At 62.9% G+C, this 109,974-nt stretch carries 109 protein-coding genes, 1 tRNA gene and 1 pseudogene (2 of these 111 only partly in view); 57 read left to right on the plus strand and 54 right to left on the minus strand.

The annotated features are described in order from the left end of the window. Positions 1-823, plus strand: the 3' portion of a protein-coding gene (locus VXM67_RS03110) for a response regulator (RefSeq protein ID WP_023378095.1). The gene continues 170 nt to the left of window position 1, outside the view; only the last 823 of its 993 coding nucleotides appear in the window; the start codon falls outside the window, past its left edge; the stop codon is at positions 821-823. After that, positions 820-1,191, plus strand: a complete 372-nt coding sequence (locus tag VXM67_RS03115) for a response regulator (protein ID WP_023378096.1) — start codon at positions 820-822, stop codon at positions 1,189-1,191. The genes VXM67_RS03110 and VXM67_RS03115 overlap by 4 nt, the downstream gene beginning before the upstream one ends. 47 nt (positions 1,192-1,238) lie before the next feature. On the opposite strand, the gene VXM67_RS03120 is transcribed toward VXM67_RS03115, so the two are convergent. Together VXM67_RS03120 and VXM67_RS03125 are read right to left on the minus strand one after the other, a co-directional pair. Next, entirely contained in the window at positions 1,239-1,493 is a 255-nt protein-coding gene (locus tag VXM67_RS03120; protein ID WP_104882307.1) for a DUF2790 domain-containing protein, read from the minus strand. A 145-nt stretch (positions 1,494-1,638) separates the two neighbouring features. Beyond that, the gene (locus VXM67_RS03125) at positions 1,639-3,126 is read right to left on the minus strand and encodes a YifB family Mg chelatase-like AAA ATPase (RefSeq protein ID WP_367237494.1); all 1,488 of its coding nucleotides are present in this window, start codon (positions 3,124-3,126) and stop codon (positions 1,639-1,641) included. Between the two features lie 248 nt (positions 3,127-3,374). Here VXM67_RS03125 and VXM67_RS03130 point away from each other — a divergent pair, with 248 nt between their 5' ends. Both VXM67_RS03130 and VXM67_RS03135 read left to right on the plus strand, forming a co-directional pair. Then, positions 3,375-3,587 carry a PLDc N-terminal domain-containing protein gene (locus tag VXM67_RS03130; RefSeq protein WP_023378100.1) on the plus strand — a complete coding sequence of 71 codons (213 nt, stop codon included), beginning with the start codon at positions 3,375-3,377 and terminating at the stop codon, positions 3,585-3,587. Positions 3,588-3,915: 328 nt separating this feature from the next. Further along, positions 3,916-5,940: a DUF4034 domain-containing protein gene (locus VXM67_RS03135; RefSeq protein ID WP_023378101.1), complete on the plus strand. Its 2,025-nt coding sequence runs from the start codon at positions 3,916-3,918 to the stop codon at positions 5,938-5,940. Positions 5,941-5,967: 27 nt separating this feature from the next. Here the strand turns inward: VXM67_RS03135 and VXM67_RS03140 are convergent, their stop codons facing one another. Beyond that, entirely contained in the window at positions 5,968-6,231 is a 264-nt protein-coding gene (locus VXM67_RS03140) for an accessory factor UbiK family protein (RefSeq protein WP_023378102.1), read from the minus strand. Positions 6,232-6,699: 468 nt separating this feature from the next. Between VXM67_RS03140 and glnK the strand changes: the two genes are divergently transcribed. From glnK to sutA, 3 genes are all read left to right on the plus strand, one after another. Further along, on the plus strand, positions 6,700-7,038 hold the full coding sequence (glnK, locus tag VXM67_RS03145; RefSeq protein WP_002555808.1) for a P-II family nitrogen regulator: 339 nt from the start codon (positions 6,700-6,702) through the stop codon (positions 7,036-7,038). Positions 7,039-7,085: 47 nt separating this feature from the next. Further along, on the plus strand, positions 7,086-8,417 hold the full coding sequence (locus VXM67_RS03150) for an ammonium transporter (protein ID WP_023378103.1): 1,332 nt from the start codon (positions 7,086-7,088) through the stop codon (positions 8,415-8,417). A gap of 432 nt (positions 8,418-8,849) precedes the next feature. Next, the gene (sutA, locus tag VXM67_RS03155) at positions 8,850-9,182 is read left to right on the plus strand and encodes a transcriptional regulator SutA (RefSeq protein ID WP_023378104.1); all 333 of its coding nucleotides are present in this window, start codon (positions 8,850-8,852) and stop codon (positions 9,180-9,182) included. Between the two features lie 78 nt (positions 9,183-9,260). On the opposite strand, the gene VXM67_RS03160 is transcribed toward sutA, so the two are convergent. The 6 genes from VXM67_RS03160 to VXM67_RS03185 are packed head-to-tail and all read right to left on the minus strand — an operon-like array spanning position 9,261 to position 13,880. Next, entirely contained in the window at positions 9,261-9,956 is a 696-nt protein-coding gene (locus VXM67_RS03160; protein WP_023378105.1) for an HAD family hydrolase, read from the minus strand. Beyond that, on the minus strand, positions 9,953-10,852 hold the full coding sequence (xerC, locus tag VXM67_RS03165) for a tyrosine recombinase XerC (protein ID WP_202675803.1): 900 nt from the start codon (positions 10,850-10,852) through the stop codon (positions 9,953-9,955). The genes VXM67_RS03160 and xerC overlap by 4 nt, the downstream gene beginning before the upstream one ends. Further along, positions 10,852-11,562 carry a DUF484 family protein gene (locus VXM67_RS03170; protein ID WP_027907881.1) on the minus strand — a complete coding sequence of 237 codons (711 nt, stop codon included), beginning with the start codon at positions 11,560-11,562 and terminating at the stop codon, positions 10,852-10,854. Before VXM67_RS03170 ends, xerC begins: the two co-directional genes overlap by 1 nt. 13 nt (positions 11,563-11,575) lie before the next feature. Then, positions 11,576-12,406 (minus strand): diaminopimelate epimerase, encoded by an 831-nt coding sequence (gene dapF, locus VXM67_RS03175; protein ID WP_023378108.1) that lies wholly within the window; start codon positions 12,404-12,406, stop codon positions 11,576-11,578. A gap of 4 nt (positions 12,407-12,410) precedes the next feature. Beyond that, complete coding sequence (lysA, locus tag VXM67_RS03180; protein ID WP_023378109.1) at positions 12,411-13,658, minus strand: diaminopimelate decarboxylase; 1,248 nt, start codon at positions 13,656-13,658, stop codon at positions 12,411-12,413. A 9-nt stretch (positions 13,659-13,667) separates the two neighbouring features. Further along, complete coding sequence (locus VXM67_RS03185; RefSeq protein ID WP_023378110.1) at positions 13,668-13,880, minus strand: lipoprotein; 213 nt, start codon at positions 13,878-13,880, stop codon at positions 13,668-13,670. A gap of 257 nt (positions 13,881-14,137) precedes the next feature. On the opposite strand from VXM67_RS03185, the gene cyaY reads away from it, so the two are divergent. The 3 genes from cyaY (at position 14,138) to rnk (ending at position 15,251) form a co-directional block, all read left to right on the plus strand. Then, the gene (cyaY, locus tag VXM67_RS03190; RefSeq protein WP_023378111.1) at positions 14,138-14,470 is read left to right on the plus strand and encodes an iron donor protein CyaY; all 333 of its coding nucleotides are present in this window, start codon (positions 14,138-14,140) and stop codon (positions 14,468-14,470) included. A gap of 1 nt (position 14,471) precedes the next feature. Beyond that, on the plus strand, positions 14,472-14,693 hold the full coding sequence (locus VXM67_RS03195; RefSeq protein ID WP_023378112.1) for a DUF1289 domain-containing protein: 222 nt from the start codon (positions 14,472-14,474) through the stop codon (positions 14,691-14,693). A 147-nt stretch (positions 14,694-14,840) separates the two neighbouring features. Further along, positions 14,841-15,251 (plus strand): nucleoside diphosphate kinase regulator, encoded by a 411-nt coding sequence (gene rnk, locus VXM67_RS03200; protein WP_023378114.1) that lies wholly within the window; start codon positions 14,841-14,843, stop codon positions 15,249-15,251. Positions 15,252-15,267: 16 nt separating this feature from the next. Here rnk and VXM67_RS03205 read toward each other — a convergent pair whose 3' ends face one another. The 3 genes from VXM67_RS03205 to VXM67_RS03215 form a co-directional block, all read right to left on the minus strand. Further along, positions 15,268-18,132 (minus strand): class I adenylate cyclase, encoded by a 2,865-nt coding sequence (locus tag VXM67_RS03205; protein ID WP_027907883.1) that lies wholly within the window; start codon positions 18,130-18,132, stop codon positions 15,268-15,270. A 144-nt stretch (positions 18,133-18,276) separates the two neighbouring features. Next, positions 18,277-18,522 (minus strand): TIGR02647 family protein, encoded by a 246-nt coding sequence (locus VXM67_RS03210; RefSeq protein WP_023378117.1) that lies wholly within the window; start codon positions 18,520-18,522, stop codon positions 18,277-18,279. A 69-nt stretch (positions 18,523-18,591) separates the two neighbouring features. Next, the gene (locus tag VXM67_RS03215; protein ID WP_023378119.1) at positions 18,592-18,894 is read right to left on the minus strand and encodes a hypothetical protein; all 303 of its coding nucleotides are present in this window, start codon (positions 18,892-18,894) and stop codon (positions 18,592-18,594) included. A 112-nt stretch (positions 18,895-19,006) separates the two neighbouring features. Here VXM67_RS03215 and VXM67_RS03220 point away from each other — a divergent pair, with 112 nt between their 5' ends. After that, complete coding sequence (locus VXM67_RS03220; protein WP_023378120.1) at positions 19,007-19,669, plus strand: glutathione S-transferase; 663 nt, start codon at positions 19,007-19,009, stop codon at positions 19,667-19,669. A 75-nt stretch (positions 19,670-19,744) separates the two neighbouring features. Here VXM67_RS03220 and argH read toward each other — a convergent pair whose 3' ends face one another. Then, the gene (gene argH / locus VXM67_RS03225; RefSeq protein WP_023378121.1) at positions 19,745-21,139 is read right to left on the minus strand and encodes an argininosuccinate lyase; all 1,395 of its coding nucleotides are present in this window, start codon (positions 21,137-21,139) and stop codon (positions 19,745-19,747) included. A 310-nt stretch (positions 21,140-21,449) separates the two neighbouring features. Here argH and VXM67_RS03230 point away from each other — a divergent pair, with 310 nt between their 5' ends. From VXM67_RS03230 to VXM67_RS03260, 7 genes are all read left to right on the plus strand, one after another. After that, positions 21,450-22,193: a LytTR family DNA-binding domain-containing protein gene (locus VXM67_RS03230; protein WP_023378122.1), complete on the plus strand. Its 744-nt coding sequence runs from the start codon at positions 21,450-21,452 to the stop codon at positions 22,191-22,193. A gap of 158 nt (positions 22,194-22,351) precedes the next feature. Beyond that, the gene (hemC, locus tag VXM67_RS03235) at positions 22,352-23,293 is read left to right on the plus strand and encodes a hydroxymethylbilane synthase (RefSeq protein ID WP_367237495.1); all 942 of its coding nucleotides are present in this window, start codon (positions 22,352-22,354) and stop codon (positions 23,291-23,293) included. Beyond that, a complete protein-coding gene (locus VXM67_RS03240) occupies positions 23,290-24,057 on the plus strand; it encodes a uroporphyrinogen-III synthase (RefSeq protein WP_287167313.1) in 768 nt (255 codons plus the stop codon). The genes hemC and VXM67_RS03240 overlap by 4 nt, the downstream gene beginning before the upstream one ends. Before the next feature lie 45 nt (positions 24,058-24,102). Beyond that, on the plus strand, positions 24,103-25,203 hold the full coding sequence (locus VXM67_RS03245; protein WP_023378125.1) for a uroporphyrinogen-III C-methyltransferase: 1,101 nt from the start codon (positions 24,103-24,105) through the stop codon (positions 25,201-25,203). Next, positions 25,200-26,438 (plus strand): heme biosynthesis protein HemY, encoded by a 1,239-nt coding sequence (locus VXM67_RS03250; RefSeq protein WP_023378126.1) that lies wholly within the window; start codon positions 25,200-25,202, stop codon positions 26,436-26,438. Before VXM67_RS03245 ends, VXM67_RS03250 begins: the two co-directional genes overlap by 4 nt. A 221-nt stretch (positions 26,439-26,659) precedes the next feature. Further along, the gene (locus tag VXM67_RS03255) at positions 26,660-27,163 is read left to right on the plus strand and encodes a disulfide bond formation protein B (protein WP_367237700.1); all 504 of its coding nucleotides are present in this window, start codon (positions 26,660-26,662) and stop codon (positions 27,161-27,163) included. A gap of 231 nt (positions 27,164-27,394) precedes the next feature. Continuing rightward, positions 27,395-27,865, plus strand: coding sequence for an Rsd/AlgQ family anti-sigma factor (locus VXM67_RS03260; RefSeq protein WP_023378128.1), 471 nt, complete (start codon positions 27,395-27,397; stop codon positions 27,863-27,865). A 9-nt stretch (positions 27,866-27,874) separates the two neighbouring features. On the opposite strand, the gene VXM67_RS03265 is transcribed toward VXM67_RS03260, so the two are convergent. Further along, positions 27,875-28,540 carry an FKBP-type peptidyl-prolyl cis-trans isomerase gene (locus tag VXM67_RS03265; protein WP_186599109.1) on the minus strand — a complete coding sequence of 222 codons (666 nt, stop codon included), beginning with the start codon at positions 28,538-28,540 and terminating at the stop codon, positions 27,875-27,877. Between the two features lie 225 nt (positions 28,541-28,765). On the opposite strand from VXM67_RS03265, the gene VXM67_RS03270 reads away from it, so the two are divergent. Further along, complete coding sequence (locus tag VXM67_RS03270; protein WP_027907885.1) at positions 28,766-29,908, plus strand: AlgP family protein; 1,143 nt, start codon at positions 28,766-28,768, stop codon at positions 29,906-29,908. Here VXM67_RS03270 and VXM67_RS03275 read toward each other — a convergent pair. Then, positions 29,884-30,366 carry a TIGR02444 family protein gene (locus VXM67_RS03275; RefSeq protein ID WP_023378131.1) on the minus strand — a complete coding sequence of 161 codons (483 nt, stop codon included), beginning with the start codon at positions 30,364-30,366 and terminating at the stop codon, positions 29,884-29,886. The genes VXM67_RS03270 and VXM67_RS03275 overlap by 25 nt on opposite strands. Before the next feature lie 50 nt (positions 30,367-30,416). Here VXM67_RS03275 and VXM67_RS03280 point away from each other — a divergent pair, with 50 nt between their 5' ends. From VXM67_RS03280 to VXM67_RS03290, 3 genes are all read left to right on the plus strand, one after another. Continuing rightward, complete coding sequence (locus VXM67_RS03280; protein WP_023378132.1) at positions 30,417-32,327, plus strand: ATP-binding cassette domain-containing protein; 1,911 nt, start codon at positions 30,417-30,419, stop codon at positions 32,325-32,327. Then, positions 32,327-32,914, plus strand: coding sequence for a mechanosensitive ion channel family protein (locus VXM67_RS03285; RefSeq protein WP_023378133.1), 588 nt, complete (start codon positions 32,327-32,329; stop codon positions 32,912-32,914). Before VXM67_RS03280 ends, VXM67_RS03285 begins: the two co-directional genes overlap by 1 nt. Before the next feature lie 121 nt (positions 32,915-33,035). Beyond that, positions 33,036-33,668, plus strand: a complete 633-nt coding sequence (locus VXM67_RS03290) for a LysE family transporter (RefSeq protein ID WP_023378134.1) — start codon at positions 33,036-33,038, stop codon at positions 33,666-33,668. 58 nt (positions 33,669-33,726) lie between these two features. On the opposite strand, the gene VXM67_RS03295 is transcribed toward VXM67_RS03290, so the two are convergent. Together VXM67_RS03295 and VXM67_RS03300 are read right to left on the minus strand one after the other, a co-directional pair. Continuing rightward, complete coding sequence (locus VXM67_RS03295) at positions 33,727-34,479, minus strand: slipin family protein (protein ID WP_023378135.1); 753 nt, start codon at positions 34,477-34,479, stop codon at positions 33,727-33,729. A gap of 2 nt (positions 34,480-34,481) precedes the next feature. Further along, positions 34,482-35,831: a nodulation protein NfeD gene (locus tag VXM67_RS03300; protein WP_027907886.1), complete on the minus strand. Its 1,350-nt coding sequence runs from the start codon at positions 35,829-35,831 to the stop codon at positions 34,482-34,484. Between the two features lie 173 nt (positions 35,832-36,004). On the opposite strand from VXM67_RS03300, the gene VXM67_RS03305 reads away from it, so the two are divergent. The 3 genes from VXM67_RS03305 (at position 36,005) to VXM67_RS03315 (ending at position 37,477) form a co-directional block, all read left to right on the plus strand. Further along, positions 36,005-36,463, plus strand: a complete 459-nt coding sequence (locus tag VXM67_RS03305) for an aminoacyl-tRNA deacylase (protein ID WP_023378137.1) — start codon at positions 36,005-36,007, stop codon at positions 36,461-36,463. Positions 36,464-36,525: 62 nt separating this feature from the next. Further along, a complete protein-coding gene (locus tag VXM67_RS03310; RefSeq protein WP_023378138.1) occupies positions 36,526-36,768 on the plus strand; it encodes a DUF2789 domain-containing protein in 243 nt (80 codons plus the stop codon). Positions 36,769-36,838: 70 nt separating this feature from the next. Then, the gene (locus VXM67_RS03315; RefSeq protein WP_023378139.1) at positions 36,839-37,477 is read left to right on the plus strand and encodes a hypothetical protein; all 639 of its coding nucleotides are present in this window, start codon (positions 36,839-36,841) and stop codon (positions 37,475-37,477) included. A 12-nt stretch (positions 37,478-37,489) separates the two neighbouring features. On the opposite strand, the gene VXM67_RS03320 is transcribed toward VXM67_RS03315, so the two are convergent. Together VXM67_RS03320 and VXM67_RS03325 are read right to left on the minus strand one after the other, a co-directional pair. Then, positions 37,490-37,927 carry a CBS domain-containing protein gene (locus tag VXM67_RS03320; RefSeq protein ID WP_023378140.1) on the minus strand — a complete coding sequence of 146 codons (438 nt, stop codon included), beginning with the start codon at positions 37,925-37,927 and terminating at the stop codon, positions 37,490-37,492. Between the two features lie 207 nt (positions 37,928-38,134). Further along, positions 38,135-38,211: transfer RNA gene (locus tag VXM67_RS03325), tRNA-Arg, on the minus strand. A gap of 275 nt (positions 38,212-38,486) precedes the next feature. On the opposite strand from VXM67_RS03325, the gene gabD reads away from it, so the two are divergent. The 3 genes from gabD to VXM67_RS03340 all read left to right on the plus strand — a co-directional run bounded on the left by gabD (position 38,487) and on the right by VXM67_RS03340 (position 42,823). Further along, positions 38,487-39,929, plus strand: a complete 1,443-nt coding sequence (gene gabD, locus VXM67_RS03330; RefSeq protein ID WP_023378141.1) for an NADP-dependent succinate-semialdehyde dehydrogenase — start codon at positions 38,487-38,489, stop codon at positions 39,927-39,929. 177 nt (positions 39,930-40,106) lie between these two features. Beyond that, positions 40,107-41,384: a 4-aminobutyrate--2-oxoglutarate transaminase gene (gabT, locus tag VXM67_RS03335; protein ID WP_023378142.1), complete on the plus strand. Its 1,278-nt coding sequence runs from the start codon at positions 40,107-40,109 to the stop codon at positions 41,382-41,384. 137 nt (positions 41,385-41,521) lie between these two features. Next, positions 41,522-42,823, plus strand: a complete 1,302-nt coding sequence (locus VXM67_RS03340; RefSeq protein ID WP_023378143.1) for a response regulator — start codon at positions 41,522-41,524, stop codon at positions 42,821-42,823. Between the two features lie 45 nt (positions 42,824-42,868). Here the strand turns inward: VXM67_RS03340 and VXM67_RS03345 are convergent, their stop codons facing one another. Together VXM67_RS03345 and desA are read right to left on the minus strand one after the other, a co-directional pair. After that, on the minus strand, positions 42,869-43,846 hold the full coding sequence (locus VXM67_RS03345; RefSeq protein ID WP_027907887.1) for a sensor domain-containing diguanylate cyclase: 978 nt from the start codon (positions 43,844-43,846) through the stop codon (positions 42,869-42,871). Positions 43,847-43,987: 141 nt separating this feature from the next. Continuing rightward, entirely contained in the window at positions 43,988-45,172 is a 1,185-nt protein-coding gene (gene desA / locus VXM67_RS03350) for a delta-9 fatty acid desaturase DesA (protein WP_023378146.1), read from the minus strand. 143 nt (positions 45,173-45,315) lie between these two features. Between desA and dibA the strand changes: the two genes are divergently transcribed. After that, on the plus strand, positions 45,316-47,211 hold the full coding sequence (dibA, locus tag VXM67_RS03355; protein WP_041925579.1) for a phosphodiesterase DibA: 1,896 nt from the start codon (positions 45,316-45,318) through the stop codon (positions 47,209-47,211). 51 nt (positions 47,212-47,262) lie between these two features. On the opposite strand, the gene VXM67_RS03360 is transcribed toward dibA, so the two are convergent. The 7 genes from VXM67_RS03360 to rpiA all read right to left on the minus strand — a co-directional run bounded on the left by VXM67_RS03360 (position 47,263) and on the right by rpiA (position 54,627). Next, a complete protein-coding gene (locus tag VXM67_RS03360) occupies positions 47,263-47,907 on the minus strand; it encodes a methionine ABC transporter permease (RefSeq protein WP_023378149.1) in 645 nt (214 codons plus the stop codon). After that, positions 47,897-49,006 (minus strand): methionine ABC transporter ATP-binding protein, encoded by a 1,110-nt coding sequence (locus tag VXM67_RS03365; protein WP_104883066.1) that lies wholly within the window; start codon positions 49,004-49,006, stop codon positions 47,897-47,899. Before VXM67_RS03365 ends, VXM67_RS03360 begins: the two co-directional genes overlap by 11 nt. Position 49,007: 1 nt before the next feature. Continuing rightward, positions 49,008-49,808, minus strand: coding sequence for a MetQ/NlpA family ABC transporter substrate-binding protein (locus VXM67_RS03370; protein ID WP_023378151.1), 801 nt, complete (start codon positions 49,806-49,808; stop codon positions 49,008-49,010). Further along, on the minus strand, positions 49,801-51,189 hold the full coding sequence (locus VXM67_RS03375; protein WP_023378152.1) for an LLM class flavin-dependent oxidoreductase: 1,389 nt from the start codon (positions 51,187-51,189) through the stop codon (positions 49,801-49,803). The genes VXM67_RS03370 and VXM67_RS03375 overlap by 8 nt, the downstream gene beginning before the upstream one ends. Continuing rightward, on the minus strand, positions 51,189-52,370 hold the full coding sequence (locus VXM67_RS03380; protein ID WP_315696389.1) for an SfnB family sulfur acquisition oxidoreductase: 1,182 nt from the start codon (positions 52,368-52,370) through the stop codon (positions 51,189-51,191). Before VXM67_RS03380 ends, VXM67_RS03375 begins: the two co-directional genes overlap by 1 nt. 88 nt (positions 52,371-52,458) lie before the next feature. Further along, the gene (locus VXM67_RS03385) at positions 52,459-53,700 is read right to left on the minus strand and encodes an SfnB family sulfur acquisition oxidoreductase (protein ID WP_023378154.1); all 1,242 of its coding nucleotides are present in this window, start codon (positions 53,698-53,700) and stop codon (positions 52,459-52,461) included. Positions 53,701-53,952: 252 nt separating this feature from the next. Beyond that, complete coding sequence (gene rpiA, locus VXM67_RS03390) at positions 53,953-54,627, minus strand: ribose-5-phosphate isomerase RpiA (protein ID WP_023378155.1); 675 nt, start codon at positions 54,625-54,627, stop codon at positions 53,953-53,955. A gap of 132 nt (positions 54,628-54,759) precedes the next feature. On the opposite strand from rpiA, the gene ilvA reads away from it, so the two are divergent. Both ilvA and VXM67_RS03400 read left to right on the plus strand, forming a co-directional pair. Beyond that, the gene (gene ilvA / locus VXM67_RS03395) at positions 54,760-56,274 is read left to right on the plus strand and encodes a threonine ammonia-lyase, biosynthetic (RefSeq protein WP_023378156.1); all 1,515 of its coding nucleotides are present in this window, start codon (positions 54,760-54,762) and stop codon (positions 56,272-56,274) included. A gap of 38 nt (positions 56,275-56,312) precedes the next feature. Continuing rightward, positions 56,313-56,738 carry a DUF2269 family protein gene (locus tag VXM67_RS03400; protein ID WP_367237496.1) on the plus strand — a complete coding sequence of 142 codons (426 nt, stop codon included), beginning with the start codon at positions 56,313-56,315 and terminating at the stop codon, positions 56,736-56,738. A gap of 67 nt (positions 56,739-56,805) precedes the next feature. Here the strand turns inward: VXM67_RS03400 and VXM67_RS03405 are convergent, their stop codons facing one another. Next, the gene (locus VXM67_RS03405) at positions 56,806-57,462 is read right to left on the minus strand and encodes an HAD family hydrolase (RefSeq protein WP_367237497.1); all 657 of its coding nucleotides are present in this window, start codon (positions 57,460-57,462) and stop codon (positions 56,806-56,808) included. Positions 57,463-57,602: 140 nt separating this feature from the next. Between VXM67_RS03405 and VXM67_RS03410 the strand changes: the two genes are divergently transcribed. After that, the gene (locus tag VXM67_RS03410) at positions 57,603-58,082 is read left to right on the plus strand and encodes an RNA pyrophosphohydrolase (RefSeq protein WP_003249017.1); all 480 of its coding nucleotides are present in this window, start codon (positions 57,603-57,605) and stop codon (positions 58,080-58,082) included. Positions 58,083-58,104: 22 nt separating this feature from the next. Further along, complete coding sequence (ptsP, locus tag VXM67_RS03415) at positions 58,105-60,378, plus strand: phosphoenolpyruvate--protein phosphotransferase (RefSeq protein WP_023378159.1); 2,274 nt, start codon at positions 58,105-58,107, stop codon at positions 60,376-60,378. A gap of 69 nt (positions 60,379-60,447) precedes the next feature. Here the strand turns inward: ptsP and VXM67_RS03420 are convergent, their stop codons facing one another. Continuing rightward, positions 60,448-61,194 carry an NRDE family protein gene (locus tag VXM67_RS03420; protein WP_023378160.1) on the minus strand — a complete coding sequence of 249 codons (747 nt, stop codon included), beginning with the start codon at positions 61,192-61,194 and terminating at the stop codon, positions 60,448-60,450. Between the two features lie 130 nt (positions 61,195-61,324). Between VXM67_RS03420 and VXM67_RS03425 the strand changes: the two genes are divergently transcribed. The 3 genes from VXM67_RS03425 to VXM67_RS03435 are packed head-to-tail and all read left to right on the plus strand — an operon-like array spanning position 61,325 to position 63,953. Further along, positions 61,325-62,107, plus strand: coding sequence for a sulfite exporter TauE/SafE family protein (locus VXM67_RS03425; protein ID WP_023378161.1), 783 nt, complete (start codon positions 61,325-61,327; stop codon positions 62,105-62,107). Between the two features lie 16 nt (positions 62,108-62,123). Further along, positions 62,124-62,933, plus strand: a complete 810-nt coding sequence (lgt, locus tag VXM67_RS03430; RefSeq protein WP_023378162.1) for a prolipoprotein diacylglyceryl transferase — start codon at positions 62,124-62,126, stop codon at positions 62,931-62,933. A 48-nt stretch (positions 62,934-62,981) separates the two neighbouring features. Further along, positions 62,982-63,953, plus strand: a complete 972-nt coding sequence (locus VXM67_RS03435; RefSeq protein ID WP_023378163.1) for a thymidylate synthase — start codon at positions 62,982-62,984, stop codon at positions 63,951-63,953. A 38-nt stretch (positions 63,954-63,991) separates the two neighbouring features. On the opposite strand, the gene cadR is transcribed toward VXM67_RS03435, so the two are convergent. Further along, on the minus strand, positions 63,992-64,435 hold the full coding sequence (gene cadR / locus VXM67_RS03440; RefSeq protein WP_023378164.1) for a cadmium resistance transcriptional regulator CadR: 444 nt from the start codon (positions 64,433-64,435) through the stop codon (positions 63,992-63,994). Between the two features lie 83 nt (positions 64,436-64,518). Here cadR and VXM67_RS03445 point away from each other — a divergent pair, with 83 nt between their 5' ends. From VXM67_RS03445 to VXM67_RS03470, 6 genes are all read left to right on the plus strand, one after another. Continuing rightward, a complete protein-coding gene (locus tag VXM67_RS03445; RefSeq protein ID WP_104882297.1) occupies positions 64,519-66,771 on the plus strand; it encodes a heavy metal translocating P-type ATPase in 2,253 nt (750 codons plus the stop codon). Positions 66,772-66,780: 9 nt separating this feature from the next. Then, the gene (locus VXM67_RS03450) at positions 66,781-67,650 is read left to right on the plus strand and encodes a LysR family transcriptional regulator (RefSeq protein WP_023378166.1); all 870 of its coding nucleotides are present in this window, start codon (positions 66,781-66,783) and stop codon (positions 67,648-67,650) included. Positions 67,651-67,774: 124 nt separating this feature from the next. Next, a complete protein-coding gene (locus VXM67_RS03455; protein WP_023378167.1) occupies positions 67,775-68,833 on the plus strand; it encodes a putative 2-aminoethylphosphonate ABC transporter ATP-binding protein in 1,059 nt (352 codons plus the stop codon). 1 nt (position 68,834) lies between these two features. Continuing rightward, positions 68,835-70,559, plus strand: a complete 1,725-nt coding sequence (locus VXM67_RS03460) for a putative 2-aminoethylphosphonate ABC transporter permease subunit (protein ID WP_023378168.1) — start codon at positions 68,835-68,837, stop codon at positions 70,557-70,559. Positions 70,560-70,577: 18 nt separating this feature from the next. After that, the gene (locus VXM67_RS03465; protein WP_023378169.1) at positions 70,578-71,603 is read left to right on the plus strand and encodes a putative 2-aminoethylphosphonate ABC transporter substrate-binding protein; all 1,026 of its coding nucleotides are present in this window, start codon (positions 70,578-70,580) and stop codon (positions 71,601-71,603) included. 76 nt (positions 71,604-71,679) lie between these two features. Further along, entirely contained in the window at positions 71,680-72,228 is a 549-nt protein-coding gene (locus VXM67_RS03470) for a phosphonate degradation HD-domain oxygenase (protein WP_023378170.1), read from the plus strand. A gap of 107 nt (positions 72,229-72,335) precedes the next feature. Here the strand turns inward: VXM67_RS03470 and VXM67_RS03475 are convergent, their stop codons facing one another. Both VXM67_RS03475 and VXM67_RS03480 read right to left on the minus strand, forming a co-directional pair. After that, on the minus strand, positions 72,336-73,700 hold the full coding sequence (locus VXM67_RS03475; RefSeq protein ID WP_023378171.1) for a GTPase/DUF3482 domain-containing protein: 1,365 nt from the start codon (positions 73,698-73,700) through the stop codon (positions 72,336-72,338). Continuing rightward, positions 73,693-75,084, minus strand: coding sequence for a DUF2868 domain-containing protein (locus tag VXM67_RS03480; protein WP_367237498.1), 1,392 nt, complete (start codon positions 75,082-75,084; stop codon positions 73,693-73,695). The genes VXM67_RS03475 and VXM67_RS03480 overlap by 8 nt, the downstream gene beginning before the upstream one ends. 54 nt (positions 75,085-75,138) lie before the next feature. Between VXM67_RS03480 and VXM67_RS03485 the strand changes: the two genes are divergently transcribed. Then, positions 75,139-75,657 carry a dihydrofolate reductase gene (locus tag VXM67_RS03485; protein ID WP_023378173.1) on the plus strand — a complete coding sequence of 173 codons (519 nt, stop codon included), beginning with the start codon at positions 75,139-75,141 and terminating at the stop codon, positions 75,655-75,657. 100 nt (positions 75,658-75,757) lie between these two features. Here the strand turns inward: VXM67_RS03485 and VXM67_RS03490 are convergent, their stop codons facing one another. After that, positions 75,758-77,149 (minus strand): L-cystine transporter, encoded by a 1,392-nt coding sequence (locus VXM67_RS03490; protein WP_367237499.1) that lies wholly within the window; start codon positions 77,147-77,149, stop codon positions 75,758-75,760. A gap of 241 nt (positions 77,150-77,390) precedes the next feature. On the opposite strand from VXM67_RS03490, the gene VXM67_RS03495 reads away from it, so the two are divergent. After that, positions 77,391-78,446, plus strand: a complete 1,056-nt coding sequence (locus tag VXM67_RS03495; protein WP_023378175.1) for a haloacid dehalogenase-like hydrolase — start codon at positions 77,391-77,393, stop codon at positions 78,444-78,446. A 121-nt stretch (positions 78,447-78,567) separates the two neighbouring features. Here VXM67_RS03495 and ilvD read toward each other — a convergent pair whose 3' ends face one another. Further along, complete coding sequence (ilvD, locus tag VXM67_RS03500) at positions 78,568-80,409, minus strand: dihydroxy-acid dehydratase (protein ID WP_023378176.1); 1,842 nt, start codon at positions 80,407-80,409, stop codon at positions 78,568-78,570. A 479-nt stretch (positions 80,410-80,888) separates the two neighbouring features. Between ilvD and VXM67_RS03505 the strand changes: the two genes are divergently transcribed. Beyond that, positions 80,889-81,545 (plus strand): magnesium transporter, encoded by a 657-nt coding sequence (locus tag VXM67_RS03505; RefSeq protein ID WP_081669746.1) that lies wholly within the window; start codon positions 80,889-80,891, stop codon positions 81,543-81,545. A gap of 85 nt (positions 81,546-81,630) precedes the next feature. Here the strand turns inward: VXM67_RS03505 and VXM67_RS03510 are convergent, their stop codons facing one another. Continuing rightward, positions 81,631-82,827 (minus strand): class I SAM-dependent rRNA methyltransferase, encoded by a 1,197-nt coding sequence (locus tag VXM67_RS03510; RefSeq protein WP_023378178.1) that lies wholly within the window; start codon positions 82,825-82,827, stop codon positions 81,631-81,633. Between the two features lie 208 nt (positions 82,828-83,035). On the opposite strand from VXM67_RS03510, the gene VXM67_RS03515 reads away from it, so the two are divergent. Next, positions 83,036-83,851: an HDOD domain-containing protein gene (locus tag VXM67_RS03515; RefSeq protein WP_177325253.1), complete on the plus strand. Its 816-nt coding sequence runs from the start codon at positions 83,036-83,038 to the stop codon at positions 83,849-83,851. A 3-nt stretch (positions 83,852-83,854) separates the two neighbouring features. Beyond that, complete coding sequence (gene mutM, locus VXM67_RS03520) at positions 83,855-84,667, plus strand: bifunctional DNA-formamidopyrimidine glycosylase/DNA-(apurinic or apyrimidinic site) lyase (protein ID WP_023378180.1); 813 nt, start codon at positions 83,855-83,857, stop codon at positions 84,665-84,667. 40 nt (positions 84,668-84,707) lie between these two features. Here mutM and VXM67_RS03525 read toward each other — a convergent pair whose 3' ends face one another. The 5 genes from VXM67_RS03525 to VXM67_RS03545 form a co-directional block, all read right to left on the minus strand. Then, entirely contained in the window at positions 84,708-84,959 is a 252-nt protein-coding gene (locus VXM67_RS03525) for a YfhL family 4Fe-4S dicluster ferredoxin (protein WP_023378181.1), read from the minus strand. A 108-nt stretch (positions 84,960-85,067) separates the two neighbouring features. Continuing rightward, positions 85,068-85,547, minus strand: coding sequence for a pantetheine-phosphate adenylyltransferase (coaD, locus tag VXM67_RS03530; protein WP_023378182.1), 480 nt, complete (start codon positions 85,545-85,547; stop codon positions 85,068-85,070). A gap of 111 nt (positions 85,548-85,658) precedes the next feature. Next, positions 85,659-87,257: a GMC family oxidoreductase gene (locus VXM67_RS03535; RefSeq protein ID WP_027907896.1), complete on the minus strand. Its 1,599-nt coding sequence runs from the start codon at positions 87,255-87,257 to the stop codon at positions 85,659-85,661. 22 nt (positions 87,258-87,279) lie between these two features. After that, on the minus strand, positions 87,280-87,765 hold the full coding sequence (locus tag VXM67_RS03540) for a hypothetical protein (protein WP_023378184.1): 486 nt from the start codon (positions 87,763-87,765) through the stop codon (positions 87,280-87,282). A gap of 9 nt (positions 87,766-87,774) precedes the next feature. After that, the gene (locus VXM67_RS03545) at positions 87,775-89,205 is read right to left on the minus strand and encodes a coniferyl aldehyde dehydrogenase (RefSeq protein WP_027907897.1); all 1,431 of its coding nucleotides are present in this window, start codon (positions 89,203-89,205) and stop codon (positions 87,775-87,777) included. A 136-nt stretch (positions 89,206-89,341) separates the two neighbouring features. On the opposite strand from VXM67_RS03545, the gene VXM67_RS03550 reads away from it, so the two are divergent. Continuing rightward, positions 89,342-90,007: a TetR/AcrR family transcriptional regulator gene (locus tag VXM67_RS03550; RefSeq protein WP_023378186.1), complete on the plus strand. Its 666-nt coding sequence runs from the start codon at positions 89,342-89,344 to the stop codon at positions 90,005-90,007. Between the two features lie 35 nt (positions 90,008-90,042). Beyond that, entirely contained in the window at positions 90,043-90,897 is an 855-nt protein-coding gene (locus VXM67_RS03555) for a sulfurtransferase (protein WP_023378187.1), read from the plus strand. Positions 90,898-90,932: 35 nt separating this feature from the next. Here VXM67_RS03555 and VXM67_RS03560 read toward each other — a convergent pair whose 3' ends face one another. The 6 genes from VXM67_RS03560 to VXM67_RS03585 all read right to left on the minus strand — a co-directional run bounded on the left by VXM67_RS03560 (position 90,933) and on the right by VXM67_RS03585 (position 98,162). Then, positions 90,933-91,925, minus strand: a complete 993-nt coding sequence (locus VXM67_RS03560) for a hydrolase (RefSeq protein WP_023378188.1) — start codon at positions 91,923-91,925, stop codon at positions 90,933-90,935. Positions 91,926-91,985: 60 nt separating this feature from the next. Beyond that, positions 91,986-93,332, minus strand: a complete 1,347-nt coding sequence (locus tag VXM67_RS03565; protein WP_367237500.1) for a M16 family metallopeptidase — start codon at positions 93,330-93,332, stop codon at positions 91,986-91,988. Beyond that, complete coding sequence (locus VXM67_RS03570; RefSeq protein WP_367237501.1) at positions 93,329-94,630, minus strand: M16 family metallopeptidase; 1,302 nt, start codon at positions 94,628-94,630, stop codon at positions 93,329-93,331. Before VXM67_RS03570 ends, VXM67_RS03565 begins: the two co-directional genes overlap by 4 nt. A gap of 97 nt (positions 94,631-94,727) precedes the next feature. Next, positions 94,728-95,330, minus strand: a complete 603-nt coding sequence (gene rsmD, locus VXM67_RS03575; protein WP_023378191.1) for a 16S rRNA (guanine(966)-N(2))-methyltransferase RsmD — start codon at positions 95,328-95,330, stop codon at positions 94,728-94,730. Next, positions 95,330-96,814, minus strand: coding sequence for a pitrilysin family protein (locus VXM67_RS03580; protein WP_023378192.1), 1,485 nt, complete (start codon positions 96,812-96,814; stop codon positions 95,330-95,332). The genes rsmD and VXM67_RS03580 overlap by 1 nt, the downstream gene beginning before the upstream one ends. Next, the gene (locus tag VXM67_RS03585; RefSeq protein ID WP_023378193.1) at positions 96,807-98,162 is read right to left on the minus strand and encodes a pitrilysin family protein; all 1,356 of its coding nucleotides are present in this window, start codon (positions 98,160-98,162) and stop codon (positions 96,807-96,809) included. The genes VXM67_RS03580 and VXM67_RS03585 overlap by 8 nt, the downstream gene beginning before the upstream one ends. A 231-nt stretch (positions 98,163-98,393) precedes the next feature. Here VXM67_RS03585 and ftsY point away from each other — a divergent pair. The 4 genes and pseudogenes from ftsY (at position 98,394) to rpoH (ending at position 102,644) form a co-directional block, all read left to right on the plus strand. Further along, a pseudogene (gene ftsY, locus VXM67_RS03590) lies at positions 98,394-99,985 on the plus strand (signal recognition particle-docking protein FtsY). Next, positions 99,982-100,653, plus strand: coding sequence for a cell division ATP-binding protein FtsE (gene ftsE, locus VXM67_RS03595; protein ID WP_023378195.1), 672 nt, complete (start codon positions 99,982-99,984; stop codon positions 100,651-100,653). The pseudogene ftsY and the gene ftsE overlap by 4 nt, the downstream one beginning before the upstream one ends. Continuing rightward, positions 100,650-101,678 (plus strand): permease-like cell division protein FtsX, encoded by a 1,029-nt coding sequence (gene ftsX, locus VXM67_RS03600; protein WP_023378196.1) that lies wholly within the window; start codon positions 100,650-100,652, stop codon positions 101,676-101,678. The genes ftsE and ftsX overlap by 4 nt, the downstream gene beginning before the upstream one ends. Positions 101,679-101,789: 111 nt before the next feature. Further along, a complete protein-coding gene (rpoH, locus tag VXM67_RS03605) occupies positions 101,790-102,644 on the plus strand; it encodes an RNA polymerase sigma factor RpoH (RefSeq protein ID WP_023378197.1) in 855 nt (284 codons plus the stop codon). Between the two features lie 80 nt (positions 102,645-102,724). Here rpoH and mtgA read toward each other — a convergent pair whose 3' ends face one another. Next, positions 102,725-103,435: a monofunctional biosynthetic peptidoglycan transglycosylase gene (mtgA, locus tag VXM67_RS03610; protein ID WP_202675813.1), complete on the minus strand. Its 711-nt coding sequence runs from the start codon at positions 103,433-103,435 to the stop codon at positions 102,725-102,727. Between the two features lie 64 nt (positions 103,436-103,499). Here mtgA and VXM67_RS03615 point away from each other — a divergent pair, with 64 nt between their 5' ends. From VXM67_RS03615 to trmB, 4 genes are all read left to right on the plus strand, one after another. After that, positions 103,500-103,871 carry a DUF423 domain-containing protein gene (locus VXM67_RS03615; protein ID WP_023378199.1) on the plus strand — a complete coding sequence of 124 codons (372 nt, stop codon included), beginning with the start codon at positions 103,500-103,502 and terminating at the stop codon, positions 103,869-103,871. Positions 103,872-103,974: 103 nt separating this feature from the next. After that, a complete protein-coding gene (thiS, locus tag VXM67_RS03620; protein WP_023378200.1) occupies positions 103,975-104,175 on the plus strand; it encodes a sulfur carrier protein ThiS in 201 nt (66 codons plus the stop codon). A 54-nt stretch (positions 104,176-104,229) separates the two neighbouring features. After that, on the plus strand, positions 104,230-105,024 hold the full coding sequence (locus tag VXM67_RS03625) for a thiazole synthase (protein WP_023378201.1): 795 nt from the start codon (positions 104,230-104,232) through the stop codon (positions 105,022-105,024). A gap of 9 nt (positions 105,025-105,033) precedes the next feature. Further along, complete coding sequence (trmB, locus tag VXM67_RS03630; protein WP_023378202.1) at positions 105,034-105,756, plus strand: tRNA (guanosine(46)-N7)-methyltransferase TrmB; 723 nt, start codon at positions 105,034-105,036, stop codon at positions 105,754-105,756. Between the two features lie 214 nt (positions 105,757-105,970). Here trmB and VXM67_RS03635 read toward each other — a convergent pair whose 3' ends face one another. The 6 genes in view from VXM67_RS03635 to VXM67_RS03660 are tightly spaced (at most 21 nt apart) and all read right to left on the minus strand, a layout consistent with a single transcriptional unit that may run on beyond the window. Beyond that, complete coding sequence (locus VXM67_RS03635; RefSeq protein WP_023378203.1) at positions 105,971-106,297, minus strand: DUF3392 family protein; 327 nt, start codon at positions 106,295-106,297, stop codon at positions 105,971-105,973. Positions 106,298-106,306: 9 nt separating this feature from the next. Continuing rightward, entirely contained in the window at positions 106,307-107,494 is a 1,188-nt protein-coding gene (gene hemW / locus VXM67_RS03640; RefSeq protein WP_104882287.1) for a radical SAM family heme chaperone HemW, read from the minus strand. Next, the gene (rdgB, locus tag VXM67_RS03645) at positions 107,491-108,087 is read right to left on the minus strand and encodes an RdgB/HAM1 family non-canonical purine NTP pyrophosphatase (RefSeq protein WP_023378205.1); all 597 of its coding nucleotides are present in this window, start codon (positions 108,085-108,087) and stop codon (positions 107,491-107,493) included. Before rdgB ends, hemW begins: the two co-directional genes overlap by 4 nt. Then, on the minus strand, positions 108,084-108,518 hold the full coding sequence (locus tag VXM67_RS03650) for a DUF4426 domain-containing protein (RefSeq protein ID WP_023378207.1): 435 nt from the start codon (positions 108,516-108,518) through the stop codon (positions 108,084-108,086). The genes rdgB and VXM67_RS03650 overlap by 4 nt, the downstream gene beginning before the upstream one ends. A 21-nt stretch (positions 108,519-108,539) precedes the next feature. Continuing rightward, positions 108,540-109,160 (minus strand): methionine biosynthesis protein MetW, encoded by a 621-nt coding sequence (metW, locus tag VXM67_RS03655; RefSeq protein WP_023378208.1) that lies wholly within the window; start codon positions 109,158-109,160, stop codon positions 108,540-108,542. 7 nt (positions 109,161-109,167) lie between these two features. After that, positions 109,168-109,974, minus strand: partial view of a homoserine O-acetyltransferase gene (locus VXM67_RS03660; RefSeq protein ID WP_027907907.1) — the 3' portion only. The gene runs 333 nt beyond the window's last position; only the last 807 of its 1,140 coding nucleotides appear in the window; the start codon falls outside the window, past its right edge; the stop codon is at positions 109,168-109,170.

Here is a 109,974-nt window from a genome sequence, read left to right on the forward strand (position 1 = left end):
AGTGGTGGAAGACAACAACCTGCAGGTGCAGATTTCGCTGCTGCGCAAAGCCTTTGGTGACCGGGGCCTGATCCAGACCGTTCCCCGCAGGGGTTACCGGCTGGCGGCGCAAGTGTCCAGCGATGTGGCTGCGTTGGCGCCAGGCAGATCGCCGCTTTCAGCCACTGCTGGGCCGCCGCAGGACGACATCGAAGCCGTGATGGTGCTGGTGGTCGATGACGACCCGTCGGTACGCACGGCCCTGGGCCGGCTGTTCCGTGCCGAGAATATTCCTCATCGGTTGTACGCCTCGGCGGAGGAACTGCTCGAACAACCCTGCGACACACCCTACGCCTGCCTGTTGCTGGACATGAACCTGCCGGCTGCCAGCGGCCTGGACGTGCAGCAGGCGCTGCGCAGGCTCGATGTTCCCTGGCCGGTCGTGTTCATGACCGGTTACGGCACCATCCCTATGACCGTTCAGGCCATGCGTGCGGGTGCTGTTGAATTTCTCACCAAGCCGTTCGATGAGTACGAGCTGCTGACGCTGCTGGGGTCGGTACGTGCGCGCGCCTTGGCGCAGGGGCGCAAATGGTGGGATACGCGTCAGGTCCGGGAAAAGTACCGGCGCCTGACCCAGCGCGAGCGGCAAGTGTTCTCGCTGGTGGTAGGGGGGCTGACGCACAAACAGATCGCCAAGACCATCGGTACCAGTGAAGTGACGACCAAGGTTCACAAGAAGAACATCATGAACAAGATGCAGTCGCGCTCGCTGGTCGAGCTGGTCGCCATGCACCATGTCATCGATGCCGGCCCCCGCCTTGAAGACCAGGGCGTTGCATGAGCGCAACGGTATGCATCGTCGATGACGATGCTTTCGTGCGCAGAAGCCTGGCCAACCTGTTGCGTTCGGCCGGCTTCGACACCTTGCTGTTCGGGTCGGGTGCGCAGCTGCTGGCTTCGCCCCAGGCGCGTGGGGCGGGGTGTGCCTTGCTGGACTTGAGAATGCCTGGACTGACAGGTTTGCAGGTCCAGGGCGAGCTGGCCCGGTTGGGTTGGCAGCTGCCCGTGATCTGCATGTCGGCGCATTGGGATGATGCGGCCTTGGAAGCTTCCCAGCGCAATGGCGCGGTAGCCTGCCTGGGCAAACCGTTCAATGAAGACGTACTGCTGAAGGCGGTCGAGGCTGCGTTGGCCTTGAACGTGCGTTGAACGTTCACGAGCCAGGCCGCCCAAGCGGCCTGTCCGTGCGCGTCGCCTCAATTCTGGTTGGCCAGGTTGGTGTTGGGTTGGCTGTAGCTCAAGGAGCGGACTTGGCCATTGCTGTCGCGGTAGGTCAGGGTGGCGGTAGTGGTGTGGCCTTGAGCGTTGGCTGGCGTTTGCACGGCGATCACCTGGGCAATATCCAGCGCCATGCCGTAATGGTAGGGCGTGGTTTCGACGGACTGGGCGAAAGCGCCGGTGCTGGTGACCAAGGCGAAGGTGGCGGCGGTGAGTGCTTTGCTGAGGGTCATGATCGTTCTCCAGGTTCAGTGAGGTGGGTGACGACTGCTTGCTGTCTGGAGTTAATATTGCGCTCAATTAATTAGCGCGCAAAATAAAATGCCACTATGGCCTGCATTGACTTCGCCCATCGGCGAATCTGCACACGTCGATGAGTCAGGTGCCAGGGCGATACTGGAGGGCTTCGGCCAAATGAGCCCTGGCTATCGAGTCGGTTCTGTCCAGGTCAGCCAGCGTCCGCGCGACCTTGAGTAGGCGGTGCGCAGCCCGTAGCGACAGGGTCAGCCGTTCGCAGGCGCTTTCCAGCCAGGCCTGGTCAGCTGCAGTGAGCTCGCAGTGACGGCGCAAGCCATCGAGGTCGAGGAAGGCATTCGCGCAGCCCTGGCGGCGCTGCTGCCGTTCGCGGGCCTCAGCCACGACACGGGCGACCTTGGCGCTGGTGTCGCCACAGGGGTGGTTGTCGAGTGTGGTGGCTTCGCGCGCCACAGTCAGGTGCAGGTCGATGCGGTCGAGCAACGGGCCTGACAGTTTGTTGCGGTAGCGCTGGATCTGCTCTGTGCTGCAGCGGCAGCGGCCTGAGGGATCGCCGAGGTAGCCACAAGGGCAGGGGTTCATCGCCGCTACCAGTTGGAAACGGGCAGGGAAGCGCACTTTGTCCTTGGCACGGGCGATGACGATCTCGCCGGACTCCAAGGGTTCACGCAGAACCTCAAGCACCCGTCGCTCGAACTCTGGCAACTCATCGAGAAACAACACACCATGGTGCGCCAGCGTGATTTCGCCGGGTTGCGGCCGGCTACCGCCGCCTACCAGCGCAGGCCCGGATGCTGAGTGATGGGGGTGGCGGAACGGACGCTGCGGCCAGCTTTTCAGGGGCGTGTGCCCACTGATCGACTGGATAGCCGCGACCTCCAGGGCTTCGTGCTCGTCCAGCGGCGGCAGCAGCCCTGGCAAGCGACTGGCCAGCAAAGTCTTGCCGGTACCGGGTGGCCCGGTGAACAGCAGGTTGTGCGCGCCAGCGGCTGCCAGCAGCAGTGCCCGTTTGGCCGCGACCTGGCCTTGTACTTCGCTCAAGTCGGGGTAGGGCCGACTTTGCAGCAGCAGGCCATTGGCGGCATATGGCGGCAACACCACCTGGCCGTTGAGGTGGGCGACCAACTCTAGAAGGTGCCCCACTGCGTAGACCACCAGGCCACCCGCCAGACTGGCTTCTTCAGCGTTTTCCTGCGGGACCACCAAGGCCCGACCTGCTTCGCGCGCTGCCAGGGCGGCCGGCAGTATCCCCTGCACAGGCCGTAATTTGCCGGACAACGCCAGCTCACCCAGGCACTCGATGTCGTTCAAGGCGTTCACCGGTACCTGGCCGTTGGCGGCGAGTATCCCCAAGGCGATGGCCAGGTCATAACGGCCGCCATCCTTGGGCAGATCGGCTGGGGCAAGGTTCTGGGTGATACGCCTGGCGGGATAGTCCAGGCCGGAATTGACGATGGCGCTGCGTACTCGATCCTTGCTCTCCTTGACCGTGGTTTCGGGTAAGCCGACCAGAGTGAGATTGGGCAGGCCGTTGGCCAGATGCGTTTCGACACTGACTGCAGGTGCCTGCACGCCCACCTGGGCGCGACTGTGGACGAGGGCTAGGGACATGGACGCTCCGTTGTCGTTTAAGGCGCCGCATCCTGCGGCATCTGCCAAGCATAGTGAGCCGGCGCAGGAGAGGCGGCAGAAGAGTGCGTCGAGGTTTTGCAGGGTGGCCGAGCACCTGCCGGGCCACGATAGGTTGCCTGTGCCGTCGTGGCATTCGGCAGGCACAGCAATGTGCTCGAAGGAAAATCGAAATGAACCCTCACAGCTGGCCGGGACTCAATCGAATACATGCCAGCAGGAGAGTGCTTATGGAAATCGGAACGATCTGGATCATTGTCGCGGCCTTGGTCATCATCCTTGAGATCTTTGCCATCTGGCACATCATCGGCAGCGACCGGCGCGCAGAGCGCAAGATGCTGTGGATCGTGTTCGTGGTCTATGCACCGTTCCCAGGGTTGCTTTTCTGGGCCTGGCGGGGGCCGCGGGCGGTGAAGGGCAGGGCGGTGCTGCAGGAGAAATGATTGAGCGACCAGGATGAAATCCCTTGACCCGGTAGCGCAACGCCATGAGCAAGGCTCAGCAGGCTCTCTCTTAGGGCTCGCTATGCTCAGTTACTTGCTTGACCGCTTCGATCTTGAATGCTTTGGGGTTGCGTTGACCCGTCATGACACCTCCTGGGCCTCATCATGTGGGCCTGGAGTCTCCGAAAGTCAGGGCGTTTTAATCCGCAACTTTTGGATCCAATAATTTTGCGCAGGGCTTGCCAATGGCTTAGTGTTCAACGATCACTGACGTTGTCACCGGACGACAACGCGGCTTCGTCAAAATGGACTTACAAGGTAAAGCCCTGTGCAAACGCTCACTCGCACCCGTCAGGACATCCACGAACTGGTGCAGGCCAATGCATTTCCTGAACTCAACGATTACTTCAACGTTCTCGAAGCGCGCTGGTTGCAGGCGTCCCCTGGTGAGTGTCCTGCTTATCTGGAGGCATTCGAATGGCACCTGCAGGCCCGTTCGGGCATCCAGGGTGGCAAGGCTCTCACCCAGTTCCTCAAGGCCTGGATCCAGGCCTGCCCCAATGCCTATCACCCGCGGGTGGCCATGGGTTTTCACTGCCTTGATCGTGCCCGCCATGTACAGGGGGGCGATGGCACCGACGAAGTGAGCGAAGCGCGTTGGCTGGCGGCCGAGCAGGTCTGCGAAATCGGCGCGGTGCACCTGCTGCGGGCCATGGCGCTGTCCAACGTGCCGGTGGCAGCGGCCATCTGCATGCTGCACATGAGCGCGCATTTCCGTGAACCGGGGTGGCTGAACGAGCTTCTACATGGCAAGCCCGCACGCTACAGGCCCAGTGCCCACCCTGACGTGGAGATCCAGGAGGCAGCGGCACCGTTTCTGGTCCGATTTGGCTTCGCACCTTTAGTCGACCTGCCACAGTACCTGCCACCCTGCCTGGCCATGCGGTCTGCGCGCTGGGACGAAAGTGCGCAGCAGTATTGGCTGGGCCATGCTCTGCGCTGGTTTGCCGGCTGCTTCGAGGCGGTCGAGGCATATGCAACCTACCTGCTACCCCGTTGGGGTGGAAGCCTGCAGGCGCTCGAAGATTTGGTCAGCGGCCCGTTTTGCCAAGGTTGGGGGGACGCCCAACGTAACGCCATCCGCGCGCTGCAGTTCGAAGGCGACTTCCGGCTATCGGGCCCCCTGCAGTCTCAGGAGACCGGCCAATGGCAATGTATCTTCGACCACTGGTGGCCGCGTGAACTCAGGCCGAGGGAGCGTGCCATGCTTCTGGCACGACGGGGTACATGGCGCTGGCACACGTCGCGTGACCATGCCGGTGCCATGGACGACTTCGTAGCCTGTGTCGACCTGAGCCCTGACCACTGCTTCGAGCGCGGCGGGGCGCAGTCGTTCTACACCTTCGCCTGCCTGGTCGTGCAGCACGGCATGCAGGACGACAGGCAGTCGCTGCGCATCGCCATCGAGCATCTGTGCGAGAGCCGCATGTTTGCGGCCGCCTGTGCGCTGCGGGCTGTAGGGTGTCAGTTCGGGCTGTGGGGCTTTGTCCGGTCCCTTGAGCAGGCCCGCGAATGGTTGGAGGCCGCTGTAAACCGGCAATCGGAATGCCAAGGGCAGGGCTTCGACATGCAGGAAGTACCGCGTCTGTTATGGGCAGCCCGGTTGTACGAGCCCGCGCGTTTCTTCGACGAGCAATGTGCCGAATGCGGGCTGTCGGACGCTGCCATGCGCCTTCACGATCTGCATCGGGGAGGGCTGGAGGGCACGCCGGAATGCTATCTGGACGCCGGGGCCGCGCAGCGCTGGTTGATGCGTGCGCTGGCCTTGGGCAGCCCGCGGGCTAGCTACGAGGTGGCTTGTCGGCGCATGGCTGATGAGGACCTGAGTGAGCGCGGTGCGATGCTGTCGGTCAAGCGATTGTTGCTCGATGCCATGGGCCACGCGCAGACAGATGCCCATGCGCGGCTGCAACTGGGAAGCTTGTTGCGCCAGTTCGGTGAACCTGTCGAGCGCGAAGAGGCCGTCGGATACTTGCTTGAACTGGTACAGCACGAGGATCCCTGCATCGCCGGGCGTGCCTGCGCGCACATGGGGCTGGCCTGGATGCAGGGACACGGCACACGCAAGCAAAGCCGCTTCGCCGCCATCGAGTGGGTAAGCAGGGCGGCCGTGCTGCAGCCGGACGACCCGGAGGTCGAAGGTATCCGCAGCGCGATACTCAACTCGCACAACGTGTTCAGGACACTGCTCACGTTCTGCGGCGCAACGCTGTTTCGCGGAACGCTTTACCCCAACGAGTTACCGCCTCCGGCATCGACCGCCAGGCGCGAGCGCACGCGCGCCTTAGTGTAGAGCAAGGCCAGCAGGGCTGGCCGGGGGTTATTCCTGGGCGTTAGGCGCCATGCGGGCTTCCAGCTCGGCGACCTGCTTTTCCAGGGCCTCCAGGCGAGCACGGGTGCGTGCCAGAACGACCATCTGGCTGTCGAATTCGTCGCGGCTGACCAGGTCCAGCTTGCTGAAAGCGCCTTGCATCAGCACCTTGAACTGGCTTTCCAGTTCGGCGCGGGGTTGGGCAGTGTCGCTGTTGAACAGGCGCGAGGCCTGGTCGCTCAGGGCGTCGAGAAAAGCTTTTGGCGCGAGCATGTTCGGCTTGTCCGGTAATCGTCGAGAAAGAGCGGGAGTGTAGCACGCGGGCGTTTGGCTGCTTCAGGGCGCCGTCGATCGCTGCCGAGCATGACCCAACAGAGGGCGGGGATGAACTGCTTGGGTTGCACGCTTTTTGCGCAGTGTGCGAGGGCTGCGCGCACTGAAATTGTGCATCTTTTTAGTGCTGGCGACTGGCCAATTCCGACTGTTTTACGCAACACGCTGTTTTTTGGCGGTTTATCGGAACTGGCAAGGTTTCTGCAAAGACCACTGCGAGCCATGCACTGATGCAGTTCCTTGTGACCAGGCAGTGCGCACGCGGAGCCGGAAGGTCTTGCGTCACAACCGAAACGTCAGTCGGTTGCAAGAACGAGCCGACGACGCGTTACAAAGCCAACCGCTGCGCTTAGACTTGAGACGGGTTTGTTTTCCTGGGGCAAGTCCACCAAATCGGGAGAGAGTTTCATGAAGCTAGTCACAGCCATCATCAAGCCGTTCAAGCTGGACGACGTGCGCGAGTCGCTGTCGGAAATCGGCGTGCAGGGCATCACCGTCACCGAGGTCAAGGGCTTCGGCCGGCAGAAAGGCCACACCGAGCTGTATCGCGGCGCCGAGTATGTCGTCGACTTCCTGCCCAAGGTGAAGATCGATGTCGCCATCGACGACAAGGACCTTGATCGAGTGATCGAGGCCATCACCAAGGCCGCCAACACCGGCAAGATCGGCGACGGCAAGATCTTCGTTGTGAATCTGGAGCAGGCGATCCGTATCCGTACCGGCGAAACCGATACCGACGCGATCTAAAGCGACAAAAAAAGCCTCACCAAACCCAACGCCCCAGGAGAAAACAAATGACTCTGCGTAAGATCGCAGGGCTAGGAGCCCTATTGTCCCTCGTAATGCCCGGTCTCGCCCTGGCAGAGGAGGCTGCCCCAGTGCTGAACTCCGGCGACACCGCGTGGATGCTGACCGCGACGGCGCTGGTGCTGTTCATGACCATCCCAGGCCTGGCCCTGTTCTACGGTGGCATGGTGCGTTCCAAGAACGTGCTCTCGGTGATGATGCAGTGCTTCGCCATCACCGGCCTGATGAGCATTCTCTGGGTCGTCTACGGCTACAGCATGGCCTTCGATACCACAGGTATGGAAAAGGGCGTGCTCAACTTCAATTCCTTCGTCGGCGGCTTCTCCAAGGCGTTTCTGAGCGGTGTCACGCCCAGCAACCTGACCTCGGCCGCTGCGCTGTTCCCTGAGGCAGTGTTCATCACCTTCCAGATGACCTTCGCCATCATCACCCCGGCGCTGATCGTCGGTGCGTTCGCCGAGCGCATGAAGTTCTCCGCCATGCTGATCTTCATGGGCGTCTGGTTCACCCTGGTCTATGCGCCGATTGCGCACATGGTCTGGAGCGGTGACGGCGCGCTGATGTGGGACTGGGGCGTGCTGGACTTCGCGGGCGGCACCGTGGTGCACATCAACGCCGGTATCGCCGGTCTGGTGGCCTGCCTGGTGTTGGGCAAGCGCAAAGGCTACCCAACCACTCCGATGGCACCGCATAACCTGGGCTACACCCTGATGGGTGCTGCCATGCTGTGGGTCGGTTGGTTCGGCTTCAACGCAGGCTCCGCCGCCGCTGCCAACGGCACTGCCGGCATGGCCATGCTGGTTACCCAGATCGCTACCGCCGCTGCCGCGCTGGGCTGGATGTTTGCCGAATGGATTGGTCACGGTAAGCCGAGCGCCCTGGGCATCGCCTCGGGTGTGGTGGCTGGCCTGGTGGCCATCACCCCTGCCGCCGGCACCGTTGGTCCGATGGGCGCACTGGTGATCGGCCTGGTCGCTGGCGTGGTCTGCTACTTCTGCGCCACCACCCTCAAGCGCAAGCTGGGCTACGACGACTCGCTGGATGCTTTCGGTGTGCACGGTATCGGCGGCATCATCGGTGCACTGCTGACCGGTGTGTTCGCAGCCCCGGCCCTGGGGGGCTTCGGCGCGGTCACCGATATCGGCGCACAGCTCTGGATTCAGGCCAAGGGCGTGATCTTCACCGTGGTCTACACCGCTATCGTCACCTACATCATCCTCAAGGTGCTGGACGTGGTGATGGGCCTGCGGGTCAACGAAGAAGAAGAGTCGGTCGGCCTCGACCTGGCTCAACACAACGAGCGCGGCTACAACCTGTAACCGCGACGCTGGAAAAACTTGCCCGGTTCGCCGGGCATTTTTTTGCCTGAAATTCGTCATTTCCAGCAGTGCAAACGGTTTATCGTTCACGTTCGCGACGTAGGGCGAATACTTACAAGATGCAGGGCATTCATGGTGCTTTGCTTTTTCTGCGAGCGCGCTAGAATGCGCGCCGAAGGGTGTTTGACGAGCAGTCCACACGCTTCGCCAGCCTTTGCTAGGCTTGCCAATAGCGTGTGGCCAGCAGGGTCCGGAAGAATTTGTCAGTCCCTGCCAGGAGTAGGGTCTGTTTGGTACCGCCTCCCATCAGGAGCGGGTGCCACAAGGGCAGTGGCCAACCCACGGCCAGTTGAATTTTCACTGGTGACAGCCGGTCTACGGCTGCGCACTGGTCTATAACTAACCTGCTTTTCGCAAGTCATGAGGTAGAACATGAGCGACGACGATCTGGAAAACGATGACCTCGAAGTAGGCGACGAAGACGAGGGTGATGAGGGCCTCGAAGCTGCGGCTGACGATGGCGCCGAAGATGCTGGCGATGACGACAGCAGCCCGGCACCCACTGCCAAGGGCAAATCCTCCAAGTCGGCTGTCTCGGTAGACGAGATGCCGAGCATGGAAGCCAAGCAGAAGGAACGTGACGCCCTGGCCAAGGCCATGGAAGAGTTCCTGGCCCGTGGTGGCAAGGTTCAAGAGGTCGAGGCCAACGTGGTCGCCGATCCACCCAAGAAGCCGGACAACAAGTACGGCAGCCGCCCTATCTGAGTGGCTGACGCAAAAAAGCCCGCCGTCGCTGCGGGCTTTTTTGTGGGCCGTGGTCAGGCCTGAAGGCGCGGGCGAGCGTCAGCGCCAGCGCGCGATCACGTCGGGCAACTGCGACAGTCGTTGAATTTCGGCATCCGGTGCGTTTTCTCCGGCCCAGGTCTTGCCCTGCGGGTTGAACCACACAGCGCGCAATCCAGCACGCTGAGCCCCGGCAATGTCATCGCCTGGGTGGTCACCGATATGCACCGCCGCGCTCGCGTCAACCTCGCCACGGCGCAGCGCTTCCACGAACGGTGCGGGGTCCGGCTTGCCGATGCCAAGGTCTTCGGCGCACAGGGCAAACTTGAAGTAGTCCGCCAGCCCCAGGCGGCTCACGTCGGCATTGCCGTTGGTCACCACTCCCAGGGTGTAGTGGTGACGCAGGATTTCCAGCACGGGCTGCACCTCGGGGAAAACCTCGACCTGGTGCCGCGCGTGCAGGAACACTTCGAACCCTTCGTTTGCCAGCTCCTGGGCGTGCTTTTCGCTGTAGCCGACTTCTTCAAGGGCATGGAACAGTACGCGCCGACGCAACGCGCTGATGCGGTGCTTGAGGCCTGGTTCGGCCGCCACCAGCCGCTCACGGATGGCGAACAGGTGTTCTACAGGCACACCGCCGAGGATTGGGGCATTGGCTTCGAGCCAATCGCGCAGGACCACCTCCGCGCTGGCGATCACCGGCGCGGTGTCCCACAGAGTATCGTCGAGGTCGAAGGTGATCAGCTTGATGCTCATGAGTCTGTGCCTGTGCTGCGTTTGGCCCGAGGGTGGGCGCTGTCGTAGACCGCGGCCAGGTGCTGGAAGTCCAGGTGGGTGTAGATCTGCGTGGTGCTGATGTCGGCATGGCCGAGCATCTCCTGCACCGCGCGCAGGTCCTGGGACGACTCCAGCACATGGCTTGCGAAAGAATGGCGAAGCATGTGCGGATGCAGGTGTTGGCCAAGCTCGCGCTCGCCAGCGGCTTTTACCCGCATCTGGATGGCTCGTGGGCTCAGGCGGTTACCTTGACGCGTGATGAACACCGCGCCGTCGCGAGGGTTGCCGATGCCGCGCAGTCGATACCATTCCTGCAAGGCCTCACGGGCCTTGCGGCCTACCGGCAGTACGCGCGCCTTGCCGCCCTTGCCGAGCACTTGCACTAGGCCGGCGGCCAGGTCGAGGTGTCCGAGGTCGAGGTTGGTCAGCTCGGACAGGCGCAGGCCAGAGGAATAGAACAGCTCGAGAATGGCCTGGTCGCGGCGGGCGATGAAGTCATTGTCCACGCCTCCTTCCAGCAACTGCAGGGCGCGGTCGGTGTCCAGTACCTTGGGCAGGCGTCGCTCGGTCTTGGGCGGTGCCAGGCCGTTGGCGGGATCGTGCAGGCACAGGCCTTCACGGACCAGATAGCGATACAGTCCGCGCACCGCTGAAAGCAAGCGCGCCAGGCTGCGTGAGGATTGGCCATCGTGATGCAGGCGTGCGATCAGCTGTCGAAGCTGCTGGATCTGTAGTTCATTCCAGCTGGCGATGCCTTGGTTCTTGCAGTATTGGATGACCTTGGCGAGGTCGCGGCGATAGCCCAGCAGGGTGTGGTCGGACACTTGGCGCTCGTTGCGCAGGTACGCGCAATAAGCCTCCAGCTGGCGCTCCATCAGCGCACCGGGCGCAGGGTCTGGGTGACACGGGGAACCACGCGGCCAAGCACCTCAGCGATGTAGCCGAGGAACAGCGTACCGACACTGCTCTTGTAGTGTTGCGGGTCACGGCTGCCGATTGCCAGGACCCCATGCAGCCCCTGGTATTCAAGGGCGGCCACGGCGCTGGAGCCGACTTCGTGACGCTGCTCCTCACCGAACAGAAAGGCCAGTTCGTGTTCGCGCAGGTTGCCGCTGACGGTCTTGCCACCGCCCAGCAGCCCGCCAATGGCCTGCTGGGCCTCGGCATTGCTGACCCAGCGTCCGACTGGGGCGACGTTTTCCCCGAACAGGATCAGGCTCACGAAGGGCACCTGGAATTCCTGGCGCAGGCTGTCTTCGACGGCCATCACCACTTCTTCGAGGCTGGCGGCATCCAGCAAGTCGAGGATCAGCCGACGGGTCTTGTCGAACAGTCGGTCGTTGTCCCGTGCCACGTCCATCAGTTGCGACAGGCGATGGCGCATCTCGATGTTGCGGTCGCGCAGCAGCTTGAGCTGGCGCTCTACCAGCGACACGCTGTCGCCACGCTGATGCGGAATGCGCTGCTCCATCAGCAACTCATCGTGCTCGGCGAAGAAGGTCGGGTGGGCGCGCAAATACGTGACCACCGCTTCGGCATCGAGCTCGCTGGGTTGCTGGGGTACAACGTTAGGCTGTTCGGTCATGGCGGTTACTCGTTTAGAGACGAACCTGTCCTTCGTAGACACGCACGGCGGGGCCGGTCATCAACACAGGCTTGCCGGGGCCGGCCCATTCGATGTTCAGGCGTCCACCAGGCAGGTCGAGGGTGACCGGAGAATCCATCCACCCCTGACTGATTGCAGCGACCGCCGCAGCGCAAGCACCGGTGCCGCAGGCCTGGGTTTCCCCCGCGCCGCGCTCCCACACTCGCAGGTTGGCACGATGACGGTCGATGACCTGGAGGAACCCGGCATTGACCCGTTGTGGGAAGCGAGGATGATTTTCGATCTTCGGCCCCAGCTCATGCACCGGTGCCGTTTGTACGTCATCGACACGCAGCACCGCATGGGGGTTACCCATGGAGAGGGCGGCAATCGAATAATCGCGGCCGTCGACCTCCAGCGAGTAGCTCAGCGCCTGTTGCTCGGCGATGAAGGGAATCTCGGCCGGGATGAACCGTGGCGGGCCCATGTCGACGCATACCTGGCCATCGTTCTGCACGTCCAGCTCGATGATCCCGCCTTTGGTTTCGACGCGGATGCGCTTCTTCGCAGTCAGGCGCTTGTCCAGCACGAAGCGGGCGAAGCAGCGCGCGCCGTTGCCACACTGTTCAACCTCGGACCCGTCAGCGTTGAAGATGCGGTAACGGAAATCCACTTCCGGATTGTTCGGCGCCTCGACGATCAGCAACTGGTCGAAACCGATGCCGGTATGGCGGTCACCCCATTGCTTGGCGTGCTTAGGCTGGATGTGGGCGTGCTGGCTGACCAGGTCCAGGACCATGAAGTCGTTGCCCAGCCCATGCATCTTGGTAAAACGCAGCAGCATGGGCTCACTCCGGCAGCAGGCTTTCGCCAGCGTACAGTTCGGCGATGGTCTCGCGGCGGCGGACTTCGAAAGCCTGATCGCCGTCGACCAGGATTTCCGCGCAACGGCCACGGGTGTTGTAGTTCGAGCTCATGACGAAACCATAGGCGCCCGCGGACTGAACGGCCAGCAGGTCGCCCTCGGCCAGGTTCAGCTCACGGTCCTTGGCCAGGAAGTCGCCGGTTTCGCAGATCGGCCCGACCAGGTCATAGGCCCGGCCTTTGCCCTCGCGTGGCTTGACCGCGCTGACACCCATCCAGGCCTGGTACAGGGCAGGGCGGATCAGGTCGTTCATCGCCGCATCGATGATGGCGAAGTCCTTGTGTTCGGTGTGCTTGAGATATTCCACGCGGGTCAGCAGGACACCTGCGTTGGCCACGATGTAGCGGCCCGGCTCGAACACCAATGCCAGGTCGCGGTCGCCCACGCGCTCACGGATGGCTTTGATGTAGTCGGCCACCCGCGGTGGCTCTTCGTCACGGTAACGCACGCCAACACCGCCGCCCAGGTCCAGATGGCGCAGGTGGATACCACACTCGGCAAGGCGGTCGACCAGCACCAGCAGGCGGTCGAGGGCATCGAGGAACGGGTCGACGGTGGTCAGCTGCGAACCGATATGGCAGTCGACGCCGACCACTTCCAGGTTCGGTAACTGCGCGGCGCGCACGTAGATGGCTTCGGCATCGGCAATGGCGATGCCGAACTTGTTCTCTTTGAGGCCGGTGGAGATGTACGGGTGGGTACCGGCATCGACGTCCGGGTTGACCCGCAGCGAGACCGGGGCGACCTTGCCCATCTCGGCGGCCACCACTTGCAGGCGTTCGAGTTCGTCGGTGGATTCGACGTTGAAGCAGTGCACGCCGACTTCCAGTGCCCGGCGCATGTCTTCGCGGGTCTTGCCGACGCCAGAGAACACCACGCGATCGGCGCGGCCGCCCGCGGCCAGCACACGCTCCAGCTCACCGCCGGAAACGATGTCGAAGCCCGCGCCCAGGCGCGCCAGGACGTTCAGTACGCCCAGGTTGGAGTTGGCCTTGACCGCGAAGCACACCAGGTGCTCGACGCCTTGCAGGGCATCGGTGTAGCTGCGGTACTGAGCCTCGATATGGGCGCGCGAGTACACGTAGGTAGGGGTGCCGAAACGTTCGGCAATGGCCGACAGGGCCACGCCCTCCGCGAACAGTTCACCGTCGCGGTAGTTGAAAGCGTTCATCTGATTTCCTTACTGCTCTGGCGTCTGCTCGGGCTCGATTGGCTGCTCTGGCTGCTGCTCTTGCATTGGCGCAGGTTGAGCGTGCTGGTGCTGATGCGATTTGTGGCTGCCTTTGCCGTCCTTGCCTTCTTCAGGCAGGTACAGAGGGCCTTTCTGACCGCAGGCCGAAACGAGGCAGGCAACAGCGACCAGCGCCGCAAGTGAGGAAATCAGGCGCTTCATGGGTGAAATCCTTTGAAATAAGCAGTATTGCGACCGAGTATACCGAGCGACCAGCGGATTGCCTATGCAAGAGCCGGTCCGTCGGGCGGGCTATCCTTGTGTGCTGCCGGTGCCGGAAATCGCCTTGCGCAGGCACTGTAGGAGCCGGCTTGCCGGCGATGAGGCCAATGAAGGCCACGGCAAACCTTTGCATTCAACGGCAAGCGCCCGTATCTTGCCCGCCTTGCCTGTAAGCAGCCAATTTCGAGGTTCCTGCAATGAGTTTGAGCGAAGCGCGTTTCCATGATCTGGTCGACGCGACCCAACAGGCCCTGGAAGACCTGTTCGACGAGAGCGACCTGGACTTGGACATGGAGAATTCCGCAGGGGTGCTGACCATCAAGTTCGACAACGGCAGCCAGCTGATCTTCAGCCGCCAGGAGCCGCTGCGCCAATTGTGGCTGGCCGACCGTTCCGGTGGGTTCCACTTCGATTATGACGAAGAGAGCGGCAAGTGGGTCTGCGAGAAAAGCGAAGAGCTGCTCGGCGAGATGCTCGAGCGCATTGTCTGGGAACGGGCCGGCGAGAAGCTGGACTTCGACGAGATCTGACATGAGCGCCCAGGTGCGGCCGCCCAAGCCGCTGTACAGCAATGTCAGTCCCGCAGTGCCGTCGCCATGCATCAGCGTTTGCCGACTGGATGAGCACAAGGTTTGTACCGGCTGCCACCGCCATGTCGAGCACATCCGTGAATGGCGCTCGGCGGACGACGAACGGCGCCGGCAGATCTGCCGCGAGGCCCAGGCGCTGCGCGAGCAGGCACAGGCACATTGACCCCACGGGGTTGAGTATTTGCCCGTCTGTGGTAGTGTCGGGGTCTGCGTCGGTGACGCCAAAGCATCCACAAACCCCGCCCTTGGGCGGGGTTTTGCTTTATCTGTCCGATGAAAACAGCCTGTTCACAAGGAGCCTGACTGGATCATGAGCACCAAGCCTTCCCTCATCCTCACCCGATTGGACGTACAGCGTCTCGAGCGCCTGATCGACAGCCTCGACGAAAGTACCCCGGGTGTGCTCGCCCTCCAGGGCGAGCTGGACCGCGCCGAGCAGGTGGTCGGTCATGAGGAAGTGCCAGCCGGCGTGGTGACCATGAACTCCCGCGTGCATTGCCGCGAGGAGGCCAGCGGCAAGGACTACCACCTGACCCTAGTGTACCCGAAGGATGCCGGTGCTGACGGCAAGGTCTCGATCCTGGCGCCCATTGGCTGTGCGCTGTTGGGCCTGTCGGTGGGTGAGCAGATCGACTGGCCGGCGCCGGGTGGCAAGACCCTCAAACTGAAGCTGCTGGCAGTCGAGTACCAGCCGGAAGCTGCGGGCGACTTCGACCTCTGACGGTCATCGCGGCCGTTCAGGGCTCCAGGGCCGCCTGTAACTGTGCCAGGCCCTCGTTAAGCGACTGTTCCAGTTGGCGCTTGTAGCGCAAGTAGAGAATGGTCGACCCTAGTTCGTCGCCGAGCAGCTCCGAGAGGTCCAGGTCGGTGATGTAGCACCGGTACTGCCCGGCGCTACGACGCTGGCCGAGAATCTGTCGGGCGACCACGGCATACAGCTCATCGCCGTGGTCCAACTCGGAAAATTCCAACTGGTCGCAATAGAGCGTGACATGCACGTCGTTGTCAGTGCCTGCCTGAAGAATGGCCTGGACTTCGTAGCAAGGCTGATCGAGGCCTTCGTTCGGTGCGGGTCGTGGCTCGATGCCGCGTGCCTTGCCAGGCCCGGACGGCAACAGCTGCGCATAGTGGATTTGCAGCGGAACTTGCCTTGAGTAATCCAGGGGTAAGCGGGCATCACGGCGCATCACCACCGAACGCAGAAAACGCTGCAAGGGCAGCAATAGATGACGCTCGTCCTGCAGCGGCAGGCGTTGCTGCCACAGGGCGTTGTACTCGTCGAGCACATACAGGTCAGCCCAGCCATCGAACAATCGGTAGAACACCTGGATGCAGTCGGGGCGGCCTTGCTCGAGCACCAGTGGCAGATCGTGGTCCTGCAGGGCATTGGCGTCCAGGTACAGTGGGCTGTAAGCGCTGCGTTCCTCGCCCAGGTAATCGAGCACGGCCTCCTGGCTGTCCAGCGTGACCAGGGCGACTTGGCCGGGTTGCAACTCCAGGGCATGCGTATGCTGTGCTACTTGCAGCAGGTAGCGATGGTTCTGGCCTTGATCGAGCAGCAGTTGCACCGTGTCGAAAATCTCTTCGACCCGCTGGCTGATGGCCTGGGCGCGGTTGTGGCAGAAACAGCGCACCCGCACCCGTGGTCGATGGCTGCGCTGGCCGAGTGTGTTGAGGAAGTCGCGTAGGCAACGCAGCAGCGCATGCTCGCCGTCGTAACGCTGCACCAGCACTTCGTTCCAGCTATTGAGGGTGATTTGGTCAACGGTCAGCACCAGGTTCTCGCGCACCCCGGCGTAGCTCAACGAGTCGGTGCGCTCGGTGGTCATCAGGATGTTCAGGTCGCGGTGATGGCGCAGCGGGTCGACCCCGACGTTGACCAGCAGCAGAATTTCATCGGCAACGCTGGGTTGCAGCAGGCGCACCTCGCTGACACTGCCCAACGGCAGGGGGAGGCTCTGCTGCAGGCTGCCCAGCAGGTTGAACAGCTCGAATTCCGTCAGGTCGCTGACCCCAGGGTGCAGCGCCAGGCGCGTGCTGCTGTCGATGACGCCGTTGCGGTGGGCCCAGGTCAGCAGTTCGAGCAATTCGCGGCAGCGCTTGATCGGGCTGAAGTGTTCCCACTCGTGCACACCGAGATTGCCGTTGTACAGGCCCCAATGGTGGCTGCCAGGCTCCTTGCGATTGGGCGACTGGACCAGCGTCAGGGTGTCCTCGGCCAGGTCCGGGGCAATGCCGGGGTTGATTACCTCGATCTTGCCCGCCCGGCGCTCGAAGGCGGCATACAGGCGTCGGCCGAGCACGTTGAGGTCGCGCTGGTCAGCGCGGCTGCTGGCATTCTGGTTGTGTGCGAACTGGCTGAGGAAGCGGTAACTGTGGTTGAGTTCGGCAACCAGTTCGCGGCGTTCGAGGGCGACCTGGCGCACTTTCCACTGGCTACGGCTGTCGAGCATGGCCAGTTGTCGTTCGTCCCAACCCCACTCATCGGTCAGGCGCTGCAATAGCCGACGCTGCCAGCCACTGTTGCGTGAGCGGTCAAGTGTGCTGATTTTCTTGTTTACCTTCAGGTAGAGGCTGCGCCGCACCAGTTCGAGGCGGGCGGTTTCTCCCCGTTGCAGCAGATAACGCTCGATTCGCCGGTACACCATCACGTAGGGGTCCAGTTCATCGAGGTTGAGCTGATTGGCGAAGACAGATTGCTTGTAGTCCAGGCTCAGGCAGCGCCCGCTCGGGTGTTCACTGGCATAGACCTCGGTCAGCAGTAACTTGAGCAAGGATTTGTAGGGTGAGTCGATCCCCTTGAACAGCTGCCACAGGCCGGCGCCGACAAACTCACCGGGCGGAATGTGCGCCAGGTTGCCCAGGTCCAGGGCATCGGTGCTACGAATGAATCGCTTGGACAACAAGGTTTCGGTGTAGCCGCGATAGTTGTGTTCCTCATACACGGGCACGAGCCACCACAGCGGCGTACGTCCGGCCAACCAGATAGCGGTGCGGTAAAATTCATCGAGCAGCAAAAAATGCTGGGTGGTACCGCAATCGTCCGAGCTGAGCTGGCTGTCTCGCTGGCCCTGGGCGAAACCTTGCGGGTCGATCAGGAAGAAGTGCGCTTCGGCGCCCTGGCTGTCGGCCCAGGTTTCGAGCAACTGGCATTTGCGCCGCAGCTCCTGGAGCTGATGGTCGTTCAGGCCTGGTGCATGGCACACCCAGAGGTCCATGTCGCTCTGTTCGGCCTGGGCCAGGGAACCCAGGCTCCCCATCAGGAACAGGCCATGAATCGGCCGATGCGGGTTGCCCAGGCGCGTCTTGTACGAGAACGAGCGGGCCAGTCGTTGGCCCTCGGCGACCAGTTCTGCATCGGGCTCGAAGCCCGAGACACCGGCCGGTGTGCTGCCGGAGACATAACCGGGCAGCAACGGATGGTTGACGTGAAACAACAGCGGCAGAAGGGTCAGCACCTGTTGCTGGCGCGTCGAAAGCCCGTCCTTGGCGCGCTGCAGCCTGCCTTCGTTGACCTGCAGGAACCGCGCACGCAATTTCGCCAGCACCTTGCGGTCGATGCCTTCGTCCAGGTCGGGGCGGATTTCGTGGGGGTGGTTCATTCAGCGCTCAGAGCAGGCCAGGGTAGCTGCGGCGAGTTTAGCCTGAGTATCGCAGTCGGATAAGTCGAAAAGCGCAAAATTTGACGCCATTTTGCCAGCGCGTGGGCCCCCACCAGCGGCGCGCCGCTGATGGGGCCCATGCCATCAGGCCGGTTGCGCAGTCTTGAGGATGGTCAGCAGCTGCTGGACACTCTGGGCGGCATCGAGCCCCAGGCTAGTCAGGTAGCCGCCGTCAGGCTGGTCGGTCAGTTGTTTGTCGAACAGCCGCTTGGCTGCCGCGACAAGGGCGGGCGACGCGTTGCTGTGGACCTTGATGCCTTCCTGATGGCTGTCCAGGTTGAACAGGGCGAGGACTTCCAATTCGGCGATCAGTTCGGGGGTGAAGGACATGGCGACTCCTGACTTCCAGACGAGGATGGCGGCACCGGCAGCGGTGCCTGATCCTGGAGTGTAGTCGGCTTATTCGTCGTCGCCTTGATACGCCTCAGGGGGAAGCTCCGGCAACGCGCGCAAGGCTGTTTCGTACCACTCACCGTCGAACGGACGGTCTTCATCGAGCATGTTGTCGATTTCAATGGCCAGCACATGGGCCATGAGGTTGAGGATGTCTTCGCGCGCGTAACCCACCAGGGTCAGCTTGTTGAACGTGGCCTTGGCAGCGGGCGGCTCGCCGCTTTCGATCTGGTTCTCGATAGCCTGGGTCAGCGTCGCTTCGGCGAACGCTTCTTCGTCGTCATTGTCGATGTCGGTGGGCTCGCTCATGGCGGTACTCCTGTAGTGGGGCATACAGTTTGCCACGCCTTGGCTGGTCATGCCTGGCTGTTCAGTCTATAAAAGCCGGGCCAACCCCACACGGCCTGGAGGCTGTCAACCAATGCTCAAGCTTCATGGATTTTCGGTCAGCAACTACTACAACATGGTCAAGCTGGCGCTGCTGGAGAAAGAAATCCCCTTCGAAGAGGTGCCGTTCTTCGGCGGCCAGCTGCCCAATGCCTTGGCCATCAGCCCGCGTGGCAAGGTGCCGGTGCTGGAGACTGAGCACGGTTTCCTGAGCGAAACCAGCGTCATCCTGGACTACATCGAGCAGACGCAGGGCGGTAAGCCATTGCTGCCTGCCGATGCGTTTGCCCAGGCCAAGGTGCGTGAGCTGCTCAAGGAAATCGAGCTGTATATAGAGTTGCCCGCGCGTACCTGCTATGCCGAGTCGTTCTTCGGTATGGCGGTCGAGCCATTGATCAAGGAGCGTGCGCGCGCCGATCTGCTGGCGGGGTTCGCCACACTCAAGCGCAACGGGCGTTTCGCGCCCTATGTCGCGGGCGAGCAGATGACCATCGCCGACCTGATGTTCTGCTTCTCGGTGGACCTGGCTTGTGCCGTGGGCAAGAAGGTGCTGGGCATCGACTTCCTGGCGGACTTCCCGCAGGCGAAGGCGTTGCTGGGTCAAATGAATGAGAACCCGCACATGGCGCGGATCGTGGCGGACAAGGAGGCGGCGATGCCGGCGTTCAGGGAGATGGTGCGCAGCGGTAAGCGCTGAAAGCAATCGCCGGCAAGCCGGCTTCTACAGGTCGCACATCCACTGTAGGAGCCGGCTTGCCAGCGATCGAGTGCCTTAGCGCGAAGCCAGCAGGGCCTTGCCGCGCGCCACCGCAGCACGCACCTGGGCAGGTGCGGTGCCGCCAATGTGGTTACGGGCATTCACCGACCCTTCCAGGGTCAACACGGCGAACACGTCCTGTTCGATCTGGTCGCTGAACTGGCGCAGTTCGTCCAGGCTCATCTCGGCCAGGTCCTTGCCAGTGTCGACGCCGTACTTCACGGCATGGCCCACGATTTCGTGGCAATCACGGAACGGCAAGCCGCGGCGTACCAGGTAGTCCGCCAGGTCGGTCGCGGTGGAGAAGCCGCGCAGCGCCGCCTCGCGCATGATGGCATGGCGTGGCTTGATGGCCGGGATCATGTCGGCGAAGGCACGCAGCGAGTCGCGCAGGGTGTCGGCAGCGTCGAACAGCGGCTCTTTGTCTTCCTGGTTGTCCTTGTTGTAGGCCAGCGGCTGGCCTTTCATCAGGGTCAGCAGGCCGGTCAGGGCGCCGAACACACGGCCGCTCTTGCCGCGCACCAGTTCCGGCACGTCCGGGTTCTTCTTCTGCGGCATGATCGAGCTGCCGGTGCAGAAACGATCAGGCAGGTCGATGAACTGGAACTGGGCGCTGGTCCATAGCACCAGCTCCTCGGAGAAGCGCGACAGGTGCATCATGGCCAGGCTGGCGGCGGCGCAGAACTCAATGGCGAAGTCGCGGTCCGAGACGCCGTCCAGCGAGTTGCCGGCCACGGCCTCGAAGCCCAGCAGCTTGCAGGTCAGTTCGCGGTCGATCGGGTAGGTGGTGCCGGCCAGCGCCGCGCTGCCCAGGGGCATGCGGTTGGTGCGCTTGCGGCAGTCGACCAGACGCTCGTAGTCGCGGCTGAGCATTTCGAACCAGGCCAGCAGGTGGTGGCCGAAGGTAACGGGCTGGGCCGTCTGCAGGTGAGTGAAGCCGGGCATGATGGTTTCGGCTTCGCGCTCGGCCTGCTCCAGCAGGCCCTGCTGCAGGCGGGTGATCTCGGCCAGGATCAGGTCGATCTCGTCGCGCAGCCACAGACGAATGTCGGTGGCGACCTGGTCGTTGCGGCTACGGCCGGTGTGCAGCTTCTTGCCGGTGATGCCAATACGATCGGTCAGGCGAGCTTCGATGTTCATGTGCACGTCTTCCAGGTCGACGCGCCAGTCGAAGTTGCCGGCCTCGATTTCAGCCTGGATGGTTTTCAGGCCATCGACGATGGCATCGCGCTCGGCATCGGTGAGGACGCCGACCTGCGCCAGCATGGTGGCGTGGGCGATCGAACCCATGATGTCGTGGCGGTACAGGCGCTTGTCGAAATCGACCGAGGCGGTGAAACGGGCGACGAAGGCGTCGACGGGCTCACTGAAGCGGCCGCCCCAGGACTGATTGGTCTTGTCGGTGCTCATGGATTCACTCATTGAAGGCGTGAACGAAAAAAGTGGCGCCGATGATAACAGGGTTGGGCTGGCCGCCGTAGGACGCCGGTCGAGAGAAATATCGAGAAAATACCCGCAGGCGGGGAGGCCAGCGATATTTGACGATTGAACGGCAGTGTTCCACGGACCGTCTACAGTTGGACAGAGGACTGGCAACGAATATGCCGGCCTAGTGAATCTTTGGCCATCGCACCGGTCTAGAGCGTGACCGCAGTGTCGCTCGAACCATACCTGTCTACGCTATACCTGTGCGAGACTCACTCAGGAATCCAGCGCAATTATGAATGTCCTGATCGTTGATGACGAACCCCAGGCCCGCGAACGCCTAACACGGCTGCTTGGCGAACTGGAGGGTTACACCGTGCTGGAGCCCAGCGCCACCAACGGCGAGGAGGCCTTGGCCCTGATCGAAAGCCTCAAGCCCGACGTGGTCCTGCTGGACATCGGCATGCCAGGCCTTGACGGCTTGCAGGTGGCCGCCCGCCTGTGCGAGCGCGAGGCTCCGCCGTCGGTGGTGTTCAGCACCGGCGACGATGAATACGGTAGCGAGGCGTTCAAGGGCAGCGCGCTCAGCCATGTGACCAAACCGATTCAGCCCCAGGCGCTGCGCGAGGCGCTGCGCAAGGCCGAAAAGCCCAACCGCGCCCAGTTGGCAGCGCTTACCCGACCGGGCAGCGAAGGGGGCGGCCCGCGCAGCCATATCAGTGCGCGAACCCGCAAGGGCATCGAGCTGATCCCTTTACCCCAGGTCATCTACTTCATTGCCGACCACAAGTACGTCACCTTGCGTCATGAAGCAGGCGAGGTGCTGCTCGACGAGCCCCTCAAGGCACTCGAGGACGAATTCGGCGAGCGGTTCGTACGCATTCACCGCAACGCGCTGGTCGCCCGCGAGCGTATCGAGCGCTTGCAACGCACGCCGCTAGGGCACTTCCAGCTGTTTCTCAAGGGGCTGGAAGGCGATGCCCTGACAGTCAGCCGCCGCCATGTCGCTGGCGTGCGCAAGATGATGCAGACGCTCTAAGCGCGTCTCGTCGGCAAGTCGGCTGCGACCACGCCCAAGCCGGCTTGCCGACGATAGCCCCGCAACAGGCCGCGCCAGACGAGCGATTGACCCGCATCTGCTAGCGAAGCCGGCGGAGCTGTTATCATCGGCGGCATTTCTCTGGTTCGGGGCGTTCCATGTCCACTCGCGAAATCCGCATTGCCACCCGTAAAAGTGCCTTGGCCCTGTGGCAGGCCGAATACGTCAAAGCCCGTCTGGAGCAGGCCCATCCAGGTCTGCTGGTTACGCTGGTGCCCATGGTCAGCCGGGGCGACAAGCTGCTCGACGCGCCTTTGGCGAAAATCGGCGGCAAGGGCCTGTTCGTCAAGGAGCTGGAAACCGCCTTGCTGGACAACGAGGCCGACATCGCCGTGCATTCCATGAAGGATGTACCGATGGATTTCCCCGAGGGCCTGGGCCTTTATTGCATCTGCGAGCGTGAAGACCCGCGCGATGCCTTCGTTTCCAATACCTTCGCCAGCCTGGAGGCACTGCCGGCCGGCAGCATCGTCGGCACCTCGAGTCTGCGCCGTCAGGCGCAATTGCTGACGCGTCGTCCTGACCTTCAGATCCGTTTCCTGCGTGGCAACGTCAATACTCGCCTGGCCAAGCTCGACGCCGGTGAGTACGACGCGATCATCCTCGCCGCGGCGGGTCTGATTCGCCTGGGCTTCGAAGACCGTATCACCTCGACCATCAGCGTCGATGACAGCCTGCCGGCAGGCGGCCAGGGCGCGGTTGGCATCGAATGCCGCAGCGCCGACAGCGAGATTCATGCTCTGCTGGCACCGCTACACCACGTCGACACCGCTGACCGCGTGGTGGCCGAGCGGGCCCTGAACAAGCGACTCAATGGCGGTTGCCAGGTGCCCATTGCCTGCTACGCGGTGCTCGAAGGAGAGCAGTTGTGGCTGCGCGGGCTGGTCGGCCAGCCAAGCGGAGGTACCTTGCTGGTGGCCGATGCCCGTGCTCCCCGCTCCCAGGCCGAGACGCTCGGTGTTCGGGTGGCTGAAGACCTGCTGGGCCAGGGTGCCGAGGCAATTCTCAAGGAAGTCTACGGCGAGGCGGGTCACCCGTGAGCCCCTGGCGCCTGTTGCTGACCCGGCCCGAAGAGGACTGCGCGGCACTGGCGCAGAGCCTGCTTGCCGCAGGAATAGCCAGCAGTTGTCTGCCGTTGCTAGCGATCGAGCCAGTTGCGCTGGATGACGGTCGACGTCAGTTGCTGGCCGATCTGCACCGTTACCAGGCAATCATCGTGGTCAGCAAGCCGGCGGCCCGGTTGCTGCTCGAACGGTTGGCGGAGGTCGGCTTGCCCCTCCCGGAGCGCGGCTGGTTCACGGTAGGCGAGGCGACCGCTCGGGTGCTGCGCGAGGCGGGGGCGTACGTGACTTGCCCGCCACGGGGCGATGACAGCGAGGCCTTGTTGGCGCTCCCTGAATTGCGTGAAGCCATCGAGGCGTCTGCGCCGCGGGTTCTGATCGTTCGTGGCAAGGGAGGTCGCGAACTGCTCTGCGAGCGTCTTGGAGAGCAAGGTGCTAGTGTCGATTATCTGGAACTGTATCGTCGATGCCTGCCAGAGTATCCGGCGGGCACGTTGCTGCGTCGCATCGAAGCGGAACGCCTCAATGGGCTGATGGTCAGCAGTGGGCAAGGTCTTGAACATCTGCGGCAAATGGCGGGCGCCGACTGGGCCAAGCTCGCGCAACTGCCGCTGTTCGTGCCAAGCCCCCGAGTCGCCGAGCAGGCCAGGGCCGCTGGGGCTCAACAGGTTGTGGATTGCCGTGGCGCCAGTGCCGCGGCCTTGCTGGCAGCCGTGCAGCGCAGCGCTGCACCTGCCTCTTAAGGCGCTAAGCTCAGAGCGATGCGCCCCCATGCAAAGGATGGATACGTGAGCGAAACTGTCTTGTCCAACAATGATCAACCGTCGGCACAGGCGCCGGCGGATCCTGTCAGCACGACACCCACCAAACGTTCCGGTAATGGCCTGGCCCTGCTTGCTCTGCTGCTGGGTGCGGCCGGTGTGGCAGTGGGCGGCTGGGGTGTCTGGCAAGTGCGGCAGCTGCAAGGCAGCGAGCAAGGCCAGGGACAGCACCTGGAGGCACTGACCTTGCGCGCCGAGGCATTGCAGCAGCGCGAGCAGCAGATCAGCGCGCAGCTGGCCAGCCTGCCGGCAGCCAGCGAGTTGGAAGACCGCCGTCGTCTGGTGGCCCAGCTGCAAAGTGATCAGCAGCGCCTGAGTCAGCGTCTGGAGACCGTGCTCGGTGAGAGCCGCAAGGAATGGCGCCTGGCCGAGGCCGAGCACCTGCTGCGTCTGGCTACCCTGCGTCTGTCGGCGTTGCAGGACATCACCAGCGCCAAGGCCCTGGTCGAAGGGGCCGACGAAATCCTCCGCGAGCAGAGCGACCCGGGTGCCTTCGCGGCTCGCGAGCAACTGGCACGCAGCCTCGCGACGCTCAACAGCACCCAGCAGCCGGACCGCACCGGGCTATTCCTCAAGCTTGCCGCCCAACGTGAACTGGTGCAGCAGCTCAGTGCCCAGTCCCCAGAATTCGATAGCAACGCCGATGCGCTGGGCGCCTTGACCTCCGACGGCGATGGCGCCAGTCGCTGGTCGCAGTGGTGGGCAGAGATATCCAAGTATTTCCAGATCGACTTCAACGCCGATGAAAATGTGCGGCCCTTGCTGGCCGGGCAGTCGCTCAACCAGCTTCGCCTGGCCCTGAGCCTGACCATCGAGCAGGCCCAATGGGCGGCGCTCAACGGCGAGGCCAAGGTGTACGACCAGGCTCTGGACGATGCTCGCAGCGTGCTGCTGGCCAACTTCAATGCCGACAACCCACAAAGCAAGGCGATGCTCGAAAGCCTCAATGAACTGGCCGCACAGCCGGTCTCGGTCGTTACCCCTGACCTGAGTGAAAGCCTTGCTGCCGTGCAGGCCTACATCCAGCGCCGCCATCTGCCCGCCGAGGCTGAAGGGGGCAAACCATGAAGCGCGTCTACTTGCTGGCGGTGCTGGCCATCGTGGTCGCAGCAGCGCTGGGCATTGCTGTCGCCAAGCACAGCGGCTATGTGCTGATCTCCTACGGCAGCTTCCGCTATCAATCGGGGCTCTGGGCGGCTTTGGCAGCATTGCTCGTGATCGTTGCGCTGCTGTGGTTGCTGCGTTACCTGGTTGGCCTGGTGCTGACGTCTTCCGGTGTAGTCAACCCATGGTCGCGGCGCAATCGTAGTCGGCGTATCCGCCTGGCGGTCGAACAGGGTCAACTCGACCTCGCCGAGGGACGCTGGGCCAGTGCGCAGCGTCACCTGCATCGAGCCGCCGAGGCCGAGCGCCAGCCTTTGCTGTACTACCTCGGCGCTGCCCGCGCCGCCAACGAGCTTGGGCGTACGGAAGACAGCGACAACCTGCTGGAGCGCGCTCTTGAGCGTCAGCCCCAGGCTGAGTTGGCGGTGGCCTTGACCCATGCCCAGCTGCAGATGGACCGTGGCGACAGTGATGGCGCCCTGGAAACCCTGCTGGCGATGCACGAGCGCCACCCGCACAACGGCCAGGTGCTGCGTTTGCTGCAACGCCTGTATCTCGAGCGTGGCGACTGGTCGGCGCTGATCCGTCTGCTGCCTGAGTTGCGCAAGGGCAAGGTGCTGCCCGCCGATGAACTCGCCGCGCTGGAGCAACGCGCCTGGGGCCAGAACCTGAGCCTGGCAGCGACCCGCGGTGAAGATCCAGGCAGCGCGCGCCAGTCACTGGAACGGGCCTGGCAGCAACTGACCTCGGCACAGCGTCAGGAGCCGCAGTTGGTGCTGGCCTACGCCGAGCAACTGCGGCAGGTGGGCGCCCAGGGTGAAGCCGAGCAGGTGCTGCGCAACGCTCTGAAGCGCGAATACGAAAGCCACCTGGCCCGCCTCTACGGGCTGGTACGTGGCGATGACCCCGCGCGGCAGCTGCAAACTGCCGAGGGCTGGCTCAAGGCCCATCCACAAGACCCAAGCTTGTTGCTGACATTGGGGCGCCTGAGCTTGCAGAACCGCCTCTGGGGCAAGGCGCGCGATTACCTGGAGAGCAGCCTGCGGATGGAGCGCAACCCTGAAGCCTGTGCTGAACTGGCCCGTCTATTGGCAGGCCTGGGTGAAACCGAGCGCAGCAATCAGCTGTTCCAGGAAGGCTTGGGTCTGTTGGACGAGCGCCTCTTGGCCTTGCCGCTGCCGGAGAGCGTTCGCGCTTGACCGACCCATGGGCCCGCGCCAAGGCGCGGGTTCACGGGCCGGGTAACTTATCTTCTTCTGTAAGCTGGTTCTGCAGTCCATTTCTTCGGAGTTTTCCTACTGCACGACTGGAAAATTCTCTGCTATTCAGCGACTTGTCACGCCTGTAGCGCCTTGAAACAAAGCGCGCGTTTCCTCTACCGTTTCAGGCCATGTCACTGACCCTGGGACTCTCACTGCCCATGCTGCCGGCCCGTTTGCGCACCTATTTCGTTCCTGCATGCCTTGCATCGTTGGCCGTGCTGCTGGCGTCTTTCCATCTGGAGCACGCGCTTGGGCTGGTTCCTTGCCCGCTGTGCTTCAGCCAGCGTCTGCTGCTTGGCCTCTATTCGCTCGCGGGCCTCTGCGCGGTGTTGCATTTCCCTGGGCCATCGGGGCAGCTTCGCTACTCACGGGCGATGCTCGCTTTCGCTGGCAGCGGGGCCTTGCTCGCCGGGCGGCATGTCTGGTTGCAAGGTGATGAGACGGTGCACGGTTGCCCGCTGCCGTTCCTGCAGGTGCTGGAGCGGTCCTGGAGCGAGGCTGCACGGCAGTTGCTGCTGGGAGGCCCTGACTGCAACTCGCTGAATTGGAGTTTTCTCGAGCTGACGCTGCCAGAATGGAGCCTCTTGGCCTTCCTGCTCCTGGCGGCGCTGCCCTTGAGCTGCCTGCTGGCGTATCGTTTCCGCACACTGAGCAAAGCTTGATCCAGAGCAAGGCCGACCCTGCAGCGCGACCAATGGTGCTGAGAAAGGGTATTAAACACTTGTATGAACTTTGTCCGCTGCGTACCTTGAAGCTCAGCACGCGCGGGAATAATCTCCCAGCACGCATACCGAAAACACAACTGCTCGATGCCGTCCTGCTGATGTCACCTTTGTGCTGCACGGTCGTGGTGCGAGGTGCAGCGGCATCTACCCAGAAGGGATGAGAACGCCATGCTCGATAGTTGTCAGAACGCTCAGGAACGCTGGGGTGGGGTTCACAAGCTGATCGACCGCTGGCTGAAAGAGCGCCAGGACCTGGTGCAGGCTTTCCGCAATTTGCGGGACGTCAAGCCAGCTTTTGCCGACAAGGACAAGAACCGCGATTTCTGCGCGATCCTGGTCGATTACGTTTCGGCGTGGCACTTCGAAGTGTGTGAGCAACTGGTCAGCGAGGCGAAGGCCTTCGGTGATGAGAAAGCGCTGAAGCTCGCCGAAGAAATCAACCCGCGGATCAACGACATCACTCAGATCGCCATCGCCTTCAACGACCACTGCGAAAAGGGCGAGTGCAAGGACACCGAGCGCTTTGCCGAGAAACTGGGCAAGCTGGGCAGCCTGTTGCACGAGCGCTTCGAACTCGAAGACTGCCTGATCGAAGTGCTGCATAACGCGCACAGCCAAGAGGATGTTGTCCAGGCCTGATGGCGTGGATCAGTTGGCCACCGACAGCAACTCGATTTCGAACACCAGTGGTGTGTAGGGCGCAATCAGATCACCTGCGCCCTCGGCACCGTAAGCTTTTGCCGAAGGGATCACCAAGCGCCATTTCGCACCTGTCTTCATGTGCGGTAATGCCACCTGCCAGCCTTCGATCACCGAGTCCAGGCTGAACCATTGCGGCTGCTGGTTCTGGTCGAACACAGAGCCATCCGGCAATCGGCCTACGTAACGCACCTGTACCTTGCCCCCGGCCTTGGGTTGAGCGCCGGTACCGCTTTGCAATTCACTGTAGAGCACGCCTTCTGGCAACTCGTGCACGCCAGCGCGTGCCCGTTCGTTGGCCATGAAACGCGTTTCCACTGCTTGCAGTTTGTCCGCATCAGCCTGCTCGACGGCGCTGCCTGCCTGCTCTTCATGCTGCTGGAGGATGGCCTGCATCCGCGCTTTGTCGAGCTTCAGCGGCTGGCCTTGATAGGACTGGCGCAGGCCTTCGATCAGGGCATCCAGCTGCAACCCGGGCATTTCCTGGCGCAAGCGCTCACCCAGGCTGGCGCCAAGGCTGTAGGCGAGATCCTGGTCGTTGGCAGGAGGGGTGTCAGGGTTGGCCAGGGCAGCGGTGGCCAGAAGGCAAAGGCCGAATAAAAGATGACGAGACATGCTCAACTCCTGCTCCAATGAGCGGGGAAGTATGCCAGCCCTGTTGTCGATGGATGTGTAAATATCAGCAACGATTTATTAAGCAACTACACTTGCACGGAGCTGCAAGATAACAACTTTGCCCAGGCATGCAACGCGGCGCCATCGATACTGTCAACATGCCCTAGCGGCGGTAGCAGCAGAAGCATAGTATGAGCCGCAATCTCGTCAGCCAGGAGGTAAACCATGTCGGCTAAGAAGAAGCCAGTCAGTACGCCGTTGCACCTGCTCCAGCAACTTTCGGGCAGCCTGCTCGAACATTTGGAAGACGCCTGCTCCCAAGCGCTGGCGGATGCTGAGAAACTGCTGGCCAAGTTGGAAAAACAACGCGTAAAGGCCCAGGAAAAACTGCATAACGGTCGCCTGAAGTTGCAGGACGCGGCCAAGGCAGGCAAAGCCAAGGCCCAGAGCAAAGCGCACAAAGCCATTGGCGAACTTGAAGAGTTGCTCGATTCGCTCAAAGACCGTCAATCGCAGACACGTACTTATATCCAACAACTCAAGCGCGATGCTCAGGAAAGCCTGAAACTGGCCCAGGGTGTTGGCAAGGTTCGTGAAGCCGTGAGCAAGGCGCTCGACCAGCGTGCAGTGGCCACTAAAGCCAAGCCTGCGGTTGCCAAGGCGCCGGCGAAGGCTGCCGCTAAACCAGCCGCTGCCAAATCTCCTGCCAAAGCGGCTGCTGCGAAAACCCCAGCCAGGACTGCTGCCGCCAAGCCCGCCGCTGCGAAAGCTCCAGCCAAGACTGCTGCCGCCAAGCCAACTGCTTCGAAAGCTCCAGCCAAGACTGCTGCCGCCAAGCCCGCCGCTGCGAAAGCCCCAGCCAGGACTGCTGCTGCCAAGCCCGCCGCTGCGAAAGCCCCCGCCAAGGCTGCTGCTGCCAAGCCCGCCGCTGCGAAAGCCCCCGCCAAGGCTGCTGCTGCCAAGCCCGCCGCTGCGAAAGCCCCCGCCAAGGCTGCTGCTGCCAAGCCAGCTGCTGCGAAAGCCCCAGCCAAGACTGCTGCTGCCAAGCCAGCTGCTGCGAAAGCTCCAGCCAAGGCGACTGCTACCAAGCCAGCTGCTGCGAAAGCCCCCGCCAAGGCAACTGCTGCCAAGCCGGCGGCTACCAAGGCTCCAGCCAAAGCCACTGCTGCCAAGCCAGCCGCTGCCAAAGCTCCCGTCAAAGCTGCTACCGCCAAGCCAACTGCTGCCAAGGCGCCAGCCAAGCCAGCCGTCAGCCAGGCACCTGAAGCCAAGCCGGCCTCACCCGCACCCGCGACCAATTCGGCCGCTCCCGCCCCATCGCCGGCACCTGTGAGTACTGCTGTTCAGGCGCCGTCCTCGGCGTCCTGAGTCCCTGCGGCCGCGACGCGCAATCGAACCAGCGCGTCGTGGCTTCGGGCCTGGTCCGGCACGAGCAGGGCCAGCCAATCCTCCGTACGCTCACCAGCGTCCGCGGGCCATTGTTGCGAACGCTGCTGCAAGCGTTCGAGCAGCGCCTTCTCTGCCTGCAGTTCCAGCCCCTTGACCTGTTCGCGCAGCGCCAGCAACTGCGGGTCGCTCGTCGCCGCTTCACGCCATTGCTGGCGAAGGTGGCGCAGTGGGGCCACTACCTCGCGTTGCCAGGGGGCGGCCAATTCACGCAAGGCACCCACGCGCGCGCGACTGGCTGCCACTCCACGTATTTGCAGCCAGGTGCCACACAGCAACAGGCAGACATCGGCCCCTGACGCTTGCAGTGCCAGGCAGGCCTGTTCCACACCAGGCCGGGCGTACAAAGCGAGGGCGTGATTCCATAGGTCGGTGTACATGATTCCACTCACGCTACGGGCCGAGGAAGCTGGTAGACTCCGCGACCATCATGATCAGACTATCCAACCTCACTTTACAGCGTGGTCCGCAGCGCTTGCTAGAAGGCGCCGAGATGACCCTGCACGCCGGTCACAAGGCCGGCCTGATCGGCGCCAACGGTGCCGGAAAATCCAGCCTGTTCGCCCTGCTGCGCGGTGAGCTATCGCCCGATGCCGGTGACTGCCAGCTGCCGGGCGACTGGCGCATAGCCCACATGCGCCAGGAGGTCGATACCCTCGACCGGGTTGCCGTGGACTATGTGCTCGATGGCGATGTCCGCCTGCGCAAGGTCCAGGCTGAACTCGCCGCCGCCGAGGCTGCCCACGACGGCACCGCGCTGGCGCGCCTGCACAGTGAGCTGGACAGCGCCGACGGCTATACCGCCGATGCCCGTGCGCGCAAGCTGCTTGCCGGCCTGGGGTTCACCAACGAGCAGATGGACCGCCGCGTAGGTGATTTCTCTGGTGGCTGGCGGATGCGCCTCAACCTGGCCCAGGCACTGATGTGCCCATCCGACCTGTTGCTGCTCGACGAACCGACCAACCACCTGGACCTCGATGCGATCCTGTGGCTGGAGGACTGGCTCAAAGGTTACCCCGGCACACTATTGCTGATTTCCCATGACCGCGATTTCCTCGACGCCGTGGTCGATCACGTTCTGCATGTCGAGCAGCGCAAGCTCAACCTGTACAAGGGCGGCTACACGGCTTTCGAGCGCACCCGTGCCGAACGCCTGGCGCAGCAGCAGCAGGCCTATGAGAAGCAACAGGCCCAGCGTGCGCACATGGAGAAGTACATCGCTCGTTTCAAGGCCCAGGCCACCAAGGCTCGCCAGGCGCAGAGCCGGATCAAGGCCCTGGAGCGCATGGAAGAGCTGTCGGCGGCACATGTCGATTCGCCGTTCGACTTCGTCTTCCGCGAGTCGGAGAAAATCTCCAGTCCGTTGCTGGACCTGTCCGAAGGGCGTCTGGGCTACGGCGACAAGGCGATCCTGGAAAAGGTCAAGCTGCAACTGGCGCCGGGTGCCCGCATCGGTCTGCTCGGCCCTAACGGTGCCGGTAAGTCGACCTTGATCAAGAACCTCGCCGGTGAGTTGCAGCCATTGGGCGGGCGCCTGGTGCGCGGCGAAAACCTGGCCGTCGGCTACTTCGCCCAGCACCAACTCGACTCCCTCGACGACAAGGCCAGCCCGCTGCTTCACCTGCAGCGGATTGCCCCGACCGAGCGCGAGCAGACGTTGCGCGACTTCCTTGGCGGCTTCGACTTCCATGGCGACCGTGTCGACGAGCCGGTGGTGAATTTCTCCGGTGGCGAGAAGGCGCGCCTGGCCCTGGCCCTGATCGCCTGGGAACGCCCGAACCTGTTGTTGCTCGACGAACCGACCAACCACCTCGACCTGGAAATGCGCCTGGCTCTGACCATGGCGCTGCAGGAGTTCGCCGGTGCCGTGGTAGTGGTCTCCCACGACCGTCACCTGCTCAAGAGCACCACCAACGATTTCCTGCTGGTGGCCGATGGCAAGGTCGACACCTTCGATGGCGATCTGGACGACTACAGCCGCTGGCTGGTCGATTACCGCCAGCGCAGCGCGCCGGTCAACAGCACGGTGGCCAACCCGGACAAGACCGACAAGAAGGCCCAGCGCCAGGCAGCAGCGGCCCTGCGTCAGCAACTGGCGCCGCACAAGCGTGCGGCCGAGAAGCTCGAGGCCGAGCTCAATCAGGTGCACAGCCAGCTGGCCGAAATTGAGACCGCGCTGGGCGATGGCGGACTGTACGACGCAGCACGCAAGGACGAGTTGCGTGACCTGCTGGGTCGTCAGAGCAAGCTCAAGCAGCGCGAAGGCGAGCTGGAGGAAGCCTGGATGGAAGCCCTGGAGACTCTGGAAAGCATGCAGGCCGAACTCGAGGCGCTGTCCTGATGGAGGAGCTGCGCTCGCTGTTGCCGGGGCAATGGATGGATACCTTCTGGCTTGGGCTGCAGATACTGCTGATTCTGGTCGTAGCGTTCGTCCTTCAGCGTATCGTGGCCCGTGGCCTCAGCCGCCTGGGCCAGCGTTACCCCTTGCCGCCGGAGCTGCTGATGCCTGTGCGTGGTGGTCTGCGCTGGCTGATCATGGGCAGTGCACTGCTGTTCGTGCTGGAGCGCATGGGGGTATCGGCGACGGTGTTGTGGACGGCGTTGTCCGGCTTCGTCGCCGTCGCTGCGGTGGCGTTCTTCGCCATGTGGAGCGTGTTGTCCAACCTGCTGTGTGCGGTGTTGATCTTCACCGTCGGGCCGTTTCGCATCGGTGATGTGGTCGAACTGGTCGATACCCTCGACAAACCTGGCGTCAAAGGTCGGGTGATCGCTATCAACCTGCTGTTCACCACGCTGATGGAAATGCCCGAGGCCGGTGGTGCGCTGGTGCAGGTACCCAATAGTCAGTTCTTCCAGAAGTCGGTACGTCGCTGGCGGGGAACCGAGGTGCAGTCCCTCCAGCAAGACGCTTCGGTCGAGGCGGACTGAGTTGTCCGAGGCGGCCGTGGCGTTGTGTTCCGGCGATACAAATCCTTCAGAAAGCACTGGTTATTTTTTCGCCAACACCTTAGCTTAATGTTTTGCAACAAATGTTCGAGCGAGGTGTGTGATGTCGATGGAAGTGTGGTTGGGCTTCTTTGCCGCGTGCTGGGTCATCAGCCTGTCGCCGGGTGCGGGGGCGATCGCCTCCATGTCCAGTGGGCTGCAGTACGGTTTCTGGCGCGGTTACTGGAATGCCCTGGGCCTGCAACTGGGCCTGATCATGCAGATCGCCATCATTGCCGCCGGTGTCGGCGCCATCCTTGCCGCCTCTGCCACCGCCTTCCAGGTCATCAAGTGGTTTGGCGTGTTCTACCTTGTCTACCTGGCCTATCGGCAATGGCAGGCGTTGCCGATGGACATGTCCGACGAGTCGGGAGTGCGCCCCATCGGTAAGCCGCTGAGCCTGGTGTTCCGTGGTTTTCTGGTGAACGTCAGCAACCCCAAGGCACTGGTGTTCATGCTGGCGGTACTGCCGCAGTTCATCAATCCGCACGCGCCGCTGCTGCCGCAGTATGTGGCGATCACCATAACGATGGTCACCGTCGACATGCTGGTGATGGCCGGATACACCGGATTGGCTTCGCGGGTGTTGCGCCTGCTGCGTACGCCTAAGCAACAGAAGCGCCTGAACCGCACCTTTGCCGGGTTGTTCATCGGCGCGGCGACTTTCCTGGCCACCTTGCGTCGTGCGCCGCTCTGATTGAGCGTGGGCTGCCGTGCAGCCCATCTCCTTGCACCGACCCGCGACTCGACCGTGTCTATTTCTGCCGGTCCATCAACCCCTTGAGCAGGTCCAGCGGCAAGGGGAAGACGATGGTCGAGCTCTTGTCTCCAGCAATCGTCCCCAGGGTCTGCATGTAGCGCAGTTGCATGGCCCCTGGCTCCTTGCTGAGCATCTGCGCGGCCTGCATCAGTTTTTCCGAAGCCTGCAACTCCCCTTCGGCATGGATCACCTTGGCCCGCCGCTCACGCTCGGCCTCGGCCTGGCGGGCAATGGCCCGGACCATCGACTCGTTCAGGTCGACATGCTTGATCTCGACGTTGGCTACCTTGATGCCCCAGGCATCGGTTTGCGCGTCCAGCACTTGGCGAATGTCCGAGTTGAGTTGCTCGCGCTCGGCCAGCAACTCATCGAGCTCATGTTTACCGAGCACAGCGCGCAGGGTGGTCTGGGCCAGCTGGCTGGTGGCGACGAGGAAATCCTCCACCTGGATGATCGCCTTTTGCGGGTCCAGTACGCGGAAGTACAGCACGGCGTTTACCTTGACCGAGACGTTGTCGCGGGTGATCACGTCTTGCGGTGGAACGTCGAGTACCACCGTGCGCAAGTCGACCCTGACCATCTGTTGTATCACTGGAATCAACAGGATCAGTCCAGGCCCTTTGACCTGCCAGAAGCGCCCCAGCTGGAACACCACACCACGCTCATACTCGCGCAGGATGCGAAACGCCGAGAGCAGCAAAACCGCCAGCAACATCAGCAGGGCACCGAAGCCCAATTGCATGAACATCATCATTCCCCTTGCGCCCCGGGTGCTGCAGCGCTCACATCCAGCATGACACCGTGACGGGCCATCACCCGGACGGACTGGCCGACTTGCAGCGGTGTCTTGCACTGGACTTGCCATTGTTCGCCCTGGGCCTGTACCGAGCCGCAGAACGGGTTGTCCGCCATCACTTGGGTAACCTTCACCAGGCTGCCGACCAGGCCGGCATCACCGCTGACCAGCGCCCGTCGTCGCGCCCTGAGGGCCATGCCCACCACGCCGCCGAGCAGCAGTGCCGAAGCCACTGCGAGCGTGACGATCAACGCCAACGGTATGCCGAAGCCAGGGGCGTCGGTATCCATCAGGATCACAGCGCCGACGACAAAGGCGACGATGCCGCCAAAACCGACCACGCCGAAACTGGGTAGGAACGCTTCGGCGATCATGAACGCAAGGCCGAGCAGGATCAGCGCCACCCCCGCATAGCTCACCGGTAGCAGCTGCAGGGCATACAGCGCCAGTAGCAGACATATCCCTCCCACCACTCCGCCTACCCCCGAGCCGGGGTTCATGAACTCGAACAGCAAGCCGTACACACCGATCATGATCAGAATGAGCGCTACGCTCGGGTTGGTGATGACCGCGAGCAGCCGGGTGCGCCAGTCCGGCAAGTGCTCGACAACGCGAGCTCCATCGGTTTGCAACGGGCGTGGCTGGTCAGCAGCCGTAAGTGTCTTGCCATCGAGCTGACGCAGCAGATCGGGCAGGTCACTGGCGACCAGGTCGACCACCTTCAGACGCAGCGCTTCACTGGCCGACAAGCTGACGGCCTCGCGCACGGCCTGCTCCGCCCAGGTCGCATTGCGTCCACGCAATTGCGCCAGGCCTCGAATGTAGGCCGCGGCGTCATTGACCTGCTTGCGTGCAAGAGCGTCTTCGTCACCACTGGGTTTGGCCTTGTCATCCTTGGGGGTACCTGGCGGCGCGCCGATTTGCACCGGCGTTGCGGCGCCAAGGTTGGTTCCCGGGGCCATGGCTGCCACATGGCTGGCATACAGGATGTAGGTACCAGCACTGGCGGCGCGGGCGCCGCTGGGGGCCACGTAACTGGCCACAGGGACAGGGCTCGCGAGAATAGCCTTGATCATCTGGCGCATCGCGCTGTCCAGGCCGCCAGGGGTATCCATGCGGATGACCACCAACTGCGCGCCTTGCTCATGGGCTTGTTCAAGGCTGCGAATCAGGTAATCGGCGCTGGCCGGGCCGATGGCATCGTCGATGCTCAGCAGCCAGACTGGAGCGGGCGCGGCAAGGCCGCTCTGGAAGGTGCCGAGCATCAGTAACAGACATAGCCAGCGCACGCAGCACCTGATCACCTGTCGTCACCTCGTCCACCTCTGTAAATGAAGTTTAGTCGTGCCTGTTGGGGTAAGGCCTAAACTTGGAGATTAGGGGCCGCGTCACCAAGGTATTTCGAAGCTGATCTTCAGCTCGTCGCGACGTAAGGCCGCTCCTGACAGAGACTTGGGGGGCGAACCGGAGGTGCATCATGCGTATGGCCAAGACCCTGCAGCAGCGCCTGGACCAGGCCAACTGCGATTACGACATCATTCCCCATCCACACTCCGCCACGAGCCTGGAATCGGCACGCACGGCCGGTGTACCCGCGGAACGGGTTGCCAAGTCGGTGATGCTTGATGACCGTCATGGCAACTACATCATGGCGGTGCTACCGGCCAACCGCCATTTGGACATGAGCAAGGTACGCATGTCCGGTGACTGGCAACTTACCCGCGAGAGCGGGCTACCGAGCCTCTTCGTCGATTGCGAGCGAGGCGCCGTGCCTGCGGTGGGCGATGCCTACGCTATAAAAATGCTCTTGGACCCCAACATCACCCGTCAAGGCGATGTCTACCTCGAAGCAGGCGATCACGATCACCTGATCCACATGAGCATGGAGCAATACCTCAAGCTCGTGCCGAGCGCCGAAGTGCGCGAGCTGTGCTGATGTTCTCAAACCAATGCCGGGCCGGCGTCGTGGACGGTCTGCCCGGCGCATGAGGAGGAATCATGGAAGCACCGATCCATCCATTCGCGGAATTGTTCAAGCAACTGGGTCTGCCGGACGATGCCGTGAGCATCGACCAGTTCATCGCCAGCCATTCGCCCTTGAAGAATGAGATAAAACTGGTGGATGCACCGTTCTGGACCGACGCCCAGCGGGCTTTCCTGCAGGACAGCATCATCGAAGATGCCGATTGGGCGGTCCCTTTCGACCAGTTGAACGAGGCCTTACGTCGCCCTCGTAAATAAAGCGCCGAGCGGCACCTGATGAGTGATTTGGCCGTTGCTATGCTCAGGAAAAACAAGAGGGGATAGCGCAATGAAAGATCCCTACGCGCCAGGCTTCTGGTGCTCCGTGACGATCCTGGGCACACTGACGGCCGGTTATTTCTACGGCATCCGCCATACCCAGCAGATGAACCAGGCGGTGCAGTTCCTCTATGCCGCCGCTGCGGTGACCGCGGCGGTTGCCCTGATGGGACTGGCCTGGATCGCCTGGCAGCAGTTGCACCTGAACAAGCGCGAGGTGGTTCAGGGGCGAACGTTGTTGACCATCTGGAACACCAAGGTTGCGCTGCGCCGTGTCGAGACTGTGTTCGACCGCTATTTCTGGGGTAGCTACTGGCACTCCGGGCGTACCTTCGAAGAGGTCATGGGCGAACTCAAGGGGACGCCACTGGAGCAGAGCCTGGATGCGCTCAAGCGCCAATGCCGGGCGCTCGACCGCGAAGTGCACGACCATCATCACCGCTGGCTTGCCAATGCCCGTGACCTGTCCAGCGTGGCGACGGCCATGGCCCGCGAGCGTTATCAGCTGGATCTGTGCGAGCCGTCTAGCACGGGCCATGGCAACACGGCAGTGCTGAATCGGGATCTTGAAGTGCTGGTGTACACCTGGTCGGCGCGCCTGCGCAGTTTCGACCATCAGCTGGACGAACTGGAGCGCGCTTACCATTGAATACCAAGGCGATCATTCGCCGCGGATGTATTGCTCCAGCTGCTTGATCAGGTTGGCCTGTTCGGCGATGGTTTCCTTGACCAGGTCACCGATCGACAACAAGCCCAGCAGTTCATCATTGCTGACCACGGGCAAGTGCCGCAGGTGCCGGTCGGTCATCAGGTTCATGCAGTACTCGAGGTTCTGCTTGGGCTCCACCGTGACCACCGGCGCGCTCATGATGTCGCGCACCGGCGTGGCAGCCGAAGAGCGGCCCTTGAGCACCAGCTTGCGGGCATAGTCACGCTCGCTGACGATCCCCACCACTTTGTCGTTCTCCACCACGGGCAGTGCGCCGACATTCTTTTCTGCCAGCAACTTCAGGGCGTCGAGCACCGAGTCGTCAGGGCCGATGGTGTAGACGGTCTGATGCTGGGACTTGGTCTTGAGGATTTGTTCGACGTTCTTCATACAGGCCTCTGCGGGTGGAAAAAGCGATCTGTCCGAGTAAATAAAGCATCCGGTACGAAGGCTTGCACGGCAATGCAGGAAACGGCATGGAGGCGATTGAAAAACGTCATGACGCGGCGCGCCTGTTTTCGGCCGGGCTCATTCGCGAGTGGCCTGGCAGGCGGCCAGAACGAAAAAGCCCCGGGAGTGATCCCAGGGCTTTTGATATGGCGCACTCGGCGGGATTCGAACCCACGACCCCTGCCTTCGGAGGGCAGTACTCTATCCAGCTGAGCTACGAGTGCAACGCGCACGCATAATACCCATCTGTGTCGAGGACGTCCATCGCCTTGATCTGTGGCCATTTTTCCCCCAGTCGTCCGGCACCACGCTGTACCTGCAGGGGCCGGCTTGGCGGAGGTTGCACCGTGAAATTCCAGACGGGGTGTTCAACCGTTCGTTCTTTTTTTCGAACAGCCTATTGTCCAACACCCCAGCACCCGCTTAGCATTCGTTTGAGATTTCAAACGCTCCGTGCCACGGGCGCGCTTTTCAACAATCAACAATTCGGGAAGCCGACATGCAGCTCAAAGACGCTCAGTTGTTCCGCCAACAGGCCTTCATCAATGGTGAATGGCTGGACGCGGACAGCGGCCAGACCATCAAGGTGACCAATCCGGCCACTGGTGAAGTCATCGGTACCGTGCCGAAGATGGGCACCGCGGAAACTCGCCGCGCCATCGAAGCCGCCGACAAGGCCCTGCCGGCCTGGCGTGCACTGACCGCCAAAGAGCGCTCGGCCAAGCTGCGCCGCTGGTTCGAACTGATGATCGAGAACCAGGACGACCTGGCTCGCCTGATGACCACCGAACAAGGCAAGCCACTGGCCGAAGCCAAGGGCGAAATCGCCTACGCCGCCTCGTTCATCGAGTGGTTCGCCGAAGAAGCCAAGCGCGTGTACGGCGACACCATTCCGGGCCACCAGCCGGACAAGCGTCTGATCGTCATCAAGCAGCCGATCGGTGTCACCGCCGCGATTACCCCGTGGAACTTCCCGGCCGCGATGATCACCCGTAAAGCCGGCCCGGCCCTGGCCGCTGGCTGCACCATGGTGCTCAAGCCTGCTTCGCAAACCCCGTACTCCGCCCTGGCCCTGGTCGAGCTGGCCAACCGTGCCGGCATCCCGGCTGGCGTGCTGAGCGTCGTGACCGGCAGCGCTGGCGAAGTCGGCGGCGAGCTGACCGGCAACTCCCTGGTACGCAAGCTGTCCTTCACCGGCTCGACCGAAATCGGTCGCCAGCTGATGGAAGAATGCGCCAAGGACATCAAGAAGGTTTCCCTGGAGCTGGGTGGCAACGCCCCGTTCATCGTGTTCGACGATGCCGACCTGGACAAGGCGGTCGAGGGCGCGATCATCTCCAAGTACCGCAACAACGGGCAGACCTGCGTCTGCGCCAACCGTATCTACGTGCAGGACGGTGTCTACGACGCGTTCGCCCAGAAGCTGGCTGCCGCTGTCGCCAAGCTCAAGATCGGTAATGGCCTGGAAGAAGGCACCACCACTGGCCCGCTGATCGATGGCAAGGCTGTCGCCAAGGTCCAGGAGCACATCGAAGACGCCGTTGGCAAAGGTGCCAAGGTGTTGGCGGGCGGCAAGATCATCGAAGGCAACTTCTTCGAACCGACCATCCTGGTCGACGTACCGAAGACCGCTGCCGTCGCCAAGGAAGAAACCTTCGGCCCGCTGGCGCCGCTGTTCCGCTTCAAAGACGAAGCCGAAGTCATCGCCATGTCCAACGACACCGAGTTCGGTCTGGCTTCGTACTTCTACGCCCGTGACATGAGCCGCGTGTTCCGTGTTGCCGAGGCCCTGGAATACGGCATGGTGGGTATCAACACCGGCCTGATCTCCAACGAAGTGGCGCCGTTCGGCGGCATCAAGGCTTCCGGCCTGGGTCGCGAAGGTTCCAAGTACGGTATCGAGGACTACCTCGAAATCAAATACCTGTGCATCAGCATTTGATGTAAAGGCTTTACCTCTGCCAGCGGGGCGCGAGAGCGACGCCTCGCTGGTCTTTTTGACACTGCAGTACCTGGTGGCCAGGCCGTTCGCGACAGTCGATCAACGAATACTGATCGCGGGCAGCGCCAGCCACCCCCGAATAAGAGCGCCGTCAGAGTCGGCGCGAATGAGGGCATTATGAGCAAGACCAACGAATCCTTGATGCAACGTCGTGTAGCCGCCGTCCCACGTGGCGTTGGCCAGATCCACCCGATCTTCGTCGAAAGCGCGAAGAACTCGACCGTGATCGACGTTGAAGGCCGCGAACTGATCGACTTCGCTGGCGGCATCGCCGTACTGAACACCGGCCACCTGCACCCGAAAGTGGTCGCGGCCGTGCAAGAGCAGCTGACCAAGGTCAGCCACACCTGCTTCCAGGTCCTGGCGTACGAGCCCTATGTAGAGCTGTGCGAAAAGATCAACAAACTGGTTCCAGGTGACTTCGCCAAGAAAACCCTGCTGGTGTCCACCGGTTCCGAAGCTGTCGAGAACGCCGTCAAGATCGCCCGCGCCGCCACTGGCCGTGCTGGCGTCATCGCCTTCACCGGCGGCTACCATGGCCGCACCATGATGACCCTGGGCCTGACCGGTAAAGTCGTGCCGTACTCCGCTGGCATGGGCCTGATGCCAGGTGGCATCTTCCGCGCCCTGTTCCCGAGCGAGCTGCACGGTATCAGCGTTGACGACGCCATTGCTTCGGTCGAGCGTATCTTCAAGAACGACGCCGAGCCGCGCGACATCGCCGCGATCATCCTCGAGCCAGTACAAGGTGAAGGCGGCTTCCTGCCAGCGCCGAAAGAGCTGATGAAGCGTCTGCGCGAGCTGTGCGACAAGCACGGTATCCTGCTGATCGCCGACGAAGTACAGACTGGCGCTGGCCGTACCGGTACCTTCTTCGCCATGGAACAGATGGGCGTTGCGCCTGACCTGACCACCTTCGCCAAATCCATCGCCGGCGGCTTCCCACTGGCCGGTGTCTGCGGCAAGGCCGAGTACATGGACGCCATCGCCCCGGGCGGCCTGGGCGGCACCTATGCCGGTTCGCCGATCGCCTGCGCCGCGGCCCTGGCCGTTATTCAGGTGTTCGAGGAAGAGAAGCTGCTGGACCGCAGCAAGGCTGTTGGCGAGCGCCTGACCGCTGGCCTGCGCAAGATTCAGGAAAAGCACCCGATCATCGGTGATGTTCGTGGCCTGGGCTCGATGATTGCTGTCGAAGTCTTCGAGAAGGGCACTCACACCCCGAACCCAACCGCGGTAGCCCAGGTGGTTGCCAAGGCGCGCGACAAGGGGCTGATCCTGCTGTCCTGCGGTACCTACGGCAACGTTCTGCGTATCCTGGTTCCGCTGACCGCCGAAGACGCGCTGCTGGACAAAGGCCTGGCAATCATCGAAGAGTGCTTCGCTGAACTCGCTTGATGTGACCTGCGTCAGAAAAAAACCCGCTTCGGCGGGTTTTTTTTGTGCCAAGAAAACGCCGGTGGCGCTATGTTTGTCGGAGGACTTGCCTTGGAAGCTGCAACGGATTGCGTGTCAGGGATATTCAGGAGTTGGCCATGAACGCTGCAGACCCCACCCCACCTTGCGTATTGATTGCCGAGGGCGACCCCTGGGTGCGCGATATGCTCAGCGAAATGCTGCTCAGTGTCCGCTGCGATGCTCGTCTGCAAGTGTGCGCCGATGGCGCCCAGGCGCTGACTGCACTGTCCAGCAAGCCCGACCTGATCATTGCGGCCCGTGAGCTGGCAGGTGTCGATGGTCTTGACCTGCTGCGCAAGGTCCGCGCCAAAGGCCCGGAGTTGCCGTTCATTCTCATGAGCAACCGCAGCGACAGCGCCAGTGTGCGCGAGGCCTTGCCATTGCACCCCACGGCCTATCTGAGCAAACCACTGAACCTCGATAGCCTGCGCAAGCGCCTGGAAGCGTTGCTGTTGGAAGTTGGCGAACAGATCGCTTGCCCGGTTCAACCCTTGCAGCCGGGTATCACGCTGAGTGCCTTCCTGGAGCAGCGCCGTGCCACCGCTGATGGCGGCCCCCTGTTCGCTGACGTGGAGCTTGCGATCAAGCGAGCGCTGAATCCACAGGGGTTGGACCTGAAGGTGCTCGAAGCCGAAGTGCGTGACGATCCGCAAATTACCGCGGTGCTGATCGCCGCTGCCAACAGCGCCGCCCTGCACCGCGATGCCCCGGTGCAAACCCTGTTGCAGGCGTTGAACAAGCTGGGCAGCACGCAGAGCATGAACCTGATACTGGGTATGACGCTCAAGCGCAGCGCGCGCCTGAGCGACCCGTTGCTGGCGAGCCAGGCCACGCACTTCTGGAAGCTGTCGCTGCACAGCGCTGAGTATGCCCGCAGCTTGGCGCGCATGCTCGAGCTCGATGAAGAGCGCTGTTATTGCGCAGGCTTGCTGCATTGCCTGGGCGACCTGGCTGTATTGCGCTGCCTGCAGGAGTGGCGACTGGGGGGAGGCGCACTGGACGAACATCAGGTGCAGCAGTCGCTTGATGAGTTCGGTGCGGCGTTCGGCTCGGCGTTGCGCACCCGTTGGCGCTTGCCGCTGAGTCTGCGCGAGCTGATTGCAGCCATCTACCAACTGGGTGGGGGGGTGTACTCGCGGGAGATCCTGGCCATGAACCTGGCTGGGCAATTGGCGCGGTTGCCTGGGGACCAAGGGCTGGAAAAGCTGGCCAGCAGCAAGACCGCCCGCCTGCTCAAGGTCGGCTTGCCCGAGTTGAACCGGCTGCGCAAGTTGGACAGTGCCGAGGTGAAGCCGAAGGAGGACGTGACGGTTGAGGTGGCTGTAGCAACTGCTGATGAAGAAGAGCCCTCATCCAACGAGGGAGAGTCTCCGGCCTGACAAACCGGAGTCGCAGTACGGGCCAGGCGCTGGTGGCTTGCCGGGTCATCCCATCACTATCTGGTTCTTGCCTTGCCGCTTGGCCTGGTACATGGCCGCATCCGCCCGGGCGAATACGCTGTCCAGCGATGCATCTTCATCGGTCAGCCCGGTCAATCCCTGGCTGATGGTCACGCCATAGGTGTGATCGCCATGGGTGAAGCTCAATCGCTGAATCTCTCGCTGCAGGCGCTCGGCGATCTGCTCCGCCATCTGCGCCGTGCAGCCTGGAAACACCGCGGCGAACTCCTCGCCGCCAATACGCCCGAATACGTCGCCGCGCCGTAGAACGGCTTTGCCGCTATCGGCGATGCGCTGCAGGACTTGGTCGCCTTCCTGGTGGCCGTAGCTGTCGTTGATCTGTTTGAAGTCGTCGATGTCCAGCAGCAGGAAGGCCAGTGGTGTGCCAGCCTCGCGGGCACTGGCGAAGGCCTGGTTGGCACAGTCGAAGAAATGCCGGCGATTGCTGCTCTGGGTCAGCACATCAGTGGTGGCCAGGCGCTGCAGTTCGCCTTCCAATTGCTTCTTTTCGGTGATGTCCTCGGCGATGCCGACGATGATCACGCGTTGCTCGCCATCACGCTGCTGATTGATGTAGCACTTGTCGCTAAGCCAGCGTACTTGGCCGTCGGCATTGATGATCCGATACTCGCGGTCTTCCATCGAGCCTTTGAGCAGCACCTGGGCCAGACTGCGTTCGGCGTGCTCCAGGTCATCCGGGTAGATGCTGTCGCGCCACTCGTTGTAGTCGGCCAGCACCAGGCTGGCCGGTCGGCCGAAGATGCGTTCGTAGGCTGGGCTGACGTACAACACTTGACGGGCTTCCCAGTCGAAAGCCCACAGCACTGCGTTGACGCTGTCGAGCAGCGAGCTGAAGAGCTGCTCACGCTCGCTGAGGCGGGCGACTTCACCTTGCGCATGCAGCAGAGCCAGCAGGGTCTGGGCGGCTTCCGGTGGTTGGGATGAATGGTTGGGCTTGGCCATGTGCACGAAGCAGTTCTCGACATGAAAGCGTGCGGCCACAGACCGGCCTGCCACGCGGGCGATGTGCCGATTTGAGTTCAAGTGCTGGCGGGAAGTTCCAGGCAAACGCCCCGCTGGATGGGGCGTGCCGATCAACGGTTATCAGGCGCCGGTAGGGCGCAGGGAGTAGGTCTTGAGCTGCGCTGCGAAGTCGTGCAGCGCGTGGATACCACTGGCCTCGGCCTCATGCACCCAGTCCTTGATGGCGGCAAGCATGTCATGGCCGTTGGCGCTGGTCCGGGCCCAGATCTGCTGCAGGGCCAGGCGCTTCTCGTAGATGGTCTTCAAGGCCTGGCTATGGGCGAGCATGGACTCGATGCGCGCGTGGTGGCGATCTTCCAGCAAGCTGGTTTCCCGCGACAGCAGGCGTTTGGCGCGGCGGAAGTGGTGGCGCACCGAGGCGTCCACCTTGGCCAGCTCTTGCTTGACCAGCGGGCCGATCACCAGCTTGCGGTACTGAGCCATGATCTGGAAGCGGTTGTTGAGGATGGCCATGGCGGTATCCATGTCCAGGCTGGCCTTACCCTCGACCCGGTGGGCGATAGGCGCGACCCGTTGTACCTTGGCCAGGCGCAGCAGGCAGAACAGGCGGATCCAGGCCCAGCCCATGTCGAATTCCCAGCGCCTGACCGAAAGCTTGGCCGAGTTAGGGTAGGTATGGTGATTGTTGTGCAGTTCTTCCCCGCCAATGACGATGCCCCATGGCACCAGGTTGGTGGCGGCGTCGCGGCATTCGAAGTTGCGGTAGCCGACGGCATGGCCCAGGCCGTTCACCACGCCTGCGGCCCAGAATGGAATCCACATCATCTGAACTGCCCAGACGGTGATGCCGAGGGTGCCGAACAGCAGCAGGTCGATGACGGCCATCAGCGCGATGCCGCCCAGCTTGTAGCGTGAATAGAGGTTGCGCTCGATCCAGTCATCCGGGCAGTTCTTGCCGTAGATGCGCAGGGTCTCGGGGTTGCGCGCCTCTTCCCGGTAGAGCTCCGCACCTTTGCGCAGCACGGTGCCCAGGCCCTTGTAGACCGGGCTGTGCGGGTCTTCAGGGGTTTCGCACTTGGCGTGGTGCTTGCGGTGGACGGCGGTCCATTCGCGGGTATTCTGCGCCGTGGTCAGCCACAGCCAGAAGCGGAAAAAATGCTTGAGCGCACCGTTGAGCTCCAGGGCGCGGTGGGCGGAGTAGCGGTGCAGGTAGACGGTGACGCTGACGATGGTCACATGGGTCATCAGCAAGGTGATGGCGACCAGTTGCCAGGCCGACAAGTCGAGCAGGCCGTTGTACCACATAGGTTTGGAAACCCTCGAAAACAGGGAAGGGCCTGATTATCCCTTGGTAGGGAAATAAAACCAGTCACCCTTTCAGATAGGAAGTCACGACATGTTTCAGCCTTTATAATGCCCCATCCTTTTTCATGGGCTTTGCACCCGACATGTCTGTTTCTGTTCGCGACGCCTTGCGCATGGCTGCGCTCTACGTGGTGCTCTCGATCCTCTGGCTGGTGATGTCCGAGGTGGTGTTGCACAGTATGTCTGAAGACCCGCTGGCGTTGACCGTGGGGCGGCAGATCAACGTCGTGCTCTGGGTGCTGGTCAGCGCTGCGCTGATTTTCGTCTCCCGCGCCCGCCTGCTCAATTTCATCGGGATGGGCGCCCGCCTGCGCAGCGAGGACCGTGAGCGCTTGCGCATGGCGGCCGCGGTGTTCGACAGCACCCTCGAAGGTGTGTTGGTCACCGATCGTCAGGGCCTGATCGTGCACGTCAATCGTGCGTTCATGCGCATTACCGGCTATCAGCAGGACGAAGTGCTCGGCCAGCGGCCCAGCAAGTTCAAGTCCGGACGCCACGGCGCGCCGTTCTACCAGCAGATATACGCCACTTTGGCACAGAAGGGCGAGTGGAGCGGAGAAATCTGGAACCGGCGAAAAAGTGGCGAGATCTACCCGCAATGGCAGACGATCTGCGCTATTCGCGACGATGGTGGTGACCTGACTCATTATGTTGCCGTGTTCAGCGATATCAGTGCGATCAAGCATTCCGAGCAGGAGCTTGCCTACGTGGCTCACCATGATCCGCTCACCGGTCTGCCTAATCGTTTGCTGTTCAACGACCGTGCCGCCCAGACCCTGGGTGCCGCCCAGGCCAACAAGCGCGGTTGTGCGTTGCTGCTGCTGGACCTGGACCACTTCCAGAGCATCAACGACGGCCTGGGCCACACCATTGGCGATCAGTTGCTCAAGCTGGTCGGCGAGCGCCTGGTCGAAGTGTTGGGCAATGGCGTGACCCTGGCGCGCCTGGGTGGCGACGAGTTCGGCGTGTTGTACGAAAACTGTCAGCAGGTCGGCCAGGCCGGCAAGTTGGCTCAGCGCATCATCGAACGGATGCGCGAACCGTTCACCTTCGACGGCCATCGCCTGTTCATCAGCGCCAGCGTCGGTATCAGCCTGTTCCCCAACGATGCGCTGAGCGCAGAGCAGCTGTTGCGCAATGCCGACTCCGCGCTGTTCAAGGCCAAGAGCAACGGCAGGGCCTGCTATGCGTTCTATACCGAAGAGTTGACCGCTCACGCCCAGCATCGGGTGGAAACCGCCGGCGAGTTGCGGCGGGCCCTTGAAGAGCAAGAGCTGCGGGTCTTTTTCCAGCCAGTGCATGACCTGTTCACATCGAAAATGGTCGGGGTCGAGGCACTGGTCCGCTGGCAGCACCCTCAGCGTGGCCTGGTACCGCCAGGCGAGTTCATCCCGATTGCCGAGCGCACGGGGCTGATCGCCGAAATCGATGCCTGGGTGTTGCACCAGGCCTGCCGGCAGATGGTGCAGTGGCAGGTCGAAGGGCGGCAGTTGGCGTTCGTCGCGGTGAACATTTCCAGCCGCCTGTTCAGCCAGAACGACCTGTATCGGCAGGTGGCCGAGGTGCTGCACGAAACCGGGCTGAACCCGGCTTTGCTGGAGCTGGAGGTGACCGAAAGCGCGGTGATGGAGGACCCGGAGGTCGCCTTGGAGCAACTGCACCGCTTGCGTGAGCTCGGTCTGAACCTGGCCATCGACGACTTCGGCACGGGTTACTCATCGCTGCTGCGGCTCAAGCGCCTGCCGGTACAGAAGCTGAAGATCGACCAAGGCTTCGTCGCCGGCCTGCCGCTCGATGACGATGACATCGCCATTGTCCGGGTGATCATCGCCCTGGCCCGCAGCATGGGCATGCAAGTGCATGCCGAGGGCATCGAGCAGCCCGAGCAGGCGCGGTTCCTGCTCGAACAGCAGTGTCAGCTGGGGCAGGGGTACTGGTTCGGACGCCCAGTGCCCGCGCGGGATCTGCACTGGGGTTGATCCCTTTGCTGGCAAGCCAGCGCCCTATGGGAGCCGGCTTGCCAGCGAGACTCACCGCTTGTTCAACCCTTTCGCCAGCCGATCTCCACCCAGCTGGATCAATGCCACCAACGCTACCAGCAAGGCGATGACGGTCAGCATGATCTGGCTGTCGAAGCGCTGGTACCCGAACCGATAGGCGATATCCCCCAGCCCGCCAGCGCCGATCGCCCCGGCCATGGCCGAGGAGTTGATCAAGGTGACCAGGGTAATGGTAAATCCGCCGACGATCCCGGGTAACGCCTCGGGCAGCAGCACATGCCAGACGATGTGCCAGCGGCGGCAACCCATGGCCTGGGCTGCTTCCACCAGGCCATGGTCAACCTCGCGCAGGCTGACTTCGGCAATACGGGCGAAGAATGGTGTAGCAGCGATGGTCAGTGGCACCACGGCTGCCCACACGCCATAGGTTGTGCCGACCACCAGGCGGGTGAAGGGGATCAGTGCGACCATCAGAATCAGGAACGGGATCGAGCGGAACAGGTTCACGAACGCTCCTGTCACCCGGTTCAGCAGCGGCGCCTCGAAGATTCCGCCCTTGTCGCTGGTGACCAGCAGCACCGCCAGGGGCACCCCTACCAGCAGCGCGATCAATGAAGACACACCGACCATCAGCAACGTGTCGAGCAAACCTTCCAGCAAGCGATCAAACCACATGGCCCAGCACCTCCACGTCTTCTGCCCAGAGGCAGGCACGCTCCAGCAAGTGGTGAGTGTCGTGCGGCGAACCCTGCACCGACAGGATCAGTTGCCCCAAGGCCTGCTCGCCGATGGTTTCCACACCGCCCTGGAGTAACCGCACACGACCACCCAGGTCATTGAACAGGTCGGAAAGCGCGGGCTCGCCGATGACGGTCAGCTTGAGGACCACTGCACTGTTACGTCCGGCCGGGGCCGACCTGAGACTGGCCTGCAGCGCTGCGGGAAGCTTGGCCTGCAATGGCGCCAGCAAGGTCCGTGTGACTTCGTGGCGGGGAGAGCCGAACACCTTCCAGACTTCACCCTGCTCGACAACTTCGCCGCGTTCGAGCACCACCACGCGATGGCAGATGTCACGGATCACCGCCATCTCATGGGTGATCAGCACCACCGTCAGGCCCAGGCGCAGGTTGATGTCGCGCAGCAGTTCGAGGATCGAGGCCGTGGTTTCCGGGTCCAGCGCCGAGGTGGCCTCGTCGCACAGCAGGATCTCGGGGTCATGGACCAGCGCCCGGGCGATGCCGACCCGCTGCTTTTGTCCCCCGGACAGCTGCGCCGGGTAGACATGATGCTTCTCGCCAAGGCCCACCAGTTCCAGCAACTCGCGTACTTTGCGCTGGCGCTCGGCCCTGGCCACGCCGGCCACCTTCAGTGGCAGTTCGACGTTCTGCCACACGGTCTTGGCCGACATCAGGTTGAAGTGCTGGAAGATCATGCCGATGCGTCGACGCAGCGCAACCAGGCGATCCTCGTCGAATGGGGCGATGTCCACCTGGTCGATCAATACCCGGCCCTGGCTGGGTTGCTCCAGGCGATTGATGGTACGCAGCAGTGAGGACTTGCCTGCGCCACTGCGTCCGATGATGCCGAAGATCTCACCGCGGCGGATGTTCAGGTCGATGCCCTGCAAGGCCGGTTGCGCCTGGCCGGGGTAGGTCTTGCCCAGGCCAATGAAGCGCACGTGGGCTTCATTGACGTCCGGGCGCAGGGCCTGCTCGCGTGACGGTGGTGGCGAGGTGTCGGTGATGGGCGCCTTGAAGGCGCGGGCCTGGCTCATGTCAGCCTTCCCAGCCGGCCTGGTAGAGCTTGCCGTGCGCCTTGTTCAGCGCCGCGCGCACGGTCGGCGAGTGCTGGTAGATGTCGACGAACTTGGCCAGGCGTGGGTCGTTCTTGGTTTGCGGACGAATGACGAACTGGATGACGTATTCCTTGTTCTCCAGGCCATCGAACAGCAGTGCCGAAGTGGCGTCGAAACTGTTGGCCAGGCGGATGTAGGCAGGGTAGCCCTGGACCAGGTCGGCATCGTCATAGGCACGCACCAACTGGACGGCCTCGACCTGGAGGATTTTCAGCTTTTTCGGGTTGGCGACGATGTCGTCTTCGGTGGCCTTGTAGCCAACGCCCGGCTTGAGGGTGATCAAGCCAGCCTTGGCCAGCAGTTGCAACCCGCGTCCGCTGTTGATCGGGTCATTGGCAATGGCCACGCTGGCGCCTTCGGGCAGTTCGGCGAAGCTTTTGTATTTTTTCGAGTACAGCCCGACGTTGTTGATGATTCCCGGTGCGTACGGCACCAGGTCAAATCCAGCGGCGGCCTTGGCGTTCTCCAGGAAAGGGATGTGCTGGAAGTAATTGACGTCGATGTCGCCGCTGTTGAGGCTGACGTTGGGTGCGATCCAGTCGCTGAACTCGATCAGCTTCACTTCCAGGCCTTGCTTGTGCGCCTCTTCCACGGCGGCCTCCAACGGAATCGCGAAGGCTGCGGTGGTGCCGATCTTCAGAGGCTCGGCGGCGAGCAGCGAGCTGGACAGGCCAAGGGTCAGGGCGATGGCCGCGACGGGCCGGAACAGTTTCTCAAGCATGGTGCAGGACTCCAGTCGGGGCAGGGGCGGTTGAGCGGTAATTCGAGCCAGGGTGGCCGTCGGGCAAAAAGGGGTGAGCGCTGTCGAACAGCTTCTCGCGCAGGGTGCCCTCGGCGTAGGCAGTCTTGTAGCGGCCTCGTTGTTGCAGTTGCGGGACCACCAGGTCGATGAAGTCTTCGAAACTTTCCGGGGTGACGGTACGGGTCAGGTTGAAACCATCCAGACCGGTCTCGTCGATCCAGGCGATGAGCTGCTCTGCGACCTGTTCGGCAGTGCCGACCAGGGTCACGTAGCGTCCGCCCAGAGCGTGCTGCTGCAACAGGCGGCGGCGGGTCCAGGCGTTCTCCTGCAACTGGCGGGTGGCCGACTGGATGGCATTGCCTTTGCTGAAACCGATGGGCTGGTCCAGCGCATAGGCGGCGAAGTCGATCCCGGTGGAGGCCGCGAAGTGCGCTACACCCGCTTCGGGGCTGGCGTAGCGCAGGTATTCGGCATGCTTGGCCTGCGCCTGGTCTTCGGTGGGCGCGACGATCACGGTGATGCCCATGAACACCTTGATGGACTGGGGGGCGCGGCCGGCTACCTGGGCCGCTGCGCGCACCTTGTCGACCTGGGCGCGGGTGCCGGCCTTGTCCTGCCCGCTGATGAACACGCATTCGGCATGATTGCCGGCAAAGGCCAGGCCGCGAGGCGAGCTACCGGCCTGGAACAGCACCGGGGTGCGCTGCGGCGAAGGCTCGCACAGGTGATATCCTTCGACCTGGTAGAACTCGCCTTGGTGCCGAACTTTACGCACTTTGTCTGGCCGGGCGTAGATACGCTGTTCGCGGTCTTGCACCACGGCATCGTCGTCCCAACTGCCTTCCAGTAGCTTGTACAGCACCTGTAGGTATTCATCGGCCTGGTCGTACCGGCGGTCGTGCTCAGGCTGCTGCGCAAGGCCCATGGCGCGGGCGGCGCTGTCGAGGTAGCCAGTGACGATGTTCCAGCCGACCCGGCCATTGCTCAGGTGGTCGAGGGTCGAGAGGCGTCGTGCGAACAGGTACGGCGCCTCGTAGGTAAGGTTGGCGGTCAGGCCGAAGCCCAGGTGGCGGGTCACCGCGGCCATGGCCGAGACCAGCAGCAGTGGGTCGTTGACCGGTAGCTGGATGGATTCCTTGAGCGTCAGGTCCAGCGAACTGCCGTAGATGTCGTAAGTGCCGACGATGTCGGCGATGAACAATCCGTCGAATAGCCCGCGTTCGAGCAGCTTCGCCAGGTCGGTCCAGTATTCCAGGGTCTTGTAGCGTGTCGAAGTATCCCGGGGGTGGGTCCACAGCCCGTGGTTGATATGCCCGACGCAGTTCATGTTGAAGGCATTGAGCAGAATCTGCTTGGCCATCAGATGGTCCCCCGGCGCGGCGGGTTCGTGTCGTTCAGGTAGTAGTTGCCGATGGCGTGGTACTTCCAGCGCACCGGGTCATGCAAGGTATGAACCCGGGCATTGCGCCAGTGGCGGTCGAGGTTATGTTCGGCGAGGGTGGCCTGGCTGCCGGCCAATTCGAACAGCGTGGTGCCGGCGGCGAGGGAGATTTCGGTGCTGATCGCCCGTGCCTCGGCCACGGCGATCGACGCAGCGGCGACGGTGTCGGCGTTGCTGTCGTCGCGGGCGCGGTCGAGGTATTCCCCTGCGCGCTCCAGCAGGGCTTCGGTGGCGTGCAGGCGGATCGCCAGGTGACCGAAGCTTTTCAGGGTCAGCGGATCGTCAGTGGCTTTGTCGAGGCCGGAGTCGACCCAGGGCCGGCTGCGGGTGCGCACGAAGTGCAGGGCATCTTCATAAGCGGCGCGGGCGATACCGGTGTCGATGGCGGCATGAAGAATCTGGGCCAGCGGGCCGACGGGTGTCGGCCGCTCGAAGGCGCTGTCGAACGGCACCACGTCGTCGGCGCGCACGAACACGTTGTCGAACACCACCGAGCCGCTGCCGGTGGTGCGCTGGCCGAAGCCACTCCAGTCGTCGATCACCTGCAGCCCTCGGCTATTGGCAGGGACGAAGGCCAGGTGCTGAGTACCGTGCTCATCGACGACCGAGGTGGGGATGCGCTGGGCATAAAGCGCACCAGTGGCGTAGAACTTGCGGCCATCGATACGGAAACCTTCGCCATCGCGGGTGAGGCGAGTGGTGCGGTCGTGGGCGTTCTTGGTACCCAGTTCGGCCAAGGCATTGCCAAAGCGCTGACCTTTGAGAACTTCACCGTAAAGGCGTCTTTGCTGCTCAGTGCTGCCATTCACGCGCAGCACTTCCAGGGCGTAGAAGTGGTTTTGCGGGATCTGCCCAAGGGAGGCGTCGGCCTGGGCGATTCGGGCGATGACCTTGGCCAGCGTGACGTTGGATACGCCCGCGCCGCCGAAGGCTTTGGGCACGCTGATGGCCCACAGGCCAGAGCGGCTGAACAGATCGAGCTCGGCGTGGGGCAGGCGGCGTTCGCGGTCGCGCAGGGGGCTGTCCTGGCGCAGTTTCTGGGCAATTTCTTCAGCGACGGACAATGCCTGGGCATCGCTGGTGATGATCGATGTCGTCATTTTGTTCTCCGGGGTGGAGCCGCGTGCCACGCCATCGGCGACAAGCCAGCGCCTACAGGGCACCGGCGGTTCGGCGATGGGGGGCGAATCAGATCCAGGAATGCCGTGCAGGCAGGGTGCCGTTAAGGTGGTACGCGCCCACCGCGTGGTACTTCCAGCGCACCGGGTCATGCAGCGTGTGCACCCGGGCATTGCGCCAGTGGCGGTCGAGGTTGAACTCGGCGAGGGTGGCGCGGCTGCCGGCCAGTTCGAACAGTTTCTCGCTGGCCTGCAGCGAAATCTCGGTGGTCAGTACCTTGGCCTCGGCCACGGCGATAGAGGCACGGGCTGCCGCTTGGGCGTCGATCGGTCCGGCGTTGACCTCGTCAAGCACTCTGGCCGCCTTGCGTAGCAGGGCTTCGGCGGCGTGCAGCTCGAGTTTCAGGCGGCCGATGTCGGCGATCACATAAGGGTCGTCGCTGGCGCGCTCGACCTTGGCTTCGATCCATGGCCGGGATTTATCGCGCACGAAGGCGATTGCATCTTCGATCGCCGCTTCGGCGATGCCTGCGTCGATGGCGGCCTGGATCAGTTGCGACGCAGCCCCTTGAATGTTGGGGATGTCACGCTGGCGCCAGTTGTCGATGACCAGGTCGGCCTCCACCGGCACCTCGTCGAGCAGCACGGTGCCGCTGGCGGTGGTGCGCTGTCCGAAGCCCGACCAGTCGTCGACGATGCGCAGCCCAGGGCTGCCCCGGCGTACGAATGCCAGGCGCTGTCGGCCTTCGTCGTCCAGTGCCTTGACGGCAACCCAATGGGCGAACAGGGCACCTGTGGAATAGAACTTCTCGCCGCTGACGCGGTAGCCGTCACCTGTGCGGGTGATCCTGGCCTTGAGGGTCAGGGTATCCTTGGTGCCGCGTTCAGGCCCGGCATTACCGATACGCCAACCGTCGAGCACGCTGCGGAAGATCACCGCCTGCTGGGCTTCGCTGGCGGTCAGACGCAGCAATTGCAGCATGCCGAACTGGTTCTGTGGGATCTGCCCCAGAGCCGGGTCGGCGGCGCTGATCAGGCGGAATACCTCGGCGATGGTTTCGAAGGAAACGTCCGGGCCGCCATAGGCCTTGGGCACACTGATGCTACCCAGGCCGCTGCGGGTGAACTGTTCGATCTCGGCCCACGGCAGCTTGCGTTGCTGATCGCGGCGCGAGGCCTGCTCGCGAGCGATCGCAGCCAGTTCACGGGCGGCTTGCAGAGCTTCGGCGTCGGTACGCAGCACCTTGGCCGGCAGCAGCAGTGGCGAGCTGTCGAGGTCGCTGTGAAATTGGGTATTTGGCTGGCTGGACATCAGTGCCGCTCCTTGGCTGCACTCAATGCCCTGGCGTTGCGCACTGGGGTGATTGTGACCCTGACCATTCCTTACCTCACAAAATAGAAACGTCGCTTCAGCTGAACGCGACAAACATTTGTTGGTCCGGTGGTCCGGTATATATACCCTAATGGCTTATCAGAGGTTTATGAACTAACTCTTTGGAATATGCATAGAAGGCGGGGTGAAGACGGCGCAGGCCCTGAACGTAGAGCCTGCGCCGCCCAGCTGTTACTCGGCTTTCAGGCTTTTCACGCCTTCTGCAGTGCCCAGCAGCAGCAAGTCGGCGGGACGGGCCGCGAACAGGCCGTTGGTGACGACGCCGACGATCGCGTTGATCTGGCGCTCCAGCTCTACCGGGTTGGTGATCTGCAGGTTGTGCACATCCAGGATCACGTTGCCATTGTCGGTCACCACGCCCTCGCGGTACACCGGGTCGCCGCCCAGCTTCACCAGCTGGCGCGCGACATGGCTGCGGGCCATTGGGATGACTTCGACTGGCAGCGGGAAGGCACCCAGCACCGGCACCAGCTTGCTGGCGTCGGCGATGCAGATGAAGGTCTTGGCCACGGCGGCGACGATCTTCTCGCGGGTCAGGGCCGCACCGCCGCCCTTGATCAGGTTCAGGTGCGCATCGCTTTCGTCGGCGCCGTCGACGTAGAACTCCAGTTCGCTGACGCTGTTGAGCTCGTACACCGGAATACCATGGCCCTTCAGACGCTGGGCGGTGGCCTCGGAGCTGGCGACCGCGCCATCGAAGGCGGTCTTGTGCTGGGCCAGGGCATCAATGAAGAAGTTGGCGGTCGAACCGGTTCCGACGCCGACGACGCTCTTTTCATCCAGCTTGGGCAGAATGAAGTCGACAGCGGCCTGGGCGACGGCCTGTTTGAGTTGGTCCTGGGTCATGCGGGCTCCGAAAGGGGCAGGGCGGTTTCAAAGTTGCCTAGTATAACGGCTCGGGCGGCTTTGCTGTGGTCGCCCGACGTAGCGCTGGGGTAGACTCCCAGCCCTTGTCCCGCGGCCAGTGATGCTTTCCCGATGCTCGAACAGTACGTCAAGAAGATCCTCACCTCGCGCGTCTACGACGTTGCGGTCGAAACCCCGCTGCAGAGCGCCGGGCAGCTGAGCAAGCGCCTGAACAACCAGGTGCTGCTCAAACGTGAAGACCTGCAGCCGGTGTTCTCCTTCAAGATCCGCGGGGCGTACAACAAGCTGGCGCAGTTGAGCGCAGAAGAACTGGCCCGTGGCGTTGTCACCGCCTCCGCCGGCAACCACGCGCAGGGTGTAGCCCTGGCGGCCCGCGAGCTGGGCATCAAGGCCACCATCGTGATGCCCAAGACCACCCCGGAGATCAAGGTCGAGGGCGTGCGTTCGCGGGGCGGCAAGGTGGTGCTTCACGGCGATTCGTTCCCCGAGGCGCTGGCTTATTCGCTCAAGCTCGTGGACGAGAAGGGCTTCGTCTACATCCACCCTTACGATGACCCGCACACCATCGCCGGCCAAGGCACCGTGGCCATGGAAATCCTGCGCCAGCACCCCGGCCAGCTGGACGCGATCTTCGTGCCTGTGGGCGGCGGCGGTCTGATCGCCGGTATCGCGGCCTACGTGAAGTACCTGCGCCCCGAGATCAAGGTGATCGGTGTCGAGCCGGACGACTCCAACTGTCTGCAGGCAGCGATGGCGGCAGGCGAGCGCGTGGTGCTGCCCCAGGTGGGGCTGTTCGCCGATGGCGTCGCGGTAGCCCAGATCGGTCAGCATACCTTCGACATCTGCCGTCACTACGTGGACGAGGTGGTGACCGTCAGTACGGATGAAATCTGTGCAGCAATCAAGGATATCTACGACGATACCCGCTCGATCACCGAACCTGCTGGCGCATTGGGCGTTGCGGGCATCAAGAAGTACGTCGAGCTCAAGGGCGTGAGCGGCCAGACCCTGGTGGCCATCGATTCGGGCGCTAACGTCAACTTCGATCGTCTGCGCCACGTGGCCGAGCGTGCCGAGTTGGGTGAAAAGCGCGAAGCGATCATCGCCGTGACCATTCCCGAGCGGCCAGGCAGCTTCAAGGCCTTCTGCGAGGCCATTGGCAAACGCCAGATCACCGAATTCAACTACCGTCGCCACACTTCCGATGAGGCGCACATCTTCGTGGGCGTACAAACCCATCCGGAGAACGACCCTCGGGCGGCCTTGGTGCAGCATTTGAGCGATCAAGGTTTCCCGGTAACCGACCTGACCGACAACGAACTGGCCAAGCTGCACATTCGCCATATGGTCGGCGGCCATTCGGCAGGCGCCAGCGATGAGATCGTGCTGCGTTTCGAGTTCCCTGAGCGGCCCGGTGCGCTGTTCAACTTCCTCAACAAGCTGGGCGGGCGCTGGAACATTTCGATGTTCCATTACCGTAACCATGGTGCTGCCGATGGACGCGTGGTAGCCGGTTTGCAGGTACCGGAAGATGAGCGCCATTTGGTGCCGGCGGCCTTGGCCAAGATCGGTTATCCGTACTGGGACGAGACCGACAACCCAGCATACCGGCTGTTCCTGGGTTGAGCGGCTAAGCTAGACCTATCGCTCAAGGACGTGAAGACATGGAACACCTGACAACGCTCAAGACCCTGCACATCGTCGCCACCGCCCTGTTGTTGCTGGGTGCGCTGGGGCTGGCGGTCTGGACCATTGTGGCGCGCCGGCGAGGCGATACCCAGGCGTATGGCAAGCTGTTGCGCCGACCGTTGGTGTTCGTCTGGCTGCTGATGGGGGTGTGCTTGGTGAGCATGCCGTTCAGCGGGTGGTGGCTGGTACACCTGGTCGGCTGGCCGCTGGGGCAGACCTGGCTGCTGGCGTCCAGCGTCATCTACACCTTCGGCGCGTTTGCCGTGTGGTGGTTGCTGGTGCGTCTGAATCGCCTGCGCAAGGCCGAGGTGGTGGGTTTGAAGTTCACCCTGGCGCTGGCGGTATTCAGTGGGGTGTGCTTGCTGTCCATCGCCGGGCTGATGGGGGCCAAGCCGATATAAGGCAGCTTCGCTGCGCTGGGGGAGCGGCTTTGTGTCGCGAAGGGGCCGCATAGCGGCCCTGTCGGTCTCAATCCCTGAGCGACAACACCTGCCACCCACGCCGCTCCGCCTCCGCCCGCAGTTTCGGATCCGGGTCCACGGCCACCGGCCGCTCAACCTGCTCCAGCAAGGGCAGGTCGTTCATCGAGTCGCTGTAGAAGCTGCTGCCCTGCAGGTCATAGCCGTTCTCCAGCATCCAGCGCTTCAGACGCTTCACCTTCCCTTCACGGAAACACGGTATATCGGTACTGCGCCCGGTGTACCGGCCGTCGATGATCTCGCATTCGGTAGCCAGCAGGGTGCGTACACCCAGGCGGCGGGCGATGGGTGCGGTGACGAACCGGTTGGTGGCGGTGATGATCAGCAGGTGGTCGCCGGCCTCGCGGTGCTGGCGCAGCAGAGCCTCGGCCTTGGGCAGGATGATCGGCTCGATGCAGTCGCGCATGAAGTCGCGGTGCCATTCGTCGAGCTGGGCAGGCGCCGTGGCAGCGAGGATTTCCATGGAAAAGGCCAGGTACGCCTGCAGGTCCAGGGTGCCGGCCAGGTAGTCCTGGTAGAAACCGTCATTGCGTTGTTTGTAGGCGACCGGGTCAAGGATGCGCCGTTCGCACAGGTAGTCGCCCCATGCATGGTCGCTGTCGCCACCGAGGAGGGTATTGTCCAGGTCGAATAAAGCCAGGCGCATCGCGGTCACTCAGGTCTGCCACAAGGAAGCCCGCAGAATACGGAGTTTTCACCTCGCTGCACATAAGCTTGGTGGGCGCGTTGCTGCGCTCGTGAGCTTTGTGGAACAATGCGGTGACATGCGTTTGCGAGGTTGCTGCCGTGATCGACCCGGATGGTTTTCGCCCTAACGTCGGGATCATTCTCACGAATGATGCCGGGCAGGTGCTATGGGCTCGGCGGATCAACCAGGATGCCTGGCAATTTCCCCAGGGCGGTATCAACCCTGATGAAACGCCGGAAGATGCCCTGTACCGCGAGCTGAACGAAGAAGTTGGCCTTGAACGCGACGATGTGGAAATTCTTGCCTGCACCCGTGGCTGGTTGCGTTATCGTTTACCCCAACGCCTGGTACGTACCCACAGCCAGCCGTTGTGTATCGGCCAGAAGCAGAAGTGGTTCCTGCTGCGCCTGGTGAGTAACGAACAGCGGGTGCGGATGGACCTGACCGGCAAGCCAGAGTTCGACGGCTGGCGCTGGGTCAGTTATTGGTACCCGCTGGGCCAGGTGGTGACATTCAAGCGCGAGGTCTACCGACGCGCCCTGAAAGAGCTAGCACCGCGTCTGCTGACGCGCGACTGACGACGGAGTTCGACCCCGAGCCATGCTCAATACGCTGCGCAAGATCGTCCAGGAAGTGAACTCCGCCAAAGATCTCAAGACGGCGTTGGGTATCATTGTCTTGCGCGTCAAGGAGGCCATGGGCAGCCAGGTCTGCTCGGTCTACCTGCTCGACCCGGAAACCAACCGTTTCGTGCTGATGGCCACCGAGGGCTTGAACAAGCGCTCCATCGGCAAAGTCAGCATGGCCCCCAACGAAGGTCTGGTCGGCCTGGTCGGCACCCGCGAAGAGCCGCTGAACCTGGAAAACGCCGCCGACCACCCCCGTTACCGCTACTTCGCCGAAACCGGCGAGGAAAAATTCGCCTCCTTCCTTGGCGCGCCAATCATTCACCACCGCCGCGTGGTGGGGGTGCTGGTGATCCAGCAAAAGGAGCGCCGCCAGTTCGACGAGGGCGAAGAAGCCTTCCTGGTCACCATGAGCGCGCAACTGGCCGGGGTAATTGCCCATGCCGAGGCCACAGGCTCGATCAGGGGGCTGGGGCGCCAGGGCAAGGGTATCCAGGAAGCGCGTTTCGTCGGCGTGCCGGGCTCGCCAGGCGCTGCAGTCGGGCGTGCCGTGGTCATGCTGCCGCCCGCTGACCTCGAAGTGGTTCCCGACAAGGCGGTCGACGATATCGACGCCGAGCTCAATCTGTTCCAGAACGCGCTCGAAGGCGTGCGCGAAGACATGCGCAAGCTGTCCGCCAAGCTGGCCACGCAGCTGCGCCCGGAAGAGCGCGCGTTGTTCGACGTCTACCTGATGATGCTCGAAGACGCCGCCCTTGGCGGTGAGGTAACCGAAGTCATCAAGACTGGCCAATGGGCTCAGGGCGCGCTGCGCCAGGTGGTCGGCGAGCACGTCAGCCGCTTCGAGCTGATGGACGATGATTACCTGCGCGAGCGCGCATCCGACGTCAAAGACCTCGGTCGACGCCTGCTGGCTTACCTGCAAGAGGCCCGCTCGCAATCGCTGGTCTATGCCGACAATACCATCCTGGTCAGTGAAGAGCTGACCCCGGCCATGCTCGGCGAGGTGCCGGAGGGCAAGCTGGTAGGGTTGGTGTCGGTACTGGGCTCGGGCAACTCCCACGTCGCGATCTTGGCTCGGGCCATGGGGATCCCGACGGTGATGGGTCTGGTCGACCTGCCGTATTCCAAGGTCGACGGTATCGAAATGATCGTCGACGGCTACAAAGGCGAGGTGTTCACCAACCCCAGCGACGTGCTGCGCAAGCAGTACAGCGATGTGGTGGAGGAAGAGCGCCAGCTCGCCCAGGGCCTTGACGCTTTGCGCGAACTGCCCTGCGTGACCCCCGATGGCCACCGCATGCCGTTGTGGGTCAACACTGGTCTGCTCGCCGATGTTGCCCGTGCCCAGCAGCGCGGCGCCGAAGGTGTAGGGCTGTACCGTACCGAAGTACCATTCATGATCAACCAGCGCTTCCCCAGCGAGAAAGAGCAGCTGGCGATCTACCGCGAACAGTTGGCGGCGTTCCATCCGCTGCCGGTGACCATGCGGACCCTCGACATCGGCGGTGACAAGGCCCTTTCATATTTTCCGATCAAGGAAGAGAACCCGTTCCTGGGCTGGCGCGGCATTCGCGTCACGCTCGACCACCCGGAGATCTTCCTGGTTCAGACCCGCGCCATGCTCAAGGCCAGCGAGGGCCTGAACAACCTGCGCATCCTGCTGCCGATGATCTCGGGCATTCATGAGCTCGAAGAAGCCCTGCACCTGATCCACCGGGCCTGGGGCGAGGTCCGCGACGAGGGCACCGATGTACCGATGCCACCGGTCGGCGTGATGGTCGAGATCCCGGCTGCGGTGTACCAGACCAAGGAGCTGGCGCGGCAGGTGGACTTCCTGTCGGTGGGCTCCAACGACCTGACCCAGTACCTGCTGGCGGTCGATCGCAACAACCCGCGTGTCGCCGACCTTTACGACTACCTGCACCCAGCGGTGTTGCAGGCGTTGAACACCGTGGTGCGCGACGCCCATGGCGAAGGCAAGCCAGTGAGTATCTGTGGCGAGATGGCCGGTGATCCGGCGGCGGCGATCCTGTTGATGGCCATGGGCTTCGACAGCCTGTCGATGAACGCTACCAACCTGCCGAAGGTGAAGTGGATGCTGCGCCAGATCAACATGAGCAAGGCCAAGGAGCTGCTGACCGAGGCCATGGGTCATGACAACCCGCAGGTTATCCACAGCTCGTTGCAGCTGGCGCTGAAGAACCTTGGGTTGGCGCGGATGATCGGCCCGAACAAGGCGCTCTGATTGATGTGTCCCTATCGCCGGCTAGCCGGTTCCAACGGCCTTCGGGGCCTGGCTTGCTGGCGATAGGCATCAGACTTCGAGGGTAACTTCCCCCAAATGCCCACCAAACGGGCCGAAACTGCGCTCGAACAGCCGTCTTCTGCCATGATCGTCCACGATCAGTACCGTACTGGCGCGTGTTCCGTAGCTCTGGCTGGCGATGAACACACTCGACAGCAACTTCTCGGTCGCCAGTCCCACACCCGTCTCAGGCAGTTCGCCATCCGCCGCGGGTTCGGCATCGGCCAGCAACGCCAGCATGCGTTGTGGGTCCGCTGATTCCAGTAACGCCTCCAGGCCGTTTCGCGCCTTCACCAGCTTCGGCCATGGCGTATCCAGCCCGGCATTGGACAGCCCATACACACCGGGGGCCAGCAGTCGGGGCTCTGCTTCGCGGGCATGCAGGTAACCCAGTCGCTGACCGTCACCGACCAGTAAGTTGAACCCCGAATACTGCCCGCTGCGGCTGGCGACTTGGTCGAGATACCCTTCGAGCCCCTGATCACCCTGCAGAAACGCCGCCACCAGTTCACCCCGGCTGCGCGCCCCCAGCGGCTGGCTAGGGTCGCGGATGTTGGTCAGCGCGGCGAAGCGCCCCTGGGGTCCCACGCCCAGCCAGGTGCCCCCGGCCTCCAGGTCGCGACCGGCATACACGCCGGGCGCATCATCCCAGCCCGCCAGGGCCAGTGCGGGACGGGCATAGAATTCGTCACGGTTGGCCGCGACGATCAGCGGCAGGGGGTGTCCGGGCCGCCAGGCGAATACGATCAGGCACATCGGTTGGGCCTCTGTGTTTTTAGCCACTCTACCCATTGCGGCCGTGTCGATCCATCCTGTCACAGACTTCACTAGAGCCCCGAGCCCGGCTTCCGTTACCATGCCGGATTGTTTTTCTTGGGGGCGACGAATGGAGTTCGTACTCTATCTGCTGTTGGGCGCGTGCGCCGGCGTGCTGGCCGGGCTGTTCGGCGTGGGCGGCGGCATCATCATCGTGCCGGTGCTGGTGTTCAGCTTCACCCTGCAGGGCTTCGACCCCTCGGTGCTGACCCACCTGGCGGTCGGCACTTCACTGGCGACCATCGTATTCACATCGATCAACGCCGTGCTCGAGCACCAGCGTAAAGGCGCGGTGCAATGGCCGATTTTTGCCTGGATGACCCTCGGCATCCTCATCGGGGCCGGTATCGGTGCCAAGACGGCTTCGCTCATCCAAGGTCCGCAGTTGCAGAAGATCATCGGTGTGTTCGCCCTGATCGTCGCCGTACAGATGGCCCTGGACCTGAAACCCAAGGCCAGCCGTGGCATCCCCGGCAAGCCCGCATTGGTCGGTGCTGGCGGTGTGATCGGCTGGGCCTCGGCCATTTTCGGCATCGGTGGCGGTTCGCTGACCGTGCCGTTCCTGACCTGGCGCAGCCTGCCCATGCAACAGGCAGTGGCGACCTCCTCGGCGTGTGGTCTGCCGATTGCGGTGGCCAGCGCCCTGAGCTTCATGTGGCTGGGCTGGCGCGAGGAACATTTGCCGGCCCATAGCCTGGGCTACGTGTACCTGCCGGCACTGGTCGGCATTGCCGTCACCAGCATGTTTTTCGCCCGCTACGGCGCGCGTCTGGCGCACAAGCTTTCGCCACGTTTGTTGAAACGCCTGTTCGCAGCACTGCTGTTCTGCGTCGGCCTCAGCTTTTTGATTTGAATCGAGAGGAAGTTCCATGCTGCCTTACCCGCAGATAGACCCCGTGGCCGTGGCCATCGGGCCGCTGAAAATCCACTGGTACGGCCTGATGTACCTGATCGGCATCGGCGGCGCCTGGCTGCTGGCTTCGCGCCGTCTGAACCGCTTCGACCCCACCTGGAGCCGTGAAAAGCTCTCGGACCTGGTGTTCTGGTTGTCGATGGGGGTGATCGTTGGCGGGCGCCTGGGCTACGTGTTGTTCTATGACCTGCACCAGTACCTGGCCAATCCGACGTTGATCTTCGAGGTGTGGAAGGGCGGCATGTCGTTCCATGGTGGCTTCATTGGCGTGATGTTGGCGGCGCTGTGGTTCGGCAAGCGCAATAACAAGTCGTTCTTCGAACTGATGGACTTCGTCGCCCCGCTGGTACCGATTGGCTTGGGCGCCGGGCGTATCGGCAACTTCATCAACGCCGAACTGTGGGGCAAGGCCACCGATCTGCCTTGGGCGATGGTGTTCCCACCGTTCAGCGACCCGGCCCAGTTGCCGCGTCACCCGTCGCAGCTTTACCAGTTCGCCCTCGAAGGTGTGGCACTATTCGTCATCCTCTGGCTGTACTCGCGCAAGCCGCGCCCGACCATGGCCGTTTCCGGCATGTTCGCGCTGTTCTACGGTATCTTCCGTTTCATCGTGGAGTTCGTGCGGGTACCCGACGCCCAGCTTGGCTACATCGCCTTCGGCTGGTTGACCATGGGCCAGTTGCTTTGCGTGCCGATGATCGCCGGCGGCATCTTCCTGATCTGGTGGGCTTACAACCGTAAACCGACGGCCAAGGCCACCGTTTGATTTTCACGGCAGGGGCGATCCCCCTGCCGTTCTTGTTACAGGTAAGCCATGAAACAGTATCTAGATCTGGTCCGTGACGTCATCGAGAACGGCACCTTGCAAGGCAACCGCACCGGTATTCGCACCATCAGCCTGCCGGGCGCCATGCTCAAGTTCGACCTGCAGAAAGGCTTCCCGGCCATCACCACACGCAAGCTGGCGTTCAAGTCGGCCATCGGCGAGATGGTGGGTTTCCTGCGTGGCGTGAAGAGCGCCGGTGAGTTCCGCGAGCTGGGCTGCAAGGTCTGGGACCAGAACGCCAACGAAAACGCCCAGTGGCTGGCCAACCCATTCCGCCAGGGGCATGACGACCTCGGCGAGATCTACGGCGTGCAATGGCGCAAGTGGCCGGGCTACAAGCGCGTTCCGCTGAGCAACCCGGCAGCGATCGAGATGGCTGAAAAGCAGGGCTTTCGCAGGATCGCCCAGGACGAGGAAGAGGGCCAGGCGTTCGTCATCCTGTACAAGGCCATCGACCAGGTGCGTCAGTGCCTGGACACCATCGCCAACGACCCGGGCAGCCGTCGCATCTTGTTCCATGGCTGGAACTGCGCCCAGCTGGATGAAATGGCCCTGCCGCCGTGCCATCTGCTGTATCAGTTCCACCCCAATGTCGAGACCAAGGAAATTTCCCTGACGCTCTACATTCGTTCCAATGACCTGGGCCTGGGAACGCCGTTCAACCTCACCGAGGGCGCGGCCCTGCTGTCGTTGTTCGGCCGCCTGACCGGTTATACCCCGCGCTGGTTCACCTATTTCATTGGTGATGCCCATGTGTACGAGAACCACTTGGACATGCTCAACGAGCAGCTCAAGCGCGAGCCGCTGGAAGCACCCAGACTGGTCATCAGCGACCGCGTGCCGGCGTTCGCCGAGACCGGCAAGTACGAGCCGGAGTGGTTGGAGAAGATCGAGCCGAGTGATTTCTGGCTGGAAGGGTATGAACATCATGCGCCGATGACGGCGCCGATGGCAGTCTGACGGCCCCATCGTCTGCACCGGCCTCTTCGCGGGCACTTCTAGTGCCCGTGACTGCGCCCCACGTGCGAATGCTCGGTTTCTGGCACCGACACCGCCCCGTTCACTTCCAGTTGCTGCAAGATCGCGCATTCGTTTCCCTGTGCGTTGCAGCGCTGTCGCAGTTCCACCAACTGTTCTTGCAACGCCACCAGGCCATCGATTCGCGCCTGCACATGCGCGATATGCTCATCGATCAGCGCATTGACGCTGCCGCAAGAACCTTCCGGGCTGTCGCGAAGGCTTAGCAGGCTGCGGATCTCGTCCAGGGTCATGTCCAAGGTACGGCAGTTGCGGATGAACGTCAGTCGCTCGACATGCGCCTGGGTGTACAGCCGGTAGTTGCCGTCAGTACGAGCGGGCTCTGGCAGCAAGTGCTCTCGTTCGTAATAGCGGATGGTCTCCACGGCGCAGTCGGTGGCTTTGGCCAGTTCTCCGATCTTCATCACGAAATCTCCAGCGTGTGGCTTGACCCTATAGTGGCTACAGGGTGTTCACTTGGCAACAGGCGCATTTTAAGGACGACCTCATGAACCAGCCTGTCAGCCACGAACACACGCACGACCATGCCCACGGCCAGGGTGGCGATAGCCACTGCCACGATTCCCATGCTCACAGCTGCTGCGGCGCCAGTGCTGCGCCCGCGTTCGTGCAATTGACCGAAAAGGCCAGTGATGATGCGCAGTTCAGCCGCTTTCGCATCGAGGCCATGGACTGCCCGACCGAGCAGACGCTGATCCAGGACAAACTGGGCAAGCTGGCCGGTATCGAGCAGTTGGAATTCAACCTGATCAACCGCGTGCTGGGTGTGCGCCACACGTTGGGTGCAACAGCCGACATCGAACGGGCCATCGACAGCCTGGGCATGAAGGCCGAGCCGATTGCTGCCCAGGACGATGCCACGCCAGCCACGCCACAACCGGCCAAGATCCGCTGGTGGCCTCTGGCATTGTCAGGTATTGCCGCGATCGCCGCCGAAATCGTGCACTTTGGCGCACTGGCCCCGGAGTGGGCAGTAGCCGCATTGGCGCTGGCAGCCATTCTTGGCTGCGGTCTGGGCACTTACAAGAAGGGCTGGATCGCCCTGAAAAACCGTAACTTGAACATCAACGCGTTGATGAGCATTGCGGTGACGGGCGCCGTACTGATCGGGCAGTGGCCCGAAGCTGCCATGGTGATGGTGCTGTTTACCATCGCCGAGCTGATCGAAGCGCGTTCGCTGGACCGCGCGCGCAATGCCATTGGCGGGTTGATGCAACTGACTCCGGACATGGCAACAGTGCAGCAGGCGGATGGCCAGTGGCGCGAGGTGGCGGTGCGTGAGGTGGCTCTTGGCGCGCGGGTTCGGGTACGCCCCGGTGAACGCATCGGCCTGGACGGTGAAGTGACCAGCGGCCGATCCAGTGTCGATCAAGCACCGATCACCGGCGAAAGCCTGCCTGTGGAAAAGACCGTGGGCGACAAGCTGTTCGCCGGCACCATCAACCAGGCGGGGGCGCTGGAGTTCCGGGTAACTGCTGCTGCCGGGCAGTCGACCCTGGCGCGGATCATCAAGGCCGTCGAGCAAGCGCAAGGCGCGCGCGCCCCTACCCAGCGTTTTGTCGACCGTTTTTCGCGTATCTACACGCCGGCAGTGTTTGCCATCGCCTTGGCTGTGGCACTCATCCCTCCGCTGCTCATGGCTGGTGCCTGGTTCGACTGGGTTTACCGCGCCCTGGTGCTGCTGGTGGTGGCCTGCCCGTGCGCCCTGATCATCTCGACCCCGGTGACCATCGTCAGCGGCCTGGCGGCAGCCGCGCGCAAAGGCATCCTGATCAAGGGCGGCGTTTACCTGGAGGGTGGACGCCATCTGGATTTCCTGGCCCTGGACAAGACCGGCACCATCACCCACGGCAAACCGGTGCAGACCGACGTCAAGGTGCTGGAACCGACGTTCGAAGACCGCGCACAAGCCCTGGCCGCCAGCCTGGGCGAGCGCTCTGACCACCCGGTTTCCCGCGCTATCGCCCAATACGGCAAGGAGCAAGGCCTGGCCATGAGCGAGGTGGATGATTTTGCCGCGCTGGCCGGGCGTGGCGTGCGAGGCACCATTGCCGGTGAGGTCTACCACTTGGGCAACCACCGCCTGGTAGAGGAGCTGGGGCTGTGTTCGCCCGAGTTGGAATCCCAGCTGGATGCGCTGGAACGCCAGGGCAAGACCGTGGTCCTGCTACTCGACCGCTCTGGCCCGCTGGCGCTGTTCGCCGTGGCGGACACCGTCAAGGACAGCAGCCGCCAGGCCATCGAAGAGCTGCATGGGTTGGGCATCAAGACTGTCATGCTCACGGGTGACAATCCGCATACCGCGCAAGCCATCGCCGCCGTGGTAGGGATAGACCGTGCCGAAGGTAACCTGCTGCCCGCCGACAAGCTGAAAACCATCGAAGCGCTGTACGCCCAGGGTCATCGGGTGGGTATGGTCGGTGACGGCATCAACGACGCCCCGGCCCTGGCCCGCGCCGAGATCGGTTTTGCCATGGCGGCAGCCGGTACCGACACTGCCATCGAGACTGCCGATGTGGCACTGATGGACGATGACTTGCGGAAAATCCCGGCCTTCGTCAGGCTGTCGCGCCACAGTGCGGCGATCCTCATGCAGAACATCGTTCTGGCATTAGGCATCAAGGCGATATTCCTGGCGATCACCTTCGCCGGCATGGCCACCCTGTGGATGGCGGTATTCGCCGACATGGGCGTGAGCCTGCTGGTGGTGTTCAACGGCTTGCGCCTGTTGCGCAAATAGAGGACATGCATGCTGAGTTCGGAGCTGAAAGCCTTCTACATGGTGGCCCGTCTGGGCAGTATCACCTTGGCGGCGAAGAAGCTTGGGCTCAGCCAGCCCACGGTCACCACGCAAATCCGTAACCTGGAAGGCCAGTACGCCGTGGAGTTGTTCTACCGTGGCGGGCGGCGCCTGGTTTTGAGCGAGGAGGGCGTGCGCCTGCTGCCGATGGTCAAGGCATTGCTGCAGCAGGAGGCCGACATCGAGTTCGAGCTGCGCAACAGCGGCCAAGCCCAAGGCAGCTTGCGCCTCGCGGCGACCGCGCCGTTCTACATTCTTGACCTGGTAAAGATCTACCGCGAACGCTTGCCGCAGGTGGAAGTCGCGGTGGAGATCGGTAACTCGCAGCAGGTACTGGAAATGCTTGAGGACTACCGGGTGGACATCGCCGCATCGTCGCAACTGGTAGAAGATCCGCGACTGGTTCGGCGGGTCCTGGGGAGCGATCCGCTGGTGGTGGCGGTGCACCGTAGCCACCCGTTGGCCCATCGCCAGACGGTATCGATCGAGGCGGTGGCCGGGCATTGCCTGCTGGTACGCGAGAAAGGCTCGACCACCCGCAAACTGACCGAGCAGATGATGCAGGAGGCGGGGGTGAAGGCCGGGGCACTGTTGGAAATCGGCAGCCGCGAGTCGATACGCGAGGCGGTGCTGCGCAATATCGGCATCAGTGTGATTGCCCGCCACGAGGTGCCGCACAACCCGGAACTGCGGGTGCTGGCGCTGGAGGATGCGCCAGTCATGCACGAGTACCTGTACTGCCTCAAGGAGCGGCGCCAGGCCAGGTTGCCAGCGGCCTTCCTTGGTGTAGCCCAGGAAGTGGCCGGTTCACGCTTCTGAGGATCTTGCAGGAGCGGTCGATACAAAATCTGCCTATGCCACTATCACCGGCTTTTGCCTGAAAGCCACAGAACCTTCGCACAGCATTCCTAGCATGGCCCCATCTCTTCGATGAGGCCCTGCCATGACCCCCACCAACTCCGGCGCACCACTGAAAGTGCGCAACATCCACAAGCGCTTCGGTGCCTTCACGGCGCTCAACGATGTTTCGCTGGACATCACCGCCGGCGAACTGGTGTGCCTGCTTGGCCCATCCGGCTGTGGCAAGACGACGCTGCTGCGTTGCATCGCCGGGCTGGAGCGTCAGGACCGTGGTGCGCTTTACGTCGGCGAGCGCGATATCTCCGAGCTGCCACCCCAGGCCCGAGACTACGGCATTCTGTTCCAGTCCTACGCGCTGTTCCCCAACCTTACCGTCGAAGCCAACATCGCTTACGGCCTTGCTGGCAGTGGTCGCGAGCAGGTCCGCCAGCGGGTGGCCGAGATGCTCGATCTGGTAGGCCTTTCTGGCAGTGAGAAGAAGTATCCCGGGCAGCTCTCCGGTGGCCAGCAGCAACGGGTGGCCCTGGCCCGCGCACTGGCGCCGTCGCCATCGCTGTTACTGCTGGACGAGCCGATGTCGGCACTGGACGCCCGGGTGCGTGAGCACCTGTGCACCGAACTGCGCGAACTGCAACGCCAGTTGGGTATCACCACGTTGATGGTTACACACAACCAGGATGAAGCCATGCTGATGGCCGACCGCATTGCGGTGATGAACAACGGCCAGGTCGAGCAGTACGCCACCCCGCAGGAAATCTACGACCAGCCGGCCACGCCGTTCGTCGCCGAGTTCGTCGGCCAGGGCAACTGGCTGCCATTCCAACGCCGCGACGACAGCCATGCCCTGGTCGGCGGCCTGGACATGCGTCTGGCGCCAGGTTCGGCCCAGGCCAGCAGTGGCCGGCTGTTCTGCCGCCCGGAGGCCATCACGGTGAACCCAGTGGTACACGAAGACAACGTGTTCCCCGCCAGGGTCCGCGAGATCACCTTCCTCGGTAACCGCTGCCGCATGAGCTTCGAACTCAAGGCGCTGCCAGGCCATGCCCTGCTGGCCGAACTGACGCCCGAGGTGATGCCACGCCTGGGTTCGCAGGATATCTGGGTGGCGTTGCCACCGCAGAGCCTGCAGGTGTTTGCCTGAGATGGCCGTGCCAATGTCCCTGCCGCTCAACCAGGGCAAGGCCGCGCCGCGTGCTGGCGTCGCCCTGAGCGACCGGTTGTTCGTCGTCGGCGGCAAGAGCCTGCTGCTGATCCTTCTGGTGCTGGCCGTGCTGATGCCGCTGCTGGCGATCTTCTGGCGTGGTTTCAGTGGTGAAGCGGGTCAGGGCGGTGGCTTGCTGGCGGCCCGTGAACTGTTCGCCAGCGACAACTTCCACTGGTTGCTGGGCAACAGCCTGTCGGTGGCCTTCACCGTCGCGGTCATCGTCGTGCCGCTGGCCTACCTGTTTGCCTTCGCCTTGCAACGCACGTTGATCCCGGGCAAAGGCCTGTGGCGAGGGATTTCGCTCTTGCCGCTGCTGGCCCCGTCGATGCTGCCAGCCATCGCATTGGTCTACCTGTTTGGCAATCAGGGCCTGCTGCGCGGGTTGTTCGACGACAACATCTATGGTTTCTGGGGCATCGTGCTGGGCGAGGCGATCTACACCTTCCCGCATGCGCTGATGATCCTGCTGTCGGCATTGTCGCTGGCCGATGCTCGCCTGTTCGATGCCGCCTCGAGCATGGGCGCCGGTCCGTGCCGGGCATTTACCAGCATCACCTGGCCGGCCACGCGCCACGCTGTGTTCGCTGCGTTCTGCCTGGTCTTTACCCTGACCATCACCGACTTCGGCGTACCGGTCGTGGTCGGTGGCGACTATCAGGTGCTGGCGCTGGAGGCTTACAAGGCCGTGGTCGGCCAGCAACAGTTTGGCCGTGGCGCGCTGATCGGCATGGTGCTGCTGCTACCAGCCCTGTTCAGCTTCAGCGTCGATGCCTGGCTGCGCCGGCGTCAGGGCCAGGCCATGAGTGGCCGTGCCCAGGTATTCGAACCCAAGCCGTCGCGTGGCCGCGATGCCTGCTGCCTGGCCATCGTGCTGCTGGTGTGTGCGGCATTGCTGCTGGTGATCGGCATGGCAGTGTACTCATCGCTGGTCACCTTCTGGCCCTACAACCTGTCGCTGTCGCTGCGTCACTACAGGTTCGAAGACACCGCCGGTGGCGGCTGGCTGGCCTATCGCAATAGCGTGACCATGGCCATTTGCACCGCGCTGATTGGCAGCGTCGTGATCTTCACCGGTGCCTACCTGATGGAGAAGACCCAGGGCCAACGCCTGCTCAACCAAGCGCTGCGCCTGCTCAGCTTCATTCCCATGGCCGTGCCGGGACTTGTGCTGGGGCTGGGCTACGTATTCTTCTTCAACCTCAATGGCAACCCGCTGCATGTGTTTTACGGCGGCATGGGGTTACTGGTGGTGTGCACCATTGCCCATTACCTCACCACCGCGCAGATGACCGCGACCACTGCCCTGCGTCAGCTCGACGGTGAGTTCGAGGCGGCTGCGCTGTCGTTGAAGGCGCCGCTGTGCAAGCACTTCCTGCGGGTGACCGTGCCAATCTGCCTGCCGGCGCTGCTGGACATCATCCGCTACCTGTTCGTCTCGGCGATGACTACCGTGTCGGCCGCGATCTTCCTGTATAGCCCCGATACCCTCCTGGCCGCCGTTGCCGTGCTGAACATGGACGACGCCGGCAACGTGGGGGGTGCCGCCGCCATGTCCACCTTGATTCTGCTGACCAGTGCCAGCGCTTCACTGTTGCTGGCCACAGCCTCACGCGGCCTGCTGCGCCGCTCCCAAGCCTGGCGCCAACGCGCCGCGACCGCCTGACCTGTAAGGACCCAACCCATGTACAAGCACCTTGCACTTGCCGCAGCCGTTTCCGCCATGTTCAGCCTGCAGGCCTCGGCCGCGGGTACCCAGCTGATGGTTTACACCGCCTTGGAGGCGGAACAGCTCAAAAGCTACAAGCAGGCCTTCGAACGGGCCAACCCGGACATCGAGATCAAGTGGGTTCGGGACTCCACTGGCATCATTACCGCCAAGCTGCTGGCCGAGAAAGACCGTCCGCAAGCCGACGCGGTATGGGGCCTGGCGGCGTCCAGCCTGGCCATCCTCGACCAGAACGGCATGCTCGAAGCCTACGCCCCGAAAGACCTGGGCAAAATCGCCGCCAATTACCGCGATGCCGCCAACCCCCCTGCCTGGGTGGGCATGGACGTGTGGGCCGCGACCATCTGCTTCAATACCATCGAGGCCCAGAAGCAGGGCCTGAGCAAGCCGGTGAGCTGGCAGGACCTGACCAAGCCGGAGTACAAGGGCAAGATCGTCATGCCCAACCCCGCTTCGTCGGGTACCGGCTTCCTCGACGTGAGTGCCTGGTTGCAGACCTTTGGCGAGCCGCAAGGCTGGGCCTACATGGATGCGCTGCACCAGAACATCGGCCAGTACGTCCACTCCGGTTCCAAGCCGTGCAAGCTGGCGGCGGCAGGCGAGTTCCCGATCGGTATCTCGTTCGAGTACCCGGCCGTGCAGCTCAAGCGCCAGGGTGCGCCGCTGGACATCGTGTTGCCGAAGGAAGGCCTGGGTTGGGAAATCGAGGCGACGGCGGTGATCAAGGGAACGCCCAAGGCAGATGCGGCCAAGCGTCTGGCTGACTTCTCGGCAAGCCCAGCGGCCATGGAGCTGTACAAGGAAAACTTCGCCGTACTGGCTGCGCCGGGCATCGCCAAGCCGCAGACCGAGTTGCCGGCGGACTATGAACAACGCCTGATCAAGAACGACTTTGCCTGGGCTTCGAAGAACCGTGATCAGATTCTGGCCGAGTGGCGCAAACGCTATGACGGCAAGTCGGAAAAGGTGGCCCAGCAGTAACCACCTGCCCTTTCTCGGGCGCAGCGGTTTTGTCCGGGAAATGGCCAGCAACCCATCAAGCCAGGAGAAAACAGTCATGCCCACCCCAGCGCAGATCGTGGACAGCACCTTCGCCCTTTATGAGCGGCACGGCAGCGACGACTACATCGGCGAAGCCATCACCCAGCTCGAACACATGTCCCAGGCTGCGCAACTGGCCATGGCCGAAGGGTTCGACGATGAAGTCGTGCTGGCGGCGTTCTTCCATGACATCGGCCATCTGTGTGGCGGTGACGCCAGCATGGGCGGCTATGGGGTGGTTAGCCACGAACGTATCGGTGCCGAGTATTTGCGCCGCTGTGGCTTTAGCGAGCGCATGGCGCGGCTAGTTCAGTTTCACGTGGAGGCCAAGCGCTACCTGACCTTGCGGCAACCGGGGTATTACCAGCGGTTGAGCGAGGCGAGCCGGCGGACCTTGGAATATCAGGGAGGCGTGATGAGCGACTCGCAAGCCGATGCGTTCGAACGGGACCCGCTGTTCGACGTGAGCCTACGGATGCGGGAGTGGGACGAAAAGGCCAAGGAGGTCGGAGTGCCGGTGATCGACCTCCATGTGTTGAGGCAGAAGGCGCTGGCGCTGCTTTAAGGAATGGGCACTTGTGCTCGGCTCTTCGCGGGTAAACCGTTCCTACAGGTTCAATGCAACCCCTGACTGTAGGGGCGGGTTTACCCGCGGAGGGGCCAGGGCGCCTCTCAAAATTGCGAAACCAGCGCCTCCAACTGTTCCTGCCGTTCAGCCTGATTCAGCTTCGCCCCCGGATTGAGGGTCGACCATTGCGGGTGCGCCCGCGCCTTGCTCAAGGCTTCTGGCAACTTGCCCTCGCGCCAGGCCTTTTCATCCAGCTCACCCAGGCGGATGCTGTCTTGCGCGGCATGCCCGCGGTTGTCCAACGCCACCATCAACTGCTGCTGACGCAAGGCCAGCAAGCGTAATACCGTGTCGTCCACGGTCAGCTCGCGCTTGCCCTTGAGCTTGCCCATCAACCGCGACCCATAGTTGCGCGCGGTCTGTAGCGCGCCTCCGGCTATTGCCCCGGCCAATGCCGCCGCGCCCAGGGTGAGGCCGCCAACCAGCAAATCGACTCCGGCACCGGCTGCAGCGCCGGCAGCCACGCCGCTGCCCAGGCGAACACCGAGTAATTTCAAGGTTTCGGGGTTGAACAGATCGTCACCCCAGCGGCCATCCAGTAATGGAAGTTCGCCCGCATGGGCATCCTCACGGCGGAAGGCATACAGCTTCAACAAGGCTTCGACGCAACGCTGTTCACGTTGACGTATATCTTGTCGCAGCGCCTCTATGGCTCGGGCTTCGGCGGCCGGCTCGGCCGCGACACTGCGGCGGCAGGCGGCGCAGTCCAACAGCAGTTCGGCGATCAGACGTTTGCCGCTTTGCTGGCGAGCCAGGCGCTGTGCCTGCTGGTCGTCGATCAAGCGCTGCAAGGCTGGGCGGGCCTCCTCCAACAACAGGGCCAGGCTTTCGTACAAGCGGCGTTCACCGTCTTCGGGCGGGGCCACGCTATCGAACCGCACCAGTGCGTGCAGGCCCAGTCGGGCCAGGGCTTCACGCCACTGCGGTTCGCGGTGTTGGTGGCTGGCGACGAAGTTGAGCACGGGCAAAAGCGGCTTGCCACAGCCGGCCAACACCTCCAGTTCGTCTCGGTACTTGGCCAGCACCGGTTCGCGGGCGTCGATCACGTACAGACCGGCATTGCTGGCCAGCAACTGACGCAGGACCTTGGCCTCCTGCTCGAAGCGCTGGCGCGCTTCGCTGCCCTGAAGAAACCGTTCCAGTCGGGCCGGGCCGTCGAGGCGCTCGCCGGGGCGTTCCAGGCGCTCCAGGTAGTCGAGCAGGGCGATGGCATCTTCGAGGCCCGGGGTGTCGTAGAGCTCAAGCAGCGGCTGGCCATCCACGGACAGGCGTGCGCCTTCGACGTGGCGGGTGGTGCTCGGTCGATGGGATACTTCGCCGAAGCCGACATCGCGGGTGAGGGTACGCAGCAATGAGGTCTTGCCCACATTGGTGTGGCCTACCACGGCCAGTTTCAATGGCTCAGTCATGGCCTTGCTCCAGCCAGGTCAGGGGCGAAGTGTCGGCGTGTGGCAGGCCCAGGCGATCCAGGGCTTCATGCCAGTCGCCCAGTCGTTCGGCATCCAGTCCCTCGCCCGGTGCTGCTTGCAGCAGCCAGATGCGCGTGGCCCCGGCATTGCGTGCCAACTCGGCAAGCAAGGCGAGGCTGCCGCGGTCCGGCGAGCGGCGGGGGTCGCAGGCGACGGCCAGGCGGGCCGGGGGGAAACGGCTCAACTGTTCGAGCAGGCGGTTGCGCGACTCGCGGCTGTCGAGCACGCCAGCATCGGTGACGGCCTTGGGCAAGACGGGAGGCCAGGGGCGCTGGTCATCGAGCTCCAGCCCTACCAGCAGCGCGCCGCCATTGCCGCGCTGAGAGTGGCCCGCTTCGAAGTGCGGCAGGGTGTCGGGGGCAGCATCCTGCACACCGATACGCTCGCTACGAGGCATCAGCACTTCGCGCAGTTGCGCATAGCCTGGCAAACTCAAGTCTAGGGTCAGGCGTTCGCGACCCTGGCGCCAACGCCACAGGCAAAGCCCGGCCAGTAATAGCCGAGGGAGCAGGCCATAGACCAGCACCACGCCTAGCAACCAGCTGGCCCAGGCCTGACGAGCGACCTCCAGGGCCGGTAGTGTGTCGCCGCTGGCTCGAATCATGGTTTCGTCTGGCGTGGCGAAGCCCAGAAGCGAGGGCAGGGCACCCAGTACCTGGGTCAGGTGAATGAATGGCTCGGCGGCCAGCAAGGTGGTTTCCCAGACGAAGCCATAGCGTCGGGTGGCGAGCAAGGCGAGCAGCATCCCCAAGGCGCTTAGCATTGCCAGCAGCCATAGTCCGTGCACCAGCAGGCCAAGCAGCCAGCGATTCAGGCGTTGGCGTTGCAGCAGCACCATCAGGGCGGGCGCCAGATGCGCGGCCTTGGCATCGCGAGCGAAGCGCTCACTGAGCCAGAGCCAGAGGCGCCCAAGGCTGGCGCCATGTTCACCGCTCAGGGTGAAGCCAACAGCCCAGCCCACCAACATCAGCAGGTTCAGCCCGAGCAGGCTGCCCAGCGCCCAGAACACATTCACCGCCCGCTGGCCATCACCCAAGGCCGCCAGCGCCAGGCCAGCGCCGCTGAATACAGCCATCAGCAGCAGAGCCAGCAGCGCCAGGCGGGCGCCTTGCTTCCAGTGGTGCAAGGCAGCGGTCATGCCATCGCGCTCGGCAAGGAACAAGGCGCGGCGCTCGATGCGCACCGCCAGGTCGCCGCCTTGCTGGCGGGCGTGTCGGTTGGCTTCCTGGTCCTCCAGGGGGCCGGCGTGTTCCTCGCGCAGGCGCACCGCTTCGGTGAGCCAGCGCTTGTCGAGTTCGGTCGGTCCAGTCACAAGGTCTTCCATTGCACGGTTCAGGGCAGAAGCATAACCCACGGCGGGTTTGCTATCCTCGCCGGCATGACTACCTCACTCCCCCTCAGCCTGATCGCGGCGCTCGCCGAGAACCGTGTGATCGGCATCGACAATTCCATGCCCTGGCATCTGCCGGGGGATTTCAAGTATTTCAAGGCCACCACCCTGGGCAAGCCGATCATCATGGGGCGCAAGACCTGGGATTCTCTGGGGCGGCCGCTGCCGGGGCGCTTGAACATCGTCGTCAGCCGCCAACCTGGCCTGCAGTTGGCGGGTGCCGAGGTGTTCGCTTCGCTGGAAGCGGCGTTGGCCCGTGCCGAGCAGTGGGCGCGTGAGCAGGGCGTCGATGAGCTCATGCTGATCGGCGGGGCGCAGCTGTATGGGCAGGCGCTCGAAAAGGGGCTGGTCAGCCGGATGTACCTGACCCGGGTGGAGCTGTCTCCGCAAGGGGACGCGTGGTTCCCCGAGTTCGACAAGGCGCAGTGGGCTCTGCGCTCGAGCGATCCGCAACCCGCAGAGGGCCAGGGGCCGGCGTACCATTTCGAGGTCTGGGAGAAGGCCTGAGGGTTGGGCTTTCGGTCTTGTGACGGGGCTATGGCCTACACCCCCCCTACATCAATGGCGGTGTAGGGGCGGTTCGCGGGCGATCAGCGCTATGAACGGCTCAGGAGTGACTCAGCTCTGCATGCTGATCACCTGCCAGCACATCCTTGTTGGTCTCTTTGAGTAGCTGACTGGTCACCACACCAGCAGTCATCGAGCCATTCACGTTCAGCGCCGTGCGGCCCATGTCGATCAGCGGCTCGACCGAAATCAGCAGCGCCACCAACTCCACTGGCAGTCCCATGGCCGGCAGCACGATCAGCGCCGCGAAGGTCGCACCGCCGCCGACGCCGGCAACGCCTGCCGAACTCAAGGTAACGATGGCCACCAGCGTGGCGATCCACAGGGGGTCGAAGGTGTCGATGCCCACGGCGGGTGCCACCATCACCGCGAGCATCGCTGGATAGAGACCGGCGCAGCCGTTCTGGCCGATGGTCGCACCGAACGAGGCGCTGAAGCTGGCGATCGACTGCGGTACGCCCAAACGGCGAGTTTGCGCTTCGATGTTGAGCGGGATGCTGGCTGCACTGGAGCGGCTGGTGAAGGCGAAGGTGAGCACCGGCCAGACCTTGCGCAAGAAGCGCAGCGGGCTGACGCCGGTCATGGCAAGGATGATACCGTGGACCACGAACATCAGGCCCAGGCCGATGTACGACACCAGTACGAAGCTGCCCAACTTGAGGATGTCCTCCAGGTTGGAGCTCGCCACTACCTTGGTCATCAGGGCCAATACGCCGTAGGGCGTCAGTTTCATTACCAGGCGCACCAGGCGCATTACCCAAGCCTGTAGGGTGTCGATGGCCGACAGGGCGCGCTGGCCTTTTTCAGCGTTGTCCTTGATCAGCTCGAGCGCGGCAAGGCCGACGAACACGGCGAAGATCACCACACTGATGATCGAGGTTGGTTTGGCCCGGGCCAAGTCGCCCACCGGGTTGCTGGGGATGAACGAAAGCAGCAACTGCGGGATGTTGAGGTCGGCGACCTTGCCTGCATAGTCGCTGTGGATGGCTTGCAGGCGCGCGCTCTCTTGGGCGCCAGCTACCAGGCCCTCGGCGCTAAGGCCGAACAGGTTGGTCAGGGCGATACCGATCAGTGCTGCGATGGCCGTGGTCAGCAGCAGCGTGCCGATGCTCAGCACACTGATGCGACCCAGCGAAGAGGCATTGTGCAGGCGAGCCACTGCGCTGAGGATCGAGGCGAAGATCAGCGGCATGACGATCATCTGTAGCAAGCCAACGTAGCCGTTGCCGACCAGATCGAGCCAGCCCAGAGTGGCTTTGAGAACCGGGTGACCTGCACCGTAGACAGTTTGCAGCGCCAGGCCGAAGACCACGCCTAGCACCAGCCCCAGCAAGACTTTCTTCGCCAGGCTCCAGTCGGTGCGGCGGGTTTGTGCCAGGCCCAGCAACAAGGCCAGGAATGCCAGCAGGTTGAGTAACAGCGGCAGATTCATTGAAGCTCCAGGAAAAAGCAGAAGAGGCATCGCCTCTGTGAGCGATTGCGAACAGAAATGCTAACAGCCTGAAAACAAACGAATTTATATCTAAAAGTAATTTGGATAGTCGCTAATGGAATAACACTGTGTCGTTGGTGGCAATCAACACGGCGTTTGCAGCTGTGTGAAGGTCGTTGTGGGCCTGGGGTCTTGTTGCTTCCTGAACTAGTTTTCTTCGGTCATTTCAGGAGATCCGCACATGAAGTTCGCTCCGAAAGCTCTGGCCATCGGCCTTTCTTTGTTATTCAGTGTCGAAACCTGGGCCACCGAGCTCAAGCATTGGCCGGCCGAGGCGGCCAAACAGCTCGATTCGATGATTGCCGCCAACGCCCACAAGGGTAATTACGCGGTGTTCGACATGGACAACACCAGCTACCGCTTCGACCTTGAGGAGTCGCTGTTGCCGTTCATGGAGAACAAGGGGCTGCTCACCCGCGACAAGCTCGACCCTTCCCTCAAGCTGATCCCGTTCAAGGACACCGCCGAGCACAAGGAAAGCTTGTTCAGCTACTACTACCGCTTGTGCGAAATCGACGACATGGTCTGCTACCCCTGGGTGGCGCAGGTGTTCTCGGGGTTCACCTTGAAAGAGCTGAAGGTCCAGGTCGATGAGCTGATGGCCTTGGGCAAGCCGATTCCCAGCACCTATTTCGAAGGCGACCAGGTAAAAGCCATCGAGGTACAGCCGCCCAAGGTGTTCACCGGGCAGACCGAGCTGTACAACAAGTTGATGGAGAACGGTATCGAGGTGTACGTGATCTCGGCCGCCTCGGAAGAGCTGGTACGCATGGTGGCTTCCGACCCCAAGTACGGCTACAACGTGAAGCCTGAGAACGTCATTGGCGTGAGCCTGCTGCTCAAAGATCGTGCAAACGGCCAGCTGACCACCGCGCGCAAACAGATTACCGAGGGGAAATACGATGCCAAGGCCAACGAGGGCCTGGAACTGACGCCTTACCTGTGGACCCCTGCCACCTGGATGGCGGGCAAGCAGGCGGCGATTCTCACCTATATCGACCAGTGGAAGAAGCCAGTGCTGGTGGGCGGCGACACCCCGACGAGCGATGGCTACATGCAGTTCCATGGGGTGGATGTGAACAAGGGTGGAATCCACCTGTGGATAAACCGCAAGGCCAAGTACATGGACCAGCTCAACGGGATGATCTCGAAGAACGCGGCGGCGCAGGCCAAGGAAGGCCTGCCGGTGACGGCGGACAAGAACTGGGTGATCGTGACGCCGGAGCAGATTCAGTAAGGGGCAGACCCACTCCATCGCTGGCCAGTCAGCGCCGACAGCGGGTGACGCACCCTATGTCGAGGCCTTGGCAGGCAAAAAAAACCGGCGCACCAGGCGCCGGTTTTTTTGCCGCAGAGCCTTACAGCCCTTCGAGCATCGCTTTGTTGCGCACAGCACCCTTGTCGGCACTGGTCGCCAGCAACGCATAGGCCTTCAGTGCGGTAGTGACCTTACGGGGACGCGCTTCGACCGGCTTCCAACCCTTCTTGTCCTGCTCGACGCGGCGCTCGGCCAGCTCTTGGTCACTGACCAGCAGGTTGATCGAACGGTTGGGGATGTCGATCAGAATCTTGTCGCCATCGCGCACCAGGCCAATTGCACCACCGGCAGCCGCCTCTGGCGAGGCGTGGCCGATCGACAGGCCCGAGGTACCGCCAGAGAAGCGGCCGTCGGTGAGCAGGGCGCAGGCTTTGCCCAGGCCCTTGGACTTCAGGTACGAAGTCGGGTAGAGCATTTCCTGCATGCCCGGGCCGCCTTTCGGGCCTTCGTAGCGGATGATGACGACGTCACCGGCTTTCACTTCGTCGGCGAGGATGCCGCGAACGGCGCTGTCCTGGCTTTCGAAGATCTTCGCGGTGCCTTCGAACACGTGGATCGACTCGTCGACACCGGCAGTCTTCACCACGCAGCCGTCGAGGGCGATGTTGCCGTACAGCACGGCCAGGCCGCCTTCTTGCGAGTAAGCGTGCTCGACGCTACGGATGCAGCCTTCGGCGCGGTCGTCGTCCAGGGTTTCCCAGCGGGTCGACTGGCTGAACGCGGTCTGCGTCGGAATGCCCGCCGGACCTGCCTTGAAGAAGGTGTGCACGGCTTCGTCATCGGTCTGGGTGATGTCCCACTTGGCGATGGCTTCTTCCATGCTGCGGCTGTGCACGGTCGGCAGGTCGGTGTGCAGCAGGCCGCCACGGGCCAGCGAACCGAGGATGCTGAAGATGCCGCCAGCGCGGTGGACGTCTTCCATGTGGTACTTCTGGATGTTCGGCGCCACTTTGCACAGTTGCGGCACCTTGCGGGACAGGCGATCGATGTCACGCAGGTCGAAGGCCACTTCGGCCTCCTGGGCCGCGGCCAGCAAGTGCAGGATGGTGTTGGTCGAACCCCCCATGGCGATGTCCAGCATCATGGCGTTCTCGAACGCCTTGAAGTTGGCGATGTTGCGCGGCAGTACCGAATCATCGTTCTCGCCGTAGTAACGCTTGCACAGCTCGACGATGGTGCGGCCAGCGGTGAGGAACAGCTGTTCGCGGTCGGAGTGGGTAGCCAGGGTCGAACCGTTGCCCGGCAGGGCCAAGCCCAGGGCTTCGGTCAGGCAGTTCATTGAGTTGGCGGTGAACATACCGGAGCAGGAACCGCAGGTCGGACAGGCGCTGCGTTCATATTCGGCGACTTTTTCGTCGCTGGCCGACGAGTCGGCGGCGATGACCATGGCGTCGACCAGGTCCAGGCCGTGGCTGGCGAGCTTGGTCTTGCCGGCTTCCATTGGGCCGCCGGAGACGAAGATCACCGGGATGTTGAGGCGCAGGGCGGCCATCAGCATGCCGGGGGTGATCTTGTCGCAGTTGGAAATACACACGATGGCATCGGCGCAGTGGGCGTTGACCATGTACTCCACGGCGTCGGCGATGATCTCGCGGCTCGGCAGCGAGTACAGCATGCCGTCGTGGCCCATGGCGATGCCGTCGTCGACCGCGATGGTGTTGAACTCCTTGGCCACGCCACCGGCGCGCTCGATTTCGCGGGCGACCAGCTGGCCCAGGTCCTTCAGGTGCACATGGCCCGGGACGAACTGGGTGAATGAGTTGGCGATGGCGATGATCGGTTTCTTGAAGTCTTCGTCTTTCATCCCGGTGGCGCGCCACAGGGCGCGGGCGCCGGCCATGTTGCGGCCTTGGGTGGATGTCTTGGAACGATAATCAGGCATGAAGCACTCCTGGCGGCTGAATCAGGTCACAAAAAGGGGAGTGAGCTTCTCTTGTCCTTTGCGCCGCAGGCCGGTTGCCACTGGCACGGATGAGGCCGAAGACACTGCGGGATCGCCGCATGTTCGACCAGAGCTCATAAACCCGCCGGGGATGACTGGCGATGAATAGGTCGATTCTACACCGCTGGCGCCGCGAGGGAATGGCGATGTGTCTGGGCGGTGACTTTGACCGAATGGCCGGTCGTTTGTAGGACCGTTCTGAAATGCCTCCGGAGGGGCTGACACACCCAGCCTGGCTACCTATGATCCGCCGCGCCGCATGTGCGGCTTCACGAGAAATGACCTCAATGGACCTTCCCAGTTTCAGTTCGTACAGAACCTGCAAATTGGCACTGAGCGCGCCGTCGCCAGGGCTGCCGAGGGCTTGAGTCCGTATGACTGAGGTCTGCGGGCGCCTGGCGCGGCGTCTGGAGAACCTCATGCAACATCCAATCGATAACGACACCCTGCACCTGGACACCCGTGCAGCCCTCGAAGCAGAGCGGCGCGAAGCGACCGAAGACATTCACAAAGGCGCGTCGATCACCAATCATGTCGGCAACCTGCGGGATGCAACCCTTGGGCTGCTCTACCGCAAGCGCGTGCTATGGCTGGTGGTGCTGGTTTTCGGAAACCTGTTTTCCGGGGCTGGCATCGCGGCCTTTGAAGAAACCATCGCTGCCAACATCGCCCTGGTGTTCTTCCTACCCCTGCTTGTGGACAGCGGCGGTAATGCGGGGGCCCAGTCTGCAACGCTGATAGTGCGGGGGCTGGCGACCGGCGAAGTGGTCATGCGCGACTGGTGGCGGATGCTGGTCCGTGAGCTTGGTGTCGCTTTGGCACTTGGATGCACCATGGCATTGGCGGTGGCGTCGTTGGGCTTGTTGCGCGGCGGGCCGCTGATTGCCCTGGTGGTGGCCAGCAGCATGGTCGTGATCGTGCTGGTCGGTAGTCTGATCGGTATGAGCTTGCCGTTCCTGCTCAGCCGCTTCAGGCTCGACCCGGCCACAGCGAGTGGGCCGCTCATCACATCAATTGCCGATGCGGTGGGGGTGATGGTGTATTTCGGGGTTGCTTCGTTCGTTCTGGGCGTCTGAGACGCAGCGACCGATTCTTGAAAGGTCACCCATGGGCCAGTTCGAGAGCTGGCCCATGGGTGACCTCGGTTCTTTCAGGCTTTCATCAGCTGTTGGGCAGCAACCGGCACGTAATGCTCTTGATATAGCGGGTTTCGGCAATGGCCGGATGCACCGGGTGGTCCGGGCCTTGGCCGCCGCGTTCGAGCAGCTGCATGTTGCGGTCCAGGTGGCGGGCGCTGGTCAGCAGGATGTTGTGCAGGTCGTCCTCGGGCAGGTGCATCGAGCAGGAGGCGCTGACCAGAATGCCGTCCTTGGTCAGCATGCGCATGGCCTGTTCATTCAGGCGGCGGTAGGCCGCTTCGCCGTTTTTCAGGTCCTTCTTGCGCTTGATGAACGCGGGTGGGTCGGCAATGATCACGTCGAAGCGTTCTTCGGCGGCCTTGAGCTCACGCAATGCCTCGAAGACATCGCCTTCGATGCAGGTGAGTTTTTCGCTGATACCGTTGAGCGCGGCATTGCGCTCCACGCCATCCAGGGCGAAGCCCGAAGCATCGACGCAGAACACTTCGCTGGCGCCGAAAGCGCCGGCTTGCACACCCCAGCCTCCGATGTAGCTGAACAGGTCGAGCACGCGCTTGCCCTTCACGTAGGGGGCCAGGCGTGCACGGTTCATGCGATGGTCGTAGAACCAGCCGGTCTTCTGGCCTTCACGTACCGGGGCCTCGAACTTCACGCCGTTTTCTTCCAGCGGCACCCAGTCCGGAACTTCGCCGTAGACGGTCTCGACGTAGCGCTGCAGGCCTTCTGCATCACGCGCGGCGGAATCGTTCTTGAACAGGATGCCGCTGGGCTTGAGCACCTGGACCAGTGCCGCGATGACGTCATCCTTGTGCAGTTCCATGGTGGCCGACGCCAGCTGAACCACAAGGATGTCGAAGAAGCGGTCGACCACCAGGCCTGGCAGCATGTCGGAATCGCCATAGACCAGGCGGTAGCACGGTTGCTCGAACAGGCGCTCGCGCAACGACAGGGCGACGTTCAGGCGATGCACCAGCAACGACTTGTCCAGCGGCAGCTTGGCATCGCGCGACAGCAGGCGGGCGCAGATCAGGTTGTTGGGGCTCAGCGCGACGATGCCCAGCGGTTTGCCGTTGGCTGCCTCGAGGACGGCCTGCTGTCCGGCCTGCAAGCCTTGCAGCGGGGTCGCATTGACGTCGACTTCGTTGCTGTAGACCCACAGGTGGCCGGCGCGCAGGCGGCGGTCGGCATTGGCTTTGAGGCGAAGGCTGGGCAGGGACATGACGTCGCTCCGGGAAAAAAGAGCGGGATTATATCCTTTTGCTACGGGATCCGGGGCCAGGCGCGACAAAGTGGCGGCTGTACCGACAGGAATACGCGGCGCCGGCACGGTTCATCTGGGTTAGAATCCCCTCGACCTTCACGAGTGTGCACGTATGTCCCAAGAACTCAGCGCCGAGCAGATCCAGCAAGCCTTGCAAGGCATCACCATTCCGCCGCAACCGCAGATCATGGTCGATTTGCAGTTCGAGCAGTACATGCCTGACCCGGACCTGGAAACCATCGCCAAGCTGATTTCCCAGGACCCAGGCCTTTCGGGCGCCTTGCTCAAACTGGTGAACTCCCCGCAGTTCGGCCTCTCCAACAAGATTGGCTCGATCCAACGTGCGGTGAACCTGCTGGGCAGCCGCTCGATCATCAACCTGATCAACGCCCAGTCGATCAAGGGTGAAATGAGCGACGAAACCATCGTTACCTTGAACCGCTTCTGGGACACCGCCCAGGATGTGGCCATGACCTGCCTGACGCTGGCCAAGCGTACCGGTATCCAGGCCGTGGACGAGGCCTACACGCTCGGGCTGTTCCACGATTGCGGCGTACCGCTTATGCTCAAGCGCTTCCCCAACTACATGGATGTGCTTGAAGAGGCCTACGCCCAAGCCGGTGAAGAAACCCGCGTGGTCGATACCGAAAACCGGGCCTTCAACACCAACCACTCGGTGGTCGGCTACTTCACCGCCAAGTCCTGGCGCCTGCCAGAGCACATCAGCGGGGCCATCGCCAACCACCACAACGCCTTGGCGGTGTTCCGCGACGAATCCTCGCGCAATGCCCAGACCCAGCTGAAGAACCTGCTCGCGGTGCTGAAGATGGCCGAGCATATCTGCGCCTCGTATCGCGTGCTGGGTAATCAGGCCGTCGACCATGAGTGGAATGCGCTCGGCCCGCTGGTCCTCGATTACATCGGGTTGTCGGAGTACGACTTCGAGAACCTCAAGCAGACCCTGCGCGAGTTGGGGCACTGATTCATGCCTGAGTTACCAGAAGTCGAGACAACCCGACGTGGCATCGAGCCCCATCTGGTTGGCCAGCGTGTCAGCCGGGTAGTCGTGCGTGATCGGCGGCTGCGCTGGCCAATCCCTGAGGATCTGGACATACGCCTTTCGGGCCAGCGCATCCTCAGCGTGGAGCGACGCGCCAAGTACCTGCTGATCAACGCAGAGGTTGGCACCTTGATCAGCCACCTTGGGATGTCGGGGAACTTGCGCCTGGTCGAATTGGGGGCGCCGGCGGCCAAGCATGAGCATGTCGACATCGAGCTGGAATCGGGGCTGATGCTGCGCTACACCGACCCGCGCCGCTTCGGCGCGATGCTCTGGAGCCTCGACCCGTTCAATCACGAATTGCTATTGCGCCTGGGGCCGGAGCCGCTGACCGACCTGTTCGATGGCGAGCGCCTGTTCCAGCTTTCCCGCGGGCGCTCGATGGCCGTGAAACCGTTCATCATGGACAACGCCGTGGTGGTAGGGGTGGGCAACATCTACGCCACCGAGGCGCTGTTCGCCGCCGGTATCGACCCACGCAGAGAGGCGGGCGGCATCTCGCGGGCCCGTTACTTGAAGCTGGCCATCGAGATCAAACGGGTGCTGGCCGCAGCCATCGAACAAGGTGGCACGACGCTGCGCGACTTCATCGGTGGCGACGGGCAGCCTGGGTACTTCCAGCAGGAGCTGTTCGTGTATGGCCGAGGCGAACTGCCGTGCAAGGTGTGCGGGACGACCTTGCGAGAGGTTAAGCTGGGACAGCGGGCCAGCGTGTACTGCCCGCGCTGCCAGCGCTGAATTCCAAGGCTAGATCGCCGGCAAGCCGGCGATGGCGGCATCACGCTTTACCGGTGATCCGCCGGTACTTGGCCATCAGCTCATCATGGGTTTCTGGATGGGCCTCATCCAGCGGAATGCAATCTACCGGGCAGACTTGCTGGCACTGCGGCTCGTCGTAGTGGCCGACGCACTGGGTGCACAGATTGGGGTCGATCACGTAGATCTCTTCGCCTTGGGAGATTGCCTCGTTCGGGCACTCGGGTTCGCAGACGTCGCAGTTGATGCAATCGTCGGTGATGATCAGGGACATTGGGACTCCGGCCGGGGCTCACAGCCCGGGCATGTTCAACGCGGTAGGCACAATTGTGCCGCATTCGCGCCCGCAGTGCACGCGGGCGCGATGGTCAGGCGATGAGGGTTACTTCTTGAAGCGTTCGGTCAGGGCGTCGGCCACCGCTGGGTGGACGAACTTGCTGATGTCCCCGCCCAGCGCTGCGATCTCCCGGACCAGCGTCGAAGAGATGAACGAATAACGCTCCGATGGCGTCAGGAACAGGCTCTCGACATCGGGTGCCAGTTGCCGGTTCATGTTCGCCAGCTGGAACTCGTATTCGAAGTCGGACACTGCACGCAGGCCACGCAGGAAGACGTTGGCGTTCTGTTCCTTGGCAAAATGCGCCAACAGGGTGGAGAAGCCGATGACTTCGACATTGGGCAGGTGCTTGGTGACCTCACGGGCCAGCTCTACCCGTTGTTCCAGTGGGAACAGGGGGTTTTTCTTGGGGCTGGCCGCCACCGCGATGATCACATGGTCGAACAGGCGCGAAGCGCGTTCGACCAGGTCGCCATGGCCCTTGGTAATGGGGTCGAAAGTACCCGGGTACAACACTCGGTTCATCGCGTCATCCTGGCTGGAGTGCGTTGGGGAGTCGGATGGTAGCGCAGCGACTGCGCCCGGCCAAGTCGCGCGGCCGGAAGTTGGCACTATAGACAGAGGGGGCGCAGGTTGTCATGCGCCCTGTGCCAGCCGGGTAATCAGGGCATCGGTGAGCTTGGCGCTAATGGCGTAGACCGATAGCTGCGGGTTGGCACCGATGCTGGTGGGAAACAGTGAACCGTCGTGAATCGACAGGTTTTCCAGCTGGTGATGTCGGCCCAGGCTGTCGCACACCGCTTGGCGCGGGTCCTCGCCCAGCGCGCAGCCGCCCATGACGTGGGCGCTGCCAAGGCGGGTACGGAAAAGCTCCAGGCGCAGGCCATCGATCAGGGTCAGGGCCTGTTGCGGGTTGTCGACATAGCGGGCATCGCTATGTACGGGGGCTACCTGTCTCGCTCCAGCGGCGAACTGGATCTGCGCCATGCTTCGATAGGCCCGCCGCAGGCCGTCGCGCAGGTAGTCGGTGACGGGGTAGTCGAGCACAGGCGAGCCGTCGCCCCGCAGTTCCACTTCTCCCCCTTGGCTCTGCGGATGAAAACCGTCACGCAGCAACGCCAGCATGACATGGGTGTGGGGCAGGTCAGCCATGCGCTGGGCGTTCTCGGCGCCATACCCGCCCAGCAAGGTGCTGGCCAGGGCCGGGTGCAACGGTGGTACCTCCAGTTTGTAGCCCACAGGGCCGTCGGTACCGTCCTGCCACTGGAAGTGGTCGCTATAGATGGATTGCGGGGCGCCGTAATAAGGGTCGATGCGCGCGTCGAAGCGTGCTGCGCTGAAGTTCACCAAGTGCAGGAAGGTGCGTTTGCCCAGGCGCTTGTGCGGGTCGGGGGCTTGCGAGCGCAGCAGCAGGGCGGGGCTGTTGATGCCGCCGCCGGCGAGAACGAAGTGTCGGGCACGAACCGTGATCTGCCGGCCGTTGGGGTGCACTCCCTGAGCGTCGAGCGCCTGGCAGTGCAGTTGCACGATGCGTTCTCCGTTGTGTTCCAAGCGCACGGCCCGCGCCAGGTAAAGCAGCTCGCCCCCGTTGTCGAGGGTGGCCGGGATATGGGTCACCAGCATCGACTGCTTGGCGTTGACCGGGCAGCCCATGCCGCAGTAACCCAGGTTCCAGCAGCCGCGCACGTTGCGTGGGATCACCGCCCAGCGGTAGCCCAGGCTTTCGCAGCCACGGCGCAAGACGTCATTGTTGGCATTCGGGGGCACGGCCCAGGGGGTGATTCCCAGTTGTTGCTCCACACGCTCGAACCACGGCTTCAGCACGTCCTCGGCCAGCCCTTTCACGGCATGTTCCCTGGCCCAGTGCGCCAGGGTCTGGGGCGGCGTACGGAAGCTGGAAGTCCAGTTGACCAGCGTGGTACCGCCCACTGCACGGCCTTGGAGGATAGTGATGGCGCCATCCTTGCTCATTCGCCCCAACCCTTCCTGATACAGACTGGCGTAGGCCTCATCCTCCAGCAGGTGGAAGTCGCTGCTGGTCTTGAGCGGGCCTTCTTCGATCAGCAGTACCTTGAATCCGGCTTCGGCGAGCATGTGCGCGCTGGTAGCGCCGCCCGCGCCGCTGCCGATGATGGCGATATCGGCCTGCAGGCTCAGGTCGTGCTCCAGACGCGAGCCGTCGTGGGTGATCCAGCCGCGTTCGAGGCCTTGACGAAACGGGTCGATGACAGGCATTGGCGATGCTCTTGTTGGGGGGTCAAATGTTCGGGGGGCCTGGGTAGCCGCACGCGGCCCAGGCTTCGGGCCGTTCGTACCAGGCCATCAGCAGCAGTTGCAGCAAGGATGAGTGGCCCATGCGTAGCAGGTTCAGCGAACTGTCCTGCCAGCGTTGCAGAAAGGCATTCACCTGCTGGGCGTCGGCCTGTTCCCAGCTACCCCAGATGCCTGTCAGTGGGCCGCGGGTGAGGGGCAGGCTCAGCACATCGAACAGCTGCCGGGTGAGCTTGAGCATCTCTGGCGACAATGCCGCCAACGTGTGATCGAGGCTGTGCAGCACCAGCTCCCGTGACGCTCGTGTACCCGCCAGCACCACGGGAATCAGGGCCTGAAGCACAGGCACATCGTCGTCTCGCAGCACCTGGAAGCCCGCCGCGGGCAATTGGGACGTGCAGCCGACCAGGCTGGTGGTGGCCAGAAACGCACTGGCGCCCAGGCTGAAACGCAGCAGATCGCGGCGATGCATGGGCGGCCCTCAGCGGATGAACAGCTTGTAGATCAAGCGCTGCACGGCTTTGCCATAGGGCGGGTAGATCAGTCGAGCCGTGTTCAGGCGCTGTTTGGCCAGCACTGCCTTGGCCTTGCTGAAGGTCTGAAACCCCTCCAAACCATGGTAGTGCCCCATCCCCGAGGGCCCGATACCGCCGAAGGGCAGGTCGTCCTGAGCGACATGCAGCAAGGTGTCGTTCAGGCACACGCCGCCCGAGTGGCTATGGCGCAGGACGTGCTCCTGTTCGCTGCGCTCGTAACCGAAGTAGTAAAGCGACAGCGGGCGCGGGCGCTGGTTGATGTAGCTGAGGGCGTCGTCGAGGGTGTCATAGGGCACCACAGGTAGCAGCGGGCCGAAGATTTCGTCCTGCATCACGATCATGTCGTCGTTCACACCCAGCAACAGGTGCGGCGGCAGGCGTCGGCCCTGCCGGGTTTCGTCCGGATACAGGTCGATGACCTGTGCCCCTTTGTGCCGGGCATCGTCCAGCAAGCCTTGCAGGCGTTGCAGTTGTCGCGGGTTGATGATTGCGCTGTAGTCGCGGTTGTCGGCAATCGTGGGATAGAAGCGTCGAACGGCGCGGCGGTAGGCATCGCTGAAGCCATCGAGCCGATCACGGGGCACAAGGACGTAATCAGGGGCGACGCAGGTCTGGCCAGCATTGAGGGTCTTGCCGAAGGCGATACGCTCGGCAGCGGCATCCAGCGGGACCGTGGCCGAGACGATGGCCGGTGATTTGCCGCCCAGCTCAAGCGTTACCGGCGTCAGGTTGTGGGCCGCGGCCAGCATCACCTGTCGACCGATGCTGGTGGCACCGGTGAACAGCAGATGGTCGAACGGCAGGCGGGCAAAAGCCTGGGCGACCTCGACCTCTCCCAGTACCACGCTGACCAGGTCGCTGGGGAACACCCGTTCCAGCGTTGTCTTGAGGGCCAGTGCGCTGGCGGGTGTGGCCTCGCTGAGCTTGAGCATGACGCGGTTGCCCGCTGCCAGGGCGCAGGTGAGCGGCCCGATGGCAAGGAACAATGGGTAGTTCCACGGCACGATCACGCCCACTACGCCCAACGGCTGGTACAACACCTGGGCCTTGGCGGGCTGGAAGGCGAGTCCAACCTTTCGGCGGCTTGGGCGCATCCAGCCGTGCAGGTGACGCTCGGCATGGCGCAGGCCCTGTACCGAGGGCAGCAGTTCCGCCAGCAGCGTTTCATCGGCACTACGGCCGTCGAAGTCGGTGTCGATCGCCGCGACCAACCGGTCCTGGTCCGCCAGCAGAGCCTCGCGCAGGCTCTTGAGCCACTGTCGTCGCTGGGCCTCAGGGGGCATGGGGTTGCCGGCGAATGCCTGGCGCTGGGCGGCGAACGTCGCCGCCAGGTCGGTGTCGGAATTCACGGGAGGCAAGGCGATGGACGAGGACATTTCGGCTCCGGCGCGGCTGAGAGTCTCTAGAGCCTATACTCTAATTCGTACGGTGGTACGAAAATTTCAAGCGGTGATCCGCTGCAATACACCGTAATATGCCCATTAATGGAAGCCCGCAGACTGGGAGCTGAGCATGGCCCCGCGCATAAAGACCCGAGAGCGCATCGTGCAGAGCAGCCTGGAGCTGTTCAACCAGCAGGGCGAGCGCAGCGTCAGCACCAATCACATTGCTGCATTCATGGAGATTTCGCCCGGAAACCTCTATTACCACTTCCCCAACAAGCAGGCGATCATCGCCCTGTTGTTCAGCCAGTACGAAGCGCTGGTGGACAGTTTCCTACGCCCACCCCAAGGCCGTGCGGCGACGGTGGAAGACAAGCGTTTCTATCTCAAGGCATTGCTGGCGGCGATGTGGAACTACCGATTCCTACACCGCGACCTGGAGCACCTGCTCGACAGCGACCCGGAGTTAGCCGCCCGTTACAGGCGTTTTTCCGAGCGCTGCCTGCGCCAGGGCCAGGCGATATACCGGGGCTTCGTCGATGCCGGGATCCTGACCATGGAATCGGCGCAGATCGAGTCGCTCACCATCAACGCCTGGATTGTGCTGACTTCCTGGGTGCGCTTTCTCAGCACCACTCGTGAACATTCCGCGCACCTGGGTGAAGAAGCATTCAAACGAGGTGTCTATCAGGTACTGGTGCTGGAGCTGGGGTTCGTGACCCGCGAGGCGCGCAGTGCCGTGGATGCGCTGTGCCAGGAATTCCATGTACCGTTCAACCAGGCCCTGGAGCCATGAACCAGGGCTTATCTGCCATTGTTCAGGAGACTGTCATGCCCTTAGCGCAATTGATCACCCCGCAGCAGCTGGCCGAGCGTCTGGACTCGCCCACGTTGGTGGTCCTCGATTGTCGTTTTGCCTTGGAAGATGTCGATTACGGCCAGCGCAGCTATGCCGGAGGTCATATCGCCGGGGCGCATTTCGCCGATCTGGAGCGCGATCTCAGTGGTCCGGTGACCAAGGGCAAGACGGGCCGTCATCCCTTGCCTGAGCCGCGCCGCCTGGTAGAGCGGCTGCGTGAATGGGGGGTGGACAATGACAGTGAAGTGGTGCTGTACGACGATGGACCGGGTGCGTTTGCCGCGCGTGCCTGGTGGCTGCTGGCTTGGCTGGGCAAGCGCGATGGCGTGTTCATCCTCGACGGTGGGCTCAAAGCGTGGCACGCCGCGCACCTGCCATTGAGCCTGGATCCTCCGCCCAAGCGCCAAGGGACCTTCACCGGCGAGCCGGACATGAAGTTGCTGATCGACGCCGGGCATCTGGCCAAGCGCTTGGGGAGCCCGGACCTGACCCTGCTGGATGCCCGGGCCTTGCCACGTTTTCGTGGTGAGGTGGAGCCGATCGACCCCGTCGCGGGGCACATTCCAGGGGCGCAATGTGCGGCCTTTACCGACAACCTGGGGGCGGATGGACGATTCTTGCCGGCAGAGCAGCTCAAGCAGCGCTATGCCGAGAAACTGGCGGGGCGTGAACCTGATCAGCTGGTGGCTTATTGCGGGTCGGGCGTAACGGCGTGCCACAACCTGTTCGCGCTGGCGTTGGCGGGGTATCCGTTGGGACGGTTGTATGCGGGGTCTTGGAGCGAATGGATCAATGACCCCGAACATGGCGTCGCTACAGGGGAGTGAGTCATCGGTTGCCGGGACTGTCGCCGGCAATGGCGCTACAGGCCTTCGACCAGCCACTGCGGAATCCGGCGCTCAAGGTAGTAACCCGGATTTCGCAGGCTGCCGTCGACGAACCCCACGTGACCGCCACGGTGGTGTAACTCGAAGTGCGTTTGTGGCGCGAGTTCTTCGAGCCCAGGCAGGCTGTGGCTGGACACGAATGGGTCGTCGCTTGAGTGGATGATCAGCGTTGGAGTCCGGTTGGCGCCCAGAAAGTAGCGGCTCGATGAGCGCCGATAGTAATCGTGTGCGTCCTTGAACCCGTTCAGCGGCGCGGTAACCTTACCGTCAAAGTCCCAGAAAGTGCGCAGGTTGCGCAGCGGTCCGAGCCGCGCCAACGCCTCAAGCCCTTCATCATGGCCACGGTCGCGGAAGTGTTTCTGCTTTTGCAGCACATAGGCGAGCATTTCCCGCATGAAATGTGCCTGGTAGACCTTCGAGAAGCCCTGCCCGATGCGGTCGGCGCACTGGTCCAGGCGAAACGGCACCGACACTGCCACCGCCGCCTCCAGCCCGCTGGCTGCGCCACTTTCGCCCAGGTACTTGAGCAATACATTGCCGCCGAGCGAATAGCCCACTGCGAACAGCGGCGAAAGCGGACGCTGGGCCCGCAGGTGGGCGACGATCTCGGCAAGGTCTTCACTGGCGCCTGAATGGTAGCTGCGCGGCAACAGGTTCGGCTCGCCCGAACAGCCTCGCCAGTTCACCGCCACGCTGGCCCAGCCACGCGCTTGCAGGGCACCCTGCAAGCCTTTGACATAGGGTGAGTGGGAGGACCCGGTCAGTCCATGCAGTACCAGTACCAGGGGGGCATCCGGCTGGTGCGGTCCATGCCAGTCAAGATCGATGAAGTCGCCGTCGGCCAGCCACAAGCGTTCACGGTCGCGTGGGAGCTCGGGCAGCTTGCGCCAAAGCGGCCCCCACAACGTCTGCAAATGAGGGTTGGACAGGCCGGCGGCCGGGCGGAAAGTGACGTTGAGGCTTGGCATGCTGGGCGGCTCGTGATGTGCCCACCTAGATTGCCATGAAACACCGCCACTGTATCTGCACTATTGGTCGGTGGACGGAAGATCGGGCAAGGGGCGTTGATCGGCGGTGGGGCCGACACTCACGAACACCCGGCGCGACCATTCGAGCCGGGTTTGCAACACCGCTCGAACCGCTTCCGGGGTCACTGCCTGCAGCTGCTCGATATAGAGGTTGGTGTGGTTGGCGGGCTGACCGTGTCGGGCTGCCCCGGCCAGGAGCGCGGCCAGTGTCTGGTTACCTGCCACGGCGCTCATGAACCGGCCGGCCAACTGATTTCTGGCTAGTTCGAGCTCCGCAGCGGTCGGCCCTTGAGCGATGAACGTTTCCAAGAGTTCTGCGACAAGTGACTGGGAGGCAGTGATGTAGGCCGAGGCGATTTCCCACTCGATGTTCAGCAATCCACCTGCTTCATGCGGCGTCAGCCGGCTGCTTGCGCCATAGGTCAGGCCACGTTTCAGGCGCAGTTCCCGGAGCAGCCTGGAATCCACCCCAGCCCCCAGCACTTCGCTTGCCAGTACAAGGGCCGGATAATCAGGGTCGTCGGGTCGAACGCTCATTGGGATGGCCAGCACCATCGCATTGCTGGCCCCCGCCAGCTCGACGTGTATCGTCTTGCTCGCAACCTGCGGCACCTCGGGAAGCTGAGCGGCTGCCCAGCCCTGAGGCAGTGCCTGGGTGATGCGCTGGACGATGGCTTCTGCTTGCTCACGGGTCAGGTCACCGACCATGGCGACACAGAGATTGTTGGCGCTGTAGGCGCGTCGATGAAAAGCCACCAGCTGATCGACAGTCGTCGTTTCGATGCCTTCTGGCGTAGTGCCCAGGGGATTGCCATAGGGGTGCCCGGCAAATAGATAGCGGTTGGCTTCCAATCGGGTGCGTAGCTGCGGCGTGGTGTGGCGCGATGCCTGGTAGGGAAGCAATTGCCCTTTCATTTTTGCTAACTCCGCAGAGGCGAAGGCGGGACTGGCGACCAGGGAGGTGAACAGTTCGATTGCCGGGTCGAGGACCTGCTCGGCGGTCAGGCAGCGCAGGGATACGCTCGAATGTTCGAGGCGGATGCTTGTCTTGACTTGCGCGCCCAGGCGCTCGATCTGGCTGGCGTACTGCGTGGCATCCAGCGCGGTGGTTCCCTTGTCGAGCATGTGCAGCGTCAAGGCGGCAACACCTGAAGTATCTCCATCGAGCGCGGTGCCTGCGTTGAAGTAGAGCATGAGGTCGACCATGGGCAGTTCAGGGCGGCGCACGAACCGTACTTGGGTGCCACTCTGCGTCCGCCAGGCTTGGACCTGGATGCGAATATCATCGAAATGGCTGAAATCCCGCCCTTGCATCGATTGCAGCGCAGTTGCATTCGAGTCGTTCATGGGCGCTCTTCCTCTTTCATGTAAGTAACGGTCAGCCGTTCATGGCTCAGGTAGCGATGGGCCACAGCTCGTACGTCTTCCGCAGTGACGCTTTGCAGAATCTCGGCCTCCCGGTCGAGCGAATGCGGATCGAGGCCGCTGGCGGCCATCTGGCCAATCGCACCGGCTTGCTCGCCGATGTCGTCACGGCCGAAGACGGTGTTCGCCAGCAGCCTTGCCTTTGCCCTCGAGATCTCCCGTGCCGTCGCGGGTGTTTGCCTGAGCAGCTCGATCTGCGCCCAGACGTGCTCCATCGCCTGTTCCGGCGAGGCCTGTTGCGGATTGTTGAAGAAGTAGAACGTGAGCAGGCTGTCACCTCGCAGCACATGCAAGTACTGCGAGCCCTTCGCATGCAGAATGTCGCGTTCGCGCATCAGACGTTGAACAAGGCGCGCGCCTCTGCCCTCGGTGAGCAGTTCGGGAATCAGCCGCAGGGCCAAGGCTTCGAGGTCGGAAGCGGCGGTCGACTGGCTCGGCACATTGAACGCCATGATCAGACCTTCACGCAGGCGAGGCAGGGTGATGGTCTGTGTGCGATGAACGGATGCGGTGGCTGGCTTCGGTCGTGCCTTGCTGGGCAGGCGGTTGGCGGGAATTGCACCGAAATAGTGCTCGACCCACCCGCGTAACCGATCCGATGTCGTGTCGCCGACGACCACCAGCGTTGCGTTGTTTGGGTGATACCAGCTCTGGTACCAGGTTCGGACAGCATCAGCGGTCATGTCGGCCAGATCCGGGGCGCGGCCGATGATGGGCGTGGCGTAAGGACCGCCCTGCAGCGCCAGTGTGTCGGCTTGCTCCAGAGCCTGAGCGAGGGGGCTGTTGTCCACTCGGGTGCGGCGCTCCGCCTTGACCACTTCGAGCTCGCGGTCGAAGGCCGCTGGTTCGAGCGTGGCGCTGGCCATGGAGTCCGCCATGGCCTCCAGAACGACTTCCAGGCGATTGCTGGGCAGGGTGACGGGAAAGTAGGTGGCGTCGTGCGTGGTGGCGGCGTTCGGTGACCCGCCGAGCGTGCTGATCAGCTTCGAGTATTGGCCGCCAGCAAGCTTGCTGCTGCCTTCGAACATCAAGTGTTCCAGCAGGTGAGACAGCCCGGAATGACCTGGCGGCTCGTAGCTGGCACCCACGTGGTACCAAAGCTGGGCGCTAACCAAGGGGGCACGGCGGTCCTCACGCAGATAGACCACCAGTCCGTTGGCTAGGACGAAATGCTGCAGCGGTGGCGCGCTGGTGGCAGCGGTGGATGTCAGAGTGGCCATGACCGAGTTGCTCCTGTGTGAAAGTCGAAACAGGAGCAGCTTGTTTGAATGGGGAGGCCCGTCTGCGTTACTTACTTATGGCGACGGGCCACAGGCCTCAGCCTCGCTGCCATAGGGCGTAATGCACCTGGCCGGTTTTCTTCTCTCGGTGCAGGCGCCAGTTGGCAGGCAATTGCAGGGTCGACGGGGCAGCTTCGCTCTCGGTATAGATCCACGCCTGTTCGCGCAGCCAGTTGCCTTGTTCCAGCAGATTGCAGGCGTTTGCCAGCAGGTCCTGGTGGAAGGGTGGGTCGAGAAACACCACATCGAACTGCTGCTTGGTCGGGCCTTGCAGGTAGCGCAGGGCGTCGGTCTGCAGGATCTGCCCGCGTGGGCAGCGCAGGATCTCCAGGTTGTTCTTCAGATTGCTGATGGCTGCCGGGTTGCTGTCCAGTGCCACGGCATCCTCCGCGCCACGGGACAAGGCTTCCAGTACCAAGGCGCCACTGCCGGTGAAGGCATCCAGCACCCGGGCGCCTTCGATGTAGGGCGCCAGCCAGTTGAACAGGGTTTCACGTACCCGGTCGGTGGTGGGGCGCAGGCCATCGCCTTCAGGTACCGCCAGGCGCCGGCTGCGCCACTCGCCGGCGATGATGCGCAGGTAGCCCTGGCCCTTGCTTTGGCCCTGGTTGGGGCGGGCGGGTGGGGTGGGTCTTGGCATTAATGCTCCGGTACGCCGAGCGGTGGCTCGGCGGGTTTATCAGTGGGGGCCGGCAGCGGCTTCTGCGCCACTTTCGGGCCAGCGGTGACGATGACCAATTTGTCGGCCGACAGGTGTTTGTTCATGGCCGCCTTGACCTGCTCGACGGTCAGGGCCTGGGACTGCTGCATGAAGTCCTCCAGCCAAGTCAGGGGCAAGTTGTAGAAACCGATAGCACCCAACTGGCCAACGATGCTCGCGTTGCTGGCGTTGGACAGTGGGAAACTGCCGGCCAGTTCGCGCTTGGCGTCATCCAGTTCCTGCTGCGTCGGACCATTTTTCAGGTATTCGGCAAGGATGTCCTGGACCAGCTTTAGGGTGCCCTCGCTGAGTTCGGCGCGGGTTTGCAGGTTGATCATGAAGGGGCCGCGTACCTGCATTGGGCTAAACACGGAGTAGACCCCGTAGGTCAGGCCGCGCTTCTCGCGCACTTCGCTCATCAACCGGGTGCCGAAGGCCCCTCCGCCGAGGATCTGGTTGCCCAACGAAAGGGCTGGCCAGTCCGGGTCCTGACGGTCGATGCCCAGTTCGGCCAGCATCAGGTGAGTCTGCTTGGATGGGAAGTCGATATGGGTCAACCCAGCCTTGGGCTCCGCAGGCTCGGCGGGTTTCGCCAGCGCGGGGCCCTTGGGCAGGGCCGAGGACACTTGTTCGGCGATGGCTTCGGCCTCGCTGCGGCTGAGGTCACCAACCAGGGCTATGACCGCGTTACCGGCGGTATAGGCCTTGGCATGGAAGGCGCGAAGCTGTTCCAGCGTGATACCGGGCACACTCTGTGCCGTACCGTCGCTGGGGTGAGCATACGGGTGGTCACCATAGAGCTTGGCGAACAGGGCCTTGCCGGCGATCTTGCCAGGGTTCTGCTTTTCGTACTCGAAACCGGCCAGCAGCTGGTTCTTGATGCGCTTGAGAGCCTCTTCGGGGAAGGTCGGCTTGCCCGCCACTTCGGCGAACAGCTTGAGTGCAGGGTCACGCTTGTCCTTGGCACTCAGGCTGCGCAGCGAGGCCACTGCCATGTCGCGGTAGGAACCATTGCCAAAGTCCGCGCCCAGTCCCTCGAAGCCTTCGGCGATGGCGGTCACGTCCTTGCCGGCCACGCCTTCGTTGAGCATGGCGTTGGTCAGGGCGGCCAGGCCAGGGGTGTCGCCATCCTGGCTGCTGCCGGCGGCGAAGGTCACGCGCAGGTCGAACATGGGCAGCTCGCGGGCTTCGACGAACAGCACGCGGGCGCCTTCGGCGGTGGTCCAGTTCTGGATGTTCAGCTGACGCCGGCTTGGCGCCTTGCCGTCCAGATCGGCCAGCGATTGCAGGGTGTTTGCAGGGCGCGCCGCAGGAGGCTCTGCCTCGGACTGGGCCGGGCGCGCCAGGACAGCGGCCACCGCCACTACCAAGGCAATGATGCCCGTACCGATCAGCGTGTAGCGTGGTGCGCTGCGATCACTCATGAGCGGACTCCTCAGGCAGTACGTGGGCAACGCTCAGGCGTTCGCGGGTGAAATAAGTGCGTGCGGCGTTCTGCAGGTCTTGCGGTGTCACGCGCTTGAGCTCGTCCAGTTCGCTGTCGATCAGCTTCCAGGACAAGCCAACGGTCTCCAGCTGACCAATGGTGGTGGCCTGGCTGCTGATGGAATCGCGGTCGTAGACCAGACCGGCGATGACCTGGGCACGTACGCGCTCCAACTCTTCGGCGCTGGGCGGAGTGGTCTTGAGCTCGTCGAGCAGTTGCCAGATGCCTTTTTCCACTTCTTCGAGCGTTTTCTGCTTCTGCACGTTCGGAGTAGCCGAGATCAGGAACAGGCTGTCGCCGCGTGTGAAGGCGTTGTAGCTGGACGACGCGCCGGCGACCAATTCCTGGCCACGCTCCAGGCGTGCCGGCATGCGCGCGCTGTAGCCGCCGTCGAGCAGGGCCGAGATCAGGCGCAGGGCATGTACGGTGCGCGGGTCCTTGGCGGTGGCCAATCCAGGCACGTTGAACCCGTAGATCAGGCTTGGCAGTTGGGTGCGTACGTGCAGGGTCAGCTGGCGGTAGCCTGGTTTGGCCAACTCCAGCGGCAGCTTGGCCGATGGCACGGTGCGCTTGGGGATGCTGCCGAAATATTTCTGTGCCAGGCCCTTGACCTCATCGGCGGTGACATCGCCCACCACAACCAGGGTGGCGTTGTTCGGGGCGTACCAGGATTCGTACCAATGGCGGAGCTCCTCGACCTTCATGCGTTCGAGGTCGGCCATCCAGCCGATGGTCGGGGTGTGATAGCCGCTGGCCGGATAGGCCATGGCGCGAAACAGCTCGAACGCCTTCGAACTGGGTTGATCGTCGGTGCGCAGGCGGCGTTCTTCCTTGATGACCTCGATTTCGCGTGCGAACTCGTCGGCGGGCAGGCGCAGACTGGCCAGGCGGTCGGCTTCCAGCTCCATGGCCACCGGCAGCCGATCGCGGGCAAGTACCTGGTAGTAGGCGGTGTAGTCGTCGCTGGTGAAGGCGTTTTCCTCGGCACCGAGGTCCCGCAGGATGCGCGAGGCCTCGCCGGGTCCGATCTTGGCGCTGCCTTTGAACATCATGTGTTCGAGGGCATGGGACAAGCCGGTCTGGCCCGGTGTCTCGTAGCTGGAGCCAACCTTGTACCAGATCTGCGAGACCACCACCGGGGCGCGATGGTCCTCGCGAACGACCACTTTCAGGCCGTTGTCGAGGATGAACTCGTGGGTGGGTTGCACATCGGCGGCCAGGGCCGCGAGGGGCAGGCAGAGCGTGCCGAGCAACAGGCCAGCGGCGCGGCGGGCTAGAGCATTCATACGGTGTTTAACCTGTTCGGCGGCCCGCTGGGTTTAGCGTCAGTAGGCCAGGAGGTGCTAGGATACTGATCCGGTTGCCTGGCGACCATGCCTGTCGCCGTTCTGGCCTGCAGGACCTACGACAAAACATTGCGCATGAACCAGCCGGATTCAAAATAGTCTGTTCTGCGTTTAGAGAATTCCCGATGCGCCAAGTGCTGGCCCATCGCTACCCTGAGATAGCCGTCTTCCATGTTTGGTTCCAACGACGACAAAAAAGCGCCGGCCGAGGCTGGCGAGAAAAAGGCCTGTTCAGCTGGTTTCGCAAGAAGCCGCAGCAACCTGTCGCCGAACAGCCACAAACGCCTGAGCCTCAAGCGCAGGAGCCGCAGGCCGCCGAGCCGGTAGCACCGCAGCCCGCCGTCGAGCAGCCTCCGGTCGCTCCGGTCGCTCCGGTCGCTCCGGTCGCTCCGGTCGCTCCGGTCGCTCCGGTCGCTCCGGTCGAGCCGGTGTTGCCCGTGGTCGAAGCGTCCGTGCCCGAGCCGGTAGCGTCCCAACCGCTGCAGGCTCCGCAACCTGAGCCTGTGGCTTCCCAGCCCCTGCAGGCCGCGACGCCCGAGCCGGTCGCCTCCATGCCGCTGCAAGCGGCGCCAGTAGAGACTGCGCAGCCGGACGAGCCCGCGGCTCCGGTCAGCAACCTGGTGCTGCCGGTTGCCGAAGAGCCTGTGGCCTTGGTCCCGGACCTCGAACCGAAGGCGCCACCAGCCATCCCGGTGCGCCCCGCTGCGCAAACCCTGGCGCCTGCTGCCCCGGTCGCGGCTCCCGTGCCTGCATCTGCCCCGGCTCCGGTTGCGACCCCAGCACCAACGCCTGTCGAGCCCGAGCCCACCCCGGTCGTCGTCGAACAGTCCAAGCCAGGCTTCTTCGCTCGCCTCAAGCAGGGGCTGTCGAAGACCAGCGCCAGCATCGGCGAAGGCATGGCCAGCCTGTTCCTGGGCAAGAAGGCCATCGACGACGACCTGCTCGATGAGATCGAAACCCGCCTGCTGACCGCCGACGTGGGTGTCGAAGCCACCTCGACCATCGTTCAGAACCTTACCCAGAAGGTCGCCCGCAAGCAGCTGGCTGACGCCGATGCACTGTACAAGTCGTTGCAGGAAGAGCTGGCCGCCCTGCTGCGTCCGGTCGAGCAACCGCTGAAAGTCCAGGCCCAGAACAAACCCTACGTGATCCTCGTGGTCGGCGTGAACGGTGCGGGCAAGACCACCACCATCGGCAAGTTGGCCAAGAAGCTGCAGCTCGAAGGCAAGAAGGTCATGTTGGCCGCCGGCGATACCTTCCGCGCCGCCGCTGTGGAGCAGCTGCAGGTATGGGGTGAGCGCAACCAGATTCCGGTGATCGCGCAGCACACCGGCGCTGATTCGGCTTCGGTGATTTTCGACGCCGTGCAGGCCGCCAAGGCCCGTGGCGTCGATGTGTTGATCGCCGATACCGCGGGCCGCTTGCACACCAAGGACAACCTGATGGAGGAGCTGAAGAAGGTCCGTCGGGTGATTGGCAAGCTCGACGCCGAGGCGCCACACGAGGTGCTGCTGGTACTCGATGCCGGCACTGGACAGAACGCTATCAGCCAGGCCAAGTACTTCAATCAGAGCGTCGAACTGACCGGCCTGGCATTGACCAAGCTGGACGGCACCGCCAAGGGTGGGGTGATTTTCGCCCTGGCCAAGCAGTTCAACATTCCGATCCGCTTCATTGGTGTCGGTGAAGGCATCGACGACCTGCGCACCTTCGAGGCTGAACCCTTCGTCAAAGCCTTGTTCGCCGAGCGAGAGCACCCATGATCCGATTCGAGCAGGTTGCCAAGCGCTATCCCAATGGCCATGTCGGCTTGCATGAGCTGAGTTTCCGGGCGCGCCGGGGCGAGTTCCTGTTCGTCACGGGCCACTCGGGCGCGGGCAAGAGCACCTTGCTGCGCCTGCTGCTGGCCATGGAGCGTCCGACCAGCGGCAAGCTGATGCTGGCAGGCCAGGACCTGGGCCAGATCAGCAACTCGCAGATCCCGTTCCTGCGCCGGCAGATCGGCGTGGTGTTCCAGAACCACCAGTTGTTGTTCGATCGCACGGTATTCAACAACATCGCATTGCCGCTGCAGATTCTCGGGTTGTCCAAGGCCGAGATCGCCAAGCGCGTGGACTCGGCGCTGGAGCGTGTGTCACTGACTGACAAGGGCGAGCTGTTCCCAGCCGACCTGTCTACCGGTCAGCAACAGCGCGTGGGGATCGCCCGCGCCATCGTCCACCAGCCAGCCTTGCTGCTGGCCGACGAACCTACCGGTAACCTCGACCCACGTCTGGCCGCGGAAATCATGGGGGTGTTCGAGGACATCAACCGCCTGGGCACCACAGTTTTGATCGCCAGCCATGACCTGGCACTGATCGCGCGCATGCGCCACCGCATGCTGACCCTGCAGCGCGGTCGTTTGATCGGCGATGGGGAGGCCGGGCAATGAGCACTACACGTACACCGAAGGTGTCCGAACGGGTCGCACCCAAGGCTGCTGACCCTGCGCCAGCGAAGAAAAAGCCCGGCGAACACGACGATGACGGTCCGGATTTCCGCACCCTGCTGCACGCCTGGCTGGAAAGCCACCGCGCCAGCCTGGCCGACAGCCTGCGCCGCCTGGGCAAACAGCCGATCGGTAGCTTCTTCACCTGCCTGGTGATGGCCGTGGCATTGAGCATGCCCATGGGCTTGTCGCTGCTGTTGAAGAACGTCGAAAAACTGGGTGGCTCCTGGCAGCGTGCAGCGCAGATTTCGCTGTACCTCAAGCTGGATGCCGGCAGCAAGGCGGGGGAAGCCCTGCGTGACGATATCAAAGCCATGCCTGGGGTGGCCGATGCCCAGTATGTCAGTCGGGAGCAGGCGCTCGAGGAGTTCCAGCAGCAGTCCGGGCTGGGCGAGGCGCTGCGCGAGCTGCCCGACAACCCGCTTCCGGGCGTGGTGGTGGTGACCCCGACCGAAGTCGACAAGCCTGCTCTGGAGGCCCTGCGCCAACGTCTGTCCGAACTGCCTCGGGTCGAGGTGGCGCAGCTTGACCTGGTGTGGGTCGAGCGTCTGGCGGCGATCCTCAAGCTCGGCGACCGATTCGTCTTTGGCCTGGCCGTCATGCTGATTTCTGCGCTGCTTTTAGTAATCGGTAACACAATTCGTCTACATATTGAAAACCGTCGGGTCGAGATCGAAGTGATCAAGCTGGTCGGCGGCACCGACAGCTACGTACGCCGGCCTTTCCTCTACATGGGCGCCCTGTACGGGCTGGGTGCGGGCCTGCTGGCCTGGGGCATACTGGCTTTCGGCCTGAATTGGCTGAACGAGGCCGTTGTAGGGCTCTCCGGGCTGTATGGCAGTGATTTCGCGCTGGGGGGTGTGCCAGCGTCCGATGGTTTTTCGCTCTTGATTGGTGCGGTACTGTTGGGGTATATCGGTGCATGGATCGCGGTGGCCCGCCATTTGAACGAGCTGGCGCCACGATAGTTTTTTCGTGCCAGCATTGACATTTTTTTCATTTTGGAACTTGTACCGTCGTTCCGGGTCAATGTTGGCAGCGCTCACAAGGCGCGAGTTTTGAAAGTCGGAGGTTCTTGAATGACCACATCGTTGCAACCTGCCTATGCCCTGGTTCCTGGTGCAAACCTGGAAGCCTACGTGCACACGGTCAACAGCATTCCACTGCTGACTGTCGAGCAGGAGCGTGATCTGGCCGAGCGTCTCTACTATGAGCAGGATCTTGAGGCCGCTCGGCAAATGGTGATGGCCCACCTGCGTTTCGTGGTACACATCGCCCGTAGCTATGCCGGTTACGGGTTGGCCCAAGCTGACCTCATCCAGGAAGGCAACGTCGGCCTGATGAAGGCAGTCAAGCGCTTCAATCCGGAAATGGGCGTGCGCTTGGTATCGTTCGCGGTGCACTGGATCAAGGCAGAGATCCACGAATTCATCCTGCGCAACTGGCGCATCGTCAAGGTGGCGACCACCAAGGCCCAGCGCAAGCTGTTCTTCAACCTGCGCAGCCAGAAGAAGCGTCTGGCCTGGCTGAACAACGATGAAGTTCATCGTGTGGCCGAGAGCCTGGGTGTCGAGCCGCGTGAAGTGCGCGAGATGGAAAGCCGCCTGAGCGGCCAGGACATGGCGTTCGATCCAGCGGCCGAAGCCGACGATGACAGCGCCTTCCAGTCGCCTGCGCATTATCTGGAAGACCACCGTTACGACCCGGCTGTGCAGTTGGAGGATGCCGACTGGAGTGACAACTCCACCAGCAACCTGCACGAAGCCCTGCAAGGCCTGGACGAACGTAGCCGCGACATTCTCTACCAGCGCTGGCTGGCCGAGGAAAAAGCGACCTTGCATGAATTGGCGGACAAGTACAGCGTGTCGGCGGAGCGGATTCGCCAGCTGGAAAAGAACGCGATGAACAAGGTCAAGGCATTGATCACCGTCTGATCAAGCCTGGTTGCAGCGAAAAGCCGCTGTCCCGAGGAGGGGCAGCGGTTTTTTTGTGTGTTCGGATCCTGCCAATCGGCTTACGGCCTGCGGGAAGCGTCCAGCTGCATCAGGTAGCTGGGTCCGCCCAGCTGGCTCATCTGGCGGCGAATCCACCCGGCTCGGCTGGCCACATAGGCGCTCGGCCGGCTGGCGCTCCATTTGAGAGGGCTGGGCAGCACTGCGGCCAGTTGCGCGGCCTGCTGGCGGCTCAAGCGGCTGGCGTCGACGCCAAAGTGGTAGCGCGCCGCAGCCTGGGCGCCGAATACGCCTTTGCCCCATTCGGCGCTGTTCAGGTAGACCTCCAGGATTCGCTCCTTGGACCAGAACAATTCGATCAGCGCTGTAAACCAAGCCTCCAGCCCTTTGCGCAGCCAACTGCGCCCGGACCACAGGAACAGGTTCTTGGCGACTTGCTGCGTCAGGGTGCTCGCCCCGCGAATATTGCCGCCCCGCTCGTTGTAGGCCAGCGCTGCCTGTATGGCGGGAATGTCGAAGCCCCAATGGCTGGCGAACTTCTGGTCCTCGCCGGCAATGACCGCCACTTTGAGCTCATCGGAAATCCTATCCCATGGCTCCCAGTCACGCTGCAGGTCGATGGGTTCGCCATTGAACCAGGACTGGACCTTGCGTTCGACCATCAACGCCGTGCCTGGCGGCGGTACCCAGCGAAACACCAGCACCAGCACGACACTGCCGGCGGCGAACCAGAGCAGGGCGCGGGCGAAGCGGCGAAGGAAGGATGACAGCATGGTGATAGCTTGGCCGGACCGGTGGAACGGGCCATTATACAGACCCGATACAAGGAGTCGTCCCATGCTTCGCAGCTTCCTGATGCTCGCTGCCTTTTTCGGCTTTACCGGTGTCGCCCTGGGCGCATTCGCCGCGCACGGGTTGAAAAGCCGCCTGACGGCTGACTATTTGTCGGTCTTCCAGACTGGCGTCACCTACCAATTGGTGCATGCCCTGGCGATCCTTGGCGTGGCCGTGCTCTCGGCGCACCTGCCAGGGCGTCTGGTGGGTTGGGCGGGCGGTCTGTTCGCCGTGGGTATCCTGTTGTTTTCCGGCAGCCTGTATGTGCTTACCCTGAGTGGGTTGGGCAAACTGGGCATGATCACCCCCATCGGCGGTCTGTGCTTTCTCGCCGGTTGGCTGTGCCTGGGCCTGGCAGCCTGGCGTTTGGGTTGACCGAACGGTCCACTCTCACGACTAATGGTGTCCGCCGGCCTTGGGTTGAAGCGTCGATCAGCGCTAGAATGCGGGCCCCCAAAGCACAATGGTGGCCGTGCGCATGCGCATTCAACTGAACGGTGAACCTTACGAACTGCCCGCTGGCGAGAGCGTCGCGGCCCTGCTGACCCGCCTGGAACTGGCTGGGCGCCGGGTAGCGGTGGAACTCAACCTGGATATCGTGCCGCGTAGCCAGCATGACACCACGCTGCTCAATGACGGCGACCAGGTCGAAGTGGTCCACGCCATCGGTGGTGGTTAAGCCCGGTTTGGCAATTCACCTGCAAGTCCCGCAACCTTTTCCCGAGGAACAACGATGAGCAACGTTCGTAGCGACAAGCCTTTCACTCTGGCCGGACGTACTTTCCAGTCGCGCCTGCTGGTCGGTACCGGCAAGTACCGTGACATGGAAGAAACCCGCCTGGCCATCGAGGCCTCGGGTGCCGAAATCGTCACCGTCGCCGTGCGTCGCACCAACCTCGGCCAGAACCCAGGTGAGCCGAATCTGCTCGACGTGCTGCCACCGGATCGCTACACCATCCTGCCGAACACCGCTGGTTGCTACGACGCGGTAGAAGCCGTGCGCACCTGCCGCCTGGCGCGCGAACTGCTCGATGGCCACAACCTGGTCAAGCTGGAAGTGCTGGCGGACCAGAAGACCCTGTTCCCCAACGTGATCGAAACCCTCAAGGCCGCTGAAGTGCTGGTCAAGGACGGTTTCGACGTGATGGTCTACACCAGCGACGACCCGATCATCGCTCGCCAGCTGGCCGAAGCCGGCTGCATCGCGGTGATGCCGCTGGCTGGCCTGATCGGCACCGGCCTGGGTATCTGCAACCCTTACAACCTGCAGATCATCCTGGAAGAGTCCAAGGTTCCCGTGCTGGTCGATGCCGGTGTAGGCACTGCATCCGATGCCACCATCGCCATGGAAATGGGCTGCGAAGCTGTGCTGATGAACTCGGCCATCGCCCATGCCCAGCAACCGGTCCTGATGGCTGAAGCCATGAAGCATGCCATTGTCGCGGGTCGGATGGCTTACCTCGCCGGGCGTATGCCGAAAAAACTCTATGCCAGCGCCTCTTCGCCGCTGGAAGGTCTGATCAAGTAAGAGCCCCTGATGACTGAATCGCAAGATACGCCGAGCACTGCTGACGGCGAAGCGCGCCCCCACCGCCGCATCAAGAGTTTCGTGATGCGCGCCGGGCGCATGACCGAAGGCCAGCAACGCGGCCTGGACCAGGGTGGCCCGTTGTTCATCCTGCCGCTGGCCGACAGCCCTGTGGACTACGACCAGGTGTTCGGCCGCTCGGCCCCGCGCACCCTCGAAATCGGCTTCGGCATGGGGCATTCCCTGCTGGAAATGGCTGCCGCTGCCCCTGAGCAGGACTTCATCGGTGTCGAAGTGCACCGTCCCGGTGTTGGCGCGTTGCTCAACGGCGTGCTGACCCAGGGCCTGAAGAACCTGCGGGTGTATGACTGCGATGCCATCGAAGTGCTCAACCGTTGCGTGGCCGACAACAGCCTCGACCGCCTGATGCTGTTCTTCCCCGACCCGTGGCACAAGGCGCGCCATCACAAGCGGCGCATCGTGCAGCTGGAGTTCGCCGAGCTGGTGAGGCGCAAGCTCAAGCCGGGTGGCGTGTTCCACATGGCCACCGACTGGGAACCGTACGCTGAGTACATGCTGGAAGTGATGAGCGCTGCACCGGGTTACCGCAACCAGGCCGCCGATGGTGCCTACATTCCTCGTCCGCCAGAACGTCCGATCACCAAGTTCGAGCGCCGTGGTGAGCGCTTGGGGCACGGGGTTTGGGACTTGAAGTTCGAGAAGGTGGATTGATCGGCTGTTTCAGCCTTCATCTGCTGGCACTTGTAGGAATACAGGCGAAAAAACCGCCTTGAGAGAGGCGGTTTATGCAAGCGAAGGGACTGAGTATTCTTCGCTCAAGGAACTCACTGAAAACGCCCACTTGGCAACATCATCCTAGGCAGCCTAGGGTCAACGCTCAGAAACTTCGCGCAGAGCGTGTGTCTGGGGACCGTTTTGGCAGGTTCTAGCCCCGGCGATCAGCCACCACGCCAATCAATACCAGCACCACCAGAAGTACCGGTGCCAGCGCATAGTTGTTGAACTGGCCAAGCCCTTTCACCACCCATGGCGTGGCGTAGATCAGCGCCGCGCCGCTGCCAATCATCACCAGCAAGGCCATGAACGGCACACGCAGAGCGCCAGCCAGACCGCCCAGGCGTTGTTCCACCCAGCCTTTGATATCGGTACCAAACAGCACCAGCAGGCAGCCTACCAGCGCCAGGGAGATTTCCGACAGGTTGCTGCGGCTCCAGCGAGAAACGGTCGCGAGCAGATCAAGTACCAGATCCATGGGTCATCCTTAGGTCAAGAAATACTGCAGCAGGTCATTGAGGAACAACTGGCCCCGCGGCGTGGCCACCAGTCGATCCGGTTCGACCTGCAAAAGGCCCTTTTGTTCGGCGGCGCTACGCGCATCGGCCAGCTGTTCCAGCGGCAGGCCGGTGCGCTGGGTGAACAGCTCGGCTTCAACGCCCTGGGTCAGGCGCAGGGCGTTCATCAGGAACTCGAACGGCAACTCGTCGGCTGGCAGTAGCTTCTCGCCGGCCTTGAACGGTTTGGCCAGGTTCAGGTAGTCCTTGGGCAGCCGGGTTTTCCAGGTTCGCAGGATGCGTCCGTCGGCGAAGGTCAGCTTGCCATGGGCACCTGCACCAATGCCGATGAAGTCGCCAAAGCGCCAGTAGTTGAGGTTGTGTCTGGCCGGTCGGCCCGGCTGGGCATAGGCGGACACCTCGTACTGGGCGAAGCCATTGCTGGCCATCAGGGCCTGGCCTGCCTCCTGGATATCCCAGAGAATGTCATCTTCCGGTAACTCGGGCGGCTGGTTCCAGAACACCGTGTTCGGCTCGACAGTCAACTGGTACCACGACAGGTGCGTCGGCCCCAGGTCGATGGCCTGGCGCAGATCGCCCAGTGCGTCTTCCAGCGACTGGTCAGGCAAGCCGTGCATCAGGTCCATGTTGAAGTTGTCGAAGCCTGCAGCCCGTGCCATGCCGGCAGCGCGGATCGCTTCATCGCCATTGTGGATACGCCCCAGTGCTTCGAGCTTGGCCGGCTGGAAGCTTTGCACACCGATGGACAGGCGGTTGATCCCGGTCTGTCGGTAAGCCTTGAACTTCTCCTGCTCGAAGGTGCCTGGGTTGGCCTCCAGGGTGATTTCGATATCCGCCGCGAACGGAATGCGCCGCTCGACGCCACGCAGAAGGCGGCCTAGGGCGTTGGCGCTGAACAGGCTTGGGGTGCCGCCGCCGAAGAAGATCGAGCTGATTGGACGGCCTTGTACCGCCACCAGCTCCTGGTCGAGATCGGTCAGCAGTGCGTCGACATAGGCTTCTTCCGGCAAATCAGGCCCGGCAGCGTGGGAGTTGAAGTCGCAGTAAGGGCATTTACGTACACACCATGGAATATGGATGTACAGCGCCAGCGGCGGTAGCACGGCGAAACCCGCCGCACCCGGCAGGTGCGGTCGGGTGGACAGCGTATCGGTCATGCCAGGCCCAGACGTTGACGCAGCAGGGCCATGGCGCGGGCGCGGTGGCTAAGCTGGTTCTTCTCTACAGGAGGCAGTTCGGCGCTCGAACAGTTGCGCTCCGGCACCCAGAACAGCGGGTCGTAGCCAAACCCATGTTCGCCACTGGCCTCGAACAGGATCTGTCCGTGCCACAGGCCTTCACACAGGATCGGCAGTGGATCGTCGGCATGACGCACAAGAGCCAGCACGCAGACGAACTGGGCGCCACGCTGCTCCTGTGGGACGTCTTTCAGGGCTTCGAGCAGCTTGGCATTGTTGGCTGCGTCGCCCTTGCCGTCGGCGTAGCGCGCCGAGTAGATGCCTGGTGCACCGCCAAGAAAGTCCACAGCCAGGCCCGAGTCGTCGGCCAAGGCCGGCAGGCCGGAGATGCGTGCTGCGTTACGTGCCTTGAGAATGGCGTTTTCGACGAACGACAGGCCGGTCTCTTCGGGTTCTACCTGGCTGAACTCGCCAATCGAGCGCAGTTGGACGGAGGCTCCAAGCATGGCTTGGAGTTCCTTGAGCTTGCCGGCGTTGTGGCTGGCCAATACGAGTTGCTGGAAATTCATCATTCGCCTGGGAACACTTCCTGGTTGAAGCTGAGTTTATGGCTGACGCCACCGGTTTCGACATTCACATCGAATGTCAGGGTCTCCGCCTGTTCGATCTTGAACTGGGCGATGTAGTACACGGCACCCCGGTCGGTGATTTGCTTGAACGACAACGGGCTGCTACGTCCGGTCAGGTCTTTCACCGTGCCGCTGACGACGGCTGTCGCTGGCTTGCTGGCCTTGAGTACGGCAATGTTCAGCACGCCTTGGTTCTTGCTGCGGGTAAGCCCGGTGGCGGCGGCGATTTCCGGTTGCAGCATGCTCGAGGTAAAGGCGCTGTAGTGGACCGTCACATCACCGAATACTTCCTTGCGATCGGGTTTGGCGGCATCGGCAGCCAGTACCGGCAGGGCCAGGCACAGGCTGATCAGGAACAGGGCGAGTCGACGCATGGTGCATTCCTCCGGTGGGCGTCAGACGGCCAGCTGGTGCTCCTGCAGGCCAGGGCTGCTAACGCGATAAATGCCGATTTCACCTAGAAGATTAGGCCAAAGCCGTCCACCCCACCCATTGCGGTGCAAATGGTCGACCGCCAGGCGGTCGAGAACCTTGGCGTGGCGTTCGCGGCACAGCTCTTCGAAGTCGGCGAAGGTGCAGAAGTGGATGTTCGGCGTGTTGTACCAGGTATATGGCATGAAGTCCGATACCGGCATGCGGCCTTTGGTCGCCAGGTACCAACGGCAGCGCCAGTGGCCGAAGTTGGGGAAGGTGATGATGCATTGGCGGCCCACGCGCAGCATCTCGTCGAGGATGCGGTCGGGGTATTCCACCGCCTGCAGGGCCTGGGTCATGATGACCACATCGAAGCTGTTGCTGGCGAAGTTGCCCAGGCCTTTGTCCAGGTCCTGCTCGATGACGTTGACCCCTTTGGCCACGCAAGCGGCGATGTTGTCGGCGTCGATCTCAAGGCCGTAGCCAGTGACTTGCTTGCGATCACGCAGCGAAGCCAGCAGCTCGCCATTACCGCAGCCCAGGTCGAGTACCCGGCTACCGGCGGGGATCCAGTCGTGGATGATTTCCAGATCGGCTCTCATGCTGTCCTCAGATGGCGATGCGGTTCATGTAGTTCGAGAAGCCCTGAATGTACCGAGGTGTCGGGATCAGGAAGGCATCGTGCCCATAGGGTGAGTCGATATCCAGGTAGCAGACGTTCTTGCGTGCGGCCATCAGGGCATCGACGATCTCCCGTGAGCGGGCCGGCGAGAAGCGCCAGTCGGTCGTGAACGACATGATGCAATAGTCGGCCTTGACGTGGGCCAGGGTCGCCGCGAGGTCGCCACCGTGGGCGGCGGCGGGGTCGAAGTAGTCCAGCGCCTTCGTCATCAGCAGGTAGGTGTTGGCGTCGAAGCGGCCGGAGAACTCTTCACCCTGGTAACGCAGGTAGCTCTCGACCTGGAATTCGACGCTGTGGAAGTCGTAGTTGAGCTTGTCGCTCTTGAGCTCGCGCCCGAATTTCTCACCCATCGAGTCATCGGACAGGTAGGTGATGTGGCCCACCATGCGGGCCAGCATCAGGCCGCGCTTGGGGATCACGCCCTGGTCCTGGAACGAGCCACCGTGGAACTCGGGGTCGGTGAGGATGGCCTGGCGGGCGACTTCGTTGAACGCGATGTTCTGCGCCGACAGCTTGGGGGCCGATGCGATGTCGACGCAATGGCGCACGCGGTCGGGGTAGGTGATGGTCCACTGCAAGGCCTGCATGCCGCCGAGGCTGCCGCCCACGACCGCGGCCCACTGCCGGATACCCAGACGATCGGCCAGGCGCGCCTGGCTGTGTACCCAGTCTTCCACCGTGAGGACCGGGAAGTCGGCGCCATAAGGCTTGCCGCTGGCAGGGTTGATGCTGCT

This window comes from Pseudomonas sp. Rh2, from assembly GCF_040762985.1.
Taxonomy (GTDB): Bacteria; Pseudomonadota; Gammaproteobacteria; order Pseudomonadales; family Pseudomonadaceae; genus Aquipseudomonas; species Aquipseudomonas taiwanensis.

Coding starts and splice junctions, on each gene's coding strand:
- VXM67_RS03265 (WP_186599109.1), bottom strand. CDS start 28,540: ATGTCTCGTCATCTTTTATTCGGCCTTTGCCTTCTGGCCACCGCTGCC.
- VXM67_RS03185 (WP_023378110.1), bottom strand. CDS start 13,880: ATGAAGCGCCTGATTTCCTCACTTGCGGCGCTGGTCGCTGTTGCCTGC.
- VXM67_RS03635 (WP_023378203.1), bottom strand. CDS start 106,297: ATGGATCTGGTACTTGATCTGCTCGCGACCGTTTCTCGCTGGAGCCGC.
- VXM67_RS03480 (WP_367237498.1), bottom strand. CDS start 75,084: ATGGAAGACCTTGTGACTGGACCGACCGAACTCGACAAGCGCTGGCTC.
- mtgA (WP_202675813.1), bottom strand. CDS start 103,435: ATGCTGTCATCCTTCCTTCGCCGCTTCGCCCGCGCCCTGCTCTGGTTC.
- VXM67_RS03345 (WP_027907887.1), bottom strand. CDS start 43,846: ATGGCCAAGCCCAACCATTCATCCCAACCACCGGAAGCCGCCCAGACC.
- VXM67_RS03455 (WP_023378167.1), top strand. CDS start 67,775: ATGACCCCCACCAACTCCGGCGCACCACTGAAAGTGCGCAACATCCAC.
- VXM67_RS03215 (WP_023378119.1), bottom strand. CDS start 18,894: ATGAGCGAGCCCACCGACATCGACAATGACGACGAAGAAGCGTTCGCC.
- VXM67_RS03545 (WP_027907897.1), bottom strand. CDS start 89,205: ATGTCCTCGTCCATCGCCTTGCCTCCCGTGAATTCCGACACCGACCTG.
- rsmD (WP_023378191.1), bottom strand. CDS start 95,330: ATGCCAAGACCCACCCCACCCGCCCGCCCCAACCAGGGCCAAAGCAAG.
- VXM67_RS03400 (WP_367237496.1), top strand. CDS start 56,313: ATGGAACACCTGACAACGCTCAAGACCCTGCACATCGTCGCCACCGCC.
- VXM67_RS03550 (WP_023378186.1), top strand. CDS start 89,342: ATGGCCCCGCGCATAAAGACCCGAGAGCGCATCGTGCAGAGCAGCCTG.
- VXM67_RS03260 (WP_023378128.1), top strand. CDS start 27,395: ATGCTCGATAGTTGTCAGAACGCTCAGGAACGCTGGGGTGGGGTTCAC.
- VXM67_RS03140 (WP_023378102.1), bottom strand. CDS start 6,231: ATGCTCGCGCCAAAAGCTTTTCTCGACGCCCTGAGCGACCAGGCCTCG.
- VXM67_RS03510 (WP_023378178.1), bottom strand. CDS start 82,827: ATGTCCCTGCCCAGCCTTCGCCTCAAAGCCAATGCCGACCGCCGCCTG.
- VXM67_RS03230 (WP_023378122.1), top strand. CDS start 21,450: ATGAATGTCCTGATCGTTGATGACGAACCCCAGGCCCGCGAACGCCTA.
- ilvD (WP_023378176.1), bottom strand. CDS start 80,409: ATGCCTGATTATCGTTCCAAGACATCCACCCAAGGCCGCAACATGGCC.
- VXM67_RS03420 (WP_023378160.1), bottom strand. CDS start 61,194: ATGTGCCTGATCGTATTCGCCTGGCGGCCCGGACACCCCCTGCCGCTG.
- VXM67_RS03295 (WP_023378135.1), bottom strand. CDS start 34,479: ATGTTCATGCAATTGGGCTTCGGTGCCCTGCTGATGTTGCTGGCGGTT.
- VXM67_RS03490 (WP_367237499.1), bottom strand. CDS start 77,149: ATGAATCTGCCGCTGTTACTCAACCTGCTGGCATTCCTGGCCTTGTTG.
- dapF (WP_023378108.1), bottom strand. CDS start 12,406: ATGCTGCTGCGTTTTACCAAGATGCATGGGCTGGGCAACGACTTCATG.
- ftsE (WP_023378195.1), top strand. CDS start 99,982: ATGATCCGATTCGAGCAGGTTGCCAAGCGCTATCCCAATGGCCATGTC.
- VXM67_RS03150 (WP_023378103.1), top strand. CDS start 7,086: ATGACTCTGCGTAAGATCGCAGGGCTAGGAGCCCTATTGTCCCTCGTA.
- VXM67_RS03435 (WP_023378163.1), top strand. CDS start 62,982: ATGAAACAGTATCTAGATCTGGTCCGTGACGTCATCGAGAACGGCACC.
- hemW (WP_104882287.1), bottom strand. CDS start 107,494: ATGACCGATACGCTGTCCACCCGACCGCACCTGCCGGGTGCGGCGGGT.
- VXM67_RS03425 (WP_023378161.1), top strand. CDS start 61,325: ATGGAGTTCGTACTCTATCTGCTGTTGGGCGCGTGCGCCGGCGTGCTG.
- VXM67_RS03650 (WP_023378207.1), bottom strand. CDS start 108,518: ATGCGTCGACTCGCCCTGTTCCTGATCAGCCTGTGCCTGGCCCTGCCG.
- VXM67_RS03160 (WP_023378105.1), bottom strand. CDS start 9,956: ATGAGCATCAAGCTGATCACCTTCGACCTCGACGATACTCTGTGGGAC.
- thiS (WP_023378200.1), top strand. CDS start 103,975: ATGCGCATTCAACTGAACGGTGAACCTTACGAACTGCCCGCTGGCGAG.
- VXM67_RS03445 (WP_104882297.1), top strand. CDS start 64,519: ATGAACCAGCCTGTCAGCCACGAACACACGCACGACCATGCCCACGGC.
- VXM67_RS03290 (WP_023378134.1), top strand. CDS start 33,036: ATGTCGATGGAAGTGTGGTTGGGCTTCTTTGCCGCGTGCTGGGTCATC.
- VXM67_RS03375 (WP_023378152.1), bottom strand. CDS start 51,189: ATGGCCAAGCAGATTCTGCTCAATGCCTTCAACATGAACTGCGTCGGG.
- cadR (WP_023378164.1), bottom strand. CDS start 64,435: ATGAAGATCGGAGAACTGGCCAAAGCCACCGACTGCGCCGTGGAGACC.
- gabD (WP_023378141.1), top strand. CDS start 38,487: ATGCAGCTCAAAGACGCTCAGTTGTTCCGCCAACAGGCCTTCATCAAT.
- VXM67_RS03370 (WP_023378151.1), bottom strand. CDS start 49,808: ATGCTTGAGAAACTGTTCCGGCCCGTCGCGGCCATCGCCCTGACCCTT.
- VXM67_RS03560 (WP_023378188.1), bottom strand. CDS start 91,925: ATGCCAAGCCTCAACGTCACTTTCCGCCCGGCCGCCGGCCTGTCCAAC.
- VXM67_RS03570 (WP_367237501.1), bottom strand. CDS start 94,630: ATGGCCACTCTGACATCCACCGCTGCCACCAGCGCGCCACCGCTGCAG.
- VXM67_RS03540 (WP_023378184.1), bottom strand. CDS start 87,765: ATGCATCGCCGCGATCTGCTGCGTTTCAGCCTGGGCGCCAGTGCGTTT.
- mutM (WP_023378180.1), top strand. CDS start 83,855: ATGCCTGAGTTACCAGAAGTCGAGACAACCCGACGTGGCATCGAGCCC.
- VXM67_RS03195 (WP_023378112.1), top strand. CDS start 14,472: ATGAGCGCCCAGGTGCGGCCGCCCAAGCCGCTGTACAGCAATGTCAGT.
- trmB (WP_023378202.1), top strand. CDS start 105,034: ATGACTGAATCGCAAGATACGCCGAGCACTGCTGACGGCGAAGCGCGC.
- VXM67_RS03485 (WP_023378173.1), top strand. CDS start 75,139: ATGACTACCTCACTCCCCCTCAGCCTGATCGCGGCGCTCGCCGAGAAC.
- VXM67_RS03310 (WP_023378138.1), top strand. CDS start 36,526: ATGGAAGCACCGATCCATCCATTCGCGGAATTGTTCAAGCAACTGGGT.
- VXM67_RS03470 (WP_023378170.1), top strand. CDS start 71,680: ATGCCCACCCCAGCGCAGATCGTGGACAGCACCTTCGCCCTTTATGAG.
- dibA (WP_041925579.1), top strand. CDS start 45,316: ATGTCTGTTTCTGTTCGCGACGCCTTGCGCATGGCTGCGCTCTACGTG.
- lysA (WP_023378109.1), bottom strand. CDS start 13,658: ATGAACGCTTTCAACTACCGCGACGGTGAACTGTTCGCGGAGGGCGTG.
- VXM67_RS03125 (WP_367237494.1), bottom strand. CDS start 3,126: ATGTCCCTAGCCCTCGTCCACAGTCGCGCCCAGGTGGGCGTGCAGGCA.
- VXM67_RS03275 (WP_023378131.1), bottom strand. CDS start 30,366: ATGTACACCGACCTATGGAATCACGCCCTCGCTTTGTACGCCCGGCCT.
- rpiA (WP_023378155.1), bottom strand. CDS start 54,627: ATGACCCAGGACCAACTCAAACAGGCCGTCGCCCAGGCCGCTGTCGAC.
- argH (WP_023378121.1), bottom strand. CDS start 21,139: ATGAGCACCGACAAGACCAATCAGTCCTGGGGCGGCCGCTTCAGTGAG.
- VXM67_RS03385 (WP_023378154.1), bottom strand. CDS start 53,700: ATGTCCAGCCAGCCAAATACCCAATTTCACAGCGACCTCGACAGCTCG.
- VXM67_RS03405 (WP_367237497.1), bottom strand. CDS start 57,462: ATGCGCCTGGCTTTATTCGACCTGGACAATACCCTCCTCGGTGGCGAC.
- VXM67_RS03525 (WP_023378181.1), bottom strand. CDS start 84,959: ATGTCCCTGATCATCACCGACGATTGCATCAACTGCGACGTCTGCGAA.
- VXM67_RS03360 (WP_023378149.1), bottom strand. CDS start 47,907: ATGTGGTTTGATCGCTTGCTGGAAGGTTTGCTCGACACGTTGCTGATG.
- VXM67_RS03320 (WP_023378140.1), bottom strand. CDS start 37,927: ATGAAGAACGTCGAACAAATCCTCAAGACCAAGTCCCAGCATCAGACC.
- lgt (WP_023378162.1), top strand. CDS start 62,124: ATGCTGCCTTACCCGCAGATAGACCCCGTGGCCGTGGCCATCGGGCCG.
- rnk (WP_023378114.1), top strand. CDS start 14,841: ATGAGCACCAAGCCTTCCCTCATCCTCACCCGATTGGACGTACAGCGT.
- cyaY (WP_023378111.1), top strand. CDS start 14,138: ATGAGTTTGAGCGAAGCGCGTTTCCATGATCTGGTCGACGCGACCCAA.
- gabT (WP_023378142.1), top strand. CDS start 40,107: ATGAGCAAGACCAACGAATCCTTGATGCAACGTCGTGTAGCCGCCGTC.
- VXM67_RS03220 (WP_023378120.1), top strand. CDS start 19,007: ATGCTCAAGCTTCATGGATTTTCGGTCAGCAACTACTACAACATGGTC.
- VXM67_RS03285 (WP_023378133.1), top strand. CDS start 32,327: ATGGAGGAGCTGCGCTCGCTGTTGCCGGGGCAATGGATGGATACCTTC.
- VXM67_RS03270 (WP_027907885.1), top strand. CDS start 28,766: ATGTCGGCTAAGAAGAAGCCAGTCAGTACGCCGTTGCACCTGCTCCAG.
- VXM67_RS03460 (WP_023378168.1), top strand. CDS start 68,835: ATGGCCGTGCCAATGTCCCTGCCGCTCAACCAGGGCAAGGCCGCGCCG.
- ilvA (WP_023378156.1), top strand. CDS start 54,760: ATGCTCGAACAGTACGTCAAGAAGATCCTCACCTCGCGCGTCTACGAC.
- rpoH (WP_023378197.1), top strand. CDS start 101,790: ATGACCACATCGTTGCAACCTGCCTATGCCCTGGTTCCTGGTGCAAAC.
- ftsX (WP_023378196.1), top strand. CDS start 100,650: ATGAGCACTACACGTACACCGAAGGTGTCCGAACGGGTCGCACCCAAG.
- VXM67_RS03450 (WP_023378166.1), top strand. CDS start 66,781: ATGCTGAGTTCGGAGCTGAAAGCCTTCTACATGGTGGCCCGTCTGGGC.
- VXM67_RS03120 (WP_104882307.1), bottom strand. CDS start 1,493: ATGACCCTCAGCAAAGCACTCACCGCCGCCACCTTCGCCTTGGTCACC.
- metW (WP_023378208.1), bottom strand. CDS start 109,160: ATGAGAGCCGATCTGGAAATCATCCACGACTGGATCCCCGCCGGTAGC.
- VXM67_RS03505 (WP_081669746.1), top strand. CDS start 80,889: ATGCAACATCCAATCGATAACGACACCCTGCACCTGGACACCCGTGCA.
- VXM67_RS03625 (WP_023378201.1), top strand. CDS start 104,230: ATGAGCAACGTTCGTAGCGACAAGCCTTTCACTCTGGCCGGACGTACT.
- VXM67_RS03115 (WP_023378096.1), top strand. CDS start 820: ATGAGCGCAACGGTATGCATCGTCGATGACGATGCTTTCGTGCGCAGA.
- VXM67_RS03615 (WP_023378199.1), top strand. CDS start 103,500: ATGCTTCGCAGCTTCCTGATGCTCGCTGCCTTTTTCGGCTTTACCGGT.
- VXM67_RS03130 (WP_023378100.1), top strand. CDS start 3,375: ATGGAAATCGGAACGATCTGGATCATTGTCGCGGCCTTGGTCATCATC.
- sutA (WP_023378104.1), top strand. CDS start 8,850: ATGAGCGACGACGATCTGGAAAACGATGACCTCGAAGTAGGCGACGAA.
- VXM67_RS03250 (WP_023378126.1), top strand. CDS start 25,200: ATGAAGCGCGTCTACTTGCTGGCGGTGCTGGCCATCGTGGTCGCAGCA.
- VXM67_RS03580 (WP_023378192.1), bottom strand. CDS start 96,814: ATGAGTGATCGCAGCGCACCACGCTACACGCTGATCGGTACGGGCATC.
- VXM67_RS03170 (WP_027907881.1), bottom strand. CDS start 11,562: ATGACCGAACAGCCTAACGTTGTACCCCAGCAACCCAGCGAGCTCGAT.
- VXM67_RS03585 (WP_023378193.1), bottom strand. CDS start 98,162: ATGAATGCTCTAGCCCGCCGCGCCGCTGGCCTGTTGCTCGGCACGCTC.
- VXM67_RS03315 (WP_023378139.1), top strand. CDS start 36,839: ATGAAAGATCCCTACGCGCCAGGCTTCTGGTGCTCCGTGACGATCCTG.
- VXM67_RS03205 (WP_027907883.1), bottom strand. CDS start 18,132: ATGAACCACCCCCACGAAATCCGCCCCGACCTGGACGAAGGCATCGAC.
- VXM67_RS03565 (WP_367237500.1), bottom strand. CDS start 93,332: ATGAACGACTCGAATGCAACTGCGCTGCAATCGATGCAAGGGCGGGAT.
- xerC (WP_202675803.1), bottom strand. CDS start 10,852: ATGGAGCGCCAGCTGGAGGCTTATTGCGCGTACCTGCGCAACGAGCGC.
- desA (WP_023378146.1), bottom strand. CDS start 45,172: ATGTGGTACAACGGCCTGCTCGACTTGTCGGCCTGGCAACTGGTCGCC.
- glnK (WP_002555808.1), top strand. CDS start 6,700: ATGAAGCTAGTCACAGCCATCATCAAGCCGTTCAAGCTGGACGACGTG.
- VXM67_RS03280 (WP_023378132.1), top strand. CDS start 30,417: ATGATCAGACTATCCAACCTCACTTTACAGCGTGGTCCGCAGCGCTTG.
- hemC (WP_367237495.1), top strand. CDS start 22,352: ATGTCCACTCGCGAAATCCGCATTGCCACCCGTAAAAGTGCCTTGGCC.
- coaD (WP_023378182.1), bottom strand. CDS start 85,547: ATGAACCGAGTGTTGTACCCGGGTACTTTCGACCCCATTACCAAGGGC.
- VXM67_RS03535 (WP_027907896.1), bottom strand. CDS start 87,257: ATGCCTGTCATCGACCCGTTTCGTCAAGGCCTCGAACGCGGCTGGATC.
- VXM67_RS03255 (WP_367237700.1), top strand. CDS start 26,660: ATGCTGCCGGCCCGTTTGCGCACCTATTTCGTTCCTGCATGCCTTGCA.
- VXM67_RS03475 (WP_023378171.1), bottom strand. CDS start 73,700: ATGACTGAGCCATTGAAACTGGCCGTGGTAGGCCACACCAATGTGGGC.
- VXM67_RS03495 (WP_023378175.1), top strand. CDS start 77,391: ATGAAGTTCGCTCCGAAAGCTCTGGCCATCGGCCTTTCTTTGTTATTC.
- ptsP (WP_023378159.1), top strand. CDS start 58,105: ATGCTCAATACGCTGCGCAAGATCGTCCAGGAAGTGAACTCCGCCAAA.
- VXM67_RS03465 (WP_023378169.1), top strand. CDS start 70,578: ATGTACAAGCACCTTGCACTTGCCGCAGCCGTTTCCGCCATGTTCAGC.
- VXM67_RS03380 (WP_315696389.1), bottom strand. CDS start 52,370: ATGACGACATCGATCATCACCAGCGATGCCCAGGCATTGTCCGTCGCT.
- VXM67_RS03210 (WP_023378117.1), bottom strand. CDS start 18,522: ATGTCCTTCACCCCCGAACTGATCGCCGAATTGGAAGTCCTCGCCCTG.
- VXM67_RS03365 (WP_104883066.1), bottom strand. CDS start 49,006: ATGAGCCAGGCCCGCGCCTTCAAGGCGCCCATCACCGACACCTCGCCA.
- VXM67_RS03555 (WP_023378187.1), top strand. CDS start 90,043: ATGCCCTTAGCGCAATTGATCACCCCGCAGCAGCTGGCCGAGCGTCTG.
- VXM67_RS03305 (WP_023378137.1), top strand. CDS start 36,005: ATGCGTATGGCCAAGACCCTGCAGCAGCGCCTGGACCAGGCCAACTGC.
- rdgB (WP_023378205.1), bottom strand. CDS start 108,087: ATGATGAATTTCCAGCAACTCGTATTGGCCAGCCACAACGCCGGCAAG.
- VXM67_RS03340 (WP_023378143.1), top strand. CDS start 41,522: ATGAACGCTGCAGACCCCACCCCACCTTGCGTATTGATTGCCGAGGGC.